The organism is Burkholderia metallica, from assembly GCF_001718555.1.
GTDB classification, from domain to species: Bacteria; Pseudomonadota; Gammaproteobacteria; order Burkholderiales; family Burkholderiaceae; genus Burkholderia; species Burkholderia metallica.
Genome location: NZ_CP013403.1, coordinates 2,573,316 through 2,688,658, shown reverse-complemented (window position 1 = coordinate 2,688,658; position 115,343 = coordinate 2,573,316). Strand labels below are relative to the sequence as shown.

Below are 115,343 nucleotides of genomic sequence, written 5' to 3'. Positions count from 1 at the left end.
TGTCATGAATGGTCGGATTGTCGTGCAGCCGAGAAGATAGCGCATGGGGCCTGACACGCCAACCGCGCGGCGGACCGCGCGCTTGACAGGTCGTCCCCGCACTCCCTATGATGCATTGAACGTTCGATACACGATCTTATGTTCGTATATAGAACATTTAAGCGCATCCCGGCGGGCAATGCAAGGGGCGCGTTCACTCATTTCCCAGCTTTGCAAGAGACCGGAGACACCGATGACCGAAGCCTTTCTGTGTGATGCGATCCGTACCCCGATCGGCCGTTACGGCGGCGCGCTGTCCGGCGTGCGCGCCGACGACCTCGGCGCGGTGCCGCTCAAGGCGCTCGTCGAGCGCAACCGCGACGTCGACTGGACGGCGATCGACGACGTGATCTACGGCTGTGCGAACCAGGCCGGCGAAGACAACCGCAACGTCGCGCGCATGTCCGCGCTGCTCGCGGGGCTGCCGGAGGGCGTGCCGGGTTCGACGATCAACCGGCTGTGCGGGTCCGGGATGGATGCGGTCGGCGTGGCTGCGCGTGCGATCAAGTCGGGCGAAGCCGCGCTGATGGTCGCCGGCGGCGTCGAAAGCATGACGCGCGCGCCGTTCGTGATGGGCAAGGCCGCCAGCGCATTCGCGCGCCAGGCCGATATCTACGACACGACGATCGGCTGGCGCTTCGTCAATCCGCTGATGAAACAGCTGCATGGCGTCGACTCGATGCCGGAGACCGCCGAGAACGTCGCGGTCGACTACAACATCAGCCGCGCCGACCAGGACCTGTTCGCGCTGCGCAGCCAGCAGAAGGCCGCGCGTGCGCAGCAGGACGGCACGCTTGCCGAGGAAATCGTCGCGGTCACGATTGCGCAGAAGAAGGGCGATCCGCTCGTCGTGTCGCGCGACGAACATCCGCGCGAGACGTCGCTCGAAGCGCTGGCGAAGCTGAAGGGCGTCGTGCGTCCGGACGGCTCGGTGACGGCCGGTAACGCGTCGGGCGTGAACGACGGTGCCGCCGCGCTGCTGCTCGCGAACGAAGCATCCGCGAAGCGGTTCGGCCTGACGCCGCGCGCCCGCGTGCTCGGCATCGCGACGGCCGGCGTCGCGCCGCGCGTGATGGGCATCGGCCCCGCACCGGCCACGCAGAAGCTGCTCGCCCGGCTCGGGATGACGATCGACCAGTTCGACGTGATCGAACTGAACGAGGCGTTCGCGTCACAAGGTCTCGCGGTACTGCGCATGCTCGGCGTCGCCGACGACGATCCGCGCGTGAACCCGAACGGCGGCGCGATCGCGCTCGGCCACCCGCTCGGCGCATCGGGTGCGCGTCTCGTGACGACGGCGATGTATCAGTTGCATCGCACGAACGGCCGCTTCGCGCTGTGCACGATGTGCATCGGCGTCGGCCAGGGCATCGCGATCGCGATCGAACGGGTCTGATCCGCGTTCGATCCGTGTTTCGCGGCGAGGCGGCAACGGATGCGCCGCTTCGCCGCTTCGCCGCTTTACCGATTCGCTGTAGCCGAAACGAAGCGCGGCACGAGGGTTCTCGTGCCGCGCTTCGTCGTTAACCGGCCTGCGACACCTGCTTGAGGCGCGCATCGAGCGCGTCGATTTCGGTGTCCGCGAACACTTCGATCCCATGCGCGCGCAGCAACGCCGCCGTGACACCGGCGCCGGCGTGCCGCCGGTTCTCGAAACTCCCGTCGTAAATGAACGTGCTGCCGCACGACGGACTGCCGTCGGCGAGGATCGCGAAGCGGCAATCGTGCGTGCGCGCGAGTGCCAGCGCGGTGTGCGCGCCGGCCACGAACGGCGTGGTCACGTCCGTTCCGTTCACGTCGACGATCCGCGCGACGCCGGACAGCACCTGCTGCCCCGATTCACCGCTGGCGATTTCGGCGGGCGGCCGCGGCACGCTGAAGCCACCGGCCAGTTCCGGACACACGGGCACGAGACGCCCTTCGCGCTGCCATCGTTCGAGCGCCTCGTGCGCGGCGGTTTTGGCCGAGCCGTTGTAACGAACCGGATGACCGACCACGCACATGCTGACGAGGATCTTCGGCAGCGGTTGCGGTTGCCCGTCGTTCTGCACGTTATGCAATGTCGCTCTCCGTGATTTCGCGATGGTCGATGACGGCTGCGGCAACGCGGGAAATTCCATGCTTTGCCCGCGTGCCGGTACGTCAGGCCGTCGGTCCTTCCAGATGGATGTCCTCGGGCTCGAGCGCATACAGCGCCGGGTCGGGCGATGTGCTGACCGTGAAGCCGAGCCGCAGGTAGAAGTCGATCGTGCGTTGCGACGGTGTGGCCGACACGTACAGGCGCGCGGCCCCCATCGCACGCGCCTGCTCCCGGGCCGCGCGGTAGAGTTGCTCGCCGAGCCCGCAGCCGCGCCAGTCGTGGCTCACGTGCAGGAACTTCAACTGCAGCATGTCGCGGTGCGGGCCGAGCGGCCGGCTGTCGACGACGACCGCCGCGACGAGCCGCGCGCCGTCGAACATGCCGAGGCACCAGCCGCCGCGATCGTGACAGTCGAGCAGGATCGGCGTGTAGTGGTCGGCTTCGCCGTCGGGCCAGCCTGCGACGTCGTAGAACTCGGGAACGAGATGCAGCGCGCCGTCGCGTAGCACGTACAGGTGCTCGATGATTTCGCGCCGGTCGATCGTCCACACGAGCGGCAGATCGTCACGCGTGAGGAGGCGGGCAGACAGCGCGTCGCGCTCGGCGGCGGTGCGGCGCGTCATGCGGCCTCCCGATGCGCGGCGATCGCATCTCTCGGCGACAGACGCGTCGAGCCGCTCTTGCGGAAAAATGCGGCCCGATCGCCTTTATGGCTGTCATGCGCGACTGTCGCCGTATTCCGGGACAGCCGATTCAGGTCGTGCAATGCCTTTTTCATCGAATTCGAATGCCGGGTGAATGAAGCAGGATAGACGGAATCGTTGCGCCGGGTGCAATGGTCGACCGCATCGACCTGCGGCGCGGGTTGGCCGTGCAGCGTGGTGTGACGTGCGACTGAACGCGCGCGACGATTATTGCCGGATTATTTGATCGAAATCATGGTGGCCGTCGAATTGCATATTTTATGCGAGGAAAGGGTAAGGTTTTTCACCAATATGCCGACAGCAAGATAAAGACCGTCGTAAAGCGATAAACCGTTTTTCGGCTACTGAGCGTGAATTCAGCGCGGCGCGGACGACAGATCCGCCTTTCGGAGCCTTGCATGCGTAATAACCAGCCCGTTACCCAACAGGAATTCGATTTTCCCGACGACGTCACGCTGATGTCGACGACCGATGCCGACAGCGTCATCACGTATGCGAACACGACGTTCGCGCATGTGAGCGGCTTCACGAACGAGGAACTCGTCGGCCAGCCGCACAACGTAGTGCGCCACCCGGACATGCCGCGCGAAGCGTTCGCCGACATGTGGGCGACGCTCAGGCGCGGCGAGCCGTGGACCGCGCTCGTGAAGAACCGCCGCAGGAACGGCGATCACTACTGGGTGCGCGCGAACGCGATTCCGGTCATGCGCAACGGCGAGCCGCAAGGCTACATGTCGGTGCGCACGAAGGCGCCGCACGACGAGACCGAGGCCGCCGAGGTGCTGTATCGCGCGTTTCGCGAAGGCAAGGCCGGCCGGCGCCGGTTTCACAAGGGACTGGTGATCCGCACGGGGTGGCTTCGCGTTGCCTCGCTGTCGCAGACGATGTCGGTGCGTGCGCGCGTGCATTCGGCGCTGTGCGTGCTCGCGCCGGCGGTCGTTGGCGCGGGATGGGCATGCGGGCTTGCCGGCGGCGGGCTGGCGGCGTTTGCCGGCGTGACGGTCGGCGTAGCGGCGGCGGCGGGCCTGTGGCTCGATGCGCAGATCGTGCGTCCGCTGAAGCGGCTGCACGATCAGGCGCTGAACGTCGCGACCGGCGAAAGCCGGCGCGGCGTGCGGATGAACCGCGTTGACGAGATCGGCATGACGCTGCGCACGATCAACCAGCTCGGGCTGATGTTTCGCTGGCTCGTCGACGACGTCAGCGAACAGGTATTGAACGTGCAGCGCGCGAGCAACGAAATCGCGCAGGGCAACAACGACCTGAGCGCGCGCACCGAGCAGGCCGCGTCGAGCGTGCAGGAGACGGCCGCGTCGATGGCCGAGATGACGGCGACCGTCGACAGCAACGCGGAAACCGCGCTGCAGGCGAACCGGCTCGCGATGTCGGCGAGCGAGGCGGCCGGGCGTGGCGGGCAGGCGGTAGGCGAAGTCGTCGCGACGATGAGCGACATCACCGCCAGCTCGCGCAAGATCGCCGACATCATCGGCGTGATCGACGGCATCGCATTCCAGACCAATATCCTTGCGCTGAACGCGGCGGTGGAAGCGGCGCGTGCAGGCGAACAGGGGCGCGGCTTCGCGGTGGTCGCGGGCGAGGTGCGGGCGCTCGCGCAGCGCAGCGCGAACGCGGCGAAGGAGATCAAGACGCTGATCGGCGCGAGCGTCGATCGCGTTGAGTCGGGCGCGCGGCGCGTGGACGAAGCAGGCAGGACGATGGAGGACATCGTCGCGCAGGTGAAGCGCGTGTCGGACCTGATCGCGGAGATCAGTTCGTCGACGGCCGAGCAGAGCACCGGCGTGTCGCAGGTGGATCAGGCGGTCGTGCACCTGGACAACATCACGCAGCAGAACGCGGCGCTCGTCGAGCAGAGCGCGGCCGCGTCGGAGAGCCTGAAACAGCAGGCGACGCGGCTGGTGGATGCGGTGAACGTGTTTCGGTGATGGGGGGTAACGTGGCGATGCGGGCATGACGGCACAGTGCGCTGGCCCGTGCGTCACGCCGATGGCGGTCAGATCAGCGCCGGCTGCAGCGGCGCGCGATGTTCGCGAACCTTGACGATGCGATATTCGTTACGCAGCCCTTCGTCGGTGACGATCTGCGTCTGGCGAAGATCGACGAGCAGTACGTCTCCCTTTCCGAAGCGCTCGCCGGCATCGACCTTCGCGAGAAACTGCTCGTCGTCCAGTGCGGCGAAGAATGCCGATGTGCCGTCGTGCACGCGCCACTTGTTGCCGTCCTTGAATACGACGGACTCGAGTTTCAGCATCTTGCGCGCGATCGAATCGGTGACCACTACGCCGGGATCGTCATTGCCCATGAACATATCGAGTTCATCGTTCTCGATCGCGAGTTCGATCGTTTCGTCGCGAACGATACCGAAGCTGTCGATGCCTTCACGTTCGAGCGGCGACAACACTTTTTGCAGGCTGATGCGGACCGTGCGGTTCTGGTAAAGCCGAAAGATGGCTTCGTCGATAACCACAGATTCCAGTTCCGAGATCCAGACCCGGGTGTGAACGCCCTCGGGCTCGGTACGATGCGGTTTGCGTCCGCGCAACGTGCGAACGAAGCCGATCAGGCCACCGCCTCCGACGATGCCGAGTGCGCCGAGGATCGCCAGCGCATTGCTGAACGCACCGGCGCTCGGCCCCGCGAACAGGTCACGGATCTGGCTCGCGAGCGACTGGACGAAGATCAGCTCGGAGTGAAACGACCCCGCCTTGAAGCTGCCCCTGACCTCGAGACGCACCTCGGTGTTCTCGCCATTGAGTTCCTTGTTGGCGGACGCGAAGAGGTTGGCAATGGCGATGAGTGCCGGCGCGAGGTCGCGCACGTCCATCCGGTGCTCGGCGAGCGCGGGCCCGTCGTAGACGACGTTGAACGGTTGGTGATTGCTCGTGCCGCCGGCGCTGCGTGGCGGCGGGAGCGATCGGCGATTGGAGGGGCTGACGATCATGAGGACGCTCTCGGGCTCGGCAGGGCGATGATGCACGTCGGGCGTCGGTGGAGCCTAGAGCGCATGCGATGAAGTGACCGAGGAGTGCTGTGCACGAGGCGTGCGTGAACCGGGCCGTCAGGTGAGGTGTTCATGAGCGGGCAAACAGGATCGGGGCGGAACGCTCAATCTAGCGGTTTGCCGGCGAACGAGAAATGAGACTTGAACGAAATCCGGACGGGTATGCCGTTCGGCAGAGGCTGGCTGTGCGATCGCCTCGACGGAGGCTGCCGACAGCGGGGGCACCGAGGTGACAAGAGATGACGCGGGCACAACGGAGAGGGACGCCGGCCCGCGTCGTGACCGCCCGGTTCCGGCCGGGCGGTCGGCGCCTGTCACGGACGCGACAGGCGTTGAACCGTCAGACGGCCAGGCAGAGGTACTTGATCACGACGTAGTCGTCGATGCCGTAGTGCGAGCCTTCGCGGCCGAGGCCCGACTGCTTCACGCCGCCGAACGGCGCGACTTCGTTCGAGATCAGGCCCGTGTTCACGCCGACCATCCCGTATTCGAGCGCTTCGGCGACTTTCCACACGCGGCCGATGTCGCGGCTGTAGAAGTACGCGGCCAGACCGAACTCGGTGTCGTTCGCGAGGCGGATCACTTCGTCGTCGCTGCCGAACTTGAACAGCGGCGCGAGCGGCCCGAACGTCTCTTCCTTCGCGACCTTCATCGCCGGCGTGACGCCGGTCAGCACGGTCGGCTCGAAGAAGCCGTGGCCCAGCGCGTGGCGCTTGCCGCCGGTCACGACGGTCGCGCCCTTCGCGAGCGCGTCCTCGATGTGCGCCTCGACCTTCAGCACCGCGGCTTCGTTGATCAGCGGGCCTTGCGTGACGCCCGGCTCGGTGCCGCGGCCCACCTTCAACTGGCCGACGGCCGCCGCGAGCTTCTGCGCGAACTGGTCGTACACGGCTTCATGCACGTAGAAGCGGTTCGTGCACACGCAGGTCTGGCCGCTGTTGCGATACTTCGACGCGATCGCGCCCTGCACGGCCGCGTCGAGGTCGGCATCGTCGAACACGATGAACGGCGCGTTGCCGCCGAGCTCCAGCGACACCTTCTTGACCGTTGCCGCGCACTGCGACATCAGCAGGCGGCCGACCGGCGTCGAGCCGGTGAACGACAGCTTGCGCACGATCGGGTTCGACGTCAGTTCGCCGCCGATCGCCTTCGGGTCGCCCGTGACGACGCTGAACACGCCGGCCGGCACGCCCGCGCGCTCGGCCAGCACGGCCATCGCGAGCGCGGAGAACGGCGTCGCCTCGGCCGGCTTCACGACGATCGGGCAGCCCGCCGCGAGCGCCGGGCCGACCTTGCGCGTGATCATCGCCGCCGGGAAATTCCACGGCGTGATCGCCGCGCACACGCCGATCGCTTCCTTCGTCACGACGATGCGCTTGTCGCTCGCCGGCGTCGGAATCGTGTCGCCGTACACGCGCTTGCCTTCTTCCGCGAACCATTCGAGGAACGATGCGGCATAGCCGATTTCGCCCTTGGCTTCGGCCAGCGACTTGCCCTGCTCGGTGGTCAGGATCAGCGCGAGATCGTCGGCGTTTTCCATCATCAGGTCGTGCCATTTGCGCAGGACGACCGCGCGCTCCTTCGCGGTCTTCTTGCGCCACGCGGGCCATGCGGCGTTCGCGGCTTCGATCGCGTGACGCGTCTCGGCGGCGCCCATCGCCGGCACCGTGCCGAGCAGGCCGCCCGTCGCCGGGTTGCGGACTTCGAACGTCTCGCCGTTCGTCGCGCCTTGCCATTCGCCGTTGACGTACGCCTGCTGGCGGAACAGCGACGGATCTTTCAGTGCCAGGGTTTCCTGAACAGTGCTCATATGAATCGCCTGCTTTGAAAAAGGACGGATGAAACGGCCGCCGCCGTCGTAAAGACGGCGGCGGCGCATTCACTGAATGAAGTCGACGAAAACTCAGGCCGGCACGCCGACCGTTTCCTTCAGCACTTCCTCGAGGATCACGAGTGCTTCGTCGAACACGGCTTGCGGGATCGTCAGCGGGAACAGGAAGCGCACGACGTTCGAGTACACGCCGCACACGAGCAGCAGCAGGCCGCGCTCGAGCGCACGAGCCTGCACGCGCTTCGTGAATTCGGCATCCGGCTCGCCCGAACCCGGCTTCAGGAACTCGACCGCGATCATCGCGCCCGGGCCGCGCACGTCGGCGATCTGCGGCACGTCGGCCTGCAGTGCGTTCAGCTTGGCCTTCAGCACGTCGCCGAGCTGCGTTGCGCGCTCGCACAGCTTCTCTTCGTCGATGATCTCGAGCACCGCGTGCGCCGATGCGACCGCCAGCGGGTTGCCGGCGTACGTGCCGCCGAGGCCGCCGGGCGCTGCCGCGTCCATCAGGTCGGCACGGCCGACGACGCCCGACAGCGGCATGCCGCCCGCCAGGCTCTTCGCCATCGTGATCAGGTCGGCGAGCACGTCGTAGTGCTGCATCGCGAACAGCTTGCCGGTACGCGCGAAGCCCGTTTGCACTTCGTCGGCGATCAGCAGGATGCCGTGCTCGTTACAGATCTTGCGCAGCGCGCGCACGAATTCGGCCGGCGCCGGGTTGAAGCCGCCTTCGCCCTGGACCGGTTCGAAGATGATCGCGGCGACGCGCTTCGGATCGATGTCGGCCTTGAACAGCATCTCGATCGCCTTGATCGAGTCGGCCGTCGTCACGCCGTGCACGGCGTTCGGGTACGGCGCGTGGAACACGTCGCCCGGGAACGGGCCGAAGTTCAGCTTGTACGGGGCGACCTTGCCGGTCAGCGCCATGCCCATCATCGTGCGGCCGTGGAAGCCGCCCGAGAAGGCGATCACGCCCGGACGGCCGGTGGCCGCCCGCGCGATCTTGATCGCGTTCTCGACGGCTTCGGCGCCGGTCGTGAAGAACGCCGTCTTCTTCGGGAAATCGCCCGGCGCGCGCTCGTTGATCTTCTCGGCCAGCTCGACGTACGACGCGTACGGGACGATCTGGTAAGCGGTGTGCGTGAAGTTGTTCAGCTGGTCCGCGATCGCCTTGACGATCTTCGGGTGGCGGTGGCCGGTGTTCAGCACCGCGATGCCGGCGGCGAAATCGATGAAGCGGCGGCCTTCGACATCCCACAGTTCCGCGTTCTCGGCGCGGGCAGCGTAGAAATCGCACATCACGCCGACGCCGCGCGGGGTAGCGGCGTTCTTGCGGGCCTGCAGGTCGGCATTCTTCACGGTCATCTCCTTGATGTTCTTTCCGGTGAGTAGAAAATCGGGCGCTTCGACAGCCCATGGAGGCGACTATAATCACATTTGGCTCTGGCAATCAGAGCCATTTCAATAAATATTCAGGAGCCAATCATGCGCGCGAGCGTGTTGTCGGACTGGCTCGCGCAGCGCCTCGTGCGCGGCGGCGAACAGCCGATCTACCGGCAGCTTCACCGGCTGCTGCAACAGGCGATCCTGTCGCGCGAACTGCCGGCCGGCACGCGTGTGCCGTCGTCGCGCCTGCTGGCCGCCGAGCTCGGGATCGCGCGCAATACGGTCACGCAGGTTTACGAGCAGCTTTCGCTCGAAGGCTACGTGAACTCGGCGACCGGCCGCGGCACGTTCGTCGCCGACAGCGCGCCGGACGAGATCGTCGGCGCACCGGCCGACGCGGCCGCCGACCACCCGGCGCTCGTGCCGCCGTCGGCGCGGCGGCTGTCCGCGCGCGGCACGCGGCTCGTCGAGGGCGCCGGCGTGTCGAAGCGCCAGGGCGGCGCGTTCATGCCGGGCGTGCCCGATGTGTCGCGATTTCCGGCGCGCGTGTGGACGCGGCTGCACAACAAATACTGGCGGCGCCTGCGTCCCGACCTGCTGACCTATGCGCCGGGCGGCGGCCTCGCGCTGCTGCGCGAGGCGCTGGCCGACTATCTGCGCACGTCGCGCTCGGTGCGCTGCACGCCCGAGCAGATCGTGATCACGACCGGCATCCACCAGTCGATCGACCTCGCGGTGCGGCTGCTGACCGATCCAGGCGACGCGATCTGGACCGAGGACCCGTGCTACTGGGGCGTGCGCAGCGTGCTGAACGTGTCGGGGCTGACCACGCGGCCGATTCCGGTCGACGATGAAGGGATCGCGCCGTCGGCCGCCGATCTCGCCGAACCGCCGAAGCTGATGCTCGTCACGCCGTCGCACCAGTATCCGCTCGGGATGGTGATGAGCCTCGCGCGGCGGCGGATGCTGCTCGAATACGCGCGCCAGCACGGCTGCTGGATCATCGAGGACGACTACGACAGCGAATTCCGCTACGGCAGCCGGCCGCTCGCGTCGCTGCAGGGGCTCGACACGGCCGGGCAGGTGATCTACGTCGGCAGTTTCGGCAAGACGCTGTTCCCGGGGCTGCGGGTCGGCTACCTGGTCGCGCCGGAGCCGCTCGCGGAAAGCTTCGCGACCGCGAGCGCCGAGCTGTATCGCGAAGGGCAGTTGCTGCAGCAGGCCGTGCTGGCCGAATTCATCGCGGAAGGGCACTTCGTGTCGCATATCCGCAAGATGCGCACGCTGTACGGGCAGCGCCGCGAGGTGCTGCTCGACGCGGTCGCGCAACGCTACGGCGACTCGCTGCACGCGCTCGGCAGCGACGCAGGGCTGCATCTCGTCACGCAGCTGCCGGATGGTGTCGACGATCGCGCGGTCGCGCAGGCCGCGCTCGAACGCAATATCGTCGTGCGGCCGTTGTCGGGGTATTACGCGGATCGCGAACGCGCGGCGTCGGGGCTGCTGCTCGGCTATGCGTGCGTGCCGGAGGACGAGATCGCGACCGCGTTCGCGACGCTTGCCGAGGCGATCGACGAGCGGGCGTTTGGCAAGGCGGTCGAGGTGGCCTGAACGGCGCCTGCGGTTGCGGCATCGCGTTGCGATGTTCGCCGCCGCCATCGAGGCCGGGCGGCGTCATGCTCGCTCGACGGCCGGGAGAGCATGCGCGTCCTGCACTACCTGCCGCGAATCTCAATACCCGATCCACACCGCGAACGTCAGCACGACGCACGACAGCGCGAGCAGCGTCAGGAACAGCGGCAGCACGAAGCGGATCCACGCGCCGAAATCCACGCGCGCCGTGGCCAGATACGCGAGCAGCATTCCGGACGTCGGCGTGACGAGGTTCGTCAGCCCGCCGCCGAGCACGAACGCGAGCACCGACGTCTGGCCGCTCACGCCGGAGAGCTGCGCGATCGGCCCGATGATCGGCATGCTGACCGCGGCCTTGCCCGACACCGACGGAATGAACACGTCGAGCACCATCTGCACGCCCATCAGCCCGTTCGCGACCCACACCGGCGACTGCCCGTCCGCGAGCCGCGTGAAGAAGTGGATCAGCGTGTCGAGCACGAGGCTGTTCTGCAGCAGCAGTTCGACGGAAGCGGCGAGCCCCATCAGCAGCGCGGCGAGCATCATGTTCTTCATCCCGTCGACGAACGCGTCGGCCGCGCTGCGCGAATCGAGCCCGCCGATGATGGCCGTCGCGATGCTCACGGCCGTGTAGAACGCCGCCAGCTCGACGTTGCCCCACTTGAGCTCGCGCGTGCCGTAGATCAGCATCGCGACGGCGGCGGCGAACACGGCCAGCGTCGCCTTGTGGCGCAGCGATAGCTTCGCGGCCGCGTGCGCGGCATGGCCCGCGGCGGTCTGCCCGGCCCGATAGCCGGTGCTGCGCACGTAGCGCAGCAGGTACAGGATGCCGATCGTCAGGAATACGACGAATACGACCGCGCGCAGCGCGACGCCGCTGAACAGCGGCACGCCGACGAGCGGCTGCGCGACGGCCAGCGCGAGCGGGTTCGTGACCGACGCGATATAGCCGATCTTCGCGGCGAGCGCGACGAGGGCGACCGCGAACAGGTCCGGGAGACCGAGGCGCCGCGCGATCACGACCACCATCGGAATGATCACGAGGTACTCGGAGATGAAGCCGAGCAGCGTACTGCCGAGCCCGATCAGGATCATCAGCATCGGTGTCAGCAGGTATGCGTTGTTGCCGGTGAGCTGCAGCAGCCGGTCGATGCCCGCGTCGACCACGCCGGTGCGGCGCATCACCCCGAACATCCCGCCGACGAACATCACCATCACGATCAACGGCGCGTTCTTCAGCAGCCCTTGCGGCACCGCGACGAACGCCGAGACGAGGCTTGCCGGCAGCGCTTGAGCGGACGTGCTGTGACTGACGGCCGGGGCGACGAGCGTCGTGAGGGCGGTGGTCTTCGGCACCACGTGATAGGTGCCCGGCACGACGAGCCGGCCGTCGCGCGCGAACTGGCCCGAGTCGACGACCCACGTGAGCGCAATCGCCGCGGCGAGCACCCACAGCATCATCACGACGGGATGCAGCATCTTGCCGTGCGGATGCGGCGCGTGACCGGCGGGTGCCGTCGGATCGTCGGCCGCGAGTGCGGGGGTGTCGGCGCCGTGCGCGCCGGCCGGGTTCGGGGAAGAGGCGGACATCGGATCCTCGTCGAAAAAGAAGCGGGCCGTCAGGCCGGTTGCAGCGCGGCGCGCGCCGGGACGTAGCCGAGTTCGGCGGAAATGGCGAGGCTGCACGCCTGCAGGCGTTCGAGATAGTCGGGAATGTCGGCGTGGCTCACGCGCACCTCGGGCCCCGTCACGCTGACCGACGCAACCGTCGCGCCCGTCAGGTCGCGCACCGGCACTGCGATCCCGACCGCGCCGGGCGTCACTTCGCCGCTGCTCACCGCGTAGCCCTTGCGCGCGACCGCGTCGAGTTCGCCGGCGAGCTTCGCCGGGTCGTCGGCCTGCCCGTTCCGGCGCAGTTGCGCGAGATATTCGTCGCGCACCGCGTCGGGCGCGAACGCGAGCAGCACCTTGCCCGATGCGCCGAAATGGATCGGCCGGCGATTGCCGACCGCGCCGACCGTGCGCACCGCGTGCGTCGTTTCGCAACGCGCGACGCACACCGATTCGAGCCCTTCGCGTACGCGCAGCACGACGGTCTCGTTGATCGCCTGGTTGAGCGCGAGCATGTGCCGGTGCGCGGCGCGCACGAGCGCGTTCTGCTGCGACGCGGCCACGCCGATCACGAACGCCTGCGGGCCGAGCGCATAGGTGGACGTGCGCGGGTCCTGCACGACGAAGCGATGCAGTTCAAGCGTGCACAGCATCCGGTACGTGCGCGACTTGTTGATGCCGAGCTGCGATGCGAGCTCGGTCACGCCGAGGTTCGGATGCTCGGCCACGTAGGTCAGCAGCTTCAGCGCGCTGTCGACGGCGTCGACGATGTAGGTCGTCATGCGGGGCCTCCCTGCGGTGCGATGCGCGCGCGGACGTAATCGGCGAGTGCGTCGAGGTATGCGTCGACCGAGCGCTTCAGCGTGGCGAAGCCTGCATGTTTCGCGAATGCGGCCTCGTCCATGTACAGCGCGCGGTTGAATTCGATCTGGATGCCGTGGCGCTGCCGTGCGGGATCGGCGAGTGCGGTCAGCAGGTCGCCGCCCTGATACGGGTCGTTGACCTGCACGCGATAGCCGGCGCCGGCGAACCACTGTGCGGTCCACTCGGTGAACGCCGGATCGGCGGTCGTGCCGCGCCGGTCGCTGACGACGACGTCCGGCCGCAACGCACCCGCGTCGACGTTCATCGCGTTGCCGCGCGACTTCATCGAATGGCAGTCGATGTGCCACAGCGCGCCGTGCGCCGCATGCAGCGGCTCGGCGATGCCGGCGAGCGCGCGGCGGTACGGCAGGTAGTACGCGTCGATCCGGTGGCGCACTTCGGCGAGCGACAGCTTGCGGTCGTACAGCGGCACGCCGGGCAGCGCGTCGCGCCGGATCAGCCCCATCCCGCGCTGCGTGTACGGCTGCGGCGACAGCGGCTCGGGCCACGGCTCGGCGAGCAGCGTCGCGTCGATATCGGTTTCCGCACGGTTCGGATCGATGTACGCGCGCGGAAACGTCGCGCCGAGGAGCGTGCCGCCGCGCGCAGGGGCGCCGGCCCACAGTTCGTCGATGTACGCGTCCCACGTGGTGCGGATCGCGTCGTCGGGTGCGACGGTGGCGAAGTCCGGCGGATACGCGATGCCGCTGTGCGGCGAGTCGACGACGATCGGCAGTGCCGGCACCGTCGGCATCGCGACGAAATAGGCAGGCGATGCGCCGGCAGTCGCGTTGTTGCAATTAAACGTCAGCATGGGGATCAGGTTCTTTACCTAGTTTCTCGAGGCGTCTCGTTCGAATGTTTTAATCATTAAAACAACGTATCAATATTTCACAACGGCTGAAAATCGCGGTCAAGGGCTTTTTGCGATACCGGGATTGCACGCCATGATCGGCCTGTCATGCCCGTGATTATTGGGCTTGTTTCATTCCTCGAAACGCCTTGCGATTCAGGTGCATTTGACCTGCGCGTACGATTTTTGACGTCACTTGACGCTTCAAATCACCGAATTCAACAATAAATAAGACGATGTTTTATTCAATAAAACTCGTTGCGAGCGAAATAAATCGCTCCACATATTCAACCGATAAAAGGGGTCGGAGATGAAGCGAAAAGGGATGATGGTTGCGCTGGCGGGTATCGCAACGGCGGCCGGTGCGATGTACGCGCACGCACAGTCGAGCGTGACGCTGTACGGCGTGGTCGATTCGGGGCTCACGTACACGAACAACCAGAACGGCCACGCCGCGTGGCAGGCGACCGGCGGCAACGAGCAGGGCACGCGCTTCGGGCTGCTCGGCAAGGAGGACCTCGGCGGCGGCACGCGTGCGGTGTTCCGGCTCGAGAACGGCTTCAACATCGAGAGCGGCGCCGCGAGCCAGGGCGGCCGGCTGTTCGGTCGCCGGGCATACGTCGGGCTGGAGAACGACCGCTGGGGCACGCTGACGATGGGCCGCCAGTACAACGCGGCGCAGGAAGTGCTGGAGCCGCTGCAGATCGGCGCGACCACCGCGCTCACGCAGTACGCGCTGCATCCGTTCGACACCGACGACCTGAACAACACGTTCCGCACCAACAACTCGGTGCAGTACCAGACGCCCACCTGGTACGGGCTGCGCGCGGTCGGCCTGTACGGCTTCTCGAATTCGACGTCGTTCGCGCAAAACCGCGTGTGGAGTATCGGCACGAGCTACGAGAACGGGCCGCTGCAACTCGGCGCGGCCTACGTGCGCGTCGATCATCCGGCGCTCGACACCACCGGCGCGGCGGCATCCGACAACTACTACACGTTCATCAAGGGCGTGACGCGCCAGCAGATCTGGGGCGCGGGTGGCGCGTATGCGTGGGGGGCCGCGACGTTCGGGCTGCTGTACACGAGCTCGCTGTTCAACCTGCAGACGGGCGGCGCGATGCGCTTCAACAACTACGAGGGCAGCGTGCGCTATCTGATGACGCCCGCGCTGCAGTTCGCGCTCGGCGAAACCTATACGCAGGTGCTTGCGTCGCAGGGGCCGAAGCCGAGCTCTCACTACCTGCAGACGAGCGTCGGTGCGCAATGTTTCCTGTCGAAGCGCACCGATATCTACGTGAACGCGTTCTACCAGCGTGCGTCGTCGAACACGGTGGCCGCGATCGAAGGGATCTCGAATCCGTCGAGCACACGCACGCAGATCGTCGCGGTGACGGGGATCCGCCACAAGTTCTGACGCGGCGACAGGCCGCGGGCGGGGCGCTTTCCGCTTACAACCGGATCAGCGCCGCGCCGGCCACCACCAGCGCGCACGCGGCGAGCCGCTGCGCGCCGGGCCGCTCGCGCATCACGAGCCAGCCGATCGCGACCGCAAAGATCGAACTCGTTTCGCGCAGCGCCGACACCGTCCCGACCGGCAAGTACCGGTACGCGAGGATCACGATGCCGTACGCCGCGAGCGAGAGCGTGCCGGCGATCGCGCCCTGCGCGAGTGCGGTGCGCGAGCCGAGCACCGCGCGCGGGCCGCCTCGCACGGCGCAGACCAGCACGAACTGCGGCACGCTCCACAGCACGTACACCCACGCGATGTAGCCGAGCGCGCTGCCGGACTCGCGCGAGCCGATGCCGTCGCAGATCGAATATGCGGCGATGAACACGCCCGTGAGCAGCGCAAACGGCACGCCTTCGCCCGAGAACCGGAAGCCGCGCCGCAGCGCGAGCGACATGATGCCGAACGACACGAGCACGATACCTGCGAAGCCGAACGGCGTTGGCTGTTCGTGGAGGAATACGAGCGCGAGCACCGACACGAGCAGCGGCGAGATCCCGCGCGCAATCGGGTAGATCTGCCCGAACTCGCCGCTTCGGTACGCCCGGGCGAGCGTGAAGCAATACGCAACCTCGAGCGCGGCGGACCCGGCGATATACGGCCACGCGGCGGGCGCCGGTGCGGGCAGCAGCGCGGCGCCGGCGACGCCGAACGCGAAATACGGCAGTGACATCGTGCCGAGCTGGACGAGCCGGTCTTCGCTGACGTGCAGGAATGCATTCCAGATGGCGTGCAGCAACGCGGAGCACAGCACGAGGCCGATGAAGAGGTGATCCATGAACGAACCGGGCGGACAGGGGCGGATGCGGAGGGCGCCGTCATTATGTGGGTATCGGGCGGGCTCGCATGGAATTGTCGATAATGGAGTGCTGTTATTCACCGGATGCCGACAATGACCGAAGCCACTCAAGCCCAGCCTGCCGTTCCGCGCCTCACGAGCCTGTCGCATGGCGGCGGCTGCGGCTGCAAGATTGCACCGGGCGTGCTGTCCGAACTGCTGAAGCGCGCGACGCCGCCCGCGCTGTTCCCGGATCTGCTGGTCGGCACGGAAACCTCCGACGACGCGGCCGTCTACCGCCTCAACGACGAGCAGGCGATCGTCGCGACCACCGACTTCTTCATGCCGATCGTCGACGATCCGTTCGACTTCGGCCGCATCGCCGCGACCAACGCGCTGTCCGACGTCTATGCGATGGGCGGCAAGCCGATCCTCGCGCTCGCATTGGTCGGCATGCCGATCAACGTGCTGCCGCACGAGACGATCGCTGCCGTGCTGCGCGGCGGCGAATCGGTGTGCGCGGACGCCGGCATTCCGGTCGCGGGCGGCCATTCGATCGATTCGGTGGAGCCGATCTACGGGCTCGCGGCGATCGGCGTCGTGCATCCGTCGCGCGTGAAGCGCAATGCGGCCGCGCGCGCGGGCGACGTGCTGGTGCTCGGCAAGCCGCTCGGTGTCGGCGTGCTGTCGGCCGCGCTGAAGAAGAACCAGCTCGATGCCGCGGGTTATGCGCAGATGGTCGCGACGACCACCAAGCTGAACCGGCCGGGTGCCGAGCTCGCCACGCTGCCGGGCGTGCATGCGCTGACCGACGTCACGGGCTTCGGGCTGCTCGGCCATACGCTCGAACTGGCGCGCGGCGCGCGGCTCACCGCGCGCGTGCACTATGCGTCGCTGCCGTGGCTCGCGGGCGTCGAAGCATTCGTCGCCGACGGCGTGTTCACCGGCGCATCGGGCCGCAACTGGGCCGCGTACGGCGCGGACGTGCAGCTGGCCGATACGCTTCCTCCGGTCGCACAGGCGTTGCTGACCGATCCGCAGACGTCGGGCGGGCTGCTGGTCGCGTGCGCGCCCGAGGCCGTCGACGACGTGCTCGCGTGCTTTCGCGCCGACGGCTTCGATCGCGCGGGCGTGATCGGCGAGATGGTGGACGGGCCTGCCCGTGTCGACGTCGCGTGACGCCGGAGCGCCATACCGGATTGTTTTGAGGGCGCTGGAATCGATGCCTTCCGTCGAAGGCGTCGACGACCGATGAACGACTTCCTGTTCGGGCTGATGGTCGCGCTGTCGGTCGGGCCCGTTGCGCTGATGATCGCGAACTACGTGATGCGTGCCGGCACCGCGAGCGGCGTGCGCGCGGCGGCGGGTGTCGCCGTAGCCGACGGCTGCTATGCGGTCGTCGCGTTCACGCTCGGCGCGATGCTCGCGAGCACGCTTGCGACACATCTTTCGCTGTTTCGTCTGGTCGGCGCGCTCGTGCTGCTCGCGATGGGCGCGCGGATGCTGTGGCAGGCGCTGCGCGATCGTCGCCGCACGCTCGACGGCGATGCGCGGCCGCCTGGCAGCCGCCCGTTCGTGTCGATGTTCTTCGTCACGCTGGCGAACCCGCTGACGATCCTGTTGTTCTACGGCTATGCAACGGCCGCCGCCGGAGCGCATCGGCACTGGCTGCTCGGCGCCGCATGCGTGTTTGCCGGCAGCCTCGCGGGGCAACTCGTGTTCGCGTGCGGCGGCAGCGCGATCGGCCGGATCGTGAAATCGCCGGGCCTGCTTGCGGCGAGTCATGTCGTCGCGGCGCTGGTCGTGCTGGGTTACGGCGTGGCGGGGCTGGCGCGGTTGTAGCGTTGGCCGGGCGACGAACATGCCGGTGCGATGGATGTGCCGGTATCGGTCAACCGGATAGTATTCCTGATGGTATGTCGGAACGCGAAGGCCATTTCCGTTGCGATTCGCGTGCGCACCATACCTGCACCGACGCACCGGGGCATCTGCGTCGTTTCGTAGTCGGGTTCCGCATCGGGCACGCGCGTTCTATACTCCGTCGCGCAGTCTACGAGAGCCGTTCTCACCCAACATCCTCGAAACAAGGAACGCCGATGCTGACTCGCTCCATTCTTTCCGCCGCTGCATTCTCGCTCGCCGCCTGTGCGACCGCGCCGTCGATCGCGCAGGACAACCAGGGCAACGACGCGGGCAACGCTGCATTCGCCGAGACCGGTGCACAGGGCCGCCCGGTCAAGGTCATGATCATCACGATGTTCGGTCCGGAGGGCCAGGCCTGGCTCGACCGGCTCGGCCCGTGGCGCGACATCGCCGTGCCCGGCCTGTCGCCGGACTACCCGAACGTGCATTGCAACAAGCAGGACGTGTGCGTGGTGACGACCGGCATGGGCTATGCGAACGCGTCGGCGACGATCATGGCGCTCACGTTCTCGCAGCGCTTCGATCTGCGCCGCACGTACTTCCTGATCTCCGGCATCGCGGGCGTGGACCCCGCGCAAGGCACAGTCGGTTCGGCCGCGTGGTCGAAGTACCTGGTCGATTTCAGCCTGCAGTGGGAGCTCGACGCACGCGAGATTCCGGCCGGCTGGAATACCGGCTTCCTCGGCATCAACACGAAGAGCCCGAACGACAAGCCGCCGCTCGACTATCGCACCGAGGTGTTCCAGCTGAATCCGCAGCTGACCGACGCCGCGGTCGCGCTGTCGCGCAACGTCGTGCTCGCCGACAGCGCGCAGGCGCAGGCCGCACGCGCGAAGTTCACGTATGCGCCGGCGAACCGGCCGCCGACCGTGATCCAGTGCGATACGTCGTCGGGCAACACGTGGTTCTCGGGCACGCTGATCGGCGAGCGCGCGCGCCAGTGGACGAAGATCCTGACCGACGGCAAGGGCACCTACTGCATGACCGCGCAGGAAGACAACGCGACATATGAAGCGCTCAAGCGCGCGGCGAGCGTGAAGCGGGTCGACCTGTCACGCGTCGCGGTGCTGCGCACCGGGTCGGATTTCGACCGGCCGTATGCGGGGCAGACGAGTGCCGACAACCTGCTGAACTACGCGGACCAGGGCGGCTTCGCCCCGGCGACCGAGAACCTGTATCGCGCGGGCAATCCGCTCGTGCAGGACATCGTCACGCACTGGGGCGAATGGCGCGACGGGGTGCCGCGCCGTTGAAGGCCGGATGACGACCAGCCGGCGGTCAATGCGATTGCGGTGCCGAACGAAACGGCGTCCACACCGGCGTGGTGTCGTCCCAATGATCGAGCGGCGAAGGGAGTTGATCGTTCATCATGTGCTCCTGCAACTAACTATCTAACCGATCGACTCGGCGAATCGTCGAGTCGTCGACAGGGAAATCGCGACGCCGCGCACCGGGCAACCGGTTGCGCGGCGTTGCGCATTTACCGGCCTCCGCCGGCGAGCTGGTTGCTTTCCGGCATCGAGCGATACGGGCCTTGTGCGAGGTCGAGCCCTTGCGGATACGAATTGGCCTTGCGCAAGTACGCGAGCGTGCCGTCCTTGCGCGCCTGCTCGACTTCCGCGTTCACTTCGGCGCGCGTGCGCGGGCCGTAGTGCTGCGAGTACCACGACGTATTGCCGTAGTCGCCGGCGTGCGGCGTACCCGAATCGGCGAAGGCCGGTGCAGACACGGCGAGCGTGAGGGCGACGGCGGAGAGAAGATGGCGGCGGTTCATGGCGTAACTCCTGGAGATGTCGGAGCGGGCGCTTGAGCGTTGGCTCCGGTCCCGCGAGGCGGGATCTGTTCGATGCGCAACGAGGTGCGCGACAGGGTTTACTCTAGGTATCCGTTCCGTCGCGATAAATGCGGCAGACGCGAATTGAATTGTCGTGTCAGAGGAACAATCGACATCCGTACGCGCGGCAGGGTTATGCGGAAATCGCTCGAACCCGCGTGCAGCGGGCCTCACACGGGGATGACGACGGCGCGCGGCGACGCGTGCGGGCGATTGCGTCGCCGCGCACAAAGGATTGCTGCGGATTCGGGAAGGATCGGGTGCGGCGCCGTGGGGAAACGTGGCGCGGAGGCGGGGCGACGCGCGGGCCTCGCAGCCCGCGCGTGCGGTTCAGTTGCTGGGTTAAGGCGCGCCGTTCGGTCGCCCGGCGTCGATTACGCGACCCACTCGTTGATGACCGGCGTGTCGAGCACCGGCGCGCGCTCGGCTTCCTCGAACGTGCGCTTGCTGCACGTCGCATCGAGGCTGCCCTTGCCGCTCAGCAGCGGGCAGCGGTCGAACACTTCGGCCACCCAGTCGACGAACACGCGCACCTTCGGCGACAGATGGCGGCTGTGCGGATACACGACCGAGATCGGCATCGGCAGCGGCTTGAGCCCGGGCAGCACTTCCTTGAGCCGGCCTTCGCGCAGGTGCGGCAGCACCATGAAGAGCGGCGGCTGGATCAGCCCGAAGCCTTCGAGCCCGCAGGTCACGTACGCATCCGCGTCGTTCACCGACACGATGCCTTCCATCTTCATCTCGACTTCCTTGCCGTCGATCAGGAACGTCCAGTCGATCGTGCGGCCGGTGCGGCTCGAGAAGTAATTGACGGCCTTGTGCTGGCTCAGCTCGTCGATCGTCTGCGGCTCGCCGTGGCGTTCGAGATAGTCGGGCGACGCGACCGTCACGCACTCGAACAGGCCGACGCGGCGCGCGACGAGCGACGAGTCCTGCAGTGCGCCGACGCGGATCACGCAATCGACGCCTTCCTGCAGCAAGTCGACCGGCCGGTCGGACAGGCCGAGCTGCAGATCGATGTCCGGATAGCGCGTATGAAATTCGCACAGCGACGGAATCACGAGCAGGCGCCCGATCGAACCCGGCATGTCGATACGCAACTTTCCGTGCGGCTTCCGGTTGTTCGCCTGGAAGCTCGCCTCGGTTTCCTCGACGTCCGCGAGGATTCGCACGCATCGTTCGTAGTACGCGGCGCCGTCCGGCGTGAGCGACAGCCGGCGCGTGGTCCGGTGCATCAGCCGCACGCCGAGGAAGGCTTCGAGATTCTGGATGATCGTCGTGACGGACGCCCGCGGCAGCGCGAGCGTTTCTGCCGCCTTGGTGAAGCTGCTTGTATCGACGACGCGAGTAAACACCTGCATGGCCTGAAGCCGGTCCATCACAACCTCCGCAATCTAATGAGCCTCCGGAACGACAAGGCTGCGCTACCTCGTGGGTGAACGCAGCCTCGGATTGTTCGGGGGCGTTGAATTGTGTTGCCGGATTATAGGCATTTATCCCAATGTCTGCCGGACCCAGAATTCGTTCCATCTCGAAATGGATGCTGCATCGTCATGGACGCTTCTGAATTCAGCAAATTCCTGAAAGCCGCACTGCCCGCGCAAGCCTTGGCGGGCGCGGCGCTGACGGTCGCCGAAGTCGAAATTCCCGGCTACGCTCAGGACATCGTGCTGCGCCTCTACCGCCGCCCGGACAAGACCGGGTTGCCAGTAGTGCTTTATTTCCACGGCGGCGGCTTCGTCCGCGGTTCGCTCGAAGACGCGGATTTCGCCGCGCGTTTTTTAGCAGAACGCTTACCAGCACTCGTAGTGTCGGTCGATTATTCGCTCGCGCCGGCCTTTCCTTTTCCGGCCGCGCCGGAGGATGCGTATCGTGCGGCCGTGTGGGCCGCGACGCGCGCCCGCGCGTTCGGCGGTAACCCGAAGAAAATCGGGGTCGCGGGCCACGACGCGGGCGGGCAGCTCGCGAACTGCCTCGCGTTCATCGCACGCGACCGCGGTGAGGTGTCGATCGCCGCGCAGGCACTGTTCGGGCCGATGCTCGACCCGAGCATGACGCGCATCGGCGACGCCGAGCGCCTCGCGTCCGACATCACCGCGCGCGAATGCGCGGCCTGTTATCGCGCGTATCTGCCGCAGGCCGCGCAGCGCATGCATCCGTACGCGGCGCCGCTCGAATCGGTGCGCCTCGCGGGGCTGCCGCCGACGCTCGTCGTCACCGCGCAGAACGACGTGCTGCATGTCGAAGCGGAGAAATATGCGAGCTGCCTGATCTCGTCGGGCGTGCTCACGCAGGTGATCCGTTATCCGGACATCACGCACGCCGCGCTCGCGACGCACGAAGCCGCATTCGAGGAAGCCGTGCGCTTCTTCCAGTGCCGCTTCCAGGCGCGCCAGCCGAACCGTTCCGAATAACCAAGACCAATCCACGCTTACTGGAGATCCACATGGCCATCCTACGCACCTCCCGTTCCCGAATCGCGACAGCGGCGATCGTGACGCTCGCCGTCGTCGGCCTCGGCACGTTCGGCGCGATGCGCGTGAACGCGAACGCCCCCGAGAAAGCGGCCGCCCCGCTGCCGGAAGTCGACGTCGCGACCGTCGTGCCGCAGACCGTGACCGACTGGCAGAGCTATTCGGGCCGCCTCGAAGCGGTCGAGAAAGTCGACGTGCGCCCGCAGGTGTCGGGCACGATCGTCGCGGTGAACTTCAAGGACGGCGCGCTCGTGAAGAAGGGCGACGTGCTGTTCGTGATCGACCCGCGCCCGTACCAGGCGGAAACCGATCGCGCGGCCGCGCAGCTGGCCGCCGCGCAGGCGCGCAACGGCTATGCGCAGACCGACTGGCAGCGCGCGCAACGGCTGATCGGCGACAACGCGATCGCGAAGCGCGACTACGACGAGAAGCAGAACGCGGCGCGCGAGGCGGCAGCGAACCTGAAGGCCGCCGAAGCCGCGCTGGAAACGGCGCGCATCAACCTCGGCTATACGCGGATCACCGCGCCCGTGTCGGGCCGCGTGTCGCGCGCGGAAATCACGCTCGGCAACGTCGTGTCGGCGGGCGCATCGGCCCCGCCGCTGACGACGCTGGTTTCGGTGTCGCCGATCTACGCGTCGTTCGATGCCGACGAGCAGACCTACCTGCAATACATCAACGGCGCGCGCAACGGCCGCAAGGTGCCGGTCGAACTCGGTCTCGCGAACGAAACGGGCTATTCGCGCAGCGGCGAGATCGATTCGGTCGACAACCGGCTCGATACGTCGTCCGGCACGATCCGCGTGCGCGCACGCTTCGACAACGCGGACGGCGCGCTCGTGCCGGGCCTCTATGCACGCGTGAAGGTGGGCGGCAGCGCGCCGCACCAGGCATTGCTCGTCGACGACGCGGCGATCAACACCGACCAGGACAAGAAGTTCGTGTTCGTCGTCGACCAGCAGGGCCGCGTGTCCTATCGCGAAGTGCAGCCGGGGATGCAGCACGGCAACCGGCGCGTGATCGTGAGCGGGCTGTCGGCCGGCGACCGCGTGGTCGTGAACGGTACGCAGCGCGTGCGCCCCGGCGAGCAGGTGAAGCCGCACATGGTCCCGATGACGGGCGGCGACGAGCCGTCCGCGCCGCTCGCGCAGAACGCGAAGCCGGCCGCACCGGCGAAGGCGGATTCGTAAGCGGCCCGCCGCTTCGTCTCCGCGTTCAACCAGACAGAGCCACACATGAACATTTCAAAATTCTTTATCGACCGGCCGATCTTTGCAGGAGTCCTATCGGTGATCATCCTGCTCGGCGGGGTGATCGCGATGTTCCTGCTGCCGATTTCGGAATATCCGGAAGTCGTGCCGCCTTCCGTGATCGTGAAGGCGCAGTACCCGGGCGCGAACCCGAAAGTGATCGCCGAGACGGTCGCGTCGCCGCTCGAAGAGCAGATCAACGGCGTCGAGGACATGCTCTACATGCAGTCGCAGGCGAACAGCGACGGCAACATGACGATCACCGTCACGTTCAAGCTCGGCACCGATCCGGATAAGGCCACGCAGCTCGTGCAGAACCGCGTGAACCAGGCGCTGCCGCGCCTGCCGGAAGACGTGCAGCGGCTCGGCATCACGACGGTGAAGAGCTCGCCGACGCTGACGATGGTGGTTCACCTGATCTCGCCGGACAACCGCTACGACATGACCTACCTGCGCAACTACGCGCTGATCAACGTGAAGGATCGCCTTTCGCGGATCCAGGGCGTCGGCCAGGTGCAGCTGTGGGGTTCGGGCGACTACGCGATGCGCGTGTGGCTCGATCCGCAGAAGGTCGCGCAGCGCGGGCTGTCGGCCGAGGACGTCGTGCAGGCGATCCGCGAGCAGAACGTGCAGGTCGCGGCCGGCGTGATCGGCGCATCGCCGTCGCTGCCCGGCACGCCTCTGCAGTTGTCGGTGAACGCGCGGGGCCGCCTGCAGACGGAAGACGAGTTCGGCGACATCGTCGTGAAGACGACACCGGACGGCGGCGTCACGCACCTGCGCGACATCGCGCGGATCCAGCTCGACGCGTCCGAATACGGGCTGCGCTCGCTGCTCGACAACAAGCCGGCCGTCGCGATGGCGATCAACCAGTCGCCGGGCGCGAACTCGCTGCAGATCTCGGACGAAGTGCGCAAGACGATGGCCGAGCTGAAGCAGGACATGCCGGCGGGCGTCGACTACAAGATCGTCTATGACCCGACGCAGTTCGTGCGCTCGTCGATCAAGGCCGTCGTGCACACGCTGCTCGAAGCGATCGCGCTGGTCGTGATCGTCGTGATCGTGTTCCTGCAGACCTGGCGCGCATCGCTGATTCCGCTGATCGCGGTGCCGGTGTCGATCATCGGCACGTTCTCGCTGCTGCTCGCGTTCGGGTATTCGATCAACGCGTTGTCGTTGTTCGGGATGGTGCTCGCGATCGGGATCGTGGTCGACGATGCGATCGTCGTGGTCGAAAACGTCGAGCGGAACATCGAGAGCGGGATGAACGCGCGGCAGGCGACCTACAAGGCGATGCAGGAAGTGAGCGGGCCGATCATCGCGATCGCGCTGACGCTCGTCGCCGTGTTCGTGCCGCTCGCGTTCATGTCGGGCCTGACCGGCCAGTTCTACAAGCAGTTCGCGATGACCATCGCGATCTCGACGGTGATCTCGGCGTTCAACTCGCTGACGCTGTCGCCGGCGCTGTCCGCGATCCTGCTGAAAGGTCACGGCGACAAGGAAGACTGGCTCACGCGCGTGATGAACCGCGTGCTCGGCGGCTTCTTCCGCGGCTTCAACAAGGTGTTCCATCGCGGTGCGGAGAACTACGGCCGCGGCGTGCGCGGCGTGCTGTCGCGCAAGACGCTGATGCTCGGCGTGTACCTCGTGCTGGTGGGCGCGACCGTGCTCATCTCGAAGGTCGTGCCGGGCGGCTTCGTGCCCGCGCAGGACAAGGAGTACCTGATCGCGTTCGCGCAGCTGCCGAACGGCGCGTCGCTCGACCGCACCGAGAAGGTGATCCGCGACATGGGCTCGATCGCGCTGAAGCAGCCGGGCGTCGAGAGCGCGGTCGCGTTCCCGGGGCTGTCGGTGAACGGCTTCACGAACAGCTCGAGCGCGGGCATCGTGTTCGTCACGCTGAAGCCGTTCTCGGAACGGCACGGCAAGGCGCTGTCGGCCGGCGCGATCGCGGGTGCGCTGAACCAGAAGTACAGCGCGATGAAGGACTCGTTCGTCGCGGTGTTCCCGCCGCCGCCGGTGCTGGGCCTCGGTACGCTCGGCGGGTTCAAGATGCAGATCGAGGATCGCGGCGCGGTCGGCTACGCGCGGCTCGCGGATGCGACCAACGACTTCATCAAGCGCGCGCAGCAGGCGCCTGAACTCGGCCCGTTGTTCACGAGCTACCAGATCAACGTGCCGCAGCTCAACGTCGATCTCGATCGCGTGAAGGCGAAACAGCTGGGCGTGCCCGTGACCGACGTGTTCAACACGATGCAGGTGTATCTCGGTTCGCTGTACGTGAACGACTTCAACCGCTTCGGGCGGGTGTACCAGGTGCGCGTGCAGGCCGATGCGCCGTTCCGCCAGCGCGCGGACGACATCCTGCAACTGAAGACCCGCAACGACAAGGGCGAGATGGTGCCGCTGTCGTCGCTCGTCACGGTGACGCCGACGTTCGGCCCGGAAATGGTCGTGCGCTACAACGGCTACACGGCTGCCGACATCAACGGCGGCCCGGCGCCGGGCTTCTCGTCGGGCCAGGCGCAGGCCGCGGTCGAGCGCATCGCGCACGAGACGCTGCCGCGCGGCGTGCGGTTCGAATGGACCGACCTCACGTACCAGCAGATCCTCGCGGGCGATTCGGCGATGTACGTGTTCCCGATCAGCGTGCTGCTCGTGTTCCTCGTGCTCGCGGCGCTGTATGAAAGCCTGACGCTGCCGCTCGCGGTGATCCTGATCGTGCCGATGAGCATTCTGTCGGCGCTGACGGGCGTGTGGCTCACGCAGGGCGACAACAACATCTTCACGCAGATCGGCTTGATGGTGCTGGTGGGGCTGTCCGCGAAGAACGCGATCCTGATCGTCGAATTCGCACGCGAACTGGAGCACGACGGCAGGACGCCGCTCGAGGCCGCGATCGAGGCGAGCCGGCTGCGGCTGCGCCCGATCCTGATGACGTCGATCGCGTTCATCATGGGTGTGGTGCCGCTCGTCACGTCGACGGGTGCCGGTTCGGAAATGCGCCATGCGATGGGTGTCGCGGTGTTCTTCGGGATGCTCGGCGTGACGCTGTTCGGGCTGATGCTGACGCCGGTGTTCTACGTCGTGCTGCGCACGCTCGCGGGCGGCAAGATCCACGTCGCGGGCAAGGACTCGGCCGGTTACGGCGTGCCGCCGTCGGGTGCGTCGGCTTCGGATGCTTGAGGACAACAAGATGGACAACATGCACAACACGAACGGCCTGATGCGCTTCGCGAAGGTGGCGGCCGCGAGCACCCTGCTCGCGACGCTGCTCGCCGCGTGCGCGGTCGGCCCCGACTACAAGCGGCCGGAGGCGGCGACGCCCGCCGCGTTCAAGGAAGCGCCGACCCTCGCCGCCGGCGAGCAGGCCGGCACGTGGAAGACGGCCGAGCCGTCGGACGGCGAACATCGCGGCGAATGGTGGAAGGTGTTCGGCGACCCGGTGCTCGATTCGCTCGAGACGCAGGCGCTCGCCGCGAACCAGAACCTGAAGGCCGCGGCCGCGCGGGTCGAGGAAGCGCGTGCGGCCACGCGTACCGCGCGCTCGCAGTGGTTCCCGCAGATCGGTGCCGGGTTCGGGCCGACGCGCGAAGGGCTGTCGTCGGCGTCGCAGTTCCAGCCGCAGGGCACGGGCCCGACCAATGCGACGCTGTGGCGCGCACAGGGCACGGTGTCGTACGAAGCCGACCTGTTCGGCCGTGTCGGCCGCAACGTCGAGGCGTCGCGTGCCGACCAGGCGCAGAGCGAAGCGCTGTTCCGTTCGGTGCAGCTCGCGCTGCAGGCGGACGTCGCGCAGAACTACTTCGAACTGCGCCAGCTCGATTCGGACCAGGATCTGTACCGCCGCACGGTCGAGCTGCGCGAGCAGGCACTGAAGCTCGTGCAGCGCCGCTTCAACGAGGGCGACATCAGCGAGCTCGACGTATCGCGCGCGAAGAACGAGCTGGCCAGCGCGCAGGCCGATGCGGTCGGCGTCGCGCGCCGTCGCGCGGCGTCCGAACATGCGCTCGCGATCCTGCTCGGCAAGGCGCCGGCGGATTTCGCGTTCAAGGAAACGCCGATCGTGCCGGTCGCGGTGAAGATTCCGCCGGGCCTGCCGTCCGCGCTGCTCGAACGGCGCCCGGACGTATCGGCGGCCGAGCGCGCGATGGCGGCCGCGAACGCGCGGATCGGCCTCGCGAAATCGGCGTACTTCCCGAAGCTCGATATCACGGGCGCGTTCGGGTATGAGGCGTCGACGCTCGGCAACCTGTTCCTGTGGTCGAGCCGCACGTTCCTGCTCGGGCCGTTCGCCGGCACCGCGCTGACGCTGCCGTTGTTCGACGGCGGGCGCCGTGCGGCCGGCGTGCAGCAGGCGCGCGCGCAGTACGACGAGCAGGTGGCGAACTACCGTCAGCAGGTGCTCGTCGCGTTCCGCGAGGTCGAGGACAATCTCTCCGATCTGCGCCTACTCGACGACCAGATCCGCGCGCAGGATGCGGCCGTCAACGCGTCGCGCCGCGCGGCGACGTTGTCGCGCACGCAGTATCAGGAAGGCGAGGTCGCGTATCTCGACGTGATCGACAGCGAGCGTTCGGTGCTGCAGTCGCAACTGCAGGCGAACCAGCTGACCGGCGCGCAGGCCGTGTCGACCGTGAACCTGATCCGTGCGCTGGGCGGCGGATGGGGGAATGCGCCGGCGCCGACGGCGGTGGGCGATGCGGCGTCGGCCAACGCGGAAGTGGCTGCGCGGTGACACGCGAACGGCGGGCGATGCGTCGCTCGCCGGCCATGCAGCGAAGCCCCCCGGCATGCAGGCGCAGGTCTGCATGCCGGGGTTTTTTATGGGGTGTCGCGAATGTCCGCGGAGGAACGCCGGCGATCGGCCAGTCGGCAACGTTCACCGCAACGCGTCGCGTGAGCACCGTGCCGACATTCACGGTGGCCGCATCAAACCCGGTTGCTGCCTGATCCACTGGCATACCCTCCGGCGCACCGAACATCCTTGACGAATCCGCGCTGCCGGTACCGGACAGACGCGCCATACATGAAGGCGTTCCTGTCGAAACGCCGATCGGCAGGCGACGACCGAATCGACTGAACGTCCTGCCACCGACGTTGCAGCGAAGGCAACACCGTGGTTCGCGAATGCGCCTTCCGTTGCGAATTGCGACAGGATACGGTTGATCCCGTACTGAACGCTTACCTTCAACGGAGCACATCATGCGCTCGACGATTTTTTTGTCCGCGATTCTCTGCACGTCAACGGCACTGGCGGTCATCCCGGCGACAGCCCGCGCGGAGCCGTTCACGATCAGGGTCGATGACCTCAGTCACGGGCACTTTACGAACGAACAGGTGTACGGCGGTTTTGGCTGTCACGGTCAGAACGTTTCGCCGCGCATTTCGTGGACTCACGTTCCGCGCGGCACGAAGAGCGTCGTCGTGACAATGTTCGACCCCGATGCGCCGACCGGCGGGCTCGGCTGGACCCACTGGGAGATCGTCAACATCCCACCTTCGGAGTCGTCGATCGAAAAAGGCGCTTCCGGCAATCCGCAGCGCATGCCGGCAGGCGCCGTCGAGACGATGACGGACTTCGGCGAATCCAGATACGGCGGCCCGTGCCCGCCTGAGGGCGCGTCGCATCGATATGTCGTGACGGCGTCCGCGCTGGACGTGGCAAAGATCGACGTGGCGCCGGCGGCGAGTCCGGCCGTCGTCGCCTATCAGATGCACGGGAAAATCATCGCTCAGGCGAAGTACGTCGCCCGATATCATCGTGCCGCGACCAACGATTGACGGGTGCGATTACACCAGCGACATTCCGCCGTCGACGTTCAGGTTGATGCCGGTCACGAAGCTGCTGTCATCGCTCACGAGAAACAGTGCGGCACGCGCCAGCTCGTCTGCGTGGTCCAGCCGGCCAAGCGGAATCCTTCCCGCAACGGCGGTCTCGAATGCGGGGCGATCGGCCGCGGCGATCCCCAGTTTGGACAGAATGGGCGTGTCGACGGGGCCCGGACTGATCACATTGACCCGGATGCCGCGCGCTTTGAATTCGAGCGCCCAACTGCGTGCGAACGCTTCGATGGCTGCCTTGCTACCGGCATACGCCGCATGACCTTCGAATACTTTCGAACTCGCAATGGAGCTCGTCAGCAGAATGGCGCCTGCATGACGCAGTTGGGATGCGATCTTCTGTACGCCAAAGAAAACCGCCCGGGTATTGGTGCCGAATTGTGCTTCGTACGCTTCGGGACTGACCTGGTCCGAGCGGGCGATCGTGTTGACGCCGGCGTTGGCGACGTAAATGTCGAGCCCGCCGAACCGTTCTGCAACCAGTGACGCAACACGATCATGCGTTGCGGGATCGGCGAGGTCGCCGGGCAGGCCCGTGGCCCGATCGCCGAGTTCCGACACCGCGGCATTTACCGCGGCCGGACGCCGTCCGACGATCAGTACATGCGCACCCTCGGATACAAACAGCTTTGCCATCGCAAAGCCGATGCCGCTATTGCCGCCGGTGATGACGGCGACCTTGTTTTCGAGTCGGTTCATTTGAATTCCCGTTGTTCCACGCGGATGTCGCGCTGAAAGCCAATTTAGCTTCGGGTGAGACGACGGCCCAGTCATCCAGCGGAGCAATCAGTTTTGCCGAATGATCAAAATGTCTGTTGAGAACCTGAATGGCCTGGCTGCCTTTGTTCGAGCGGTCGAGGCCGGTTCGTTCACGGGAGCCGCGCGCTTGCTCGGTACGACGCCGTCGAGCGTGTCGAGAAGCGTCGGAAGACTGGAGCGGCGTCTCGGCATCAGGCTGTTCCGGCGCTCGACCAGGGCTACCGTCCTGACCGTGGAGGGCCAAACCTACTATGAGCGCGTCGCGCCGCTCATCCGGGGCATCGAGGAAGCAGGTAACGCATTGACTGCGTCGCCGGCCGCGGTCGGCAAGCTGCGTATCAGTGTGCCCGGCGCGTTGGCGCGCATTCTGCTCGACCCACTCACCCGCGACTTGATGGCGCGTCATCCGGACCTGCTGTTCGATGTGAACGTGAGCGACCATCATGTCGACGTCATCCGCGAGGGTTTCGATCTGGTCATCAGAGCCGGGCAGGTCATGGACAGCACGTTGCATGCGCGGAAATTGGGCGATCTGCCGCTCGTGCTCGTGGCCTCCCCTGATTATTTGAGTCGCAACGGCGTGCCGGAATCGGCATCCGAACTCGGGAAGCATCGCCACGTTCGCTACAGACTTGCCGGACGCGTGGTGCCCGTCATGTTTTCCGGCGAGGCGAGCCCGCAGATGGAAGGTGCATTCGACTCCGACAGCGGTGAGGCGATGAGACTGGCGGCATTGAATGGACTCGGTATCGCACAGATACTGAAAGCGACGGTTCAGGAAGATATCGACGCGGGACGGTTGCGTCGCGTATTGCCGGAGTTGGCGTTGAGATCCGTGCCGATTCATGTGTTGCACGGATATGGAAGAAACATGCCGCTGCGAGCCAGAGTATTGATCGACTTCGTGGAGAAGCAACTCTCGCAGTGGATGAAGTGACGCTTTTCGCTGGCCGATTCAACCCGTCGATGCAACACACTTGAAGCTGCACGGCAGCGGGGCGTGCGGCAATGAAACAGGGGCGGCGGATCGACCAGACAGACGGTGCGGCGGCGTCCCGCCGCGCGCACCGCTCGTGCATGACAGTCAGCGTGCAAGCAGGACGACAATACGTGACGCCGCAAGCGCAACCGTGCGGAACCGATCGCGCGCCGCCGCATCACCGCATTACGCGCCGCCGAACGCGCGTCCCATCGGCTTCATTCGCATCCCGCGCGCGAGCCGGGTCCACGGCAGGTCTGCCGGGTCGGCTTGCATCGGCCCCGGCGCCTTCGCGACCAGCACCGCGTGCGCAATGCCCTGGAAATCGGCGCGGAAGTGCACCGAGCTCTTGTTGACGAGGATCTTCATCGCCTCCGGCTCAATGCCGCCCACCCGATACAGATTGCGATCGAGCATCTGCGCCTTGCCGGCGCTCACGACGATCCGCACGCCGTCGATCCGCAGGCATGCGACCGGCCCGACGTCGGCCTGCATGCCGTTCATCATCGGGCCGTCGTAGCGGCAGATGCCGTCGGACAGCGCGACGACCTCGAAGCGCGCGCGCAGCGGCTCGTCGCCGGGCACGCCCGAGCCGCCGAGCGACAGGTCGACGCTTGCGCCGACGCCGGCGCGCCACGCCGCGGCCACTGCGGCCGGGTCCCACAGCAGGCCGAGCGCCGCGTCCTGCGCGCCATGACGCAGCAACGCGCGAAGCAGGCCCGTCGTATTCGAATCGCCGCCCGCGCCCGGATTGTCCTGCGTGTCGGCGATCACGACGGGCTTGCTCGCGTCGGCGGCAAGCCGCATCGCTTCGCGCACGGCGTCGTCCGGCGACAGGAACGGCACCTGCCACTTCGCCTCGTCGGCCAGCATCGCGTCGTACAGCGTCTGCACGGCGGCTTCCACCGCGTCGGTGTCGCCATAGCCCCAGATGACCGGCCCGCATTCCGGGAAATCCGCAGCCGGAAAGCCCGGCGCGAACGACAGCGACGCCACGCCGCCGGTTTCGAGTGCCGCGAGGCGCGCGTACATCGCCCGAGCCGGATCGAGCAGCGTGCACATCCCGTTGATCGGGATCAGGAACGGCAGCCGCCGCGCCGCACGATGCAGCGGGCCGCGGCGTTCGAGCAGGCGTTCGAGCAGCGCGGCCGCACGTTCGCCGGTTTCCGCCATGTCCACGTGCGGATACGTGCGAAAGGCGACCAGCGCGTCGGCGCGGCTCAGCATCAGGTCGGTCACGTTCGCATGCAGGTCGAGCGACGCGACTACCGGCACGTCCGGGCCGACCGCGGCGCGGACGCGATCGAGCAGGGTGCCTTCGCCGTCGTCCGTGTGCTCGGCGACCATCGCGCCGTGCAGGTCGAGATACACCGCGTCGCAGCCGCCGCGTCGCGCGGCTGCGACGATCTCGCCGGCGATGCGCTCGAAGGCATCCTCGGTGACGTGCGCCGACGGGCTGGCACCGGCCCAGATCACCGGCAGCAGGCGCCAGTCGCGCCGCTCCGCCGCGTTGATGAAGCCGCCGGCCGGAATGTTGACGTCGCGCAGCGCGAGCACGTCGGCGTCGCGCACCAGCGCGGGAAACCCTTCGCCGCGTTCGAAGTTCGCGTAGGCGGCCTTGGTGGGCGCGAAGGTGTTGGTTTCATGCTGGAAACCGGCAACGAGAATGCGTCGGGTCATGAGGTCGTGTCCAGTAAAGCAGGTCGGTGTGGGGGGGCATGGGGCGAGACGGCACCGTCGCGACGCGATCGGTCACCGTGCGTCGGCGGGCAGGCGGTTCATGATCAGCGCCACGGCGCCCGCGACCATCAGCGCGACGATCACGAGCAATCCCGCCTGCATGCTGCCGGTCGCGGTGCGGATCTCGCCGATCAGCGTCGGGCTGAGGAAGCCGCCGAAAAGGCCGATCGTGTTGATGAGCGCGATGCCGCCGGCGGCCGCGTTGCCCGTCAGGTATTGCGACGGGATGGCCCAGAATACCGTGTAGGCCGCCCACAACAGCGCCGTGGCGATCGTCATGCAGGCGAGCGACACCGCGAGATGGCCGTCGGCCCAGGTCGCGGCGGCCAGCGCGGCGGCACCGACGATCGCCGACACCGCGCTGTGCAACCGGCGCTCGCCGCGACGGTCCGAGCGCCGGCCGATCACGAGCATCGCGCACGCGGCGCCGACGTACGGAATCATCGAATAGAAGCCGATCTGCATCGTGTCGGTCACGCCGTTGGCCTTGAGAATCGACGGCAGCCAGAAGCTGACCGCGTAGATGCCGCAGATCATCGTGAAGTATGCGAAGGCCAGCAGGTAGACGCGCGGGTCGCGCGCGGCCTGCCCGAACGCGTGATGGCCGCCGGCGGGCACCGGCAGCTCGGTGGCGAGCAGGCTTTTCTCGCGGTCGCTCAGCCACGCCGCATCGTCCGGGCGATCGGCCAGCAGCTTCAGCACCAGCAGGCCGAGCACCGCGCACGGCAAACCTTCCGCGACGAACATCCATTGCCAGCCGGCCAGCCCGTGCGCGCCGTCGAGGGCCGTCATCAGCCAGGTCGACAGCGGCGAGCCGACGATGCCGCCGATCGGCCCGGCCATCATCACGACGGCCATCACGCCGGCCATGCGGCGCGGGCCGTACCAGTAGGTCAGGTAGAAGATCATGCCCGGCGCGAAGCCGGCCTCGAACACGCCGAGCAGAAAGCGCAGCACGTAGAACGACGTGGTGTCGTGCACGAACATCATCGCGGCGGACGTCAGCCCCCACAGCACCATGATCCGGCTGATGGTCTTGCGCGCGCCGATCCGGGGCAGCATCAGGTTGCTCGGAATCTCGAACAGCACGTAGCCGAGGAAGAAAATGCCCGCGCCGAGGCCGTAGGCCGCGTCGGAGAAGCCGAGCGCGCTTTGCATGTGGAGTTTCGCGAAGCCGATGTTGACGCGATCCAGGTACGCGAACGTGTAGCAGAGCAACAGCAGCGGCAGCAGGCGCCAGTTCAGTTTGCGGTACAGCGCCTGCACCGGCGCGCTGTCGTGCGCGACCGAACGGCGGGAGGATGGGACGGCGGACATGTCTCTCTCCTGTGGCGTGAGCGTCTTGCGGAATGGGCTTCGATTGCCGCATCGTCGGAGAGCCGAAAAAGCAGAGCAAGAGCAACTTAAGTGATCTAATGTTGCTCGACAGGCAACGATCGGGCGAACCGGGAACCTCCATGCGCGAACTCAACCAGCGCCGCTTGCGCTACTTCCACGAGGTGCTGACGCACGGCTCCATCCGCGGCGCGGCCGACAGCATCAATACCGCGCCGTCCGTGATCACGCGGCAGATCCGGCTGCTCGAAGAGGAGATCGGCGTCGAGCTGTTCGAGCGGCAGGCGCGCGGCGTGCGGCCGACCGAGGCGGCCGCGCATCTGCTCGAATACTGGCGCGGGTGCCGCTCGCAGCAGGAATTGTTCGAGGAGCGCCTGCAGGCGTTGCGGCGGCTGCAGTCCGGCCAGGTGCGCATCGTCACCAGCGAGGGGTATGTCGACGTGCTGATGGACGAGGTGCTGACCGATTTCTGCATGCGTCATCCGAAGCTCGACGTGATCGTCGACGTCCTGCCGGTCAACAACGTGCTGCAGGAAGTGGCGGAGAGCCGTGCGCACATCGGGCTCGCGTACAACCCGCCGGCCCATCCGGAGATCGAGTATCTCGCCACGTCGTCGCAGCCGGTGGTGGCGCTCGTGCATGCCGGCCACCCGCTCGCGGTGCGCGGCGGCGCGGTGCGCGCGCACGAACTCGGCGAGTATCCGCTTGCGCTGATGCCGCCGGCGTTCGGTCTCGGCCAGGTCGCGCAGATGCTCGCCTATACCGAGAACCTGCCGATCCGTCCGACGCTGACGACCAACTCCCTCGCGGTATTGCGCCATTTCGTGAAGCGCCACGACGGCATTACGCTGATCGGCGCATTCGCGGCATATCGCGAACTCGAAAGCGGCGAACTCGTCGCGCTGCCGATCGCGCATCCGTTGTTCGATTCGGCGAAAGCGCGCCTGCTCGTGAAAGTGGGGCGGCCGCTCGGCGTCGCGGCCGATACGCTGCTGAATGGCCTGCTGCACGACATGAAGATGTTCGCGGGGGCGGCTACGGGTCGGCGCCCGGCCGCCAAACGGCCGCGCGTGGCGAAGCGCACGCGTTGACGGCGGCTGACGCCGACGCAAGTGGGGGTGAATGTCGTGCATGCGGTCGACGGGGGATTAGCGGGCGACGCTACGACAACGCATCGCTCGTCGATTCGATCCAGCGCGCGGTGGCGCCGGCAACGCATCGATTGCAACTAACGGTCAAGCCGTCGAGCGATGACCGGCGCAGTGGCGGCGTTCGCCGCCACTGCGGTCATTTTTCGGCACCTGCGTCTGCGCTTGCATCTGCAGCCCGCAGCGCGCGCACCAGTTCACTCGCGGCCTTGCCGAGCCCCGTATGTTTCTGCCGCCGCAGATACACGGGCAACGGCAGCCCGTTGCGGATGTTCGCGAACACGAGCGGCGCGAGTTCGCCGTCGGCGACGTATCGCGCGATCACCGATGCGGGCAGGTTCGCCCAGCCATGCCCGGCCTTCACGAGCGCGATCGCGGTGGTCATGTCGGTCACCTTCCACGTGCGGTTGCCGATCAACGGCCGTACGTCGGTCAGCGGCCGCTCGGGATCGGCGATCACGATCTGGCGAAAACCCGACAATCGCTCGATCGCCTCGGGTTGCGAGCATTCGGCGATGGCCGGGTGACTCGGCGCGGCAACCGCGACGAGTGTCTCGGTCCACAGCGCATGGATCTGTTCCTGCGGATGCAGATCGAGCCCGCCGTACGCGACACAGAGATCGACGATGCCGCGATGCAGCGCATCGACGATCGCGTCCTGCGGCGCGGTAACGATGCTGATCGCGAGCGCCGGATATTTCGCGGCCACCGCCGTCAGCGCGCGCGCAACCGGTGCGCCGTCGATTTCGGCCGCGAGCCCGAGCCGCAACGTATCCTCGACACCTTCCGACAAGTGCTGCGCATGCGCGCGCAGCGCATGCAGCCGCTCGGCGATCGCGCGTGCGTCGGGCAGCAGCGCGGCCATCGCGGCGGTCGGCGTCGGCTCGCGCGTGCCGCGATCGAACAGCACGAGATCGAGCTCGGCCTCGAGGTTCGCGATCGCCATGCTGACTGCCGACGGCGTGCGGCCGAGCGCACGTGCGGCCGCCGAGAACGAACCTTTGTCGATGACGGTCAACAGCATGTCGATGTGGTCGCTGGTCAGCACGCGCGCCTCCTGTCAGAAAAATTGAAAGGACCTGACTTTGGCGGACGAAGTGCCCGCTGTAGTCTCGCCACCTGGTTCGAAACGAAGGGGGGCGGTCATGCAAGGATGGAAGAGACGCATAGTCTACGTCGTGATGTTCGAGGTGCTCGGCATCCTCGTCGCGTCGTCGGTGCTCGGCATGCTCAGCGGCGCGAGCGCGGCGACGAGCGGCCTGCTTGGCGTGATGATCTCGACGACGGGCGTCATCGTCAATTTTCTGTACAACCTCGGGTTCGAGGCGTGGGAGCGGCGGCGGGCGGAAACGACGCGCACCGTCGTGCGGCGCGTCGTGCATGCGATCGGGTTCCAGGTCGCGCTCGTGACGTTCCTGATTCCGCTGATCGCGTGGTGGCTCGACGTGTCGCTGCTGCAGGCGTTCCTGTACGACGCTGTGTTGATCGTGTTCTTCCCGATCTTCACGTTCACGTACAACTGGGCGTTCGACAGCATGTTCGGGTTGCCGGATGCGGTGACGCGCAAGGCGGCGCCGGCGGCGTGATGCAGAGGAAGGCGAAACGATGCGGACAGCTCCGCGCCGTTTCGCTTCCGCAGATTCTGCAACAGAGAGGAATGCCGGGCGGCGCGCATGCCGCCCGCGACGTCAAGCGGCGACGAACTCGTGCACGTAACGGTTGAACACCGCCGGGCTCGCCGCGTTCATCCCGTGCGACGCACCGGCGACGGTCTGCCGTTGCGCATCGCCGATCCACTGCGACAGCGTGTCGACGTTGTGGCGGAACATCTTCGGGCTGCGCTGGCCGTCGATCAGCAGCGTGCGGCATGCGATGTCACCGGCCGTATGTTGCGAATATGCGGGCAGCGGGTCGCGCAGCTGCTTCGGCAGCGTGCTCGCGTTGTCGATCGCCATCGTGCGAAAGCGCGACGTGCTCTTCTTCCATGCACCGGGCAGGCTCACCGAGTCGACGAACATTTCGAGGCCCGCTTCGACTTCGCCCTGCTCGATCAGGCTCACGGCCTTCGTGCGCAGCGCGATCGCAGCGGCCGGCAGCGCGGCTTCGCGCACGCCCGGCTGCTGCAGCGGGCCGCCCGGATCGGCGAGCGTGAGCGATTCGACGAGGTGCGGATGCTGGCGCGCGACGTTGAACGCGACGCTGCCGCCACGCGAATGGCCGACCAGGTGCACGGGGCCGAGATCGAGCGCGTCGATGAATTCGGCGAGCTCGTCGACGTGGTTCTGCCAGCTGAACTCGTCCTGGATGCCCGCTTCGACGGCCGGCCAGTAGTGGCTCAGGCTCGGCGCGATGCAGCGATAGTGGGCCGACAGCGATGCGAGCTGCGGATCCCAGTAGCGGTAGTCGCACAGCGAGCCGTGCACGAACACCATCGGCGCACCGCTGCCCCGCTCGACATACGGCAGGCTGATGCCTGACGAAAGCGTCGCAAATTGCAGGTCGGGGTTCGCGAGCACGGACGGCTCGATTCGCATGTTCATGACTGAAAGACTCAAAGGTGCGTCAACACGACGCAACTATGCATCACGGCGAGCTGCAAGGAAAACGCATAATTTTCATCGTGACGATCAATTTTCTTGATGGCTCGGCCGGAAACCCTTGTCGGAAGGGGACGGATGTCGATGCTTTCAATCGTCTGACGATAAACTGTTTTGTCCGAACGGCCTGAAACGAACGTGCGGCGGCCGGCCGGCGCACCCGCGCGTCGCAATGGAAAAGGGGAGGCCGCGCGCCGCGAAAGCGGCCCGCGTGTCAGCGCACCGCCAGCGCGGGCGCGGTCTGAAGTTCGACCGGGAGATCGTTGTCGGCCGCGAACTGCATCGCGAAGTCGAATGCGTCCGCGCACACGGTGCGCAATTCGTCCGACACGAACAGGCATTTGACGCCGCCGGCGACGACGGGCATCGCGAGCCGCGACAGCGCGCACGGATAGCCGGGCCGCCGCTCGCCGACGAACAGCGTGATGACGCCCGCGAGGCGTTCGGGCCAGTCGCTCGGGCGGAAGGTTTTCTGCGCGTGCGTGACGCCGCGGATCAGGTGGCCGGCGAGGCGGCCCTGTTCGGTGACTTCGATGCGATCCATACCGTGAGTGTCCTCGTTCGCGTCATTCGCCGCCGTCGGCCGCCGCGTCGCCGCGCGCGGGAATCCGCAGGTTGCGCAGCTTGTGATAGAGCGTTTTCTTCGGCATCCCGAGCGCTTCGCTCGCCTCCGCGACGTTGCCGTTGTGACGCCGCAGCATGTCCTCGATCAGCATGCGCTCGAAATACGCGAGCTGTTCCGCCAGCGTGCCGGCCGCGGCCGGTGTGCCGCCGGACGATAGCAGGCTGTCGCCGGTCAGCCCGAGCACGAAGCGATCGGCCACGTTCTGCAGCTCGCGCACGTTGCCGGGCCACGCGTGCGTCATCAGTTCGGACACCTGCGCGGCCGTGACGACCGGCGCGGGCTGCCCGAAGCGCCGGGCGGCCGCGAGCACGAAATGCTCGAACAGCAGCGGCACGTCCTCGCGCCGCTCGCGCAGCGGCGGCAGCTCGATCTGCGCGACGTTCAGGCGATACAGCAGGTCGGCGCGAAAACGCCCGTCGGCCGCGAGTTCGGCGAGATCGGCTTTCGACGCGGCGACCACGCGGCAGTCGACCGGGATCAGCTCGTTCGCGCCGAGCCGTTCGACCACGCGTTCCTGCAGCACGCGCAGCATCTTGACCTGCAGCGGAACCGGCATCGTCTCGATCTCGTCGAGGAACAGCGTGCCGCCGTCCGCCCATTCGATCTTGCCGATGCGCTTCTTGATCGCGCCGGTGAACGCGCCGGCTTCGTGGCCGAACAGTTCGCTCTCGAACACCTGCTCGGGCAGGCCGCCGCAGTTCAGCGCGACGAAATGCGCGTCGCGCCGGCTGCCGAAGTCGTGCAGGCTGCGCGCGATCAGCTCCTTGCCGGTGCCCGTTTCGCCGGTGATCAGCACCGATACCGACGTATCGGCGAGGCGCAGGATCTTCTTGCGCACGTCCGCCATCGCGGGCGACTTGCCGAGCACGAACGCCTCGATGCCCTGCCAGTTGTTCAGCGCCGCGCGCAGGCCCTGCACTTCGAGCGTCAGGCGGCGTTTCTCGACCGCGCGCGCGACGCGCCCCGCGATCACGTCGGACGAAAACGGCTTCTCGATGAAGTCGTATGCGCCGACCTGCATCGCGCCGACGGCCGTCGAGATATCGGCATGGCCGCTGATCAGCACGACCGGGATCTGCGCGTCGATGGCCATCACGCGATCGAGCAGTTGCAGCCCGTCGATACCGGGCATCCGCACGTCCGACACGATCACCACCGGCGCGCCGGGCGCGACGTGGGCGAGCGCGTCGGCGGCCGACGCGAACGCGTCGACCGCGAAACCGGCGAGCGCCACCGCCTGCTCGACGCCGATCCGGACATTTTCATCGTCCTCGACGACCAGCACCCGAATCTCATCTTCCATGCTCTGTCCTTTGCAGCGTGGCCGCCGCGAATTCGATGGTGAACTGCGCGCCGCCTTCGTCGCGGTTCGTCGCGGCGATCTTCGCGCCGAACGCCTCGACGATGCGCGACGTGATCGCGAGGCCGAGCCCGAGGCCCTGGCCGCGCGGCTTGGTCGTGACGAACGGCTCGAACAGGTGCGGCAGCACGTCGGGCGCGATGCCCGCGCCGCTGTCGGCGACGGTGAAGCGCACGCGGCCCGCTTCGTCCGGCCCGGCGGCCTCGATGACGATGCGGCGCACGGGCGCGTCGTGCACCGCGTCGAGCGCATTGCCGAGCAGGTTCACGATCACCTGCTGCAACTGGCTCGACTCGGCCGACACGGCCGTGCCGGGCGCGATGTTCACGTCGAGCCGCACGCCTTCGTCGCGGATCCGCGCGTCGTAGATGAGCCGCGCATGCGCGACGGCTTCGTTCAACGACACCGCGACGCGCTCGACGTCGGGCTTGCGCGCGAACGTCTTCAGCTCGCCGGTGAGGACCGCCATCCCGTCGACGAGCTTGCCGATCCGTTCGAGATTGGCGAGCGCGGGCGCCGGCTGGCCGCGCTCGAAGAACGTGCGCGCGTTGTCGCACAGCGTGCGGATCGCGACGAGCGGCTGGTTCAGCTCGTGCGTGAGGCCGGCGGCCATCTGCCCGAGCACTGCGAGCTTGCCCGCATGCACGACTTCCTGCTGCGACGCGCGCAGCCGCTGCTCGGTGCGTTCGCGCTCGTCGATCTCGCGCTGCATCCGCTCGTTCGCGGCCGTCAGTGCGGCGGTGCGCTGCGCGACCGTCAGTTCGAGCCGGTCGTTCGCGCGGCGCAGCGCGTCCTGTGCCTTCAGCCGCGCGACGATCGCCCGGCGGCGCTGGATCGCGTAGCCGGCCAGCAGCGCGACGATCAGGAACGCGCCGGTGACGAAGATGAATGCCGTCTGCTGCTGGCGCCGCGCGCCCGCGATATCGAGCAGCACCATCAGCGAGTCGCCGGCCTGCGGCGCGGGGCGCGACATCACGAGATAGCGCGTGCTGCGGCCGGCGTGGTGCGGATCGGGAAAGGTGCCGAACCACGCGGCCGCGCCGCGGTCGCCGATGCGGCGGTACGGCAGTGCGTCGACCGTGCGGCCCGCGTATTGCCGCGACGCCTGGATGTCGCGCTGCTGCTGCGCGGTGATCGGGCGCAGCGCGGTGAATTTCCACGCGGGCTCGGTCGAGATCACGACCACGCCGTTGCCGTCGACGACCATCGCGGCGACGCCCGGCGCGCGCCATGCCGATTCGAGCGAATCGACGCTGATCTTCACGGCGGCCACGCCGATCGGCACGCCGTCGCTGCGCACCGCGCTCGCGAAGTAGACACCCGGCACACCGGTATTGGTGCCGATGCCGAAGAAGCGGCCGCTGCCGCGCGCGAGCGCGTCCTTGAAGTACGGCCGGTACGACACGTTGGTGCCGACGAAGCTGATCGTCTCGTTCCAGTTGCTGGCGGCGATCACGTCGCCCTGCAGGTCGATCACGTCGACCGCGCCGCTGCCCGCGTCGCGATTCACGGCTTCGAGGTAGGTGTTCACCGTATGCACGAGTGCGGGCGCATCGTGCGGCGCGGCTTTGAGCATCGTGCGCACGCCGTCCTGCCGCGCGACCAGGCCGGGCAGGATCTCGAAGCGGCCGAGCTCGCTCTTCAGGCTCGACGCATACAGGTCGAGCCGGTGCGCGCCGGCCTCCTCGAGCGCATCGATCGCGCGTTCCCACGCGAAATCGACGGCCGCGGCCGCGACGCACCCATACAGCACGGCGGCCGATGCCCAGCCCCACCACGGGATTCCCTTGAAGCTCTTCTGCACGTTCGCCCTCATCGAAGCCCGCAACCGCCCACCTGAAACGACGCCCGGAACGACGCGCGCCGCGCGCCGGCGAGGCCGGCGGCGGCGCGTGCGAAGCGGCCGGCGCGACGGGGCGCGCGGCGGCGCGTCATCCGAAGTGTGCGATCAGGATCAACGTGACCGTGACGACGATCGCGCCGCCGATCCGCGTCGCGATCTGCGCGAACGGCATCAGCTGCATCCGGTTCGCGGCGGTCAGGATCGCGACGTCGCCGGTGCCGCCTTGCCCGCTGTGGCAGGCGTTCACGATTGCGGTGTCGATAGGGTACATCTTCAGCAGGCGGCCGACCACGAAACCGGTGCCCATCAGCGTCGCGACGGTCGATACGATCGTGACGACGTTGACGATCGTGAACGCGGCGGTCAGCTTGTCCCACGGCGTCATCGCGACGCCGATCGCGAACAGCAGCGGATACGTGACGGCGGTCGAGAAGAACTTGTAGACGACGAACGCGCCTTCCTGCAGCGGCGGCGACACCGCGCGGGCAAGCTTCACGAGCACCGCGAGGAACAGCATCGCGACCGGCGCGGGCAGGCCGAACAGCTTGTGCGCCATCAGGCCGACCAGGTACAGCGTGATCGCGGTGATGCCGGCGCCCGCGATGTGCGAGACGTCGACGTGGCCGCGGATTTCCTCGTTCTCGGGCGTCATGTCGCCCGATTCGCCGACCTGCAGGCGGCCGTTGCCGGTCAGGTGCGGGAAGCGCTTGCCGAGCATGTCGAGCGCGCCCGACAGGATGATCGCGGTCAGGCTGCCGAGCATCACCGGCGGCAGCACCATCGCGAACATCTCGCCTTGCGGCAGGTGCATCAGTTCCGAATAGCCGATCGACAGCGGAATCGCGCCTTCGCCGACGCCGCCCGCCATGATCGGCACGACGATGTACAGCAGCGTGTGGCGCGCGCCGAGGCCGAGCGCAGTGCCGACCGCCGTGCCGACGATCGCGGCGGCGGCCGAGCCCGCCGCGAGCGGAATGAAGATCTTCAGGAAACCCTGGATCAGCACGCGGCGATCCATGCTCAGGATGCTGCCGACGATGATCGACGCGATGAACAGGTACAGGAAGTTGGTCGACTTCGTGAACTCGACCGTCAGGTTCAGCACCGGCTTCGGCAGCACGTGGTAGTAGGTGAGCGCCGACGGCACGAAGGTCGCGAAGATCGCGGCCGCGCCGATGTTGCGCAGCAGCGGCAGGCGCTTGCCGAGTTCCGCGCAGGTGAAGCCGAAGAACGCGAGCACCGCGATCGCCATCGAGATCTCGCCGGGCACCTTGCCGGTCACCGAGAAGCCGACGATCAGCGCGAGCAGGATGAAGTAGACGGGCAGCGGAATGATGCCGATGCGGATTTCCATCAGTTTCCACCAGCCCTCCGGCCAGAAGCGCTCGCGCGGGGGGGCGACGGTGCCGGAAACCGGCTCGGAACGGGGCGGGGTATGGATAGAGGTCTGCAAGACGTGTCTCCTGATGTTGGAATGCCTGCATGACTTCGCGGCATCGTGTGCCGCCTATTACGCAACCCTCGTGCCAGCATTCCGGACCTGCCGGAATATTTTCAACGCATTGATTTTTAAGGGATTTGTTTCGTATCAGGAAAGCTTCGGCCGACAGGATGGCCGAGATTTCGGAATTCGCCCCGCGCCCAGGCCGAGATTTCGGCCAGCCTGCCGGCCGGGCGCCGGTCGGGCCCCGCGGCCCCCGGCGGCGGCCCGCCATATCGCCGCGCGCGATTTTCTTCGCACAATCGCTTCGTAGACCGCCCCCGCGCCGCTCTCTATCATCGGCTGATCCTTTTCCGATGCGATGTCCCGTCCGGAGAACGCCCGCGCGTTCGCCGCGGCGTCGCGCATCCGTCGATACCGTCTTTGGACAGGAGAGTGGTTCCAATGCTGCATTCCGTTTTTTCCGCCCGCTTTTCCGCCGGCCGCGTCGCGCGCTTCATCGTCGCCGCGCTGCTCGGCGTTGCGCTGCTCGACGGCGCGCAAGCCGACACCGCGCCGCTGAAGGTCGGCATCTCGACCAGCCCGCAGATCGAAGCGCTCAAAGTCGCCGCGAAAGAGGCGAAGGCGCAGGGGCTCGACGTGAAGATCGTCGAGTTCACCGACTGGAATACGCCGAACGCGGCGCTCGCGAACAAGGACATCGACGTCAACTACTTCCAGCACATCCCGTTCCTCGAGAACGCGAACAAGCAGGGCGGCTACAACTTCGTGTCGATCGCGCCCGGCACGATCATGAAGATCGGCCTCTATTCGAAGAAGGTGAAAAGCTTCGCCGAGCTGAAGGACGGCGCGAAGGTCGCGATCGCGAACGACCCGGTGAACGGCGGGCGCGGGCTGTTGCTGCTGCAGCGCGCCGGGCTCATCACGCTGAAGCCGGGCGCCGACTACCGCGCGACGACGCACGACATCGTGTCGAACCCGAAGCACCTGAAGATCATTGCGCTCGAAGCATCGCAACTCGCGCGTTCGCTCGACGACGTCGATCTCGCGCAGGGCTACCCGAGCTTCATCAAGCTCGCCGGCACGACCGACCCGAACAGCGCGCTGCTGTTCGACGGCATCGAGAACAAGATCTTCGCGATCCAGTGGGTCGTGCGTCCGGACAGCGTGAACGATCCGCGCATTCGCAAGTTCATCGCGATCTACCAGCAGTCGCCGGCCGTGCGCCGTGCGCTCGACAACGCGTTCGGCTCGCTGTACGCGATCGCGTGGTGACGGAGGCGGCCATGACGACGGCGAACCGCAAGAAAATCCTGCTCAACGCGTTCAACATGAACTGCGTCGGGCACATCAACCACGGCCTGTGGACGCATCCGCGCGACCGCTCCGCGCACTACACCGATCTCGACTACTGGGCCGACCTCGCGAAGACGCTGGAGCGCGGCAAGTTCGACGGGATCTTCCTCGCGGACATCGTCGGCGTGTACGACGTGTTCGGCGGCGGGCCCGACGCCGCGCTGCGCGAATCGGTGCAGGTGCCCGTCAACGATCCGCTGCTGCTCGTGCCCGCGATGGCGCAGGTCACGCGGCATCTCGGCTTCGGCGTGACCGCGAACCTCACGTATGAACCGCCTTACCTGTTCGCGCGCCGCATGTCGACGCTCGATCATCTGACGAAAGGGCGCGTGGGCTGGAACATCGTCACCGGTTATCTCGACAGCGCCGCGCGCGGCATGGGCCTCGCGCAGCAGATCGGCCACGACGACCGCTACGAACGCGCGGACGACTACATGGACGTCGTCTACAAGCTGTGGGAGCAGAGCTGGGACGACGACGCGGTGATCCGCGATGCGCACGCGCGCGTGTTCGCGCAGCCGGGCAAGGTGCGGCGCGTGAAGCACGACGGGCCGTTCTATTCGATCGATGCGATTCATCTGAGCGAGCCGTCGCTGCAGCGCACGCCGGTGCTGTACCAGGCCGGCTCGTCGGCGCGCGGCGTCGCGTTCGCCGGCCGTCATGCGGAATGCGTGTTCGTGAACGGGCAGAGCAAGGCCGCGGCACGCGCGGCGGCGCTCGACATCCGCGCGGCCGCCGCCCGGCAGGGGCGCGACCCGGCGTCGATCCGGATCTTCGCGGGCGTGAGCGTCGTGACGGCCGAGACCGAGCGGCTCGCGCGCGAAAAGTTCGACGAATACCGGCGCTATGCGAGCCCCGAAGCCGGCCTCGCGCATTTCGCGAGCTCGACCGGCATCGACTTCGCGAAGTACGGCCTCGACGAGCCGATCTCGTACGTGAAGACCGATTCGATCCAGTCGGCCGTCGACGCGATCTCGCGCAAGAGCACGACCGGCACGTGGACCGTGCGCCGGATGCTCGAACAGATGTCGCTCGGCGGCCGCTATGCGCCGATCGTCGGCTCGCCGTCGCAGGTCGCGGACGAGCTGCAGTCGTGGATCGACGAGACCGGCATCGACGGCTTCAACCTGACGCGCACCGTGATGCCCGAGTCGTTCGAGGATTTCGTCGACTGGGTCGTGCCCGAGCTGCAGAACCGCGGCGTCTACAAGGAAGACTACGATCCGGCGCCGACGCTGCGCGAGAAGCTGTTCGGCGCGGGCCCGCGCCTGCCGGCGTGGCACACGGGCGCCCAGCACCGGCCGGGCGCCGCCGCGCACGCCGAATCCGCGCATCCCGCGCATGTCTGAACGTGACGGAGCGAAGCGATGACGCAATTGTTCGATACGCTGGGTTTCATCGAGACGTCGGCGGTACGTGCCGGCGCCGGGGCGACGGCGCATGACGAAGCGGCCGCATCGGCCGGATCGGCCGGCGGCGTCGCCGTGTCGCTGGAGCAGGTCGGCAAGGTGTTCGCGACGCCGCGCGGGCAGGCCGCCGCGCTGCGCGACGTGACGCTCGACGTGCGGCGCGGCGAGGTATTCGGGATCATCGGCCGCAGCGGCGCCGGGAAGTCGACGCTGCTCCGTCTCGTGAACGGCCTCGAACGGCCGAGTTCGGGCCGCGTGCGCGTGCAGGGCGTCGACGTCGGCGCGCTCGACGAGGACGGGCTCGTCGCGCTGCGCCGCCGCACCGGCATGGTGTTCCAGCATTTCAACCTGCTGTCCGCGAAGACGGTGTTCGAGAACGTCGCGCTGCCGCTGAAGATCGCCGGCGTGCCGAAAGCCGAACGCGTTCGCAAGGTCGAGGCGCTGCTGGAGCTCGTCGGGCTCGCCGCGAAGCGTGATGCGTACCCGGCCAGCCTGTCGGGCGGGCAGAAGCAGCGCGTCGGCATTGCCCGCGCGCTCGTGCACGATCCCGAGGTGCTGCTGTGCGACGAGGCGACATCGGCGCTCGATCCCGAGACGACGCAGTCGATTCTCGCGCTGCTCGCCGACATCAACCGCCGCCTCGGGCTGACGATCGTGCTGATCACGCACGAGATGGAAGTGATCCGCGCGGTGTGCGACACGGTCGCGGTGATCGAACAGGGCGAAGTCGTCGAAACCGGCCCGGTGTGGCGCGTGTTCGGCAACCCGCGCCACGGCGCGACGCGCGCGCTGCTCAGCACGCTCGTGCACGACCTGCCGGCCGAACTGGCCGCGCGCGTGCAGCCGCTGCCCGAGCAGTCCGCGTTGCCCGACGGCGCCCAGATCGTGCTCGACGTCCGCTATACGGGCGAGAGCGGCGGCGAGCCGGACGTCGGCGCGCTGGCTGCCGCGCTCGGCGGTTCGGTGCGGTTCCTGCACGGCGGGATCGAGCGCATCCAGGGGCATGCGCAAGGGCGGCTCGTGATCGCGGCCGCGCCGCGCGCGGATGACGCCGGCCACCCGCCGGCGCGGGGCGGTGCCGTCGCGGCGCTGCTCGAACGCGCGCGCCGCCACGCGAATCACGCGGAGGTGCTCGGCTATGTTTGACCTCTGGTGGCCCGAACTGCTCGACGCGATCCGCGACACGCTGTCGATGGTGGCCGCATCGGCCGCGATCGCCGCGCTGATCGGCATCCCGCTCGCGGTGGTCCTCGTGACGACCGCGCCCGGCGGCATCTACGCGCGGCACGGCGTGAACGCGGTGCTCGGCGCGCTCGTCAACGTGTTCCGCTCGACGCCGTTCATCATCCTGCTCGTCGCATTGCTGCCGTTCACGCGCCTGCTGATCGGCACGACGATCGGCGTGTGGGCGGCCGTCGTGCCGCTGTCGATCGCCGCGATCCCGTTCTTCGCGCGAATCGCCGAAGTGAGCCTGCGCGAAGTCGATCGCGGACTGATCGAAGCCGCGCTCGCGATGGGCGCGAAGCGCCGCCACATCGTCTGGCACGTGCTGCTGCCCGAAGCGCTGCCGGGCATGCTCGGCGGCTTCACCATTACCGTCGTCGCGCTGATCGGCTCGACCGCGATGGCGGGCGCCGTCGGCGCGGGCGGCCTCGGCGATCTCGCGATCCGCTACGGCTATCAGCGCTTCGACACCACCGTCATGGCGACCGTGATCGTGATCCTGATCGCGCTCGTCTCGGCCGTGCAAATCACGGGCGACCGCCTGGTCCGACGCGTGACCCGGCGTACCTGAGCGACGCCACGAGCGTCCGCTCGCTTCATTCATGATCCTGAGAGAACGAACCCTATGAGCTTGCCCATCGGCGCGCCGCGCGAATGGAACGGAGAATTCGAGGAAGCGCTGTTTCTCGACGTGGCGCGACGCCATCGTCCCGGCTTCCCGGCCAAGCTGGCCACCCCGCCGCGCGAGCCGCGCAACGACGACGAACTGGCCGCCGTCGCCGACTACTACACGAAGATGGCGTCGCACGACCTGTTCATCGTGCAGGTCGTCGCGAAGGCGATCGATACGCTGTTTCGCGACGATCCGCATTTCCAGCTGATCCTGTCGCGCCAGCTCGGCGACGACGGCGCGCACGCGGTGATCGGCCGCGAACGCGTAACGGAACTGACGGGGCGCGACCCGCTGCCCGAAATCGACCGGCTCGTCGCCGCGCACTGGGCGCGCATCGGCGACATCGCGGTGCGCGACGTCGCGGGTTTTCTCGCGTTCGAATGGCACTACGAACTGCACATCCTCGCGAAGCTGTGGATCCAGCGCAAGACCGGCCGCATCGGCGATTCCGCGATGCGCGAGCACGGCGAGAACCGGATCCGGCCGGACGAGGAGTGGCATCGCGTGCAGATCGTCCAGTGGTGGTTCGACACGTTGAAGGCGCTGCCGGCCGCCGAGCGCGAAGCGCTGATCGATCGCGTGATCGCGGCCGACGAGGAAACGCAGGTGCGGCTCGACGGTTATCTGCACGACGAGTACGCGCATACCGCGCACGTGTTCGGCGCGGATATCGCTGAATACCGCGCGATCTACGACGACTGGCGGCGCGAGATCCTGTCGCGGCTGACCGGCCGCCGGCTCGGCGCGCTCGTGCCGCTGTCGGGCGAAGCGGTTGCGCGGGAAGCCGTCGTTCAGGAAACCGTCGTGCAGGAATCGGAAGCATGAACGATCTGCGCGGCCCGGCGACCTTCGCGCCGGAATCCGATACGCCCGCCTTCGACCGCGCGGCGCTTTCGCGCGCGATCGACGCGCTGCGCGCCACGGCCGCTGCACGCGACCGCGCCGGCGGTCATGCGGCGCAGGAGAAGCAATGGCTCGCCGACGCGGGCCTGCTGACGCTCGCGGTGCCGCGCGCATTCGGCGGGCAGGAAGCCGCATGGCCCGAGATCTACGATGCGATCCGCCGGATCGCACGCGTGGACAGCGCGCTCGCGCATCTCGTCGGGTTCCAGTGCCTGCAGGTGGTGAGCGTCGACGTGTGGGGCAGCGACGCGCAGCGCGAACGCTATCTGCGCGGCACGGTCGAGCGGCAATGGTGGTGGGGCAATGCGGTCAATCCGCTCGATACGCGGCTCGTGGCCACCGCGACGCCCGACGGCGGCTACCGGCTCGACGGCGTGAAGGGCTTCTGTTCGGGCACGCGCGGCTCGCAGCGGATGACGGTGTCCGCGCACGATCCGGCTACCGGCCGCACCGTGTTCGGCGTGGTGCCGACCGATCGCGCGGGGATCACGGTCGCCGAAGACTGGGACCCGATCGGCCAGCGCCAGACCGACAGCGGCAGCGTGCGCTTCGACGGCGTGACGCTCGCGCCGGACGAGGTGCTGCACCGTTCCGAGGCGCCGCCGACGCCGCGCGCGACGCTGCGCACGCTCGTGTCGCAGCTCGTGCTCACGAACCTGTTCGTCGGGCTCGCGGAAGGCGCGCTGGCCGAAGCGCGCGACTATGTGCTGAAGCACGGCCGGCCGTGGATCCATGCGGAAGTCGCGCAGGCGAGCGACGATCCGTACACGCTGCAGCGCTTCGGCGACATGCGCGTGCGGGCGATCGCCGCGGCGGCGCTGGCCGATCGCGCGGCTGCCGCGTTGCAGCGTGCGTGGGCGCGGCAGGATGCGCTGACGGCCGACGAGCGCGCCGAGGCGGCGCTCGCGGTGTCGGAGGCGAAGATCGTCGCGCAGCGCGCGGCGCTCGAGAACGGCGAGGCGCTGTTCGACGCGTGCGGCGCACGCGCGACGGCCGCGTCGCTCGGCCTCGACCGCTTCTGGCGCAACGCGCGCACGCATACGCTGCACGATCCGCTCGACTACCGGCTGCGCGACGTGGGCCGGTTCGCGTTGACCGGGGAATTGCCGCAGGCGTCGCTTTATACGTAACGGATCGACACCGGAGCGGACATGGCCCGCTCCGGACAAAACCCGCGGCCGGCTGGACGTTCGGAATGATATGTTATATCGTTGCGATACAATATATCATTCTCTCCTCAACGTCCTCTTCCGGAATCGCCCGATGAGTACCGCACTCCATCCGTCCACGCGGCTTCCCGTGACCGTCCTGTCCGGCTTCCTCGGCGCCGGCAAGACGACGCTGCTCAACCACATCCTCAACAATCGCGAGGGCCGGCGCGTCGCGGTCATCGTCAACGACATGTCCGAGGTCAACATCGACGCCGCGCTCGTGCGCGACGGCGGCGCGGGGCTGTCGCGCACCGACGAGAAGCTCGTCGAGATGAGCAACGGCTGCATCTGCTGCACGCTGCGCGAGGATCTGCTGATCGAGGTCGACCGGCTCGCGCGCGAAGGGCGCTTCGACCAGCTCGTGATCGAGTCCACCGGCATCTCGGAGCCGCTGCCGGTGGCCGAGACGTTCACGTTCGAAGGCGAGGACGGCCGCAGTCTCGGCGAAGTCGCGCGCCTCGACACGATGGTGACGGTGGTCGACGCGTTCAATTTCCTGCGCGACTACGCGTCGCGCGACAGCCTGCAGTCGCGCGGCGAATCGATGGGCGACGAGGATGCGCGCACGGTGGTCGATCTGCTGATCGACCAGATCGAGTTCTGCGACGTGATCGTGATCAACAAGATCGACCTGATCGACGCCGGCGCGCGCGAGCGGCTGGTCGCGCTGCTGCGCGGGCTGAATCCGCGTGCGCGGATCGAGATCGCCGAATTTGGCAAGGTGCCGCTCGAGCGCGTGCTCGACACCGGCCTGTTCGACTTCGACGAAGCGTCGCGCGCGCCGGGCTGGCTGCAGGAGATGCGCGGCACGCACACGCCCGAGACCGACGAATACGGCATCCGCAGCTTCGTCTACCGCGCGCGGCGGCCGTTTCATCCGCAGCGTTTCTTCGATCTCGTCGAAAGCGAATGGCCGGGCGTCGTCCGCTCGAAAGGATTCTTCTGGCTCGCCACGCATCCGACCATTGCCGGGTCGTGGTCGCAGGCCGGCGCGGTCGCGCGGCACGGGCCGGTCGGCCACTGGTGGGCGGCGGTGCCGCCCGAGCGCTGGCCGCAGGACCCGGAAGCCGTCGCGCAGATCCGCGCGCGCTGGGACGAACACGTCGGCGATGCGCGGCAGGAGCTCGTGCTGATCGGCATGGACATGGACGAGCCCGCGCTGCGCGCGCGCTTCGACGCGTGTCTGCTGACCGACGCCGAGATGGCCACCGGCCCCGATCACTGGACCACGTGGGACAACCCGTTTCGCGACTGGTCCTGACCTGAACGCGCGCTTCCTGCATCGATCCGGATGGAGAAGGCGCTCCACCGGATTCCGAGCATGAATGCAGCGCTTCCCGATATTTCTCTCACCGACGTCGCACCGGGCCGCCGCCCGCTCGACTGGGTCGGCATGCAGGGCATCGACCTGCCCGTCGCGGTGGCCGAGCCCGGCTGCCGGCGCGACGTGCATGCGCGCGCCGACGTGCAGGTCGATCTGCCCGCGCCGGATGCGAAAGGCATCCACATGTCGCGGCTGTACCGGCTGCTCGACGGGCTCGGCGACGGCACCGCGCTGTCGCCGGCCGGCCTTCGGCGTGTGCTGCACGCGATGGTCGACAGCCACCGCGACTGCGACACGCGCAGTGCGCGGCTGCGGCTGCGCTTCGATTTGCTCGCGCGTCGCGCGGCGCTGGTGACCGACGGGCTGGCCGGGTGGAAGGCCTATCCGGTCCGGATCGACGCGACGTTGACGGGCGTCGGGTTCGAGCTGCGCGCGCAGGTGACGGCCGTCTATTCGTCGACGTGCCCGTGCTCGGCCGCGCTGTCGCGGCACTGGGTCGAACAGGCGTTCCTCGCGGCGTTCGGCCGCGACGAGCGCGTCGAGCCGGCGGCGGTCGCCGCGTGGCTGAAACGGCATGCGACGGCGGCCACGCCGCATAGCCAGCGCAGCGAGGCCGTCGTCAGCGTGGCGTTGCCCGCCGATGGCGCGACGCTGGGGCTGATCGACCTGATCGATCGCATCGAGTACGCGCTCGGCACGCCGGTGCAGACGGCCGTCAAGCGCGCGGACGAGCAGGCGTTCGCGGTGCTGAACGGCGAAAACCTGATGTTCGTCGAGGATGCCGCGCGCCGGGTCCAGGCCGCGCTGGACGGCCGCCACGCGGACCCGCGCGTGCACGTGCGCCATCTGGAAAGCCTGCATCCGCACGATGCGGTGGCCTGGGCCGCGCCGGTTCGCGAAGGTGCTGACGCGTGCTGATCCGCAAGCTGTTCCGGTTCGAGAACGCGCATGTCGTGCGCGGCTGCAGCACGCGGCGCTGCTCGCATTCGATCCACGGCCATTCGTACCGCGTCGAGCTGCTGCTCGAAGCGCATGCGCTGGATCACGGGCAGATGATCTACGACTTCGGGCTGCTCAAGGGCGACGTGCGCGAGCTGATCGACGCGTTCGACCATGCAGTGACGCTGTGGTCGGATGACGATCCTGACTATCTCGACAGCATGCGCCGGCATTCCGAGCGCTGGGTGCTGCTGCCCGTGTCGCCGAGCGCCGAGCAGTTCTCGCGCGTGTTCTTTCGCCTCGTCGATGCGGCGCTGTCGTGCACCCGCATGGCGAACGGCGAAGGCGACGTACGGCTGCATTCGGTCATCGTTCACGAGACCGAGACCGGCTACGCGCAGTGCTTTCGCGACGATGCGTTCAACCCGCGCATGGGCCGCATCGACCTGGACGCGATCGTGTTCGCGCCGGCCATCGCCGAACAGTGGCGCGATCCGGGCATGTTCGAACGGATCAGGCGCGGCCGTCCCATTTCAACGCAGGAATCCTGATGATCAGAAAGAACCCGCGCGGCGACCTGCCGCAGATTCACCCGAGCGCCTTCGTCGATCCGACCGCCATTCTGTGCGGGCTCGTGATCGTCGAGGAGAACGTGTTCATCGGCCCGTACGCGGTGATCCGCGCCGACGAAACGGACGCCGGCGGTCAGATCGCACCGATCGTGATCGGTGCGCATTCGAATATCCAGGACGGTGTGGTGATCCATTCGAAGTCGGGCGCGAGCGTGACCATCGGCCAGCACACGTCGATCGCGCATCGCGCGATCGTCCACGGGCCGTGCAAGGTCGGCAACGGCGTGTTCGTCGGCTTCAACAGCGTGCTGTTCAACTGCACGATCGACGACGGCTGCGTGGTGCGCTACAACGCGGTCGTCGACGGCTGCCATCTGCCGCCGGGCTTCTACGTGCGTTCGACCGAGCGCATCGGGCCGGAAACCGATCTGGCCGCGTTGCCGCAGGTGACGGCCGACGCGAGCGATTTCTCCGAAGATGTTGCACGCACGAACAACGCGCTGGTGCTGGGTTACAAGCACATCCAGAACGAGTTCTGAATCATGGGCGAGCCGATTCGACGTGAAGGGCGCGCGAGCGACGCGCTGAAACGACGTCACGCCGACCTGCTCGTGTGCGGCGGCACGGCGATGACGCCCAACGGCGCGGAGCGGATCGACATCGCGTGCGTGGACGGCCGCGTCGTCGCGCTGGGCGCGCTGCACGGCACCTGGAGCGCCGATGTCCTGCTGAATGCCGGCGGCCTGCATGTGCTGCCGGGCGTCGTCGACAGCCAGGTGCATTTCCGCGAGCCTGGTCTCACGCACAAGGAGACCATCGAGGCCGGTACACGCGGCGCAGTGCTCGGCGGCGTCACGACGATCTTCGAGATGCCGAACACGCATCCGCTGACGCTGAACGCGGAGGATCTGCAGGCGAAGCTGGATCTCGCGCGCGGCCGTGCGTGGTGCGACTACGCGTTCTACATCGGCGGTTCGGCCGCGAACGCCGAGCGGTTGCCGGCGCTCGAAAACCTGCCGGGCTGCGCGGGCGTGAAGGTCTTCATGGGCAGCTCGTTCGGCGATCTGCTGGCCGACGACGAAGCCGTGTTGCGCCGGATCGTGCGCAACGGGCGGCGACGCATGGCCGTCCACGCGGAGGACGAGGCGCGGCTGCGCGAGCGCCGCGCGCTCGTCGACGCGAGCGGCGACGTGCGCGATCATCCTCGCTGGCGCGACGAGGAAAGCGCGCTGGCCGCGACGCGGCGCATCGTCGGGCTGGCTGCCGAGACGGGGCGGCGGCTGCATGTGCTGCACGTGTCGACCGCGCAGGAAATGGCGTTCCTCGAGCGGCACCGGCATCGCGTGACGGTCGAGGTCACGCCGCATCACCTGAGCCTATCCGCGCCCGATTGCTACGAACGGCTCGGCACGTTCGCGCAGATGAATCCGCCAGTGCGCGAGCGGCATCATCAGGATGCACTGTGGCAGGCCGTTCGCGACGGCGTGGTCGACGTGATCGGCAGCGATCACGCGCCGCATACGCGCGACGAAAAGCGCCGCCCGTATCCGCAGTCGCCGAGCGGGATGACCGGTGTGCAGACGCTGCTGCCGCTGATGCTCGATCACGTGCATGCTGGGCGCCTGAGCCTCGAACGGCTGGTCGACCTGACCAGCGCCGGGCCGGCGCGCATCTTCGGCATCGAGGGGAAGGGGCGCATCGCGATCGGCTACGACGCGGATTTCAGCATCGTCGACCTGCACGCGCGGCGGATCATCCGCGACGAATGGATCGCCAGCGTGAGCGGCTGGACGCCTTACGACGGCTGCGCGGTGACGGGCTGGCCCGTGCATACGGTCGTGCGCGGGCAGGTCGTCGTGCGCGACGGTGTGTTGAACGGCGAGCCGGCGGGGCAGCCTGTCACGTTTCTGGATGCCTAGATCGGCAGGCGCACCGTCTGCTTGATGCGCTTCAGCGGAATCTCGGTTTCGACGTTGCGTACGCCTTCGATCTGCGTGAGCGTTTCCATCTGGAAGCGCTGATAGTCGTCGAGATCCCGCGCGATCACGCGCAGCAGGTAATCGTAGCTGCCGGCCATCAGGTGGCATTCGAGGACTTCGGGCGCCTGCTCCATTTCGCGTGCGAAGCGCTCGACCGTCTTCTTGTCCTGGCGCTCCAGCGTGACACGCACGAACGCCGTGAACCTCAGGTCGACGGCGGCGGGGTTCAGCAGTGCGACATAGGCGTCGATCACGCCCTGCTCTTCAAGCAGGTGAACGCGGCGCAGGCAAGGCGTGGCCGAGAGTCCGGCCTGTTGCGCGAGTTCGGCGTTCGTCTGGTTCGAATTCTGTTGCAACGCGCGCAGAATGCGCCGGTCGATCGCGTCCAGTTTGGTTGGCATTTTTCACTACCATCAATGCAGATGCTAGAGAATAGCTCTAAATTCGGCATTTCGAATAGCCAAACACGCATCCAATCTCCACCGCAACGCGCCGATAATCTGACGACCGGCCGGCCTGTGCGATGCGCGCGATTCCCGTTCCGGCCGTCCCCTTCAGGAGATCTCCCATGCTGCACGTATCCTGGCTGCCGTTCATCGCCACGTCCCTTCTGATCATCGTCACGCCGGGCCAGGACATGGTGCTCGTGATGTCGCGCACGCTGTCCGGCGGCACGCGCGCCGGCCTCGTGACGGCGGCGGGCGTCAGCGTCGGGCTGCTCGTGCACACGATGCTCGCGACGCTCGGGCTGGGTGCACTTCTTCAGGCATCCGAATGGTTGTTCACCGCGCTGAAGGTGGTCGGCGCGCTGTACCTGCTGTATCTCGGCATCACGCTGCTGCGTTCGTCGGGCGAGCTCACGCTCGCAAGCAGCCGCGGCGCGCCGGAATCGCGGTTGCGCACGATCGCGCAAGGCGCGCTGTCCAACGTGTCGAATCCGAAGGTTGCGCTCTTCTACCTGGCGTTCCTGCCGCAGTTCGTTCCCGCGGGCGCCGCGCATCCGATGCTGTCGCTGTTCGTGCTGGGCGCGACGTTCGCCGGCCTGACGTTTCTCGTCAAGGGGCCGGTCGCGCTGTTCGCCGGCCTGCTGTCGGCGTCGATCCGCCGTAACCCGCGCATCCTGACCCGCATGCACCGCGTCAGCGGTGTGGTTCTGCTGGCGCTTGGCGTCAAGCTGGCGTTCGAGCGCCGCTGATGGCAGTCATTGCGCCGGCAACGCGTCCGCCAGCGCCCGCATCGCGTCCACCGTCTCCGGGTTCGCCGGAAAGAACGCCTCGATCGCGAGTTCCGACAGCGTCACGTCGACGGGCGTGCCGAACACCGTCGTCGTGCTGAAGAACGTCAGTTCGCCGGCTGCCGTGCGCAGCCGCAGCGGCACGGCGATTTCCGCGAAGTCGGTGCGGGCATGCGTGTCGTCGGGCTGGCCGGCCGGCGCCGGATACGCGGCGAGTTCGTCGCGCAGCGTGTGCAGCGTGCGGTCGCCGCTCGCATCGATCTGCCGCTGCAGCCGATGCAGGATGTGCGCGCGCCATTCGTGCCAGTTGACGATCTGCGGCGCGAGGCCGTCCGGATGCAGGCTCAGCCGCAGCACGTTGACGGGCGCCTGAAGCAGCGCGGGGGCGGCCTGCGCGACCAGCGCGCCGAGCATCCGGTTCGCGGCGAGCAGCGTCCAGTGACGGTCCACCGCAAGCGCCGGATACGGCTCGTGGCCGCGCAGCACGGCTTCGACCGCATGGCGCGCGGCATCGAGTTGCGGGTCCGAAAACGGCCGTTCGCGAAACAGCGGCGCGAAGCCGGCCGCGACGAGCAGCGCATTGCGCTCGCGCAGCGGCACGTCGAGGCGTTCCGCGAGATGCAGCACCATCTCGCGACTCGGCTGCGCACGGCCCGATTCGACGAAGCTCAGGTGGCGCGCGGACACGTCCGCATCGAGCGCGAGCGCCATCTGGCTCAGGCGCCGGCGTTGCCGCCACGTGCGCAGCAGCGGGCCGATACCGGACGGGCGGCCGGCGGACGGGGCGGGTGAATGGAGGGCGGCGGTCGGGTTCATGGTGCAGATGATAGGCAATCCCGCGCGCGTTGGGCATTACCTGCGACGTAAGCATCGCGCCGTTGCCGGGCGCGTCGCGGCGCTGCGTTACCATAGCTCCCGTGCCAACTGAGAGACGCTGCCGGACCCGCGATCGAAAACGCCCGGGCCGGTGCCGTGCATATTTGCGACAAGGCATTCCAGGGGAATCCAACAATGAAAAAAACAGCCGTCCGGCTCGCCTGCGTGGCGACGCTTGCATTCGCCGTGACCACCGGCCACGCGCAGACCGAAGCCGCGCAGGTGGAAATGCGCGCCGCCGCCGCGGCCGCCAACGACGCGGTCGTGAAGGGCCCGACCGACATCGACGTGAAACACGAAGCCGTGCTGAAGCTGAAAGCCGGCGAATCGTTCGTGCCGGCCGCGGAGGCCGGCCGCTACCTGCGCTCGATGGGCAACTCGATCGACGAAACGAAGCTGGTCGGCCTCGTGCTGCCCGACGATCCGGACGCCGACTGGATCTCGGTCGTGTCGTTCGAGCCGAGCGGCTATATCCGCGACGACGATGCGAAGGACTGGAAGCCCGACGACCTGCTGAAGAGCCTGCAGGCCGGCACCGAGGAAAACAACCCGGCGCGCAAGGAGCGCGGCCTGCCCGAAACCGAGGTGGTCGGCTGGGCAAAGGCGCCCGCGTACGACGCGGCCACGCACCGGCTCGTGTGGTCCGCGATCATCCGCGAGAAGGGGGCGGCGCCGAACGCCGGGAACGACGGCGTGAATTACCGGACGCTCGTGCTCGGCCGCGACGGCTACCTGTCGCTGACGATGGCGTCGACGCTCGCCGACCTGCCGAAATACCAAGGGGCCGCCGACGAGCTGCTGTCGAACATCCGCTTCAACGACGGCAAGCGCTACGCCGATTTCAACCAGTCGACCGACCACGTCGCCGAGTATGGCCTCGCGGCGCTGATCGTCGGCGTCGGCGCGAAGAAGCTCGGCCTGCTCGCGCTGATCGGCGCGTTCGCGGTGAAGTTCTTCAAGGTCGGCGCGGTCGCGCTGCTGGCCGGCGGCGCCGCGCTGAAGCGCTTCTTCGGGCGCAAGCAGAAGGCGGCCGCGGTGCCGGCCGTCGCCGACGCGTCCGATGCATCCGTCGTGGAGCGCAAGGAATGACGAAGCTGCTGCTGCTGATCTTCGGCGGCCTCAAGCTCGGCAAGGTGCTCGTGTCGGCGGGCACCATGCTGGCATCGATCGCGGTCTACGCGGTGTTCTACGGCTGGCGGTTCGCGGCCGGTTTCGTCGCGCTGCTGCTGGTGCACGAGGCCGGTCACTACATCGCCGCGCAACGGCGCGGGCTCGACGTCGGGCTGCCGACCTTCATCCCGTTCGTCGGCGCGTGGATCCAGTTGAAGGAGATGCCGCACGACGCGGAAACCGAGGCGTACGTCGGGCTCGCCGGGCCGTTCGTCGGCACGCTCGGTGCGCTCGCCTGCTACGCGGCCGCGCGCCACGGCGACAGCAACCTGCTGCTCGCGCTGTCGTACACGGGCTTCTTCCTGAACCTGTTCAACATGATCCCGCTGTCGCCGTTCGACGGCGGCCGGATCACCGCGGTGCTGTCGCCGCGCATCTGGTTCGCGGGCGTGCCGGTGCTGATCGCGCTGTTCGTCTATCGGCCGAGCCCGCTGCTGATCGTGATGGCGATCCTCGCGCTGCCGCAGCTGAAACGCGCATGGCGCTACGATCCCGACGCGCCGGAGAACCGCGTGTACTACGCGACGTCGATCGAGACGAAGACGACGTACGCGCTCTGCTACGTCGGCCTGCTCGCGTTCCTCGCATTGATGACGTCGGGCGTGCACGACATGCTGCGCGTCGCGCATTCGTCGACCTGACGTCGGAGCGAGGTAAAAAAACGGCGGCCGCTCGTTACGCGGCCGCCGTTTTTTGCACGCTTCCCGCCGGTGCTACGCGTCGCGATGACGCAGTTCGACGCGCTTGATGTCCTTCACGATCACGAGATAGCTGAACACGGTGACGAGCGCGTTCAGCCCGACGAACACGAGCGCGCCGTTGAACGAGCCGCTCGCGCCGACGAGGTAGCCGATCGCGATCGGTGCGACGATGCCGGCCGTGTTGCCGAACATGTTGAACAGGCTGCCCGACAGGCCGATCGCTTCCTTCGGCGCGGTATCGGCGACGACGGCCCAGCCGAGCGAGCCGATTCCCTTGCCGAAGAACGACACGGCCATCAGCACGATCACCAGCACTTCGCTGTCGACGTAATTGCAGCCGATGATCACCATCGACAGCGCCATCCCGCCGACGATCGGGATCTTGCGCGCGAGCGTGAGCGACACGCCGCGGCGAATCAGCCCGTCCGACAGCATCCCGCCGAGCACGCCGCCGAGGAACCCGCAGATCGCGGGCAGCGACGTCATGAAGCCGGCCTTCAGCAGCGACATCCCGCGCGCCTGCACCAGATAGATCGGGAACCACGTGAGGAAGAAGTAGGTGAGCACGTTCACGCAGTACTGGCCGAGGTACACGCCGATCAGCATCCGGTTCGACAGCAGCTGGCGCACGTAGTACCAGCCGGCCACGCGGCTGCCCTCCGAGCGTGAGCCGTTGCTGCCGCGCGCGGCGGTGGCGGAGCGCACCAGGCCGCCGCCCTGCTCGATGTGCTCGAGTTCCGCGCGGTTCACGGCCGGATGGTCGGCCGGGTCCTTCACGACGCGCAGCCACAGGAACGCGAGCGCGATGCCGGCCAGGCCGAGCCACAGGTACACGTGGTGCCAGCCGTACGCATGCGTGAGCCACGCCATCAGCGGCGAGAACACGACGGCCGCGAAGTATTGCGCGGCGTTGAAGATCGCCGACGCGGTACCGCGCTCGGCGGTCGGGAACCAGCTCGCGACGACCTTCGCGTTCGCCGGAAACGCGGGCGCCTCGGCGATGCCGACCGCGAAGCGCATCGCGAACAGCGCGGCGACCGCGAACGCGGCGCTGCCGCCGAGGCCGATCGTGCTTTGCAGCAGCGTGAACGCCGACCACAGGAAGATGCTGGCCGCATACACGCGCCGCGCGCCGAAACGGTCGAGCAGCCAGCCGCTCGGCAGTTGCGCGAGCACGTACGCCCAGCTGAACGCCGAGAAGATGTAGCCCATCGTCACCGGATCGATGCCGAACGCCTGGCGGATCGGCGTGCCGGTGATCGACAGCGTCGCGCGATCCGCATAGTTGAGCGTCGTGACGACGAACAGCATCGCCAGGATCCAGTAGCGCACGGCGGTCCGGCGCGCGGTGCGCGCTAGATCGAGCGGAAGGTCGCGAGGGGAGGTCTGATTGGTCACTTTAAACGTACGTCGTCGTATGACATGGCTGAAAGTTTATTGTTAATACGTGGATTGAGATACCTCGGGTTTTCCCTTTGCAGATCGCGTCACAGTGTGGGAATGTCGCGATTTTGTGGCGCGGGAAAGGCGCTTGAAGGTATCGTCGACGCCCTCGCAGGCGGCGAAAATGATGCGACGTTGTCGGCAGACATCGTATCTGTTGAGCTACAATGAGCCATTCATTCCCGAACCACGGAGCACACCCCATGCAACTGACAGGAGAGATGCTGATCGGCGCCGACGCGGTGGCCGGCTCGGCCGGCACCTTGCGCGCGTTCGATCCGACGAAGGGCGCGCCGATCGACGTGCCGGCGTTCGGCATCGCGACGCAGGCCGACGTCGAGCGCGCATGCGAACTCGCCCGCGACGCGTTCGACGCGTACCGCACGCAGCCGCTCGCGGCCCGCGCGGCGTTTCTCGAAGCGATCGCCGATGAAATCGTCGCGCTCGGCGACGCGCTGATCGAGCGCGCGCACGCCGAAACGGGCCTGCCCGTCGCGCGGCTGCAGGGCGAGCGCGGCCGCACCGTCGGCCAGCTGCGGCTGTTCGCGCGCGTCGTGCGCGACGGGCGCTTCCTCGCCGCGTCGATCGACCCCGCGCAGCCGGCTCGCACGCCGCTGCCGCGTTCGGATCTGCGTCTGCAAAAAGTCGCGCTCGGGCCCGTCGCCGTGTTCGGCGCGAGCAATTTCCCGCTCGCGTTCTCGGTGGCCGGCGGCGATACCGCGTCGGCGCTTGCAGCGGGCTGCCCGGTGATCGTGAAGGCGCACGAGGCGCACCTCGGCACGTCCGAGCTGGTCGGCCGCGCGATTCGCGCGGCGGTCGCGAAAACCGGCATGCCGGCCGGCGTGTTCTCGCTGCTGGTCGGCCCCGGCCGCGTGATCGGCGGGGCGCTCGTCAGCCATCCGGCGGTCCAGGCCGTCGGCTTCACGGGCTCGCGGCAGGGCGGGATGGCGCTCGTGCAGCTCGCGAATGCGCGTGCGCAGCCGATTCCCGTCTACGCGGAAATGAGCAGCATCAACCCCGTCGTGCTGTTCCCGGCGGCGCTCGCCGCGCGCGGCGACGCGATCGCGACGGGCTTCGTCGATTCGCTGACGCTCGGCGTCGGCCAGTTCTGTACCAACCCTGGCCTCGTGCTCGCGATCGACGGCCCCGATCTCGACCGCTTCGAAACCGTCGCCGCGCAGGCGCTCGCGAAGAAGCCGGCCGGCGTGATGCTCACGCCCGGCATCGCCGATGCGTATCGCAGCGGCCGCGGCAAGCTGGCCGAACTGCCGGGCGTGCGTGAAATCGGGGCGGGCGAAGCCGCGCAGACCGACTGCCAGGCCGGCGGCGCGCTGTACGAAGTCGGCGCGCAAGCGTTCCTCGCCGAGCCGGCGTTCGGCCACGAGATATTCGGGCCGGCGTCGCTGATCGTGCGTTGCCGCGATCTCGACGAAGTCGCGCGCGTGCTCGACGCGCTCGAAGGCCAGCTGACGGCCACATTGCAGATGGACGCCGACGACAAGCCGCTCGCGCGCCGGCTGCTGCCGATCCTCGAACGCAAGGCCGGCCGTTTGCTCGTGAACGGTTACCCGACCGGCGTCGAGGTGTGCGACGCGATGGTGCACGGCGGCCCGTTCCCGGCGACGTCGAACCCGGCCGTCACGTCCGTCGGCGCGACCGCGATCGACCGTTTCCTGCGGCCCGTGTGCTATCAGGACTTCCCGGACGACCTGCTGCCGGAGGCGCTGCAGGAACGCAATCCGCTCGCGATTCCGCGGCTGCGGGACGGCAACGCGGAGTGACGTGAAGTAACTGTTGGAGACAGTGTCCCGGAAGGGGCGCGTTCCGGCACGTTGGAAGACGGCGGCGGGGCTCATGGGCCCCGCCGCCGTTTTTATTGCGCCGGCTTTCGTGCCCGGTTGCGCCAAGTCGGTGAGCGGGTGTTGTGCAACGAGCTGCACGCGCTGCGCTGCCGCGACGGCGCCGTCCCGGCTTTCCTGTTGCCGGCGTTTCTTCTACAGTAGCGAAGCCTCGGGCCGTTCGGCCCCGCAGGCGAGCCTGAGAGACGCACAAGACCAACAAGGAACCATCCGATGAATATCAGCAAGCGTGGCGACCACCTGTTCGCGGCGGGGTTGTGGAAAGCGATCGGCGACGTCGCGAAATCGGTCCGTACCCAGATCGGCCAGTACAGCGAAGGGCGCGTTCTGGCCGACGCGCTGTTCGCGCTGCAGCGCGAACTGGGCGGCAGCGAGTTCGACGTGACGATCAACCAGGGGCGGCCCGTCGCGGGCGCCGATCCGCATTCGTTGATCTTCGGCAGGGCCGTCGAGCGCTTCCGGTACGACATGGAGGCGGTGGTGTTCGCGCTGAAGCACCGCCGCAGCATCGACGGGCCCAACGGTGCGCAGCGCACCGACGCGCTCACGCAGGCCAACGCGCATCTTGCGACCGCGAAGCAGTACGCGATGTTTACGGTCGGGCGGTTCTTCGATGCGGTCGTCGATCGCGACGTGCTCGAACAGATCGTCGGCGCCGAGTCGCCGGCGCGCGGCCGGCCGGTCGCGGCACGCAAGGGGATCGACGAGACGCAGCGTGCGCTCGCCAGCGTGCGCCAGCGGATCATCGGCGCGATCGCGCAGATGTAACGGAATGGCCGCACCGGCTCGTCGAGCCGTGCGGCCATTGCGCGATACGGATACGAAAGGGGCCGGCCGCGGCGCCGATGAAGGCCCCGCGCCGCCGGCGAGCCTTGCTTACTGCGGGCCCATCTTCTTGATCAGCACGTCGAGCTCGGCCGCTTCTTCGTCGGTGAGGTCGATCAGCGGCGCACGCACCGGGCCCGCGTCGTGGCCGACGAGCTTCGCGCCCGCCTTCACGATGCTGACCGCATAGCCCGCGCGGCGATTGCGGATCTTCAGGTACGGCAGGAAGAACTCGTCGATCAGGCGGCCGACGGTCGCGTGGTCGTCCTTCGCGATCGCTTCGTAGAACGCCATCGCCGTCTTCGGGATGAAGTTGAACACGGCCGACGAGTACACCGGCACGCCGAGCGCCTTGTACGCGGCTGCATAGACTTCGGCCGTCGGCAGGCCGCCGAGGTACGCGAAGCGGTCGCCGAGGCGGCGGCGGATCGTCACCATGCTTTCGATTTCGCCGACACCGTCCTTGAAGCCGATCAGGTTCGGGCAACGGTCGGCGAGGCGCTCGAGCATGTCCGCATTCAGCTTCGAATTCGCGCGGTTGTACACCACCACGCCGATCTTCAGCGCGCGGCACACCTGCTCGACGTGCTCGGCGATCCCTTCCTGGCTCGCTTCGGTCAGGTAGTGCGGCATCAGCAGCACGCCGCTCGCGCCGAGGCGCTCGGCCTCCTGCGCATATTCGATCGCGACGCGCGTGGCGCCGCCCGCGCCGGCGAGGATCGGCACCTTGCCCTTGCAGGTTTCCGTCGCGACGCGGATCACGTCCGAATACTCGCGCTGCGTGAGGGAGAAGAATTCACCGGTGCCGCCGGCCGCGAACAGCGCGCTCGCGCCGTACGGAGCCAGCCATTCCAGGCGCTCGGCATAGGTGGACGGGCGGAAGCTGCCGTCGGCGTCGAAATCCGTCAGCGGAAACGACAGCAGGCCGTGGGAAATGATCTGTTTGAGTTCTTGCGGTGAGGTCATGGTTGGGTCGTCCGTCTAGCGCGACTGCTGGGTTCGTCGGGAACGGCATGCGAGCCATAGTGGCGATGTCGTTGTATGTCATCGTACAACGAGGGAACAGATGACGCAAGCGCCTTGCCCGTCGATAGATAGTAGGGTCTTTCCGGATAAGGGTTTACGCAACATCGCAGCCGGGCGTTGAATGTCGTATGATGACTAACGATATCGTCGATAGCTTCCAGGAATTCCGATGACTGCTTCCCCGCTCTACATCCGTGTGCATCCGGACGACAACGTCGCGATCGTCGTCAACGACGGCGGCTTGCCGGAGGGCGCGACGTTCGCCGACGGGCTGACGCTGCGCGAAGGCGTGCCGCAGGGGCACAAGGTCGCGCTGGTCGATCTCGCGGCCGGCGATCCGATCGTCCGCTACAACGTGGTGATCGGCTATGCGCTCGCCGAGCTGCGCCGCGGCAGCTGGGTCAACGAGCGCACGATGCGCATGCCCGAGCCGCCGGGTCTCGACGACCTGCCGCTCGCGACCCGCGCCGCGCCGCCGCTGCCGCCGCTCGAAGGCTATACGTTCGAAGGCTTCCGCAATGCCGACGGCTCGGTCGGCACGCGCAACATCCTCGCGATCACGACCACCGTGCAGTGCGTGTCGGGCGTCGTCGAACATGCGGTGAAGCGGATCAAGGACGAACTGCTGCCGCGCTATCCGAACGTCGACGACGTGGTCGGGCTCGAGCACACGTACGGCTGCGGCGTGGCGATCGACGCGCCCGACGCCGACATCCCGATCCGCACGCTGCGCAACATCAGCCTGAATCCGAACTTCGGCGGCGAGGTGATGACGGTCAGCCTCGGCTGCGAGAAGCTTCAGCCCGAGCGCCTGCTGCCGCCCGGCGCGATTCCGCTCACGGCCGACGGCGCGACAGACAACGGCGGCGTCGTGTGCCTGCAGGACGCCGCGCACGTCGGCTTCAATTCGATGATCGACTCGATCATGAAGATGGCCGAATCGCATCTCGAGCGGCTGGATCGCCGCCGTCGCGAGACCTGCCCCGCATCGGATCTCGTCGTCGGCGTGCAGTGCGGCGGCAGCGACGCGTTCTCGGGGCTCACCGCGAATCCGGCCGTCGGCTTCGCGGCGGATCTGCTGGTGCGCGCCGGCGCGACGATCATGTTCTCGGAAGTGACCGAAGTGCGCGACGGCGTCGCGCAGCTCACGTCGCGCGCGGCGAACGAGGACGTCGCACGCGAGATCATCCGCGAGATGGACTGGTACGACCGCTACCTGCAGCGCGGCCGCGTCGACCGCAGCGCGAACACGACGCCCGGCAACAAGAAGGGCGGCCTGTCGAACATCGTCGAGAAGGCGATGGGCTCGATCGTGAAGTCGGGCAGCGCGCCGATTGCCGGCGTCGTGCGTCCCGGCGATCGCGCGAAGCAGAAGGGGCTGCTGTACGCAGCGACGCCCGCGAGCGATTTCATCTGCGGCACGCTGCAGCTCGCGGCCGGGATGAACCTGCACATCTTCACGACCGGCCGCGGCACGCCGTACGGTCTCGCGCAGGTGCCGGTGATCAAGGTCGCGACGCGCAGCGATCTCGCGCGCCGCTGGCACGATCTGATGGATCTCGACGCGGGCCGGATCGCGACCGGCGCGGCCACGATCGAGGACACGGGCTGGGAACTGTTCCGGCTGATGCTCGACGTCGCGAGCGGCAAGCGCCGTACGTGGGCCGAGCAATGGAAGCTCGCGAATGCGCTGACGCTGTTCAATCCGGCACCGGTGACCTGATACCCGATACGCGCGACGGTTGCAGCCGGACGAAGCGGGCGCCCGAGACGGCGCCCGTTTTCATTGCGGCGGCCGGCGCGTCGATTTCCTTACCCCGCACGTAATCGACCGCCCGCGCGAGGCCGGCGACGATGACGGCACGCGAACACGACACACGTCACGTTCGCGACATCGTCCTTTCATCGACCCAAGGAGCCTCGCCATGAACACCGCCCAATCCGTATCGTCCGTTCACGCCGACCTGATCGACCGCTACTTCGACGCATGGAACGAACCCGACGTCGCGCGCCGCCGCGCGCTGATCGATGCGACCTACGCGAGCGACGCGGCGTATCGCGATCCGCTGATGGCCGGCGACGGCCACGCCGGCATCGACGCGATGATCGCGGCCGTGCAGGAGCGCTTCCCCGCGTTCCGCTTTCGCCGCACGACCGACGTCGACGGGTTCGGCCCGCATCTGCGGTTTTCGTGGGCGCTCGAGTCGCCCGACGGCGCGGCGATCGTGAAGGGTTCGGACTTCGGTACCGTCGACGCATCGGGCCGCCTCGCGTCGGTCACGGGTTTCATCGACGAAATGCCGGCCGCGGCGTCGTGACACGCACGACGCATGCACGGCGGCTGCCGGGATCGGGTAACGTTATGCGATTCGTTCCTGATCCCGGAGACTAGCCGACATGCTGAAGAATCTCGACCCGCTGCTGCACGCCGACATCCTGCACACGCTGCGCGCGATGGGCCACGGTGACGAAATCGCGATCTGCGACGCGAATTTCCCGGCGGAATCCGTCGCGGAGCACACGGTGGTCGGCCGCGCGTTGCGGATCGACGGCGCCGATTCGGCGCGTGTCGTGCGCGCGGTGCTGTCGGTGCTGCCGCTCGATACGTTCGTCGATACGCCCGCGTGGCGGATGGAAGTCGTCGGCGACGCGGCCGCGGTGCCGCCCGTGCAGCGCGAGGTGCAGGCCGAGATCGACCGCGCGGAAGGGCGCGCGGTGCCGCTCGCGGGCATCGACCGCTTCGCGTTCTACGAACGCGCGCAGCAGACGTACGCGGTGATCGTCACCGGCGAGCTGCGCGGCTACGGCTGCTTCATCTTCAAGAAGGGCGTGCTGTTGAGCGACGCGGGCTGAACACGCCGTCCATGCCGCCGCCCGCGAACCGCGCGGCGGCCGCCGTGTAAAGATTTGCTACAACCTTTTTCTTGGACACGGCCGAAACTCTGTCTATGCTGGCCCATTTGCCGCGGGCCCCGCAGGGCCGCGCGGCGCCGAGCCGTTCGGGTGTGCACCGCGCGGCCGGTCGAATTGCATACGAGGAGAGAGGCATGACGCGTTCCGTCGATTCCGGCGTCATTTTTTTCGCGCGCCTGGCGCTGGCGGCGTTGTTCCTGTGGGGCGGCGTGATGAAGCTGCTCGGCTACGGCGATTTCATCGGTTACCTGCACGGGCTGAACGTCCCGTATCCGCAGGTGATCGGGCCGATCGTCGTCGCGATCGAGGGGCTCGGCGGGCTGCTGCTGATCGTCGGCTACAAGGTGAAGCCGCTCGCGCTGCTGATGGCGTTCTACACGGTCGCGACCGCGATGGTCGGGCACAATTTCTGGGACGCGACGGATGCCGCGGTCCAGCACGACATGGTGATCCACTTCTGGAAGAACATCGCGATCGCCGGCGGTTTCCTGCTGCTGTTCGTCACGGGCGCCGGCGGTGCGAGCATCGACGGCCTGCGCCGCCCGAGCACGACGTACGGCAGCCTGCGCTGATCGCACGCCCGGCATTGCCGTTTTCGCTGACTCAAAACAAAGGGCCGAATCCCGCGGGATTCGGCCCTTTGTTCATGGCATCGCGCGAACGCGCGCGGTGACGCTCAGTGCGACGCCTTCACGTCCTTCGCATCCTTCGAGAATTGCACGGCGATCGCGCCGAGCACGCAGATCGCCGCGACGTACACGACCGGCGCGAGCGGATTCGACTTCATCATCAGCGACACGATCACCGGCGTGAGGCCGCCGAAGATCGCATACGCGACGTTGTACGAGAACGAGATGCCCGAGAAGCGCACGACGGCCGGGAAGCTCTTGACCATCACGAACGGCACCGCGCCGATCGTGCCGACCATGAAGCCGGCGATGCCGTAGTAGAGCGGCAGCGTCGACGCGTCGGCCGCGACCTGCGCGAACAGCAGGTAGTAGCATGCGGCCAGCCCGATGCCGCCGATGCCGAGCACGCGCTTCGCGCCGATCCAGCCCGCGAGCGAACCCGCGGTGACGCAGCCGGCCGTCAGGCACAGCGTCGCGACGCTGTTCGCGAACAGCGTGGTCGCGGGCGTCAGGTGGAACTGCTTTTGCAGCAGTGCGGGCGTCATCAGGATCACGACGACGATCGCGGCCGACAGCATCCACGTGAGCAGCATCGACACGATCACCGCGCGGCCGTGGTCGCGCAGCACGGCCTTCAGCGGAATTTCGGCCGCGAGCGCCTTCTTCGCCTTCATCTCGGCGAACACCGGCGTTTCATGCAGCCAGCGGCGCAGGTACACGGAGAACAGCCCGAACACGCCGCCGAGCAGGAACGGGATGCGCCACGCGAACGCGGTGACTTCGGCGCCCGAGTAGCGGCTGTTGATGCCGGCCGCGACGAGCGAGCCGAGCAGGATGCCGGCCGTGAGCCCTGCGGTGAGCGTGCCGCACGCATAGCCGATGTGACGCGACGGCACGTGCTCGGACACGAACACCCACGCGCCCGGCACTTCGCCGCCGACCGCCGCGCCCTGCAGCACGCGGAACAGCAGCAGCAACACCGGCGCGAGGATGCCGATCGTGTCGTAGGTCGGCAACAGGCCCATCAGCAGCGTCGGCACCGACATCATCAGCACGCTCAGCGTGAACATCCGCTTGCGGCCGAACAGGTCGCCGAAGTGCGCCATGATCACGCCGCCGAGCGGGCGGGCGAGATAGCCGGCCGCGAAGATGCCGAACGTCTGCAACTGGCGCAGCCAGTCGGGAATGTCGTGCGGGAAGAAGAGTTGTCCAATCGCCGGCGCGAAGAACACGAAGATGATGAAGTCGTAGAACTCGAGGGCGCCGCCGAGTGCGGCGAGGCCCAGGGTCTTGTAGTCGCTGCGCGTGAGCGCGCGTTCGGCGGCGCGAGGCACGCCGCTCAATTCGGAAGCTTGCATGGTCAGGACGATCGGTATTCGAATGTAGTTGTCGGTGCTGCGTCTCCAGGGCCCGCTATCGGCATGGACTGACAAGGCGCGGCTTGCGTCGTCGAAACGTGCGGCGCGCCGGGTGAGGCAGGCAACAGGTACCGCCGCACCGGGATGGGGCGCGGCGCAGACGAAGCGTCAAAGCGGGTGGGGGGATTCTACAGGAGCGCAAAATGTGCGCGTTTGAATGCGCGTGGGTGTGCGCCGAGGACCGCTTCTGACCATGCAGCCGGAGCGATCCTCGGCGCGGGCGGCCGGCGAGCCGGCCGCGCGCCGCGCGACGGAGCGCTTGCGTTTCGGAAGGGTCAGTTGCCGGCGATCGTGTCGACCGGCTTGAACGCGCCGTGTTCGACCTTGTAGATCGTCACCGGCGCATCCTTCAGGTCGCCCTTCGCGTCGTACGCGATGCTCGGGGCCGACACGCCCTTCACCGACACCTTGCCGAGATACGGCGTGTACACCTTCGGGTCGGTCGAGTTGGCCTCCTTCATCGCGGTGAGCAGCGCGATCGTGCCGTCGTACGAGTACGGCGAGTAGGTGATCACGTCTTCGTTGAAGCGCGCCTTGTAGCGTGCCGCGTAGCCGGCGAAGCCCGGCATCTTCTCCTTCGGCAGCCCGCCCATGTAGACGATCGCGCCTTCGGCCGCGTCGCCGCCGACCTTCAGGAACGTCGGCGAGCGCGACATCTCTCCCGTCACGAACGCCGATTTCATCCCGAGCTGGCGCATCTTGCGGATCATCGGCGACGATTGCGCGTCGCCGCCGCCGTAGAAGATCGCGTCCGGGTTCATCCCCTTGAGGTTGGTCAGGATCGCGGAGAAATCGAGCGCCTTGTCGTTCGTGAAGTCGCGCTTGATGATCGTGCCGCCCGCGGCTTCGACGGCTTTCGCGAATTCGTCGGCGATGCCCTGGCCGTACGCGGTGCGGTCGTCGATGATCGCGATGCGCTTGAAGCGCAGCGTCTTCACCGCGTACGTGCCGACGATGCGGCCCGCCTGCGCGTCGCTCGTCAGCAGCCGGTAGGTGGTTTTGTAGCCGCGCGCCGTGTATTGCGGCGACGTGGCCATCGAGATCTGCGGCAGCCCCGCGCGATCGTACAGGTCGGACGCCGGAATGCTCGTGCCCGAGTTGAAGTGCCCGATGATGCCGCGGACGTTGTCGTCGATCAGCCGCTGCGCGACGGTCGTGCCGGTGCGCGGGTCGGCCTGGTCGTCCTGCGAATCGAGCTGGAACGTGACGGGCTTGCCGCCGATCGTCGGGCGCGTCGCGTTGAAATCGGCGATCGCGAGCTGCACGCCCTTCTGCATGTCCGTGCCGTAGTTCGACTGCGGGCCGGTCAGCGGTGCGGCGAAACCGATCTTGACGACGTCGGCGGCGATGGCGTGCGCGCCCGACAGTGCGCAGGCAGCGGCCAGCGCGACGTGCGATACTTTCAGCTTCACTTTCACTTCCCCTTGATGGCGTGGTTGGGCCGCCGCCGGCCGGCTGGCCGGCGCCGGTAAACCGGGCGAGACGGTGCGTTCGGCAGGCCGGTGCGAGGGCCGTGCGTGCTTGCCGCGTATTGCCCCCGGCTATGCCGGAATCGGCGCGCATGATGGCCGATGCCGCAGGCCGGGCGCGCCGATTGCCGCCGCATCGGAAGGTCGTCTCGTGACCGTGAAGCGAAGTCTAGACAGCGAAAGTGCGGACGTCTTGCGCGTTCGGTGCGCAGCCGGCGACGATATCGGCATATCGTCGATTACCCTGATATGTGCCGAAATCGTCATGCCGTATGCGCAAACGCGCCAAGACGTTGCGCGTGCGCATTTTTATGCTGGCGAGTCCGGGCGCGCGGTGCCGGTGCGCCGGAACGTGCGTACGGCAATGCGCGCGGTATGTCGGCATCCGCGCATGCGTGGAGGCCGTGTCGGCGCAAACGGATTCGCGGCACGCCGCATGCGCGGCGAAGTGGTTGCGTGCGCAACGGATATCGCGTGACGATGCCGGCCGCTCGGCGGCGCGATGCGACGGCCGCCGCCACCTTGCCCGCCTTTGCGATCGGCACGACGCGATCGGAGGGGCGCTCCTATAATCGACGCCATCTGCCACTCGCCTTGCGGTTGCCGGGATGACGACCTTGCTTGCCGTACCGCCCATGAGCCTGTCCGATACGCTGCGCTACCAGCCCGACAATGCCGACCTCGGCGCGATGCTGGCGCATTTCCGCCTGCTCGAACCGGTGTTCGATGCGCTGCCGGACGTCGCGTTCTTCGTGAAGGATGCGAACGGCCGCTATGCGCTCGTCAACCGTACGCTGGCGATGCGCTGCGGCTACAAGGACAAGCGCGACCTGCTCGGCAAGACGACCGACGAAGTGTTTCCGCGCCGCTTCGGCCGCAGCTATTTCGAGCAGGACATGGCGACGATCAACGCCGGCCAGCAACTGACGGATCAGCTCGAGCTGCACCTGTATCCGGGCCGTCAGCCGGGCTGGTGCCTGACCTGCAAGGAGCCGCTGCGCGATGCCGCGGGCACGGTGGTCGGCCTCGCGGGCATCTCGCGCGACCTGAAGGCGCACGAGGGCTCGCATCCGGCGTACAGCCGGCTCGCCGACGTGGTCCAGCACATCCAGGATCACTACGTGCAGCCGCTGAACCTGAAACAGCTCGCGCAGATGGCCGGGATGTCGGTCGCGCAGCTCGAACGCTATTTCCACAAGGTGTTTCACCTGACACCGCGCCAGGTGCTGCTGAAGGCGAGGCTCGATGCGGCCACCGCGCTGCTCGTCACGCACGACAAGGTGACGGACGTCGCAGCGCTATGCGGCTATACGGATCACAGCGCGTTCACGCGCCAGTTCAAGGCGACGGTCGGCGTGACGCCGACGGAATACCGGCTGATGCTGCAGGAGCGGGGAGGGTGACGCGATACGCCGGCCGGGCCGGCGCGTCGCAGGAATCGGGGGAGTGCGAGGTATTGCGGGGTATTGCGGGGAAACGGGGATGCCGTGACGACGGCGGCTCAGCGGGACTCAGCGGGGCTCAGCGGTAGCCGAGCCCTTTCAGGACGGCCGTGCCGTCTTCGGTCAGCCGGAAGCTGGGTGACGTATCGGCGTCGAGCTTGACCATTTCGACGAGGCCGGCTTCCTGTAATGCGGGCAGCTCGGGTTTGGCGTTTGCGCCGATCGGCGCGTGCAGAAGCACGAGCAGCGTCGCGATTTCATGATGACTGAGCAGGCGGCGCAGCATCGTCTTCTTTGCAGGGGGCGCGGCCGGGCGGCCCGCGGGTGCTTCTACGGCGCTCATCGCTTTCCTCCTTTTCGAGATAACCATCGGGTACTGGTTGCGGATGGTGCCGTCGAAGACTTAAGCGATTCTTAAAACCGGGACGCACAGAGGAATGCTGCGCTGCGGTACGGGTTACCGGATGTAACGCCATACGGCATCGGCCTTCCGGTCCGATCGCCGCCAGCCGCGCCGGCGGGTGCGCGGCCGCGCGATTCACCACGATGGTGCGCGCGGAATGCGGCGCGTTGAATCGGCCGCGGGCCGCGCACGTGGCCCGGCTCGCGATCCCGCGGCGCTTCCTTCCGTTATTTCCTGCGCTGCGCCTGCGCGGCGAGCCGCACGGCCGCGTTCGCCGCGCCATAGCCGTCGTATCCGCCGCGCCGCTCGACGATCTCGAGCGAGAAGCGGTTGTCGACCAGTTCCGTATACGCGTGCAGGAATTCGCCGCCGTGCTCGTCGCGGTCGTACAGCAAGTGGTGCGCGCTCAGCGTGTCGATCAGTTCGTCCGGCAGCGCATAGCGTGCGGCGAGATCGTCGTAGTAATTGGGCGGAATGCGCAGGAACGGCACGCCGTCGGCCGCGAACGCGGCGATCGTCTTCACGATGTCGTCCGTGCGGAATGCGACGTGGTTCAGCCCCGTCCCGTGGTAGCGGTCGAGCGATTCGGCCACCGCCGTGTGGCGGTCGACCGACGCATTCAGCGCGATCCGCACCGAACCGTCGGCGCTGCGCACCGCGCGGCTGCGCATCAGCCCGTACGGATCGGGCACGAGCCAGCTGCGCTCTGCCTCGAAGCCAAACGCGGTCTTGAAGAACAGGATCCACGTGTCGAGCGCATCGGCCGGCAGCGCGAGGCATACGTGGTCGATACCCGTCAGCGGGCCGACTTCGCTCGGGCCGTCGATGTCGGTCAGCACGAAGTCCGATTCGTACAGCGTCGGTGCGTTCGGCGCTTCGTCGACGAAATACTCGAGGCTGCCGTCCGGCGCCTGCACGCTCGGCAGCACGCGCTCGTTCGGCCCGACGCGCCCGGAGAACGGCGCGTAGCCGTAGCCGGCCGCGCGCTCGAACGCCACTTTCGCGTCGTCCACGCGGAATGCCGACGCGCACAGCGACAGCCCGTGCTGCTGGAAGAACGCATCGGCGAACGAGTCGCGCTCCGCGTTCAGCACGATCGACGCGGCGCCGTGCTGGAACAGCGTCACATCCTTCGAACGATGCCGGCCCGCGAGCCGGAAGCGCATTCGGCCGAGCCACTCGCCGACGGTCGCCGCCGCCTGCGCGTCCACCGCGAATTCGATGAACTGGAACCCGACGTGCGCGGGCGGTGCCGGCGGCGCGAACAGCGGCTGGCTGGCGGCCGGTGCCCGGCCGTCCTGCGCCAGTCGTGCGCGCGTCATCTCTTCCAGATAGAGCAGCGAGCGATGGCCGTCGGCGGCCGTGATCGCGGTGGGCGCCGCGCGGAAGCCGTCGTTGAAGATCTCGAGCGACAGCGGCCCCGTATAGCCCGACTCGATCACGCGTGCGGTGAAGCGTGCGAGGTCGAAGTCGCCCTGGCCCGGGAACGAGCGGTAGTGGCGGCTCCATTCGAGCACGTCCATCGCGAGCTTCGGCGCGTCGGCGATCTGCACGAACGCGATCCGGTCGCCGGGGATGTCGGCGATCGCGTCCGGCGAATCGTCGAGCGACAGCGTATGGAAGCTGTCGAGCGCAAGGCCGAGGTGCGGGCTGTTCACCGCATTCACGAGTTGCCACGCATGGCCGTACCGCTTCACGACGCGGCCCCACGCGAGCGCCTCGTACGCGGCGACCACGCCGGCCTGCCGCGCGGCTTCGGCAAGCACGCCGAGCTGGTCGACGAGCAGCCCGTCGTCCGCGATCGTGTCGGCCGACACGTTGCTGCACACCAGGATGCGGTCGGTGCCGAGCGCGTGCATCACGTCGAACTTGCGCTTGATCCGGTCGAGGTTGCGCGCGAGCTGGGCCGCGCTCACGCCCTCGAAGTCGCGAAACGGCTGGAACAGCACGATGTCGAGGCCGAGATCGGCGGCCATGCGCCGGACGTCGGCCGGCGATCCGTCGAAGTAGACGAGATCGTTTTCGAAGATTTCGACGCCGTCAAAGCCTGCGGCCTGGACGGCGGCGAGCTTCTCGGCGAGCGTGCCGGACAGTGACACGGTGGCGATCGAGCGCTGCATGGGCGAATCCTGCGGGTGAGCGGGGCATGGCGTCGGTCGAATCGGCCCCGAATGAACCAGTCGTTGAGTTCCCGGCGAACGCCATATCCCGAATTTACTGGGCTAGTGGTACGTATTGTACAAACTAACTAGGTGGTACAAATTAGCGAAAACCCGAAAAGACATTGCGCTTGCGCAAGCGCACACTAGCGCCAAATCTTGACGTCAGGGGGCGAAGTCGGCTAACGATTCGCCCCCGTTTTAGGAGCAGAATCACCATGAGCAAGCCCAAGGTGCTGGTGCTGAACGGCCCGAACCTGAATCTGCTGGGGACGCGCGAGCCCCAGATCTACGGCGCGGAAACGCTCGCCGACGTCGAGCAGCGCTGCCGCACGGCGGCGGAAGGGCTCGGGCTGGACATCGACTTCCGCCAGTCGAACGCCGAACATCAGCTGATCGACTGGCTGCACGCCGCGCGTCACGACACGCACGGCATCGTGATCAACCCGGCCGCCTATACGCATACGTCGGTGGCGCTGGCCGACGCGCTTTCCGCGATCGCGAAACCGGTGATCGAAGTGCATATCTCGAACGTGCATCGCCGCGAGGCGTTCCGCCACCATTCGTACGTGTCGGCGCTCGCCGAAGCCGTGATCTGCGGCTGCGGCACCGAAGGCTACGTGTTTGCACTGCAGCGTCTGGCGACGCTGTTCTCGCAGGGAGCCGCACGATGAGCCGCCCGTCGTTTCTGATCGGCCTGATCGGCCAGGGCATCGGCGGTTCGCTGTCGCCCGCGATGCACGAGGAAGAAGGCTTCCGCCAGGGGTTCGGCTACGTCTACCGGCGCATCGACCTCGACGCGCTCGGCGTGAGCGTCGACGCGCTGCCGCAACTGCTCGATGCCGCGCAGCGGATGGGCTACAACGGGCTGAACATCACGCACCCGTGCAAGCAGCGCGTGATCGAACACCTCGACGCGCTGTCGGACGACGCTCGCGCGCTCGGCGCGGTGAACACCGTGCTGTTCAAGGACGGCAAGCGGATCGGCCACAACACCGACTGGTCGGGTTTCGCGAAATCGTTCCGCCGCGGGCTGCCCGGCGCGAAGCTCGAACGCGTCGTCCAGCTCGGCGCGGGCGGTGCCGGCGCGGCCGTCGCGCACGCGGCGCTGCAGATGGGCGCGGCTGAACTGACGATCTTCGATGTCGACGGCTCGCGGGCCACCGCGCTCGCGGCCGAGTTGCAGCAGCGTTTCCCCGCCGCGCGGGTCGCGTCGGGCGGCGCTCCGTCCGGCAGCGATCTTGCCGGCGCGATGCACGCCGCGACGGGCCTGATCCACGCCACGCCGACCGGCATGGCCAAGCATCCGGGCCTGCCGCTGCCGGCCGAACTGCTCCATGCCGGCATGTGGGTGGCCGACATCGTGTACTTCCCGCTCGAAACCGAACTGATCCATGCGGCGCGCGCGGCCGGCTGCGCCACGCTGCCGGGTGGCGGGATGGCCGTCTACCAGGCCGTCGACGCGTTCGAGATCTTCACCGGACGCACGCCCGACGCCGAGCGGATGTTCGATCACTTTCAGTCGCTCGTCGCGCGCTGACCCCATCCAGAAAGAGAGACCAGGAGACGACCATGCAGCACACCACTGACACGCGTGCCGCGCCGGCGCAGGCGGCCGGCACCGTCCGGCGCACGTCCGCGCGCTACAAGATTCTCGCGCTGCTCGCGATCGGCACGATGATCAACTATCTCGACCGTACCGTGCTGGGAGTGGCTGCGCCGCAGCTCACCAAGGAGCTCGGCATCAATGCGGCCGTGATGGGCATCATGTTCTCCGCGTTCTCGTGGACGTACGTGGCGGCGCAGGTGCCCGGCGGCCTGTTTCTCGACCGTTTCGGCAGCAAGATCACGTATTACTGGTCGATGACGCTGTGGTCGCTGTGCACGTTCCTGCAAGGCTTCGTGCCCGGCGTCGCGACGCTGTTCGCGTGCCGGCTCGGTCTCGGCGTCACGGAGGCGCCGTGCTTCCCGACCAACAGCCGGGTGGTCGCGACCTGGTTCCCGCAGAACGAACGCGCGATGGCGACGGGTACCTACACGGTGGGCGAGTACATCGGTCTCGCGTTCTTCAGCCCCGTGCTGTTCGCGCTGATGGGCGCGTTCGGCTGGCGCTCGCTGTTCTGGGTCGTCGGCGCGATCGGCATCGCGTTCGGCCTGGTCTGGTGGAAGTTCTATCACGAACCGCGCAACCATCCGGGCGCGAATGCGGAGGAACTCGCGTACATCGAGGCGGGCGGCGGCCTGGTGCACGGCGCGCGCAAGGACGGCGACAAGGGCGGCAAGGCGGGGCAGAAGGCCTTCAGCTGGTCGATGGCCGGCAAGCTGCTGAAGAAGCGTCAGCTCGCGGGCATCTGCCTCGGCCAGTTCGCCGGCAACTCGACGCTCGTGTTCTTCCTGACCTGGTTCCCGACCTACCTCGCCACCGAGCGCCACATGGGCTGGCTGAAGATCGGTTTCTTCGCGGTGATGCCGTTCATCGCCGCATCGGTCGGCGTGATGTTCGGCGGGATCTTCTCCGACTGGCTGCTGCGTCGCGGCAAGTCCGCGAACCTCGCGCGCAAGCTGCCGATCATTGCGGGCCTGCTGCTCGCGTCGACGATCATTCTCGCGAACTACGTGCAGAGCAACGAAGCCGTGATCGCGATCATGTCGGTTGCGTTCTTCGCGCAGGGGATGGCCGCGCTCGGCTGGACGCTCGTGTCGGACATCGCGCCGGACGGCCTGCTCGGCGTGACCGGCGGCATTTTCAACTTCGCGGCGAACCTCGCCGGGATCATCACGCCGCTCGTCGTCGGTTTCATCGTCGCGTCGACCGGGTCGTTCGTCGGCGCGCTCGTGTTCATCGGCGTGATCGCGCTGGTCGGTGCGGCGTCGTACATCTTCGTGGTCGGCGACATCAAGCGGATCGAGCTGTAAGCACCCGCTCCACGCATCTCCTGTGCGTTCGCCCGGCGGCCGGTTGGCCGCCGGGCTTTTTATTTGCGTGCGCAGAACGTGCTGGCCGGGCGAGTACGGCGCTTATGCGCGTTGCACCGCGATGCCGAGCGATTCGATCGCGTGCGCGATGGCCGCGACCGCGCGCCGGATGTCGTTCGAGTCGATCGCGCCGATGCAGCCGACGCGGAACGTCTCGAGCCGCGTGAGCTTGCCCGGATACAGGATGAAGCCCGCGTCGCGCACCGCGTCGTAAAAGCGGCGGAAATCGTAGGCCGGGTGGTCGGGTGCGTGGAACGTGACGATCACCGGCGCCTGCACGCCCGCATCGAGGAACGGGGTGAAGCCGAGCGCGCGCATCGATTCGACCAGCGTGCGGCAGTTGTCCGCATAGCGCACGCCACGCGCCGGCTGGCCGCCTTCGGCGACGTACTGGTCGAGTGCGGCGCGCAGCGCGGCGATCACGTGCGTCGGCGGCGTGAAGCGCCACTGGCCGGTCTTGCGCAGGTACGCGTACTGGTCGTGAAGATCGAGCGCGAGCGACGGCGAGTTGCCTTCGCTCGCGTCGAGTGCGTCGCGCCGCACGATCGCGAAGCCCATCCCCGGCACGCCTTCGAGACATTTGCCGCTCGCCGAGATCAGCGCGTCGATGCCGCTGCCCGCCAGTTCGATCGGCAGCGCGCCGAACGAACTCATCGCGTCGACGATCAGCCGCTTGCCGTGGCGCCGGCACGCGGCGGCGATGTCGTCGAGCGGGTTCAGGATGCCGGCGCTCGTCTCCAGATGCACCAGCGCGACGTGCGTGATGCGCGGCTCGCGCGCGAACGCGGCTTCGATCGCGGCCGGATCGACGGCCGTGTCCTCGCCGAACGGCAACGCGATCGCGTCGATACCGAGCCGGCCGAGGATCTTCAGGATGCGCGCGCAGTACGCGCCGTTGTCGGGCACCAGCACGACGCCGTCGCGCGGCACCAGCGTGCCGAGCGCGGCTTCGACCGAGAACGTGCCGCTTCCCTGCATCGGCACGCACACGTACTCGTCACCGCCGTGCGCAATGGCGACGAGATCCGCGCAGACTCTGGCCGTCAGTTGATTGAAAGCGGCGTCCCACGAGCCCCAGTCATGTTGCATTGCGTGGCGGGTTGTGGCGGACGTGGTGAGCGGGCCGGGCGTAAGAAGAATCGGATCGGACATGGTTTTCCTCTGCAAAGGTCGGAAGAAACACCGCGCGGCATTTCTGAATGACTTGCATGATATTGGCAAAATGTGTCATTTTTTGGAAATTGCGGCATTCGTCACGGGTTTGTCATCGAACGCTGTGATCCTTCGCTTGCCGCGCCGAACCCAACCTCGCGCGGCGGCGAGGCAGGCCGTCGAGCGGCGCTGCCCGGAGATAACAGGAGAGCCGGGTCGTGCCCCCGGCCCATTGGTGTTCCGCCTACGGAGAAGTCAGATGACACTGCAGAAACCCTCGCGCGCCGCTGCCGGCGCGTTCCGCAAGCTTGCGCTGGCCGCCAGCGTCGCCGCTCTGATGGGCGCCGCGTTGCCCGCCCATGCGGCGAGCGCGGTCGTGCTGTACACGGCAGACGGTCTCGAGAACCTGTATCGCGATGTGCTGCCGGCCTTCGAGAAGAAGGAAGGCGTCAAGGTCAACATCGTGACGGCGGGCAGCGGCGAGGTCGTCAACCGCGCGAACATCGAAAAGAATTCCCCGAAGGCCGACGTGATCGTCACGCTGCCGCCGTTCATCCAGCAAGCCGGCCAGATGGGCCTGCTGCAGTCGTACCAGAGCGTGAACTACAAGAACGTGCCGGCCATCGCGAAGGCCGAAGACGGCACGTGGGCGACGTTCGTGAACAACTACTTCTCGTTCGCGATCAACCCGGACGTCGTGAAGAACCAGCCGAAGACGTTCGCCGACCTGCTGTCGCCGGCCTACGCGGGCAAGGTCGCGTACTCGAACCCGGCCACGGCCGGCGACGGGATGGCCGTGCTGATCCTGACGACGTCGCTGATGGGCGAGGACAAGGCGTTCGACTACCTCGCGAAGCTGTCGCAGAGCGTGAAGTTCCACACGAAGGGCACGGGCTACCTGAACGTGCTGCTGTCGCGTAACGAGATCAGCGTCGCGAACGGCGACCTGCAGATGGACCTCGACGATGCCGAGCACGGCGCGCTGTCCGTCAAGCCGATCTTCCTGGCCGCGAAGGAAGGCGACCAGCCGACCACGTTCCAGCTCCCGTACGGCATCGGCCTGATCAAGAGCGGCCCGAACCAGGACGCCGGCAAGAAGCTGATCGACTACCTGATGTCGACGGAGGTGCAGTCGAAGGTGCCGGACATGTACGGCATCCCGGGCCGCACGGACGTGCCGCTGGCGGGCAAGAACGGCGAAGCGGTCAAGAAGGCGATCTCGGGCGTGAAGCTGATCCCGGTCGACTGGACCCAGGTGATGGCGAAGAAGCCGGTGTGGATCGAGCGCTGGAAGAAGGATGTGATCGGCAGCTCGGGCAAGCAGCTCGACGTCGTCAAGCCGAAGTGACCGGCTCACGCCGCCTGTTTGAGTGAGCAAGAGGATGAACCCGGTGGACACCGCCCTGACCCATCCCGGCGCATTCGGCGCCGCCGAACCGCGGGCAACGCTGCGGTCCGGCGCGCCGGGCGGCGTGCAGATCGAACACCTGAGCGTGCGCTACGGCGCACGCACGGTGCTGGAAGATCTGTCGCTGTCGATCGGCGCCGGTGAATTTCTGACCGTGCTCGGCAAGAGCGGCTGCGGCAAGACCACGCTGCTGCGCTTCATCGCCGGGTTCGTGAAGGCCGACGGCCTGACCGGCACGCTGACCGTTGCCGGACGCGACCTGACCTATGCGCCGCCGCACAAGCGCAATCTCGGTCTGCTGTTCCAGAATTACGCGCTGTTCCCGCACCTGTCGGTGTTCGAGAACGTTGCATTCGGGCTGCGCGCCCGCGGGATGGCGTCGTCGGAAGTGACGCGCCGCGTCGCCGACGCGCTGAAGCTCGTGCAGCTCGGCGATGCCGGCCATCACCTGCCCGCGCAACTGTCGGGCGGGATGCAGCAGCGCGTCGCGCTGGCGCGCGCGCTCGTGATCGAGCCGGACGTGCTGCTGCTCGACGAGCCGCTGTCGGCGCTCGACGCGAACCTGCGCGCATCGGTGCGCAGCGAACTGAAGGCGCTGCACGAGCGCCTGCCGAATCTCACCGTCGTCTGCGTGACGCACGATCGCGACGACGCGCTCGTGCTGTCCGACCGCGCGCTGCTGATGCGCGACGGCCACATCGCGCAGCTCGGCACGCCGCAGCAGTTGTACGACGCGCCGCAGGACGGCTACGTTGCACGCTATCTCGGCCCGGCGAACCTGCTGCCGCCGCACGTGATCTTCCCGCTCGGCGATCCGCGCCATGAAGTGCGCGGCAAGGTCGCGTGCGTGCGCCCCGAGCGCCTGACCGTGATGCCGCCCGCCGCGGGCGGGCTGCACGGCACGGTGTCGTCGGTCGAATGGCAGGGCGCGGACTTGTCGATCGCGGTCACGATCGACGCGGCGCCCGACGAGCCCGTGCGCGTCACGATGCAACGCGGCCGCGGTGCGGCTCCCGAGCGCGGTGCGCGCGTTTCCCTGCATTGCGAGGCAGACGATGTCGTCCTTATCGAGCCCTGAAGCCGGCCTGCCGCCGCACGTGCTCGCGTCGGCCGCCGCGCACGCCGCCGCCGCGCGGCGCCGCAGGCGCATGGGCGACCTGCACCTGGCCGCGCTCGCGGTCGTCGTGCTCGGCCCGCTCGTCGTCTATCCGCTGGTGCGGCTCGTGCTGCTGAGCGTGTCGGGCGATCACGGGTTCAGCTTCGCCGCGTATCGCACGTTCTTCGGCAACCCCGACACGCGCAACGTGCTGCTCACCACCCTCGGCGTGCTGTTCGCGAGCGCCGGCACCGCGTCGGTGCTCGGCGTGATGCTGGCCGCGCTGCTGTTCTTCAAGCCGTTCCCGGGCGCGTCGCTCGTCACGCGCTTCCTGGAGCTGTACGTCGCGTTTCCGTCGTTCCTCGTCGCGTTCACGCTGATCTTCCTGTACGGCTCGCAAGGGTCGATCAGCATCGCGCTGCAGCACCTGTTCCATCTCGAGAATCCGCCGCTCGATTTCCTGTTCGGCATCGGCGGCGTGATTCTGGCGCAGACCGTGTTCTATACGCCGTTCGTCGTGCGGCCCACGCTCGCGTCGTTCGCGACGCTCGACCTGCGGCTGATCGAAGCCGCGCGCAGCCTCGGCGCATCCGGCTGGATGCTCGCGCGCCGCGTCGTGCTGCCGATCGCGTGGCCGGGCATCGCCGCCGGCACCGTGCTGTGCTTCCTGCTGACGCTGAACGAATTCGGGATTCTGCTCGTGCTCGGCAGTGCGCGGCTCGTCACGCTGCCGGTTGCGATCTACAGCAGCGCGACCGTCGACCTCGACCTGCCGACCGCGTCGGCCGGCGCGGTCGTGATGCTCGCGCTGTCGCTGGCGCTGTATGCGGTTTATCGCCGGGTGAACCGGCGTGCGACGGGAGGAAACGATGTCCGCTGAATTCCGTATCGGGCAAGCCGTGCCGCGCCACCAGATCGGCTGGGGCGACACGGTGCTCAAGCATGCGTCGCGCGCGGCGCTCGCGCTGGCCGCGTTCGCCTGCTTCTGGCTGTTCGTGTTGCCCGTCGTCGTCGTTGCGCTGTCGAGCGTGTCGACGCAATGGTCGGGCACGATCCTGCCGGCCGGCTACAGCCTGCGCTGGTTCGAGCGGCTCGGGTCGCCCGAATACGATGCGCTGCTGACGAGCCTGGAAATCGGCTTCGGCGTATCGGCGGTCGGCACGATCCTCGGGTTGTGGCTCGCGCTGGCGCTCGAAGGGCGCGACCGGCGCGGCCTCGGCGCGGTGGTCGACGCGCTCGTGATGGTGCCGAACGGCGTGCCGAGCGTCGTGCTCGGGCTCGCGGTGCTGATCGCGTATCACCAGAAGCCGGTCGACCTGTCGAGTTCGGCCGCGATCGTCGTGCTCGTGCAGCTCGCGCTGATCCTGCCGTTCTGCTATCGCTGCGCGGCCGCCGCGCTGCGTCCGGAGCTGACCGTGCTGCGCGAAGCGGCAGCGAGCCTCGGTGCGCCGCCCGCGATGGTGCTGCGCCGCGTGCTGCTGCCGCAGCTCGTGCCGGCGCTGCGCGCGAGCCTCGCGCTCGGCTTCGCGCTGTCGCTCGGCGAGCTTGGCGCGACGCTGACGGTGTATCCGCCGGGCTTCGCGACCGTGCCGATCGTCGTGATCGGCCAGGTGGAGCGCGGCTATTACCTTCCGGCATCGGCGCTGTCGCTGCTGATGCTCGGCGCGTCGCTCGCGGCGCTGCTGCTGATCGCCGCGCGTGTACCGCGCGGCAAGCGGGCCGCATCATGAACGCCGCGTTCGCATTGCGCCAACCCGGTGACGCGTCGGCAGCTGGCGCATCGACGGATCTTGCGGCGCGCTCCGTCGACGTCAACGGCCGGCGCTATCGGCTGCCGGCCGAACCGACCGTCGTCGTCTGCGTGGACGGCTGCGAGTACGACTATCTCGACCGGGCGGTGGAAGCGGGCGTCGCGCCGTTCATCGGCCGGATGATCGCGAAAGGCACGGCATGGCGCGCCGATTGCGTCGTGCCGACCTTCACCAACCCGAACAACCTGTCGATCGTCTGCGGCGTGCCGCCGTCGGTCCACGGGATCTGCGGCAACTACTTCTGGGATCCGGCCGCCGACGGCGGGCGCGGCGCCGAAGTCATGATGAACGACCCGGCCTACCTGCGGGCCGGCACGCTGCTCGCGGCGGCGTCCGACGCCGGTGCGCGGGTCGCGGTCGTGACGGCGAAGGACAAGCTGCGCCGGCTGTTGGGCTGGCAGCTGAACGGCATCTGCTTTTCGGCCGAGAAGGCCGCGCAGGCGAATCTCGCGGAAAACGGGATCGTCGACGTGCTCGACTGGGTCGGCCTGCCGTCGCCGGACGTCTACAGCGCGGCGTTGTCGGAATTCGTGTTCGCGGCCGGCGTTCGGCTCGCGCAGACGCGCCAGGTCGACCTGATGTACCTGTCGACCACCGACTACGTGCAGCACAAGTGCGAGCCGGGCAGTGCGGGCGCGAACGCGTTCTACGCGATGATGGACGGCTACCTCGCGCAGCTCGACGCACTCGGCTGGGCGATCGGGCTCACGGCCGACCACGGGATGAACGCGAAGCACGACCCCGCGACGGGCCGGCCGAACGTCATCTATCTGCAGGATGCATTCGACGGTTGGTACGGTGCGCAGGCTGCGCGCGTGATCCTGCCGATTACCGACCCGTACGTCGTGCACCACGGCGCGCTCGGCTCGTTTGCGACGATCTACCTTGCGCCGGGCATCGACCGGGCCGAGGCGATGTGGCGCGTCGGCGGCCTCGACGGCGTCGAACTCGTGCTCGACAACGCGGAAGCCGCCGCACGTTTCGAACTGCCGGCCGACCGGATCGGCGATCTCGTCGTGATCGGCCGCCGCGACATGACGCTCGGGACGCGCGAGCGCGAACACGACCTGTCGGGCCTCACGGTGCCGCTGCGCTCGCATGGCGGCGTGTCGGAGCAGGAAGTGCCGCTGCTGTTCAACCGCCGTATCGAGCCGGCCGAACACGGGCGTCGCCCGCGCAACTTCGACGTGTTCGATTTCGTGCTGAACCGGGTCGCGACATGATGGCCCATCCCCGACACGATCATCCGGCGTTTCGCGCGGAGGCGCTGCGCTGGTGCGGCACGCGCGCGACGCGCGAACGCACGCTCGACGTGATGGACCCTTACACGGGCACGCGCGTGGGGACGGTGCCGCTGGCGAGCGTCGACGACGTGCGCGCGGCATTCGATTACGCGATGGCGTACCGGCCGAAGCTTACGCGTTACGAGCGTTCGCAGATCCTCGAGCGGGCGGCCGCACTGTTGCGCGAGCGTACCGAGGAAGCATCCGACCTGATCACGCTCGAATCGGGGCTGTCGAAACAGGACTCCCGTTACGAGATCGGCCGCGTGGCCGACGTGCTGAAGTTTGCGGCGATCGAGGCGCTGCGCGACGACGCGCAGAGCTTCTCGTGCGATCTGACGCCTCACGGCAAGGCGCGCCGCGTATTTTCGCAGCGGCAGCCGCTGGACGGCGTGATCGTCGCGATCACGCCGTTCAATCATCCGATGAACCAGGTGGCGCACAAGATCGCGCCGGCGATCGCGACCAACAACCGCGTGATCGTGAAGCCATCGGAGAAGGTGCCGCTGTCGGCGTTCTATCTGGCCGACCTGCTGGTCGAGGCAGGATTGCCGGAGCCGATGCTGCAGGTGCTGACCGGCCGCCCGGCCGAGATCGCGGACGAACTCGTCACGCATCCGCATGCGTCGCTGATCACGTTCACGGGCGGCGTGGCGATCGGCAAGGCGATTGCCGCGCGGGCCGGCTACCGCCGCATCGTGTTGGAACTGGGCGGCAACGATCCGCTGATCGTTCTCGACGATGCCGATCTCGAACGCGCGGCGTCGCTCGCGGTGCTCGGCTCGTACCGGAATTCGGGCCAGCGCTGCACGGCTGTCAAGCGGATGCTGGTGCAGCGCTCGATCGCGCCAGCGTTCACCGAATTGCTGGTCGAGAAGACGCGCGCGTGGAAGTACGGCGATCCGTTCGATTCCGCGAACGAAATGGGCACGGTGATCGACGAGGAAGCGGCACGGTTGTTCGAGGCGCGCGTGAACGACGCGGTTGCGCAGGGCGCGCGCCTGCTGACCGGCAACGTGCGGCGCGGCGCGCTGTATGCGCCGACCGTGCTCGACAACGTCGATCCGTCGATGACGATCGTGCGCGAGGAGACCTTCGGCCCGGTATCGCCGGTCATCACGTTCGACACGATCGACGATGCGATCCGGATCAGCAACGGGACGGCGTTCGGGCTGTCGTCGGGGGTGTGTACCGACAGCACGGCGGCCGTCGTGCGGTTCGTGAACGAGCTGAACGTCGGCACGGTGAATGTATGGGAAGTGCCCGGATACCGGATCGAGCTGTCGCCGTTCGGCGGGATCAAGGATTCGGGGCTGGGGTACAAGGAAGGCGTTCAGGAGGCGATGAAGAGCTTCACGAACCTGAAGACGTTTTCGCTGCCTTGGGAGTAGACGCATGGCATTGACGGTGGAAGAGATTCACGGGCTGTATCGCGAACATGGCCATGTGGCCTATAGCGGCGAACCGGTCACGCAGCTCGAGCATGCGTTGCAGAGCGGATGTCTGGCGGAAGAGGCGGGTGCGGACGAAGCGCTGGTCGCGGCGGCGTTCCTGCACGACCTCGGGCATCTGCTGAATCGTCAGGGCGAGACGCCGAGCGCGCGCGGGATCGACGATCTGCATCAGTATTACGTGCTGCCGTTCCTGCGGCCGTTGTTCTCCGACGCGGTGCTGGAGCCGATCCGGCTGCACGTCGATGCGAAGCGCTGCCTGTGCCGCACGGATGCCGGCTACTTCGAGAGCCTGTCGCCGGACTCGGTGCGCAGTCTCGCGCTGCAGGGCGGCATCTTCAGTGAAGAGGACGCGGCGGTGTTCCTGCGGCGACCGTTCGCGGAAGACGCGCTGCGTCTGCGCCGCTGGGACGATATGGCGAAGGAGGAGGGCAAGGTCACGCCGGATCTCGATCACTATATGGAGATCGTCGCGCGCCAGGTGCGCGCGGCCTGACGGTTCGGCGGCCTCTTCCATCTATATAAGGCCCCGCACGCGACAGCGTGCGGGGCCTTATATATTTTGCGAAACCCCTTGCGCAGTTCGGGGAGGCTGCCTACAATCACGCCTCTTTCGCGCTAACGGAAACGCGGTGCGGAAGAGGGAAGCAGGGTTGGCGGGAGCGCTGGAGTCTGGAGCGCACGGCTGACCTGGAAGTTGAGCCCCGCAGTCGCAACGATCTGATGTAAAAAGTTGTTGACGCGCTGCGAAACACGGTTCATAATCTCGCTTCTCTGCTGCTGAAAACGCAGCGCTGCCGGGAAACTTCAGGTTTCTCGCAGAAATGCTCTTTAAAAATTAACAGCCGATAAGTGTGGGCGCTTGATGAAAGCGAGCTGATCCTCGGATCAGATAGCGAAAGTATCAAGAGTCTCACACTAAAGTAAGTCAGGTTTATGAAGCAATTCATATTCCTGTCAGCTTTGAGTGAGCGACCGGTTCGAAAGAACCGAAAACAGTAACAGGTTTAAACTGAAGAGTTTGATCCTGGCTCAGATTGAACGCTGGCGGCATGCCTTACACATGCAAGTCGAACGGCAGCACGGGTGCTTGCACCTGGTGGCGAGTGGCGAACGGGTGAGTAATACATCGGAACATGTCCTGTAGTGGGGGATAGCCCGGCGAAAGCCGGATTAATACCGCATACGATCTACGGATGAAAGCGGGGGACCTTCGGGCCTCGCGCTATAGGGTTGGCCGATGGCTGATTAGCTAGTTGGTGGGGTAAAGGCCTACCAAGGCGACGATCAGTAGCTGGTCTGAGAGGACGACCAGCCACACTGGGACTGAGACACGGCCCAGACTCCTACGGGAGGCAGCAGTGGGGAATTTTGGACAATGGGCGAAAGCCTGATCCAGCAATGCCGCGTGTGTGAAGAAGGCCTTCGGGTTGTAAAGCACTTTTGTCCGGAAAGAAATCCTTGGCTCTAATACAGTCGGGGGATGACGGTACCGGAAGAATAAGCACCGGCTAACTACGTGCCAGCAGCCGCGGTAATACGTAGGGTGCGAGCGTTAATCGGAATTACTGGGCGTAAAGCGTGCGCAGGCGGTTTGCTAAGACCGATGTGAAATCCCCGGGCTCAACCTGGGAACTGCATTGGTGACTGGCAGGCTAGAGTATGGCAGAGGGGGGTAGAATTCCACGTGTAGCAGTGAAATGCGTAGAGATGTGGAGGAATACCGATGGCGAAGGCAGCCCCCTGGGCCAATACTGACGCTCATGCACGAAAGCGTGGGGAGCAAACAGGATTAGATACCCTGGTAGTCCACGCCCTAAACGATGTCAACTAGTTGTTGGGGATTCATTTCCTTAGTAACGTAGCTAACGCGTGAAGTTGACCGCCTGGGGAGTACGGTCGCAAGATTAAAACTCAAAGGAATTGACGGGGACCCGCACAAGCGGTGGATGATGTGGATTAATTCGATGCAACGCGAAAAACCTTACCTACCCTTGACATGGTCGGAATCCTGCTGAGAGGTGGGAGTGCTCGAAAGAGAACCGGCGCACAGGTGCTGCATGGCTGTCGTCAGCTCGTGTCGTGAGATGTTGGGTTAAGTCCCGCAACGAGCGCAACCCTTGTCCTTAGTTGCTACGCAAGAGCACTCTAAGGAGACTGCCGGTGACAAACCGGAGGAAGGTGGGGATGACGTCAAGTCCTCATGGCCCTTATGGGTAGGGCTTCACACGTCATACAATGGTCGGAACAGAGGGTTGCCAACCCGCGAGGGGGAGCTAATCCCAGAAAACCGATCGTAGTCCGGATTGCACTCTGCAACTCGAGTGCATGAAGCTGGAATCGCTAGTAATCGCGGATCAGCATGCCGCGGTGAATACGTTCCCGGGTCTTGTACACACCGCCCGTCACACCATGGGAGTGGGTTTTACCAGAAGTGGCTAGTCTAACCGCAAGGAGGACGGTCACCACGGTAGGATTCATGACTGGGGTGAAGTCGTAACAAGGTAGCCGTATCGGAAGGTGCGGCTGGATCACCTCCTTTCCAGAGCTTCTCGCAAAGTTGAGCGCTCACGCTTATCGGCTGTAAATTTAAAGACAGACTCAGGGGTCTGTAGCTCAGTCGGTTAGAGCACCGTCTTGATAAGGCGGGGGTCGTTGGTTCGAATCCAACCAGACCCACCATTGTCTGGCGGTAGTACCCTGAAGTTCTCTGTACATGGGGGCATAGCTCAGCTGGGAGAGCACCTGCTTTGCAAGCAGGGGGTCGTCGGTTCGATCCCGTCTGCCTCCACCAATCACCAACGCTAAGGGCTTGGTTCAGACATTGAACCGAGAATTTTGCATTGGCGATTGAGCCAGTCAGAGCGGTACGTAGTACGTATCGGCTGTCGTTCTTTAACAATCTGGAAGAAGTAAGTAATTTGGATAGCGGAAGCGTCTTGAGATGGACGTGAAAACTATCCGGGTTGTGATTGTATCGATGTATCTCAAGATGATTCGAACTCTATGTTCGACTCAATTGGAATACGGCACAACGCGAGAACTCAACCTGTAACGAGACAGACTCGTTATAGGGTCAAGCGAACAAGTGCATGTGGTGGATGCCTTGGCGATCACAGGCGATGAAGGACGCGGTAGCCTGCGAAAAGCTACGGGGAGCTGGCAAACGAGCTTTGATCCGTAGATGTCCGAATGGGGAAACCCACTCCTTTTGGAGTATCCATGGCTGAATACATAGGCCATGCGAAGCGAACGCGGTGAACTGAAACATCTAAGTAACCGCAGGAAAAGAAATCAACCGAGATTCCCAAAGTAGTGGCGAGCGAAATGGGATGAGCCTTGCACTCTTTATTTGTATTGTTAGCCGAACGCTCTGGAAAGTGCGGCCATAGCAGGTGATAGCCCTGTAGGCGAAAACAGTATGAAAGAACTAGGTGTGCGACAAGTAGGGCGGGACACGTGAAATCCTGTCTGAAGATGGGGGGACCATCCTCCAAGGCTAAATACTCGTGATCGACCGATAGTGAACCAGTACCGTGAGGGAAAGGCGAAAAGAACCCCGGGAGGGGAGTGAAATAGATCCTGAAACCGCATGCATACAAACAGTCGGAGCCTCGTAAGGGGTGACGGCGTACCTTTTGTATAATGGGTCAGCGACTTACGTTCAGTAGCAAGCTTAACCGTATAGGGCAGGCGTAGCGAAAGCGAGTCCGAATAGGGCGTTCAGTTGCTGGGCGTAGACCCGAAACCAGGTGATCTATCCATGGCCAGGATGAAGGTGCGGTAACACGTACTGGAGGTCCGAACCCACTAACGTTGAAAAGTTAGGGGATGAGCTGTGGATAGGGGTGAAAGGCTAAACAAACCTGGAAATAGCTGGTTCTCTCCGAAAACTATTTAGGTAGTGCCTCGTGTCTCACCTTCGGGGGTAGAGCACTGTCATGGTTGGGGGGTCTATTGCAGATTACCCCGCCATAGCAAACTCCGAATACCGAAGAGTGCAATCACGGGAGACAGACATCGGGTGCTAACGTCCGGTGTCAAGAGGGAAACAACCCAGACCGCCAGCTAAGGTCCCCAAATATAGCTAAGTGGGAAACGAAGTGGGAAGGCTAAAACAGTCAGGAGGTTGGCTTAGAAGCAGCCACCCTTTAAAGAAAGCGTAATAGCTCACTGATCGAGTCGTCCTGCGCGGAAGATGTAACGGGGCTAAGCTATATACCGAAGCTGCGGATGCGTGCTTAGCACGCATGGTAGGAGAGCGTTCCGTAAGCCTGCGAAGGTGCCTTGTAAAGGGTGCTGGAGGTATCGGAAGTGCGAATGCTGACATGAGTAGCGATAAAGGGGGTGAAAGGCCCCCTCGCCGTAAGCCCAAGGTTTCCTACGCAACGTTCATCGGCGTAGGGTGAGTCGGCCCCTAAGGCGAGGCAGAAATGCGTAGCTGATGGGAAGCAGGTCAATATTCCTGCACCATTGTTAGATGCGATGGGGGGACGGATCGCGGAAGGTTGTCCGGGTGTTGGAAGTCCCGGTCGCTGCATTGGAGAAGGCACTTAGGCAAATCCGGGTGCGCAATTCAAGGGTGTGGCGCGAGCTCCTTCGGGAGCGAAGCAATTGGAAGTGGTTCCAAGAAAAGCCTCTAAGCTTCAGTCTAACGATGACCGTACCGCAAACCGACACAGGTGGGCGAGATGAGTATTCTAAGGCGCTTGAGAGAACTCGGGAGAAGGAACTCGGCAAATTGGTACCGTAACTTCGGGATAAGGTACGCCCTTGTAGCTTGACTGGCCTGCGCCAGGAGGGTGAAGGGGTTGCAATAAACTGGTGGCTGCGACTGTTTAATAAAAACACAGCACTCTGCAAACACGAAAGTGGACGTATAGGGTGTGACGCCTGCCCGGTGCCGGAAGATTAAATGATGGGGTGCAAGCTCTTGATTGAAGTCCCGGTAAACGGCGGCCGTAACTATAACGGTCCTAAGGTAGCGAAATTCCTTGTCGGGTAAGTTCCGACCTGCACGAATGGCGTAACGATGGCCACACTGTCTCCTCCCGAGACTCAGCGAAGTTGAAGTGTTTGTGATGATGCAATCTACCCGCGGCTAGACGGAAAGACCCCATGAACCTTTACTGTAGCTTTGCATTGGACTTTGAACCGATCTGTGTAGGATAGGTGGGAGGCTATGAAACCGGAACGCTAGTTTCGGTGGAGCCGTCCTTGAAATACCACCCTGGTTTGTTTGAGGTTCTAACCTTGGCCCGTGATCCGGGTCGGGGACAGTGCATGGTAGGCAGTTTGACTGGGGCGGTCTCCTCCCAAAGCGTAACGGAGGAGTACGAAGGTACGCTAGGTACGGTCGGAAATCGTGCTGATAGTGCAATGGCATAAGCGTGCTTAACTGCGAGACCGACAAGTCGAGCAGGTGCGAAAGCAGGTCATAGTGATCCGGTGGTTCTGTATGGAAGGGCCATCGCTCAACGGATAAAAGGTACTCTGGGGATAACAGGCTGATACCGCCCAAGAGTTCATATCGACGGCGGTGTTTGGCACCTCGATGTCGGCTCATCTCATCCTGGGGCTGTAGCCGGTCCCAAGGGTATGGCTGTTCGCCATTTAAAGAGGTACGTGAGCTGGGTTTAAAACGTCGTGAGACAGTTTGGTCCCTATCTGCCGTGGGCGTTGGATATTTGAAGGGGGCTGCTCCTAGTACGAGAGGACCGGAGTGGACGAACCTCTGGTGTACCGGTTGTCACGCCAGTGGCATCGCCGGGTAGCTATGTTCGGAAGAGATAACCGCTGAAAGCATCTAAGCGGGAAACTCGCCTTAAGATGAGATATCCCTGGGGACTAGATCCCCTTGAAGGGTCGTTCGAGACCAGGACGTTGATAGGTCAGGTGTGTAAGCGCAGTAATGCGTTCAGCTAACTGATACTAATTGCCCGTAAGGCTTGATCCTATAACAAGTCTGTCTCGCGCTGAGGACAGCGCGTCGGACTGGTTGGATTCTCGTGTGTGATACACACAACTCAAAATTACTGCTTCTTCCCGGATTGGTTGTGCTGCCAAGCCAGCGCAACAACCCTCTTTGCCTGATGACCATAGCGAGTCGGTCCCACCCCTTCCCATCCCGAACAGGACCGTGAAACGACTCTACGCCGATGATAGTGCGGATTCCCGTGTGAAAGTAGGTAATCGTCAGGCTCCCTAAGCCAGAAACCCCCGCCCGACAAGGCGGGGGTTTTTGCATTTCAGCGGCGGAAATGCATGCGCACGTGTTGGTCGATGCAATCTGCTATGCCGCGTCCTGAATGTGGAATCAGTTTGTGGTGGTGACGGTCCAGCTTTTCGATCGTTCGCCGTTGCGCCGAGCGCCCTCTCGGATAGTCGGCCACGCTGACACCTGACGTCATCGACCAGGAGCAGACAATGACAATCTTCTTGGCCGCCCAGTTCGCGACGAAGGCCTTGGCCCGGTCGGTGGCACCCGACCAGTGTTGTTGTGATTGTCAATGACGTTGTAAAGACAGACGATGGGCGGAGTTCGCCGAAAATGCCGGTGAATGATTCATGCCGACACAGGGTTTCCTTCACCGCGCCCCTCTTTCGACGCATTGCGTCGACCCTGCTGACAAACGTCAGTCGGCTCGCGCAGACGAAATTCGTCATAGAAATCTATGCGCATAAAGTCCATTCGCGCGACAAGCCCGCAGAGCAGGGTGCAAGTCCTTCGGGGTAATATCGCGATTCGTCCCGATTCCCGGCGCTTCCAGAGACCCCCGGGCGGTCGGTATCCTCCGTATTCCGTCTCCCGCACCGTTCATGACTGACAGCCCCGTTCAAGGTGGTCGGACGACCGACTTCTTGCCGTATCTCGTCGCCGCGACGTTCTTCATGGAGTACCTCGATACGACCGTGATAGCGACTGCGCTGCCGCAAATGGCACGCTCGTTCGGCGTCGGGCCGAACGCGCTGAGCCTCGGGATGACGGCCTACATGCTGGCGCTCGCCGTATTCATCCCGATCAGCGGCTGGATTGCCGACCGTTATGGCTCGCGGACGGTGTTCGCCAGCGCGATCGTCGTCTTCACCGGCGCGTCGATACTGTGCGGGTTGTCCGAGGGTGTCGTGTCGTTTACGGCTGCGCGTCTGCTGCAAGGCGTCGGCGGGGCGATGATGGTCCCGGTCGGGCGCATGATCGTCGTTCGCAGCACCGAGAAGGCGAAGCTGATGCGAGCGATTGCGACGATCACGTGGCCGGGCATCGTCGCGCCCGTCGTCGGGCCGCCGATCGGCGGCTTCATCACCACCTATGCGTCATGGCGATGGATCTTCCTGCTGAACGTCCCGTTCGGCCTTGCCGCACTGGTCTGCACGTGGCTGATCGTCCGGAACACACGGGCCGACGAGCAACGGCCGCTCGATTGGGTCGGTTTCGTGCTCGCAGGGGGCGCGCTGACCTGTCTGCTGATCGGCACCGAAGCGGCCGGCCAGCAGGACGTTCACTTCACGCGCGCGGCTCTTCTGGTGGGCGCGAGTGTGCTGTTCGGTATCGTCGCGTGGTGGCATGCGCGACGTTGCGCGCATCCGCTGCTCGATTTCACGACGTTGAAGGTGCCGACGTTCTCCGTGACGGTGGTCACCGGTTCGATCACGCGGATGGCCATCAATGCCGTGCCGTACCTGCTGCCGCTGCTGTTCCAGATCGGCTTCGGGTTGTCGCCGTTCCAGTCCGGCCTGCTGCTGCTGGCGAGCGCGCTCGGCAATCTCGGGATGAAGGCGGGAACGTCGTGGATTCTCGATCGCTTCGGCTTTCGGCGCGTTGCGCTCGTCGACGTGACGATGGTCGGCCTTTTCACGATCGCGTGTGGCTGGCTGACTGCGTCGACGCCGTTGGCGATCACGCTGTTCGTCGTATTCGTCTATGGGCTGACCCGATCGATGCAGTTCACGACACTCGCGACGCTGGCCTATGCGGATATCCCGGCTCAGCAGACGAGCGCAGCCAGCACGCTCTGGAGCGCGGCGCAGCAGATGACGATCGGGATGGGCATCGCGTTCGGAGCGTTGTCGCTGCGACTCGCGGCGTTGGTGCGTGGCGATGCGGTCGGCATGCACTACGTACTTGACGATTTCCGCTGGGCGTTCGTCGGGGCGGGCGTGCTCGCATTGCTGACGTTGCCGGGCTACGCACGTCTTGCCTCCGATGCGGGCGACCGGCTGCGGGCAAATGTCGCGCGCGGATAGGCCGGGGTTCACGTCGATTTTGTGCTGCGACAGGTGAATGTTTCGGCTCGACGTCACTTGCCTGAAACGGGGATCCGTCGTGCGGCGATGCTCCGAAGGGAAGCGGAAACGGCTATCTGTCACAGCGGGGGAGTGAACTGATCGCGTAATGATGTCTATCCGCGAAGCGTCCTGATCGATCACGCGATTGGCACGTCGGATGTGCAGTTCTTCTCGCTCGAATCCGCCGGTGTGACGGATGGCATCACAGCGTCGTGCTCGTCCCGATCACCGTCACTGTGCGTCATGGAAAATGATGCCGACCGTATGGCGGTGGCCGCTCCGGATCCGGCTGACACCGTGGCGCAGTGTGACGCGATAGACGCCCCGCGTTCCCTGCACGGGCCTGCCATGGACGGCGAAGATGACGGCGTCGCCTTGTGTCAGCGGCACGACTTCCGCACGCGACTGCATACGCGGCCGTTGTTCGGTCAGGACGAATTCGCCGCCGGTAAAATCGCGGCCCGGCTCCGACAGCAGGATCGCGACCTGGAGCGGGAACACATGCTCGCCGTACAGGTCTTGGTGGAGGCAGTTGTAGTCGTCGGGACCGTATTGCAGGATCAGTGGTGTCGGTCGCGTCTGTCCTGCCGCGTGGCAGCGGTCGACGAACGTCGCGTGGTCCGCCGGATAGCGGACGTCCATCCCGAGTGCCTGGTTCCAGCGATTCGCGATCGGCGCGAGGTGCGGGTAGAGCGTCGCACGCAGCTCGGCGATGACAGCCGGCAGCGGGTACGCGAAATACTTGTATTCGCCGCGACCGAACCCGTGTCGCGCCATCACGACGCGCGAACGATAGAGCGCATCGCGCGGATAGAGCGACGCGAGCGCCGCGCACTCGCTTGCCGACATCAGGCCCGGCACGCGCGCGCATCCGTAGCGATCGAGATCGGTAGCGACGGTCGTCCAGTCGATCGTGTCGACGCGTTGCGCAATATCGAGCGATTCGACGGCAGGTTGCAGGTCGGCTATGTTCACGGGCGTACCTCGTTCGTCAGCGATGGGGCGCCGTGCAGTCGTGCAACCGTGCGAAATGCTTCGGCCACGTCGTCTGCGCGGTTGAGCCCACGGTAAGTGTCGATGAGCCCAGTCTACGGATGTCCACGCACCGGCGCGCTCCAGATCTTGCGCTTCAATTCGGGAAAAGAAGACGGTGAGTGCTCATGATGGCACGGGCGCACCGGATGCTTCGACGCGTCGAGGTGGAGAAGCAGAGAAGCATGGGCCGCGTAGTCCCGAGATGCCGCTCAAGTTTGAACGGCGGAAAGGCGGAAAGGCGAGAAAGGCGAGGTCGAATCTTCTGCGTCAGGCAGCAAGCAGCCGGCTCTCGCCGGCCACCCGCCGCGTCACCGGTCACGCCAGCGACCGGAACAACCAATAAAGCGCGCCGGCGAGTACGATCGACGCCGGCAGCGTCAGCACCCATGCCAGCACGAGGCTGCGCACCGTCCCCCATTGCAGGCCCGATCCGTTCGCCGCCATCGTGCCCGCGACGCCCGACGACAGCACGTGCGTTGTCGACACGGGCAATCCGTACACGTCGGCCGCGCCGATCGTGAGCATCGCGACGAGTTCGGCCGACGCCCCCTGTCCGTACGTCAGATGCTGCTTGCCGATTTTCTCGCCGACGGTCACGACGATCCGCTTCCAGCCGACCATCGTGCCGAGGCCCAGCGCGATCGCGACCGCCACCTTCACCCACGTCGGAATGAACTTTGTCGCATGGTCGAGCTGCTTGCGATAGTTGTCGATCGCGAGCTTGTCGTCGGCTGCGAACGCGGGGTGTCCGGATTTCTCGATCAGGCGGATGGCTTCGGAGACCAGATACATCGTGTTGCGCACGTTGTCGACGTCGCGTTGCGGCACGGCCGCCATCGAGCCCGACGCGCCGACCGCGGTCGCGAGCGACGTGGACAACTGCGCGACGGCAGGAATCACGGCCGGCGTCAGTTCGCGATGCTGTACGTAACGCTCGACGTCGATGCGCGGGTTCGCGGACGGTGCGACGCCGTTCGTGTACTTCCCGAACGTCGCGGCGGCCTGGTTCGCGACCGCCACGAAGGTCTGCGTTTCGGCCGGCGTGACGGCCTTGTTCAGCGCATAGGCGGTCGGCACCGTGCCGATCAGGATCAGCATGATGAGGCCCATCCCTTTCTGGCCGTCGTTCGAGCCGTGTGCGAACGACACGCCCGTGCAGGTCAGGATCAGCAGGCAGCGAATCCAGAACGGCGGCGGCTGGTCCTTCGGCGGCTCCTTGTACAGCTCCGGAATCCGCACGAGGTTTTTCAGCACGAGCAGTAGCAGCGCCGCGCACAGGAAGCCGACGATCGGCGAGAACAGCAGCGACTTGCCGACGCCGAGCGCCTGGCCCCAGTCGACGCCGCTCGTGCCGGACGGCCCGTGCATCAGCTGGTTCATCAGCCCGACGCCGATGATCGATCCGATCAGCGTATGCGAGCTCGACGACGGCAACCCGAAATACCAGGTCGCGAGGTTCCAGACGATCGCGGCGATCAGCAGTGCGAACACCATCGCGAAGCCCGAGCCGCTGCCGACCTGCAGGATCAGCTCGACCGGCAGCAGTTGCAGGATGCCGAATGCGACTGCGCCGCTCGAGACCATCACGCCGAGGAAGTTCCACATGCCCGACCAGATCACCGCGACGTTCGGCGTCAGCGAGTGCGTGTAGATTACGGTGGCGACCGCGTTCGCGGTGTCGTGGAAGCCGTTGACGAATTCGAAGCCGAGCGCGATCAGCAATGCCGCGCCGAGCAACAGGTACGGGAACAGCTTGGCGTCGCGGACCGGCGACAGGTCGTCGATCAGGTGCGTGGCGATATAGACGGCGCCGAGCACGAGCACCAGCAGGAACACGGCATAGCCGATCTGCCGGGTGCGTTCGACGGAGCCCGATTGGTTCGGTGCGGACGAAGCAGGTTGATTCATGACGGCGTCTCGTAAGGGAATCGCGTCCGATCCTAGCTGCGGCTCGCAGTCAGTTTGATGACAGTCGGGACCACGAACGGTATACCTTACGGATGTGTAAGGTACTCGGCGATGCGCTCACACAGTGAGCGCAAAGGCGGCTTACGCGTCGCTGTCGCGCCGGTCGTCGTCCGGTGTGGCCCACGTCCAGCCATCCGGTGACGCAGCGAACGTCGTGCACGACATCGGCGCAACGTCGACGCGCATGGCCGCGCGCGGCTCCATGCGCCGCACATGCGCGATGGCCGCACGGACGATCGGCGCATGCGTGATCGCGACGACGTCGCGACCGCGCGGCAGTGCGTCCAACCATGCGCCGATCCGCTGCACGGCGGCGTCGAACGATTCGCCGCGATGCGGCGACGCGGACGGATCGCCGATCCATGCGGCCAGTGGGTCCGGCAAATCGCGTGCGAGATCGTGCAGCCGCTTGCCGCGCCAGTGTCCGTAGTCGATGTCGCGCAGCGCGTCGTCGACGCCGGCGTGCAGCCCGAGCGCATCGACGGTCTGCATCGCACAGCGGGCCGGACTGCACAGCACCAGCGAGCGGGAGGCGCCCGTCCACCGGTCGCGCGATGCAGCGGCTTCGGCGAGCCCGTGCGCATCGAGCGGATCGTCGTCGGGAAACGTGCCGGTGCGCATCGCGCGGGTCGATGCGTGTGCGATCAGGCGCAGCGTGGCGTGCATGTTCGTGTCGGTGTTCGGATGATCCGGGACGGACGCACCAGTCCCCCTGCCGCCGCTTCAATACGCGAACGTTCGCGCGTACAATTCGCCCGATACGAAACGCGGAAGCCGGTGCAAATCCGGCGCGGTCGCGCCACTGTAACCGGTGATCGATGATCCCGGAAGCCAGACCTGCCTTCGTACCCATCCAACATTTGTCGGGGCGCGATACCCCTGAGGTGCATCCATGAGCGAAGCAGTGCTGAAGCCGGCGGTCGTGCCGGCCCCCATCCCCGTCCGCGAACTGTTGCCGTGGGCTGTTTTCGTCGGCCTGATCCTGTTGCTCGCGCTTTATTTCGTCGGCGCGGAACAAGGCGCGACGTCGCTCGTGCCGGGCATGTACGTTCACGAATTCGTTCACGACGGCCGCCATCTGCTCGGCTTTCCCTGCCACTGACACGGAGCATACGATGGTCGGAAAGCTGCTCATGCGCGGGATGCTCGCAGGCATCGCCGCCGGTCTTCTCACGTTCGGTTTCGCCAGAATCGTCGGCGAGCCGCAAGTCGATCAGGCCATCTCCTTCGAGGAAAAGCTCGATGCCGCCAAGGGCGACGCACCGGAGCCCGAACTGGTCAGCCGCCACACGCAGGCCGGTCTCGGTCTGCTGACGGGCGTCGTGACCTACGGCGCGGCGTTCGGCGGGCTGTTCTCGCTGGTCTTCGCGTTTGCGTACGGGCGCGGCAGCCGCCTGCCGGCACGTCCGCTCGCCGCGTGGCTCGCGGTGGCCGCGTTCGTCGCGCTCGTGATCGTGCCGAACATCAAATACCCGGCCAATCCGCCGTCGGTCGGCGACCCCGACACGATCGGCTATCGCACCGGCCTGTTCTTCCTGATGATCGCGATTTCGATCGCGACGATGGTGTTCTCGGTGAGCGTCCGCCGCCATCTGCTGGCGAAGCTCGGGCACTGGAACGCGTCGATCGTCGCGGGGCTCGTGTTCATCGTGATCATCGCGGCCGTGCAGTTCGGGCTGCCGTCGATCAACGAAGTGCCGGCCGCGTTCCCGGCCGACGTGCTGTGGAAGTTCCGCGTGGCGGCCATCGGCATGCAGGTGATCATGTGGACGACGATCGGCCTGCTGTTCGGTGCATGGGTCGCGCGCGGCGAACGCATCGGCGCGCGCGCCGCCTGACGCGCATGGGCTCGGAGCGCGGCTAGCGCAGCATGCGCGGCGTGCTCGCCGTCGACTCGCGCGCCAGGGCGACGAACGCGGCGAGATAGTCGATCGACGCATCCGCTTCGCGGATGCCGAGGAAGATCTGCTTCGCGATTCCCTTTTTGCCGAGCTTGACCGGCACGACCGGCATCCGGTCCGCGTATTCGTCGGCCAGCCATCTCGGCAGTGCGGCCACGCCGCGCCCGCTCGCCACCATCTGCAACATGATGTCGGTCGTCTCGATCGACTTGTGCCGCCGCGGCACGATGCCGGCCGGCGTCAGGAACTGGTTGTAGATGTCGAGCCGGTCGGTTTCGACCGGGTAGGTGATCAGGATCTCGTCGGTCAGTTGCTCGGGCGTCACGTAGTCGGCATTCGCGAACCGGTGCGAATCGGCGACCACCAGTACCTGCTCGTAGTCGAACACAGGGTCGAAGCGCAGGCCCGGCTTGTTCAGCGGATCGGGCGTCACGAGCACGTCGACGTCGAAACCGATCAGCGCCCCGATGCCGCCGAACTGGAAGCGCTGTTTCACGTCGACGTCGACATCGGGCCAGCGCGACAGGTACGGCGACACGACCTTCAGCAGCCACTGGTAGCACGGGTGGCACTCCATCCCGATGCGCAGCGTGCCGCGCTGCCCCTTTGCGTACTGCTTCATCCGCTCTTCCGCGAGCTCGAACTGCGGCAGCAGCCGGTTCGCCAGTTTCAGCAGATACTGGCCGCCCTGCGTGAGCCGCAGGCCGCGACCTTCCCGGTCCCAGATCGGCGTACCGAGCTGCTGCTCGATTTTCCGGACGGTATGGCTGAGTGCCGACTGCGTGAGATGCAGCGTATTGGCGGCCGCGGTCATCGAGCCTTGGCGCTCGACCTCACGAATGACGACGAGATGGAATCGTTCCAGCATGGATAGGGGGCCGCGGTAGACGCATGAGCCACATTAATGGATGAACGAAATAATGCCATTTTATTTCATGATTTGACATCCCTATGGTGGCTGCCGGACCTTCCAGTTTCTTCTGGACGACAGCGCACGGTCACGACCGTTCATGCGCGACGACCCGCCGCGCCCGGTGTCGTGCTACCCGCTTGCGCTCGCGATCCGCGACGAAGTGCTCGATCTGGAGAAGGCCGGCGTACGCGTGATCCAGATCGACGAGGCTGCATCGCGCGAAGGGTTGCCGCTGCGCCGCGCGCAATGGAGCGAGTACCTGAAGCGGGCGAGTCCGACATCCACTCGCCGAACATCCCGACGCAGGATCACATCGTCGGTCTGATGAAGGTCACGCGTGCTCGTGCGCGGCCGTGTCGGCGAGTGTCTCGGGGGACGGTGTCTCGGCAATCACACGCCGTTCGCGGTCGAGGTCGAGCGAACGCGACAGGAGCGCGTACACGGCGCCCGCGACGATCAAGCCGACGAGCCACGCGATGTCGACGCCGCCGAGCATGCGTGCGAACGGACCGACGAACACCTCGCGATTCGCGTCGGCATCGAAGATGTAGAAGAACGGCACCATCGCCGCGAAGCCGGCCAGGTACGCGACGATGCCGCGCGGTTGCCATGCGCCGTAGAGCCCGTTCGGCGTGAAGAAATGCGCGATCGCATAGTGGCCGCGCCGCACGAAGAAATAATCGACGAGATTCACCGCGGTCCACGGCACGAGGAAGTAGAGCATCAGCGTCAGGAACGTCTGCAGCAGCGCGATGCCGTTGCCGCGGATCGCGAACACGCACGCGAGCACGAACGTGCTGATCGCGACGATCGACGCGACGCGCGCGCGCCGCGTCGGCCGGATCGGCACGATCGAATCGGCGGCGGTCAGCACGGTCAGCATCGCGCTGTATGCGTTGAGCGCGATGATCGGCAGGAAGCCGACCAGCGACACGATCGCGATCAGCTTGCCGAGGCCCGGCACGAGCGATGCGCCGACATGGTCCACCGCGACCAGTGCGTCGGCCGCGTGCAGCTTCTGCGCGAGCCACGCGCCGAGGCCGATCATCCACGTGCCCGACAGCGACGCGCCGGCGAAGATCACCGCGATCAGCTTCGCGCGGCTCGTATGCTTCGGCAGATAGCGCGAATAGTCCGACACGTACGGCGCATACGAGATGTTGTAGCTGGCGGCGATCGCGAACTGCGTCGCGAACGCGATCCAGTTGAAGCCCGGCGCGGCGGCCGGCGCAACGGCGGCGTGTGCGGGCGCCGCGTGGCCGAACGCGAGCGCGAGCGTGACGAGCGCATAGAGCGGCAGCGTCGCGATCAGCGCCCACGTGAAGGTCCGGTGCATCAGGTCGTGGCCGTAGATCGCGAGCAGCGCGCCGATCGCGACCGCCGCGACGGCGACGAAGCCGCCGTCGATCCCGAACACGTTGTGCACGCCGTCCACCATCAGCGATACGTTGACGACATTGAATCCGACGAATACGAACAGCGTCGCGAGCAGCGCGACGATCACGCCGCGATAGCCGAACTGCGCACGGGACTGGATCATCTGCGGCAGGCCCATCTCCGGCCCCTGCGAGCCGTGAAACGCCATGAAGATCGTGCCGAACATGATCCCGAGCGCGCCCGCGAGCGTCGTCCAGGCCGCCGACAGCCCCATGCCGGGGCCGACGAAGCCGATCGAGATCGTGAAGAAGTGGAAATTGCCGAGAAACCAGAACGGCCCCTGGCTCGCCAGTTTCGCGTGGCGTTCGTGTTCCGGGATGTAGTCGATCGAGTGGTGTTCGATCGCGAGGCCGGCCGGTTCGGCGCGGTCGAGGTCGAGGGTGTCGGGGCGGTTCATGACGGCTTGTCTCCATGGTCGCGCGCGGCGCGTCGATGCGACCGCGTGCGCCTGCCCTGCCGCGACACCGTCGCGGCGGGCGATGAATATCGAGGGATGCCGGGGCGGTGCGGTACGCCGCCGGACCATTCAACGAAAACGGGCAGGCGAATCGCCTGCCCGTCGCGGGAACTTACACGGCGCGTACGCCGCGCGGCAGCGGTTCGTTCACGTTGCCCGGCGCACCGGCATCGTCGATGCCGACGCGGCGCGCAATCAGCCACACGCACAGCGACGACAGGAGCGCGGCGCTCGTGTACTGGATCGCGAGCGGCCACCATTGCGGCGCGGTGTTCTGCGCGATGACGGTCGCGACGAGCGGCGTGAGGCCGCCGGCGAGCGCGCCGCACACCTGGTACGCGATCGAGATCGCCGTGTAGCGGATCCGCGCAACGAAAATGCCACTGACGAAGCCGGCGACCACCGAGTAGTAGCCGGATTCCGCGAGCGTCGCGAGGCCGACGCCGACGGTGATCGACACCGGCGTGCCCATGTGCACGAGCGGCAGCATCGCGAACGGGACGATCGCGGCCCACGCGCCGGTGATCAGCAGCACGCGCGTGGTGCCGAAGCGCTGCGCGAGGAACGCGGCCGCGAGCTGCACGACGAACTGCAGCACGGCGACGATCGTCATGCAATGCAGCACCATCGACCGGTCGAGCGACAGGAACTGCGTCGCGTAGCTGATCATGAAGATGTTGCTGAAATACACGCCGGCGATGCCGTACACGTTCGCGCCGATCGCGAGCAGCAGCAGCGGCCAATATTTGAGCGCTTCGCGCAGCGGTTTTTGCGCGATGTTGCCGCTCTTCCTGACTTCCTCGAACTCGGGCGACTCCGACACGCTCGCGCGGATCACGAAGCCGACGATCAGTAGCACGGAGCTTGCGAGGAACGGCACGCGCCAGCCCCAGCTCATCATGTCTTCCTTCGACAGCGTGCTGATCGCGCCGAACGCGAGCATCGACAGGATCAGGCCGCTCGCGCTGCCGAGTTGCGCGAACGAGGCGAAGAACGTGCGCTTGCCTTCGGGCGCATGTTCACCGGCGAGCAGCACCGCGCCGCCCCATTCGCCGCCCACGGCGATGCCTTGCAGCACGCGCATCAGCACGAGCAGGACCGGCGCGATCACGCCGGCCTGCGCATGCGTCGGCAGCAGGCCGATCGCGACCGTCGACACCGCCATCAGCATCAGCGTCGCGAGCAGCGAGCGCTTGCGGCCGAAACGGTCGCCGAGATAGCCGAACATCACGCCGCCGAGCGGCCGCGCGAAGAAGCCGACCGCGAACGAACCGAACGACGCGAGCAGGCTGATGAAGCGGTTTTCGCCGGGAAAGAACAGCGGCCCGAACACGATGGCGGCGGCAGTCGCGTAGCTATAGAAGTCGTACCACTCGATCGTGGTGCCGACGAACGATGCAAGCGCCGCCCGCTTGGGTTGCTTGACGGAAGTCCCCATTTTTATGTGTGCTCCTCTGTAATCTTCTGATTTGGAATAGGTGACGGCGCGGGGATCAGTCGCGGTATGCGACGCCCGGGAGCACGCACAGCAGCTCGTACGCGAGGTTCGCACCGAGCAGCGCCGTGGTGCCGAACGGGTCGTACGGCGGCGCGACTTCGACGAGGTCGCAGCCGACGATGTTCAGCCCCTTCGCGCCGCGGATGATCTCGAGCGCCTGCGGCACCGTGAGGCCCGCGATTTCGGGCGTGCCGGTGCCAGGCGCGTAGGCCGGATCGATGCCGTCGATGTCGAAGCTGATGTAGACGGGCGTGTCGCCGACGCGCGCGCGCACTTCTTCCATCAGCGGCGCGAGCGACTTGTTCCAGCATTCCTCGGCCTGGACGACGCGGAAGCCCTGCTCGCGGCACCAGTCGAAATCCTCGGCCGCGTAGCCGGTGCCGCGCAGGCCGATCTGCGTGACCTTGTCGCCGTGCAGCAGGCCTTCCTCGACCGCGCGACGGAACGGCGTGCCGTGCGCGATCTTTTCGCCCATCATCGTATCGTTCACGTCGGCGTGTGCATCGACGTGGATCAATGCAACCTTGCCGTGCTTGCGGTGGATCGCGCGCAGGATCGGCAGCGCGATCGTATGGTCGCCGCCGAGCGTGATCGGCTTGCAGTCGTGTTCGAGAATCGCGTCGTACGCGGCTTCGATGCGCGCGATGGAATCGTGCAGGTTGTACGGATTGATCGCGACGTCGCCGATGTCGGCGATCTGCAGCGAATCGAACGGCGCGGCGCGCGTCGCCATGTTGTACGGGCGCAGCAGCACGGATTCGGTGCGGATCTGGCGCGGGCCGAAGCGCGCGCCGGTGCGGTTGGAGGTGCCGAGGTCGAACGGCACGCCGACGAAGCACGCGTCGAGCCCTTCGGCGCTGGCCACGTGCGGCAGGCGCATCATCGTCGCGATGCCGCCGCAGCGCGGCATTTCATTGCCGCCGAGCGGCTGGAAATGGGTGTGGTCGTTCATGGGCTGTCTCTTCCGATGTGGGGTTGCCGTATCATGCGACGCGGCCTGGCGCACAGTTTTACGCGCTCCGCCGGGAAAGAAGAATGCGAAGATATCGACGTAAACATCGATTTTCATCGATGTATGGAAGGGGATGAGCGTGCTGGGGAATCTGTCAACCCTCGATCTGCGGTTGATCCGCGTATTTCTCGCGGTCACGGACGCAGGCGGCGTATCGGCCGCGCAGGCCGTGCTGAACGTCGGGCAGTCGACGATCAGCGCGCAGCTGTCGTCGCTCGAGACGCGGCTCGGCTACCGGCTCTGCGAGCGCGGCCGCAGCGGCTTCCGGCTCACGCCGAAGGGCGAGCGGTTCCACGCGATGAGCCGCAAGCTGCTCGCGGCGCTCGACGAATTCGGGATGGCCGCGCGGCACATGGACCGTCAGCTCGTCGGTACGCTGAACATCGGCCTGATCGGCCATACGCCGATTAGCCAGAACGCGCGGATCGCCGAGGCGATCGCCGCGTTCCGCACCCGCGACGAGGCCGTGCGTTTCTCGATCTCCGTGCGCGCGCCGGGCGATCTAGAGGAAAAGCTATTGAGCGACGAGATCCAGATCGCGGTCGGCTACTTCTGGCACCGCGTGCCGTCGCTGCACTACACGCCGCTGTTCGTCGAGCGCCAGGTGGCGTACTGCGGGCGCGGCCATCCGCTGTTCGACGGCGCGGGTGCGCTGACGCCCGCCGACGTCGCGGGCTTCGAATGGGCGTGGCGCTCGTATCCGCTGCCCGAAGCGCAGATGTCGACGACGCCCGACCGCGTGACCGCGACCGCCGACAACATGGAGGCCGTCGCGCTGCTGATCCTGTCCGGCCACCACCTCGGCTATCTGCCGCAGCATTTCGCGGCGCCGTACGTCGCGCAGGGGCTGCTCGCGCCGCTCAATCCGGAGCAGCTGCGCTACGACGTGACGTTCCACATGGTCGTCGCGCGCAACGGGCGCGGGAATCCGCTCGTCGAAGCCTTTCTCGAGGATCTCGAGCGCGCGCACCAGCCGCCCGACGTCGCGTAGGCGATCCGCATCGCCACGGTGAACGAGCGCGACGACGGCGCGGCCGGAGGCGGGCTGACGCGGCCCACATCGATCGGCGCCGAAGTAACGAACCGGGCACCGGGTTCGGCGGGCATCACGGCACCGGCAACCCCGCGTCGTGCTTGACCTCGCGCAGCGACAGCGCCGATTCGATCGACGTCACGCCCGGCAGCATGCGCAGCGATTCGCGCAGGAACGTGCCGTAGTCGTCGAGGTCGCGCGCCACCACCTGCAGCAGATAGTCGGCGGTGCCCGCGACGTTGTGGCACGCGAGAATCCGCTCGATGCCGAGCACTTCCCGTTCGAACCGGTCGGCGGTCTTGCGGTCGTGCGTCGCGAACCGCACGAGCACGAACGCCACGACGCCGAAGCCGAGCGCCTGGCGCGACAGCTGCGCGCGATAGCGCTCGATGTAGCCGTCGTTTTCGAGGCGCTTCAGGCGGCGCGCGCAAGGGGTCTCCGACAAGCCCACGGTGTCGGCGAGGCGGGCGATCGGCAGGCGGCCGTCGCGCTGCACCGCGGCGAGGATGGCGCGGTCGGTTTTGTCGAGGTCGGTCATGTTGGCGGATTCCTGATGCGGATGGGTAGATTGTGGCGGATTCCCCTACGGATCGCCAATCCCGAGCCAAAGATGGCCAATAATCCCTCGCTCTCCGGCGGCAACATATCGCCGTAAGAGGACAGGGGCAGACCATGATTTCCACGCATTTGCTGTTGATTTATCTCGCCGCGCTGGCGGCCATTTATGCGGTGCCGGGGCCGGACATGGCGCTCGTGCTGCAGACCAGCATCGGCCGCGGCGTGCGGCCCGGGATCGCGGCGGCGGCCGGCCTGTCGCTCGCCCGCACCGCGCACGTGACGTTGTCCGCGTGCGGCGTCGCGGCGCTGATCCGCAGCGCGCCGTGGCTGTACGAAGTGATCCGCTATGGCGGCGCGCTCTATCTCGCGTACGTCGCGATCCAGGTGTTCCGTTCGCCGGTGTTCGCGCTCGGCGACGGCGACGCGGCCGCCGCCGCGGGCGAGCTGCGCCAGTCGTTCGTGAAGGGCCTGCTCACCAACCTGCTGAACCCGAAGGCGCTGCTGTTCTGCTCGGTGCTGCTGCCGCAGTTCGTGCGCCCCGAGGCCGGGCCGGTCGTGCTGCAGATGTTCGAGCTGGGCGCGCTGCTGGTGGCGGCCGGCGTATGCTTCGACCTCGCGTGCGTGTTCGGCGCGTCGCGGATCGCCGCGTGGATGCGCGCGCATCCGCTCGCGCAGACGGTGCAGCGCTGGACGTTTTCCGCGGCGCTGATCGGTTTCGCGCTGCGCTTGTCGATGGACTGAGCGACGCCGCGCGGCAGCCATCCCATGGAGCGGGGCGACCGCGCGCGATGCCGGTCGCCCGCGCGCACGCGTTGCGGCAGAAGGGCGTGCGCGCAAATCATCTGACTGTTCTACACTTCCTCTAACGTCGCGCAGCGGCGAACCGACTGACCGAACGGAACCGTCTTCCACCGGCCCTGTCCGATTTCCTGGCTGTTCCGTGCAACGCGGTACCAAGGAGGGTCTGAACATGGCAAGGCATCTTCAAGCCGACCGTGAGCCCCGGATCGTCGCCGAATCGAAGTGTCTCGGCCAGTGCGATCCGGCAGAACGTATCCACGTCACGATCATGTTGCGGCGGCAGGAAGAAGGGCAACTCGACGCATTGGTCCACCAGCTCGCCACCGGCGACGCTCACGCAAAACCGCTGTCGCGCGACGCGTTCGCGCAGCGTTTCTCCGCCAACCCCGACGACATCCGCAAGACCGAGGCCTTCGCGAAGCGTCATCAGCTGACGGTCGATCGCGTCGATCCGGTCGAAAGCGTCGTCGTGCTGTCCGGCACGATCCAGCAGTTCGAAGCGGCGTTCAGCGTGAAGCTCGAGCGCTTCGAGCATCGTTCGATCGGCCAGTATCGCGGCCGCTCGGGCCCGATCGCGCTGCCCGACGAGCTGGGCGACGCCGTCACCGCGGTGCTCGGCCTCGACAGCCGCCCGCAGGCGCGGCCGCACTTCCGGCTGCGGCCGCCGTTCCGGCCCGCGCGCGGCGCCGCGGCCGTCACGTTCACGCCGATCCAGCTCGCGTCGCTGTACAACTTTCCGGCCGGCGACGGCGCCGGGCAGTGCATCGCGATCATCGAGCTCGGCGGCGGCTATCGCGCGGCAGACATCCAGCAATACTTCCGCGGGCTCGGGATCAAGACGCCGCCGACGCTCGTCGACGTGAACGTCGGCACCGGCCGCAACGCGCCGACCGGCGACGCGAACGGCCCGGACGGCGAAGTCGCGCTCGACATCGAGATCGCCGGCGCGATCGCGCCGGCCGCGAAGATCGCGGTCTACTTCGCGCCGAACAGCGACGCGGGCTTCATCCAGGCGGTCAACGCGGCCGTTACCGACAAGACCAACAAGCCTTCCGTGATCTCGATCAGCTGGGGCGGCCCGGAAGCGATCTGGCAGGCGCAGTCGGCGCAGGCGTTCAACCGCGTGCTGCAGGCGGCGGCCGCGCAGGGCATCACCGTGTGCGCGGCGTCGGGCGACAGCGGGTCGGGCGACGGGCTGCAGGACGGCACCGATCACGTCGATTTCCCCGCATCGAGCCCGTACGTGCTCGGCTGCGGCGGCACGCAGCTCGACGCGCTGCCGGGCCAGGGCATCCGCAGCGAGGTCGCGTGGAACGACGAAGCCGCGGGCGGCGGCGCGGGCGGGGGCGGCGTCAGCACGATGTTCGACCTGCCGGTGTGGCAGCAGGGGCTGAGCGTCGCGCGCACCGACGGCGGCAGCACGCCGCTCGCGAAGCGCGGCGTGCCGGACGTTGCCGGCGATGCGTCGCCGCAGACGGGTTACGAAGTGTCGGTGGCCGGCACGCCCACGGTGATGGGCGGCACGAGCGCGGTCGCACCGCTGTGGGCCGCGCTGATCGCGCGGGTCAATGCGGCGGCCGGCGCGCCCGCCGGCTGGATCAATCCGGTGCTGTACAAGCACCCGGGCGCGCTGCGCGACATCACGAAAGGGTCGAACGGCACCTATGCGGCCGCGTCGGGCTGGGACGCGTGCACGGGCCTCGGCAGCCCGAACGGCGCGCAACTCGCCGCGATCCTCGCGCGCAAGCCGTCGAGCTGACGCGCGGGAACACAGCTTTGCGTTCGACGCGGGTGTCCTGCCCGCGTCTTTTTTCACCTCCAGGAGCAGCACGATGGGCATCGATTCCGCATCTTCCGGCGGCGTGTATCCGCTGCATCACGGCGACCACAATTCGCATGGCGTGCCGCCGACCGTCAATCCGGTCGCGCTCAGCCACGGCCGCGACCAGCCTTTCTTCGATCCAGTCGCGTACGGCAACGGCCCCGACGACTCGGTGACCGACACGACCGAGGCGGCCGCGATCACGCATCACACGATCCTGATCGACGGAAAGCGCATCGCGTACACGGCGACGGCGGGCCATCTCGTGACGGTCGACCCGAGCAGTTCGCAGCCGGCCGCGAAGCTCTTCTACGTCGCGTTCACGGCCGACGGCGCGAAGGAAGAAACGCGGCCCGTCACGTTCTTCTACAACGGCGGGCCGGGCTCGTCGTCGGTGTTCGTGCTGCTGGGCTCGTTCGCGCCGAAGCGCATCAAGACGTCGATGCCGGGCTTCACGCCGCCCGCGCCGTACCAGATCGAAGACAACCCGGACAGCATGATCGACCACAGCGACCTGGTGTTCATCAACCCGGTCGGCACCGGCTATTCGGCGGCCGTCGCGCCGAACAAGAACCGCAACTTCTGGGGCGTCGACCAGGATGCGGATTCGCTGAAGCAGTTCATCAAGCGCTACCTGACGAAGAACAACCGGTGGAACTCGCCGAAGTACCTGTTCGGCGAATCGTACGGCACCGCGCGCAGTTGCGTGCTCGCGTACAAGCTGCACGAGGACGGCGTCGACCTGAACGGCGTCACGCTGCAATCGTCGATCCTCGACTACCGGCAGGCCGGCAACCCGGTCGGCGCGCTGCCGACCGCCGCGGCCGATGCGTGGTATCACAAGAAGCTCGGCATCACGCCGGCGCCGACCGATCTCGGCGCATTCGTCGAGGAGGTCGCGCAGTTCTCGCGCACCGACTACCTGAACGCGCTGCGCACGGTCCCGCATGCGGACCCGGCCGTCGTGAAGAAGCTGTCGCAGTACACGGGCATCGATACGGCGACGCTGCAATCGTGGAGTCTCGACATCGCCGGCTACGACACGCGCGGCAATTCGCTGTTCCTGACGACGCTGCTGCATGCGCAGGGGCTCGCGCTCGGCTCGTACGACGGCCGCGTGACCGGAGTCTCGTCGGGCATCGCCGGCAAGATCGACCCGAACTCGGGCGGCAACGATCCGACGATGACGGCCGTGACGGGTGTCTATACGGCGATGTGGAACAGCTACCTGAACGAGCAGCTGAAGTTCACGTCGAATTCCGCGTTCACCGACCTGAACGACCAGGCGTTCCAGAACTGGGATTTCAGTCACATCGACCCGACCGGCGCGCAGCAGGGCATCGATGCGCAGGGGAACGTGATCCTTTATACGGCAGGCGATCTCGCCGCGGTGATGGCGCTGAACGTCGACCTGAAGGTGCTGTCGGCGAACGGTCTCTACGATTTCGTCACGCCGTTCTACCAGACCGTGATCGACCTGCAGCAGATGCCGCTCGAGGATCAGAAGGTGCGGCAGAACCTGTCCGCGCGTTTCTATCCGTCGGGGCACATGGTGTATCTCGACGGCGGCTCGCGTACCGCGCTCAAACGCGATCTCGCGGCGATGTACGACACGACGGTCAGCGACACCGGGGCGCGGCTGCGGATTCGCGCGCTGCAGGCGAAGAAGACGGGCGGGCACGCATAACGGTGCCCGTCGGGTGTCCGCCGCGCGCAGCCGTGACGGTGCGCGCGGCGTTTTTTTGACGCGCGGGCGGCCGGCTTACGCGGCCGGCCAGTCGAACGGCGTGTACGGCAGCGCGCGCTTGTGGCGCGAAGCGTCGTAGAAGCGCAGCACCGTTTCGTACACGTGGTCGCTGACCGGCTTGCCTTCGAGGAAATCGTCGATCTCGTCGTAGCTCACGCCGTACGCGTGTTCGTCGGGGCGCAGCGGGCGCAGTTCCTCGAGGTCGGCCGTCGGCACCTTCATCACGATCAGTTCCTCGCCGCCGAGCGCGCGGGCCACCGCGCGCACGCGACGCTTGTTCAGCCCCGCGAGCGGCAGGATGTCCGCGCCACCGTCACCGAACTTCGTGAAGAAACCCATCAGCGACTCGGCCGCGTGATCGGTGCCGATCACGATGCCGCGCCGCGCGCCGGCTACCGCGTACTGCGCGATCATGCGTTCGCGCGCCTTGATGTTGCCGTGCACGAAGTCCTGCTGGGCCGGCGTCTCGAACGCATGGCCGGACGCGGCGAGCGCGCCGAGCATCGCGTCGGCGGCCGGTTTCACGTTGACGGTCAGTTCCTCGTCCGCGCGGACGAACGCGAGCGCGCGTTGGGCGTCGGCTTCGTCGTTCTGCACGCCGTTCGGCAGGCGCATCGCGATGAAGCGCGCATCGTAGCCGCCGGCGCGCAGGCGCTCGACCGACAATTGGGCGAGCCGGCCGGCCGTCGACGAATCGACGCCGCCGCTGATGCCGAGCACGTAGCTCCGCAGGCCGGTCGAACGAAGGTATTGCGCGAGGAACTCGACGCGGCGGGCGATTTCGGCCTCGGCGTCGAAGTGCGGGGCGACGTTCAGTTCGGCAATGATCGCGCGTTGGCGGCTGGCGTAATCGGCGGATGTCATGAAGGAGGTTCCGGAACGAAATGCAAGGCGCCCATCATAAGCGCAATCGCCGCGCGGCGCCGCGCCGGGCGTGCGATCCGGCGGTTTCGCGTTGCTTCGGCGAGACGCGCTGCCTCGCGTTGGTGCACGGTGCGCCGGGCGGATGCGGGAGGCCGCGCGCAGTGCGGTTGCGCACGGTTGCGACGCGGATGCGGGCTCGCCGGCCGACGTCAGCGCCGCGCGAGCACGACGCCCACCAGCGCGAGCGCGAAGCCGGCGAGCTGGATCGCCGCAAGCGTTTCGCCGAACAGCCAGTAGCCCTGCAGCGCGGCCAGCGGCGGCGCGAGGAACAGCAGCGACGTCGCGCGCGCGGCGTTGCCGCGCCGCAGCATCCACATCAGCATCGTGACCGCGCCGCCTGACAGGAACACGACACCCCACACGAGCGACACCCACAGCGCCGGCGCGCCGATCCAGCGCGTCTCGTGCAGCAGCACGACGAAGAGGGCCGCGACGATCGCCGCACCGAAGTTCTGGACCGCGACCGCCGTGCGCAGGTCGCTCTGCGCGAGCTTGCCTTTCTGGTACAGCGAGCCGGCGGTGATCGACCCGACCGCGAGCACCGAGACGGCGACGACGAGCCACGCGGGCGCCGCGCCCGGCGGCGGCGCTCCGCCGCCCGTGACCTTCGGCGCCAGCACGAGCGCGACGCCGGCGAGCCCGAGCGCCATCCCGAGCCAGCCGCGCGCGGGCAGTCGCTCGTTGAACAGCGGGACGGCGAGCACGGCGGTGGCGAGCGGCTGCAGCGCGCCGAGCAGCGCCATGACGCCCGCGTTCAGCCCTTGTGCGACGGCCCAGTAGCTTGCGCCGAGATAGACGCCCTGCAGTAGCGCGCCCGCGATCAGGTGGCGCGGCCATTCGCGCCGGGCCGGCCACGGCGCGCGCGTGACGAGCGCCACCGCGCCGAACAGCGCGGCCGTGCCCGCGAAACGCGCGAGCAGGAACAGGTTGGGATCGGCGTAGGGCTTGATGGCCCGCGCGACGATGAAGCCGGTGGACCAGAGTGCGACGAAAGCGGCGGCGACGATCGAGGTCAGCATGCGTGGCGGGCCGCGACGCGGCCGGACAGAATCGTGAAGTCGGCCAGTATCGGCGCAAGCGCTGCCGGCGTCTTGTCGAATCCTGCACTCGTGCCGCGTGCCGCGCATGCGGCCGTCGGTGCGGGCGACGCGAGCGCCGCCGCGCATGGGCGGCCGGCGGGCGTGACGCCGCGACGATCAGTCGATCGAGAACGTGTCGAGCGGCTGGTTCGCGCGCGCGTCGGTCGCAAAGCGCGCGGCGAGCTGTTCGTAGAGCCGGCGCGCTTCGTCGAGCGTCAGGTCGATCCAGTACGGATCGCCGGCCGCGTCGTTGAGGCGTTCGGGCGGAAACTGGATTTCGATCACACTGCCTTTGCGATACATGGCGCGAGCCCCTTTGCTTGGTCGTCGTTCGGCGAAGCGCAAAGTGTAGCAACCGGCGCCGTGCCGATTCGCGCGCGTCGGGCAATTCAGAATTTCGCTTTCGGGAAACGCGACCGGCCCCGGTTCCCGCCGCGGTCAAATGCCGGTCAAACGGCCGTAATACAATGGCCGGCTTACCCATTACCAGTCGCCTCGGGCGCACACGCGATGCTGGCGGAACAACGTCATCAATACATCCTGTCGGAGCTCGGACGGTCGGGCGCATTGTCGGTCGCGGAACTCGTGCGCTCGCTCGACGTGTCGCGCGAGACCGTGCGGCGCGACCTGAACGCACTGGCCGCGCGCGGCCTGCTCGTGATGACGCACGGCGGCGCGCTGGCGGCCGACCGCCGCGAGCCGAGCCTGTCCGAACGCGAAGCCGCGAACGCCGACGCGAAGCGCACGATCGGGCGGCGCGCGGCCGAATTCGTGCCCGACGATGCGTCGGTGCTGATCGATTCGGGCAGCACGCCGCATGCGGTCGCGCTCGCGCTCGCCGACCGGCACCGCCTATCGATCTACACGAACGACTGGCGCACCGCGTTCGTGCTCGCCCGGCGCAACGGCAACCGCGTGACGCTGCTCGGCGGCGAGCTGTCCGACGACGAGGACGCCACCTTCGGGCTCGACACGATCCAGCAGCTCGCGCAGTACCACGTCGATTTCGCGTTCATCGGCGCCGGCGGCATCACGCCCGACGGCGAATGCACCGACTACTCGCGGCTCGCGGCCGAGGTGCGCAGCCGGATGATCGCGGCGGCCGGCACGGCGATCATCGTCGCCGATCATTCGAAATTCGGCCGCGTGACGCCGGTGCGGATCAACGGCGCGGCCGCCGCCCGCTATCTCGTGACCGAGCGCGCGCCCGACAAGGCCGTGCGCCGCGCACTCACCGCGCGCGGGATCGAGCTGCTCGTGTGCGACTGACGCGCGTCCGACATACAAGGTTCATCGAACCGTCATTCCGCGGGAAGAACCTCTGCCGACACTGACCCATTCATTTCGACCGGCCTCGCGGCCAGGGAGCAACGAATGTCCGTCAGCGTGCGCAGCTATCTTTCCCCCACTCTCGTCCTGCTGGCTTTCGACTGGGCCGATGCGCAGTCGCGCGACGATTTCCTCGGCTTCGCGATCCGGCGCACGCCGGGATTCTGGTCGGCCGACGGCAGGACGCGCGCACCGAACAGCTGGCTGCCGAACCGCCTGACGTTCGACGGCCCGGCTGCCGACACGCAGGGCGACGCACCGACCGACCAGGCGCCGATCCAGAAATTCATGTGGTGGGATGCGCGCATCGATCCGCAGGACCGCGGTGCGTCGTTCCGCTACGACGTCTATCCGGTCGTCGGCACGCCGGCGAACCTGAACGTGCTCGACGCGCAAGCCGGCGTGTGCGACGTCGTGCTGCCCGCGCACGTCGAGGACGGCATCGGCACGTGGTTCAACCGCGCTGTGGTGAGCTCGCAGGCGTTCGCGAAGCAGGTCGCGGCGCTGGGCCTCGCGCCGAATGCGGCGCCGAGCGACGCGCAGGCGCTGAAGCTGCGCACGTGGCTCGCGAACGACATGGAGCAGGTGTTCGCGCAGATGCTCGACCCCGCGTCGCGCGCGGTGTCGGCCGTCTATCATCTGACCGACACGCTGTGGGCGCTGCCCGCGTTCGAGGCGTTCGGGCGCACGCACGGCGAAGCGTCGCTCGCGATCGTCTACGACGCACACACGACGGCGCGCAAGGGCAAGCCGCCGCTGCCGTCGCCGAACCAGCCGGCCGTCGATGCGTTGCAGGGTCTCGCGACGCTCGCGCCGCGCGACAGGACGCACATCATGCACGACAAGTTCATCGTGACCGATGCGCCGTCCAACCCGGCACCCGCGCGCGTGCTGACCGGCTCGGCGAACTTCACGACCGAGGGGCTCACGGAGCAGGCGAACGTGCTGCACGCGTTCGACTCGCCCGCGCTCGCCGCGCTGTACGACGCGCGCGCGCATGCGCTGGCCGGGAATCCGTCGATCGCGGAGACGGCGCGCCTGTCGCCGGGCTGGTCGGAACCGGTGACGATCGGCAGCGCACGGGTGCGGCTCGCGTTTTCGCCGGAGCCGGCGGGGCAGCGCACCGAGATCGACACGATCGTCGCCGCGATCGCGGCCGCGAAGCATTCGGTGTCGTTCTGCCTGTTCATGCCGACCGACGCGGCACTGCGCGATGCGTGCTTCGCGGCCGGCGACCGCGGGCTGATGATGTTCGGGCTGGTGAACAGGATCAACGTCGGCAGCGCGACGAAGGCCGATGCCGCGCGGCAGGCCGGCGAGGCGCTCGATGCGGCCACGCTCGCGAACCTCGAGCTGTACCACCGCAGCCGCGACAACCGCGACGTGATCGATGCCGCGTATTTCTCGCCGGCCACCGTGCCGCAGGGTTTCGAGCCCGAGCTGCGGCTCTTTCCGGGCGAACCGGCGCCGGCCTTTCCGCCCGTCGTGATCCATCACAAGTTCATCGTGATCGATGCGGAAGGCGCGAATCCGGTCGTCTATACGGGCTCGGCGAACATGAGCCGCAATTCCGAGCAGTACAACGACGAGAACCTGCTCGAGATCCGCGACCGGCGGATCGCGGCGATCTATCTCGCGGAATTCCTGCGGCTTTACGAGCACTATCGCGCGCGGGCGCTGTCGATCGATGCGAAACGGCGCGGCGCCGATGCGGGTACGGGCGCGCATGCACGGCTCGCGCTGGCGCCCGATTCGA

96 protein-coding genes, 2 tRNA genes, 3 rRNA genes, 2 pseudogenes and 1 riboswitch (2 of these 104 cut by a window edge) are annotated in these 115,343 nt (G+C 66.8%); of the genes and pseudogenes, 61 read left to right on the top strand and 42 right to left on the bottom strand.

From position 1 onward, the window contains the following. Nucleotides 1-6 carry the beginning of an IclR family transcriptional regulator gene (locus tag WJ16_RS31400; protein WP_069260840.1) on the bottom strand. 780 nt of this gene lie to the left of the window's left edge, so the window shows 6 of its 786 coding nt (coding positions 1-6); its start codon is at nt 4-6; its stop codon lies beyond the left edge, outside the window. 226 nt (nt 7-232) lie between these two features. Here WJ16_RS31400 and pcaF point away from each other — a divergent pair, with 226 nt between their 5' ends. Next, entirely contained in the window at nt 233-1,435 is a 1,203-nt protein-coding gene (gene pcaF, locus WJ16_RS31395) for a 3-oxoadipyl-CoA thiolase (RefSeq protein WP_069260839.1), read from the top strand. Nucleotides 1,436-1,562: 127 nt separating this feature from the next. On the opposite strand, the gene WJ16_RS31390 is transcribed toward pcaF, so the two are convergent. The 3 genes and pseudogenes from WJ16_RS31390 to WJ16_RS35170 form a co-directional block, all read right to left on the bottom strand. Then, complete coding sequence (locus WJ16_RS31390; protein WP_157126900.1) at nt 1,563-2,042, bottom strand: 2-thiouracil desulfurase family protein; 480 nt, start codon at nt 2,040-2,042, stop codon at nt 1,563-1,565. A 139-nt stretch (nt 2,043-2,181) separates the two neighbouring features. Further along, nucleotides 2,182-2,742 (bottom strand): GNAT family N-acetyltransferase, encoded by a 561-nt coding sequence (locus tag WJ16_RS31385; RefSeq protein ID WP_069260837.1) that lies wholly within the window; start codon nt 2,740-2,742, stop codon nt 2,182-2,184. 44 nt (nt 2,743-2,786) lie between these two features. After that, nucleotides 2,787-2,897: pseudogene (locus WJ16_RS35170) on the bottom strand (SAM-dependent methyltransferase); the annotation flags it as partial. A gap of 324 nt (nt 2,898-3,221) precedes the next feature. Here WJ16_RS35170 and WJ16_RS31380 point away from each other — a divergent pair. Continuing rightward, entirely contained in the window at nt 3,222-4,766 is a 1,545-nt protein-coding gene (locus tag WJ16_RS31380; protein WP_069260836.1) for a methyl-accepting chemotaxis protein, read from the top strand. 68 nt (nt 4,767-4,834) lie between these two features. Here the strand turns inward: WJ16_RS31380 and WJ16_RS31375 are convergent, their stop codons facing one another. From WJ16_RS31375 to WJ16_RS31365, 3 genes are all read right to left on the bottom strand, one after another. Further along, nucleotides 4,835-5,782 carry an LAPAL motif-containing putative phage structural protein gene (locus WJ16_RS31375; RefSeq protein ID WP_069260835.1) on the bottom strand — a complete coding sequence of 316 codons (948 nt, stop codon included), beginning with the start codon at nt 5,780-5,782 and terminating at the stop codon, nt 4,835-4,837. A 400-nt stretch (nt 5,783-6,182) separates the two neighbouring features. Continuing rightward, complete coding sequence (gabD, locus tag WJ16_RS31370; RefSeq protein WP_059665218.1) at nt 6,183-7,652, bottom strand: NADP-dependent succinate-semialdehyde dehydrogenase; 1,470 nt, start codon at nt 7,650-7,652, stop codon at nt 6,183-6,185. 93 nt (nt 7,653-7,745) lie between these two features. Next, complete coding sequence (locus WJ16_RS31365) at nt 7,746-9,035, bottom strand: 4-aminobutyrate--2-oxoglutarate transaminase (RefSeq protein WP_069260834.1); 1,290 nt, start codon at nt 9,033-9,035, stop codon at nt 7,746-7,748. A 120-nt stretch (nt 9,036-9,155) separates the two neighbouring features. Here WJ16_RS31365 and pdxR point away from each other — a divergent pair, with 120 nt between their 5' ends. Beyond that, entirely contained in the window at nt 9,156-10,667 is a 1,512-nt protein-coding gene (pdxR, locus tag WJ16_RS31360; RefSeq protein WP_069260833.1) for a MocR-like pyridoxine biosynthesis transcription factor PdxR, read from the top strand. A gap of 120 nt (nt 10,668-10,787) precedes the next feature. Here pdxR and WJ16_RS31355 read toward each other — a convergent pair whose 3' ends face one another. The 3 genes from WJ16_RS31355 to WJ16_RS31345 are packed head-to-tail and all read right to left on the bottom strand — an operon-like array spanning nt 10,788 to nt 13,977. Next, nucleotides 10,788-12,278, bottom strand: coding sequence for an SLC13 family permease (locus WJ16_RS31355; RefSeq protein ID WP_069260832.1), 1,491 nt, complete (start codon nt 12,276-12,278; stop codon nt 10,788-10,790). Nucleotides 12,279-12,307: 29 nt separating this feature from the next. Beyond that, nucleotides 12,308-13,081 carry an IclR family transcriptional regulator gene (locus WJ16_RS31350; protein ID WP_069260831.1) on the bottom strand — a complete coding sequence of 258 codons (774 nt, stop codon included), beginning with the start codon at nt 13,079-13,081 and terminating at the stop codon, nt 12,308-12,310. Further along, nucleotides 13,078-13,977, bottom strand: a complete 900-nt coding sequence (locus WJ16_RS31345) for an N-formylglutamate amidohydrolase (protein ID WP_069260830.1) — start codon at nt 13,975-13,977, stop codon at nt 13,078-13,080. Before WJ16_RS31345 ends, WJ16_RS31350 begins: the two co-directional genes overlap by 4 nt. A gap of 349 nt (nt 13,978-14,326) precedes the next feature. Here WJ16_RS31345 and WJ16_RS31340 point away from each other — a divergent pair, with 349 nt between their 5' ends. Beyond that, entirely contained in the window at nt 14,327-15,430 is a 1,104-nt protein-coding gene (locus WJ16_RS31340; protein ID WP_069260829.1) for a porin, read from the top strand. Nucleotides 15,431-15,464: 34 nt separating this feature from the next. Here the strand turns inward: WJ16_RS31340 and WJ16_RS31335 are convergent, their stop codons facing one another. Next, nucleotides 15,465-16,301 (bottom strand): DMT family transporter, encoded by an 837-nt coding sequence (locus tag WJ16_RS31335; RefSeq protein ID WP_069260828.1) that lies wholly within the window; start codon nt 16,299-16,301, stop codon nt 15,465-15,467. Nucleotides 16,302-16,415: 114 nt separating this feature from the next. Between WJ16_RS31335 and selD the strand changes: the two genes are divergently transcribed. From selD to WJ16_RS31320, 3 genes are all read left to right on the top strand, one after another. Then, complete coding sequence (gene selD, locus WJ16_RS31330; RefSeq protein ID WP_076606036.1) at nt 16,416-17,480, top strand: selenide, water dikinase SelD; 1,065 nt, start codon at nt 16,416-16,418, stop codon at nt 17,478-17,480. Between the two features lie 72 nt (nt 17,481-17,552). After that, a complete protein-coding gene (locus WJ16_RS31325; protein ID WP_069260826.1) occupies nt 17,553-18,143 on the top strand; it encodes a LysE family translocator in 591 nt (196 codons plus the stop codon). Nucleotides 18,144-18,397: 254 nt separating this feature from the next. Beyond that, nucleotides 18,398-19,477, top strand: a complete 1,080-nt coding sequence (locus WJ16_RS31320) for a purine-nucleoside phosphorylase (RefSeq protein ID WP_069260825.1) — start codon at nt 18,398-18,400, stop codon at nt 19,475-19,477. A 227-nt stretch (nt 19,478-19,704) separates the two neighbouring features. Here WJ16_RS31320 and WJ16_RS31315 read toward each other — a convergent pair whose 3' ends face one another. Next, nucleotides 19,705-19,998 carry a DUF4148 domain-containing protein gene (locus WJ16_RS31315; RefSeq protein ID WP_069260824.1) on the bottom strand — a complete coding sequence of 98 codons (294 nt, stop codon included), beginning with the start codon at nt 19,996-19,998 and terminating at the stop codon, nt 19,705-19,707. 434 nt (nt 19,999-20,432) lie between these two features. After that, nucleotides 20,433-21,437, bottom strand: coding sequence for a putative multidrug efflux transcriptional regulator CeoR (gene ceoR, locus WJ16_RS31310; protein WP_069260823.1), 1,005 nt, complete (start codon nt 21,435-21,437; stop codon nt 20,433-20,435). 174 nt (nt 21,438-21,611) lie between these two features. Between ceoR and WJ16_RS31305 the strand changes: the two genes are divergently transcribed. The 5 genes from WJ16_RS31305 to WJ16_RS31285 all read left to right on the top strand — a co-directional run bounded on the left by WJ16_RS31305 (nt 21,612) and on the right by WJ16_RS31285 (nt 29,566). Next, entirely contained in the window at nt 21,612-22,472 is an 861-nt protein-coding gene (locus tag WJ16_RS31305; protein ID WP_069260822.1) for an alpha/beta hydrolase, read from the top strand. 32 nt (nt 22,473-22,504) lie between these two features. Further along, nucleotides 22,505-23,722, top strand: coding sequence for a multidrug efflux RND transporter periplasmic adaptor subunit CeoA (gene ceoA, locus WJ16_RS31300; RefSeq protein WP_069260821.1), 1,218 nt, complete (start codon nt 22,505-22,507; stop codon nt 23,720-23,722). Nucleotides 23,723-23,767: 45 nt separating this feature from the next. Continuing rightward, nucleotides 23,768-26,968 (top strand): multidrug efflux RND transporter permease subunit CeoB, encoded by a 3,201-nt coding sequence (gene ceoB / locus WJ16_RS31295; RefSeq protein ID WP_069260820.1) that lies wholly within the window; start codon nt 23,768-23,770, stop codon nt 26,966-26,968. A 10-nt stretch (nt 26,969-26,978) separates the two neighbouring features. After that, nucleotides 26,979-28,520 carry a multidrug efflux transporter outer membrane subunit OpcM gene (gene opcM / locus WJ16_RS31290; RefSeq protein ID WP_069261245.1) on the top strand — a complete coding sequence of 514 codons (1,542 nt, stop codon included), beginning with the start codon at nt 26,979-26,981 and terminating at the stop codon, nt 28,518-28,520. Between the two features lie 467 nt (nt 28,521-28,987). Further along, nucleotides 28,988-29,566 (top strand): YbhB/YbcL family Raf kinase inhibitor-like protein, encoded by a 579-nt coding sequence (locus WJ16_RS31285; RefSeq protein WP_069260819.1) that lies wholly within the window; start codon nt 28,988-28,990, stop codon nt 29,564-29,566. Nucleotides 29,567-29,575: 9 nt separating this feature from the next. Here WJ16_RS31285 and WJ16_RS31280 read toward each other — a convergent pair whose 3' ends face one another. Then, nucleotides 29,576-30,325, bottom strand: a complete 750-nt coding sequence (locus tag WJ16_RS31280) for an SDR family NAD(P)-dependent oxidoreductase (protein ID WP_069260818.1) — start codon at nt 30,323-30,325, stop codon at nt 29,576-29,578. A gap of 109 nt (nt 30,326-30,434) precedes the next feature. Here WJ16_RS31280 and WJ16_RS31275 point away from each other — a divergent pair, with 109 nt between their 5' ends. Beyond that, nucleotides 30,435-31,322, top strand: coding sequence for a LysR family transcriptional regulator (locus WJ16_RS31275; RefSeq protein ID WP_069261244.1), 888 nt, complete (start codon nt 30,435-30,437; stop codon nt 31,320-31,322). A 228-nt stretch (nt 31,323-31,550) separates the two neighbouring features. Here the strand turns inward: WJ16_RS31275 and WJ16_RS31270 are convergent, their stop codons facing one another. Both WJ16_RS31270 and WJ16_RS31265 read right to left on the bottom strand, forming a co-directional pair. Beyond that, complete coding sequence (locus WJ16_RS31270; protein WP_069260817.1) at nt 31,551-33,044, bottom strand: M81 family metallopeptidase; 1,494 nt, start codon at nt 33,042-33,044, stop codon at nt 31,551-31,553. A gap of 72 nt (nt 33,045-33,116) precedes the next feature. Beyond that, nucleotides 33,117-34,421: an MFS transporter gene (locus WJ16_RS31265; RefSeq protein ID WP_069260816.1), complete on the bottom strand. Its 1,305-nt coding sequence runs from the start codon at nt 34,419-34,421 to the stop codon at nt 33,117-33,119. Nucleotides 34,422-34,561: 140 nt separating this feature from the next. On the opposite strand from WJ16_RS31265, the gene WJ16_RS31260 reads away from it, so the two are divergent. After that, complete coding sequence (locus WJ16_RS31260) at nt 34,562-35,530, top strand: LysR family transcriptional regulator (protein WP_069260815.1); 969 nt, start codon at nt 34,562-34,564, stop codon at nt 35,528-35,530. A gap of 196 nt (nt 35,531-35,726) precedes the next feature. Here WJ16_RS31260 and WJ16_RS31255 read toward each other — a convergent pair whose 3' ends face one another. Next, nucleotides 35,727-36,635, bottom strand: coding sequence for a LysR family transcriptional regulator (locus WJ16_RS31255; protein WP_069260814.1), 909 nt, complete (start codon nt 36,633-36,635; stop codon nt 35,727-35,729). A gap of 97 nt (nt 36,636-36,732) precedes the next feature. On the opposite strand from WJ16_RS31255, the gene WJ16_RS31250 reads away from it, so the two are divergent. After that, entirely contained in the window at nt 36,733-37,173 is a 441-nt protein-coding gene (locus WJ16_RS31250) for a PACE efflux transporter (protein WP_069260813.1), read from the top strand. Nucleotides 37,174-37,275: 102 nt separating this feature from the next. On the opposite strand, the gene WJ16_RS31245 is transcribed toward WJ16_RS31250, so the two are convergent. From WJ16_RS31245 to WJ16_RS31225, 5 genes are all read right to left on the bottom strand, one after another. Further along, on the bottom strand, nt 37,276-38,127 hold the full coding sequence (locus tag WJ16_RS31245) for an alpha/beta fold hydrolase (protein WP_069260812.1): 852 nt from the start codon (nt 38,125-38,127) through the stop codon (nt 37,276-37,278). 271 nt (nt 38,128-38,398) lie between these two features. Then, nucleotides 38,399-38,728, bottom strand: coding sequence for a DUF3579 domain-containing protein (locus WJ16_RS31240; protein ID WP_069260811.1), 330 nt, complete (start codon nt 38,726-38,728; stop codon nt 38,399-38,401). A gap of 22 nt (nt 38,729-38,750) precedes the next feature. Further along, nucleotides 38,751-40,112: a sigma-54-dependent transcriptional regulator gene (locus WJ16_RS31235; protein WP_069260810.1), complete on the bottom strand. Its 1,362-nt coding sequence runs from the start codon at nt 40,110-40,112 to the stop codon at nt 38,751-38,753. Next, entirely contained in the window at nt 40,102-41,985 is a 1,884-nt protein-coding gene (locus WJ16_RS31230; protein ID WP_069260809.1) for a sensor histidine kinase, read from the bottom strand. The genes WJ16_RS31235 and WJ16_RS31230 overlap by 11 nt, the downstream gene beginning before the upstream one ends. Before the next feature lie 115 nt (nt 41,986-42,100). Further along, complete coding sequence (locus WJ16_RS31225; RefSeq protein WP_069260808.1) at nt 42,101-43,465, bottom strand: 2-hydroxycarboxylate transporter family protein; 1,365 nt, start codon at nt 43,463-43,465, stop codon at nt 42,101-42,103. Between the two features lie 432 nt (nt 43,466-43,897). On the opposite strand from WJ16_RS31225, the gene WJ16_RS31220 reads away from it, so the two are divergent. From WJ16_RS31220 to WJ16_RS31170, 11 genes are all read left to right on the top strand, one after another. Next, nucleotides 43,898-44,728: a MetQ/NlpA family ABC transporter substrate-binding protein gene (locus WJ16_RS31220; protein ID WP_069260807.1), complete on the top strand. Its 831-nt coding sequence runs from the start codon at nt 43,898-43,900 to the stop codon at nt 44,726-44,728. An 11-nt stretch (nt 44,729-44,739) separates the two neighbouring features. Continuing rightward, the gene (locus tag WJ16_RS31215; RefSeq protein ID WP_069260806.1) at nt 44,740-46,158 is read left to right on the top strand and encodes an LLM class flavin-dependent oxidoreductase; all 1,419 of its coding nucleotides are present in this window, start codon (nt 44,740-44,742) and stop codon (nt 46,156-46,158) included. Between the two features lie 18 nt (nt 46,159-46,176). Beyond that, entirely contained in the window at nt 46,177-47,364 is a 1,188-nt protein-coding gene (locus tag WJ16_RS31210) for a methionine ABC transporter ATP-binding protein (RefSeq protein ID WP_069260805.1), read from the top strand. Beyond that, a complete protein-coding gene (locus WJ16_RS31205) occupies nt 47,357-48,013 on the top strand; it encodes a methionine ABC transporter permease (protein ID WP_069260804.1) in 657 nt (218 codons plus the stop codon). The genes WJ16_RS31210 and WJ16_RS31205 overlap by 8 nt, the downstream gene beginning before the upstream one ends. Before the next feature lie 54 nt (nt 48,014-48,067). Beyond that, nucleotides 48,068-48,940, top strand: coding sequence for a hypothetical protein (locus WJ16_RS31200; protein ID WP_069260803.1), 873 nt, complete (start codon nt 48,068-48,070; stop codon nt 48,938-48,940). Beyond that, complete coding sequence (locus WJ16_RS31195) at nt 48,937-50,148, top strand: acyl-CoA dehydrogenase family protein (RefSeq protein WP_069260802.1); 1,212 nt, start codon at nt 48,937-48,939, stop codon at nt 50,146-50,148. Before WJ16_RS31200 ends, WJ16_RS31195 begins: the two co-directional genes overlap by 4 nt. A gap of 133 nt (nt 50,149-50,281) precedes the next feature. Beyond that, nucleotides 50,282-51,490 (top strand): zinc metallochaperone GTPase ZigA, encoded by a 1,209-nt coding sequence (gene zigA / locus WJ16_RS31190; protein ID WP_174921602.1) that lies wholly within the window; start codon nt 50,282-50,284, stop codon nt 51,488-51,490. 60 nt (nt 51,491-51,550) lie between these two features. Next, nucleotides 51,551-52,471: a GTP cyclohydrolase FolE2 gene (folE2, locus tag WJ16_RS31185; RefSeq protein WP_069261243.1), complete on the top strand. Its 921-nt coding sequence runs from the start codon at nt 51,551-51,553 to the stop codon at nt 52,469-52,471. Next, nucleotides 52,465-53,043 carry a 6-pyruvoyl trahydropterin synthase family protein gene (locus WJ16_RS31180; RefSeq protein WP_069260800.1) on the top strand — a complete coding sequence of 193 codons (579 nt, stop codon included), beginning with the start codon at nt 52,465-52,467 and terminating at the stop codon, nt 53,041-53,043. Before folE2 ends, WJ16_RS31180 begins: the two co-directional genes overlap by 7 nt. Further along, entirely contained in the window at nt 53,043-53,603 is a 561-nt protein-coding gene (locus WJ16_RS31175; protein WP_069260799.1) for a gamma carbonic anhydrase family protein, read from the top strand. Before WJ16_RS31180 ends, WJ16_RS31175 begins: the two co-directional genes overlap by 1 nt. A 3-nt stretch (nt 53,604-53,606) precedes the next feature. Continuing rightward, nucleotides 53,607-54,983, top strand: coding sequence for a dihydroorotase (locus tag WJ16_RS31170; RefSeq protein ID WP_069260798.1), 1,377 nt, complete (start codon nt 53,607-53,609; stop codon nt 54,981-54,983). On the opposite strand, the gene WJ16_RS31165 is transcribed toward WJ16_RS31170, so the two are convergent. Then, entirely contained in the window at nt 54,980-55,444 is a 465-nt protein-coding gene (locus WJ16_RS31165; RefSeq protein ID WP_048245841.1) for an Lrp/AsnC family transcriptional regulator, read from the bottom strand. The genes WJ16_RS31170 and WJ16_RS31165 overlap by 4 nt on opposite strands. A 167-nt stretch (nt 55,445-55,611) precedes the next feature. Here WJ16_RS31165 and WJ16_RS31160 point away from each other — a divergent pair, with 167 nt between their 5' ends. Beyond that, entirely contained in the window at nt 55,612-56,238 is a 627-nt protein-coding gene (locus tag WJ16_RS31160) for a LysE family translocator (RefSeq protein ID WP_069260797.1), read from the top strand. Between the two features lie 6 nt (nt 56,239-56,244). On the opposite strand, the gene WJ16_RS31155 is transcribed toward WJ16_RS31160, so the two are convergent. Next, complete coding sequence (locus tag WJ16_RS31155) at nt 56,245-57,093, bottom strand: helix-turn-helix domain-containing protein (RefSeq protein WP_069260796.1); 849 nt, start codon at nt 57,091-57,093, stop codon at nt 56,245-56,247. A gap of 195 nt (nt 57,094-57,288) precedes the next feature. Here WJ16_RS31155 and WJ16_RS31150 point away from each other — a divergent pair, with 195 nt between their 5' ends. Both WJ16_RS31150 and WJ16_RS31145 read left to right on the top strand, forming a co-directional pair. Beyond that, the gene (locus WJ16_RS31150; protein WP_069260795.1) at nt 57,289-58,242 is read left to right on the top strand and encodes a DUF2167 domain-containing protein; all 954 of its coding nucleotides are present in this window, start codon (nt 57,289-57,291) and stop codon (nt 58,240-58,242) included. Then, complete coding sequence (locus WJ16_RS31145) at nt 58,239-58,964, top strand: site-2 protease family protein (RefSeq protein ID WP_069260794.1); 726 nt, start codon at nt 58,239-58,241, stop codon at nt 58,962-58,964. Before WJ16_RS31150 ends, WJ16_RS31145 begins: the two co-directional genes overlap by 4 nt. 72 nt (nt 58,965-59,036) lie before the next feature. On the opposite strand, the gene WJ16_RS31140 is transcribed toward WJ16_RS31145, so the two are convergent. After that, complete coding sequence (locus WJ16_RS31140; RefSeq protein ID WP_069260793.1) at nt 59,037-60,422, bottom strand: MFS transporter; 1,386 nt, start codon at nt 60,420-60,422, stop codon at nt 59,037-59,039. Between the two features lie 248 nt (nt 60,423-60,670). Between WJ16_RS31140 and WJ16_RS31135 the strand changes: the two genes are divergently transcribed. Beyond that, entirely contained in the window at nt 60,671-62,248 is a 1,578-nt protein-coding gene (locus WJ16_RS31135; RefSeq protein ID WP_069260792.1) for an aldehyde dehydrogenase (NADP(+)), read from the top strand. 291 nt (nt 62,249-62,539) lie between these two features. Continuing rightward, nucleotides 62,540-63,094, top strand: coding sequence for a hypothetical protein (locus WJ16_RS31130; RefSeq protein ID WP_069260791.1), 555 nt, complete (start codon nt 62,540-62,542; stop codon nt 63,092-63,094). Between the two features lie 108 nt (nt 63,095-63,202). Here the strand turns inward: WJ16_RS31130 and kdgD are convergent, their stop codons facing one another. Next, nucleotides 63,203-64,117 (bottom strand): 5-dehydro-4-deoxyglucarate dehydratase, encoded by a 915-nt coding sequence (gene kdgD / locus WJ16_RS31125; RefSeq protein ID WP_069260790.1) that lies wholly within the window; start codon nt 64,115-64,117, stop codon nt 63,203-63,205. Nucleotides 64,118-64,346: 229 nt separating this feature from the next. On the opposite strand from kdgD, the gene garD reads away from it, so the two are divergent. The 4 genes from garD to WJ16_RS31105 all read left to right on the top strand — a co-directional run bounded on the left by garD (nt 64,347) and on the right by WJ16_RS31105 (nt 67,662). Continuing rightward, nucleotides 64,347-65,900, top strand: coding sequence for a galactarate dehydratase (gene garD / locus WJ16_RS31120; protein WP_069260789.1), 1,554 nt, complete (start codon nt 64,347-64,349; stop codon nt 65,898-65,900). 202 nt (nt 65,901-66,102) lie between these two features. Further along, nucleotides 66,103-66,495, top strand: coding sequence for a nuclear transport factor 2 family protein (locus tag WJ16_RS31115; RefSeq protein WP_069260788.1), 393 nt, complete (start codon nt 66,103-66,105; stop codon nt 66,493-66,495). A gap of 79 nt (nt 66,496-66,574) precedes the next feature. Then, on the top strand, nt 66,575-67,030 hold the full coding sequence (locus WJ16_RS31110) for an RbsD/FucU family protein (protein ID WP_069260787.1): 456 nt from the start codon (nt 66,575-66,577) through the stop codon (nt 67,028-67,030). Nucleotides 67,031-67,224: 194 nt separating this feature from the next. After that, on the top strand, nt 67,225-67,662 hold the full coding sequence (locus WJ16_RS31105) for a DoxX family protein (RefSeq protein ID WP_069260786.1): 438 nt from the start codon (nt 67,225-67,227) through the stop codon (nt 67,660-67,662). A gap of 104 nt (nt 67,663-67,766) precedes the next feature. On the opposite strand, the gene WJ16_RS31100 is transcribed toward WJ16_RS31105, so the two are convergent. Both WJ16_RS31100 and WJ16_RS31095 read right to left on the bottom strand, forming a co-directional pair. After that, nucleotides 67,767-69,077, bottom strand: a complete 1,311-nt coding sequence (locus tag WJ16_RS31100) for an MFS transporter (RefSeq protein WP_069260785.1) — start codon at nt 69,075-69,077, stop codon at nt 67,767-67,769. Nucleotides 69,078-69,412: 335 nt separating this feature from the next. After that, the gene (locus WJ16_RS31095) at nt 69,413-70,549 is read right to left on the bottom strand and encodes a branched-chain amino acid ABC transporter substrate-binding protein (RefSeq protein WP_084636158.1); all 1,137 of its coding nucleotides are present in this window, start codon (nt 70,547-70,549) and stop codon (nt 69,413-69,415) included. A gap of 665 nt (nt 70,550-71,214) precedes the next feature. Between WJ16_RS31095 and WJ16_RS31090 the strand changes: the two genes are divergently transcribed. Next, a complete protein-coding gene (locus WJ16_RS31090) occupies nt 71,215-72,009 on the top strand; it encodes an AraC family transcriptional regulator (RefSeq protein WP_069260784.1) in 795 nt (264 codons plus the stop codon). Nucleotides 72,010-72,127: 118 nt separating this feature from the next. Here the strand turns inward: WJ16_RS31090 and WJ16_RS31085 are convergent, their stop codons facing one another. Together WJ16_RS31085 and WJ16_RS31080 are read right to left on the bottom strand one after the other, a co-directional pair. Beyond that, on the bottom strand, nt 72,128-72,391 hold the full coding sequence (locus WJ16_RS31085) for a hypothetical protein (RefSeq protein ID WP_069260783.1): 264 nt from the start codon (nt 72,389-72,391) through the stop codon (nt 72,128-72,130). A 287-nt stretch (nt 72,392-72,678) separates the two neighbouring features. Continuing rightward, a complete protein-coding gene (locus tag WJ16_RS31080) occupies nt 72,679-74,571 on the bottom strand; it encodes a bifunctional sugar phosphate isomerase/epimerase/4-hydroxyphenylpyruvate dioxygenase family protein (RefSeq protein ID WP_069260782.1) in 1,893 nt (630 codons plus the stop codon). Between the two features lie 257 nt (nt 74,572-74,828). Between WJ16_RS31080 and aroQ the strand changes: the two genes are divergently transcribed. Genes aroQ through WJ16_RS31065 form a run of 3 tightly spaced genes read left to right on the top strand, consistent with a single transcriptional unit; the run spans nt 74,829 to nt 77,526 of the window. Next, a complete protein-coding gene (gene aroQ / locus WJ16_RS31075) occupies nt 74,829-75,284 on the top strand; it encodes a type II 3-dehydroquinate dehydratase (protein ID WP_069260781.1) in 456 nt (151 codons plus the stop codon). Continuing rightward, nucleotides 75,281-76,150 carry a shikimate dehydrogenase gene (locus WJ16_RS31070; protein ID WP_069260780.1) on the top strand — a complete coding sequence of 290 codons (870 nt, stop codon included), beginning with the start codon at nt 75,281-75,283 and terminating at the stop codon, nt 76,148-76,150. Before aroQ ends, WJ16_RS31070 begins: the two co-directional genes overlap by 4 nt. Nucleotides 76,151-76,182: 32 nt before the next feature. Next, entirely contained in the window at nt 76,183-77,526 is a 1,344-nt protein-coding gene (locus tag WJ16_RS31065; RefSeq protein WP_069260779.1) for an MFS transporter, read from the top strand. 102 nt (nt 77,527-77,628) lie between these two features. On the opposite strand, the gene WJ16_RS31060 is transcribed toward WJ16_RS31065, so the two are convergent. Next, on the bottom strand, nt 77,629-78,738 hold the full coding sequence (locus WJ16_RS31060; RefSeq protein WP_069260778.1) for a 2-aminoethylphosphonate--pyruvate transaminase: 1,110 nt from the start codon (nt 78,736-78,738) through the stop codon (nt 77,629-77,631). A gap of 259 nt (nt 78,739-78,997) precedes the next feature. Here WJ16_RS31060 and phnS point away from each other — a divergent pair, with 259 nt between their 5' ends. The 13 genes from phnS to WJ16_RS30995 all read left to right on the top strand — a co-directional run bounded on the left by phnS (nt 78,998) and on the right by WJ16_RS30995 (nt 94,031). Further along, nucleotides 78,998-80,086, top strand: a complete 1,089-nt coding sequence (phnS, locus tag WJ16_RS31055) for a 2-aminoethylphosphonate ABC transporter substrate-binding protein (RefSeq protein WP_069260777.1) — start codon at nt 78,998-79,000, stop codon at nt 80,084-80,086. 34 nt (nt 80,087-80,120) lie between these two features. Next, nucleotides 80,121-81,224: a 2-aminoethylphosphonate ABC transport system ATP-binding subunit PhnT gene (gene phnT, locus WJ16_RS31050; RefSeq protein ID WP_069260776.1), complete on the top strand. Its 1,104-nt coding sequence runs from the start codon at nt 80,121-80,123 to the stop codon at nt 81,222-81,224. After that, the gene (gene phnU / locus WJ16_RS31045) at nt 81,202-82,122 is read left to right on the top strand and encodes a 2-aminoethylphosphonate ABC transporter permease subunit (protein WP_069260775.1); all 921 of its coding nucleotides are present in this window, start codon (nt 81,202-81,204) and stop codon (nt 82,120-82,122) included. Before phnT ends, phnU begins: the two co-directional genes overlap by 23 nt. Further along, nucleotides 82,112-82,972, top strand: a complete 861-nt coding sequence (gene phnV, locus WJ16_RS31040) for a 2-aminoethylphosphonate ABC transport system, membrane component PhnV (RefSeq protein ID WP_069260774.1) — start codon at nt 82,112-82,114, stop codon at nt 82,970-82,972. Before phnU ends, phnV begins: the two co-directional genes overlap by 11 nt. Continuing rightward, nucleotides 82,969-84,276: a phosphonoacetate hydrolase gene (gene phnA / locus WJ16_RS31035; protein ID WP_069260773.1), complete on the top strand. Its 1,308-nt coding sequence runs from the start codon at nt 82,969-82,971 to the stop codon at nt 84,274-84,276. Before phnV ends, phnA begins: the two co-directional genes overlap by 4 nt. Further along, on the top strand, nt 84,273-85,727 hold the full coding sequence (gene phnY, locus WJ16_RS31030; RefSeq protein ID WP_069260772.1) for a phosphonoacetaldehyde dehydrogenase: 1,455 nt from the start codon (nt 84,273-84,275) through the stop codon (nt 85,725-85,727). Before phnA ends, phnY begins: the two co-directional genes overlap by 4 nt. Before the next feature lie 4 nt (nt 85,728-85,731). Then, entirely contained in the window at nt 85,732-86,283 is a 552-nt protein-coding gene (locus WJ16_RS31025; RefSeq protein WP_069260771.1) for a phosphonate degradation HD-domain oxygenase, read from the top strand. Between the two features lie 513 nt (nt 86,284-86,796). Further along, a 16S ribosomal RNA gene (locus tag WJ16_RS31020) occupies nt 86,797-88,329 on the top strand. Nucleotides 88,330-88,392: 63 nt separating this feature from the next. Continuing rightward, nucleotides 88,393-88,469: transfer RNA gene (locus WJ16_RS31015), tRNA-Ile, on the top strand. 36 nt (nt 88,470-88,505) lie between these two features. Next, nucleotides 88,506-88,581: transfer RNA gene (locus tag WJ16_RS31010), tRNA-Ala, on the top strand. A gap of 280 nt (nt 88,582-88,861) precedes the next feature. Beyond that, a 23S ribosomal RNA gene (locus WJ16_RS31005) occupies nt 88,862-91,743 on the top strand. Between the two features lie 132 nt (nt 91,744-91,875). After that, a 5S ribosomal RNA gene (rrf, locus tag WJ16_RS31000) occupies nt 91,876-91,988 on the top strand. The 16S, 23S and 5S rRNA genes sit together here with 2 tRNA genes alongside, the layout of an rRNA operon. 618 nt (nt 91,989-92,606) lie before the next feature. Further along, nucleotides 92,607-94,031, top strand: coding sequence for a DHA2 family efflux MFS transporter permease subunit (locus WJ16_RS30995; protein ID WP_069260770.1), 1,425 nt, complete (start codon nt 92,607-92,609; stop codon nt 94,029-94,031). Nucleotides 94,032-94,304: 273 nt separating this feature from the next. Here WJ16_RS30995 and WJ16_RS30990 read toward each other — a convergent pair whose 3' ends face one another. The 3 genes from WJ16_RS30990 to WJ16_RS30980 form a co-directional block, all read right to left on the bottom strand. Next, nucleotides 94,305-95,048, bottom strand: coding sequence for a 2OG-Fe(II) oxygenase (locus WJ16_RS30990; protein WP_069260769.1), 744 nt, complete (start codon nt 95,046-95,048; stop codon nt 94,305-94,307). A 375-nt stretch (nt 95,049-95,423) separates the two neighbouring features. Then, nucleotides 95,424-97,016 carry an inorganic phosphate transporter gene (locus tag WJ16_RS30985; protein WP_069260768.1) on the bottom strand — a complete coding sequence of 531 codons (1,593 nt, stop codon included), beginning with the start codon at nt 97,014-97,016 and terminating at the stop codon, nt 95,424-95,426. A 141-nt stretch (nt 97,017-97,157) separates the two neighbouring features. Then, the gene (locus WJ16_RS30980; protein WP_069260767.1) at nt 97,158-97,742 is read right to left on the bottom strand and encodes a histidine phosphatase family protein; all 585 of its coding nucleotides are present in this window, start codon (nt 97,740-97,742) and stop codon (nt 97,158-97,160) included. 55 nt (nt 97,743-97,797) lie between these two features. Then, a riboswitch (cobalamin riboswitch) is annotated at nt 97,798-97,935 on the top strand. A gap of 33 nt (nt 97,936-97,968) precedes the next feature. On the opposite strand from WJ16_RS30980, the gene WJ16_RS30975 reads away from it, so the two are divergent. Together WJ16_RS30975 and WJ16_RS30970 are read left to right on the top strand one after the other, a co-directional pair. Further along, complete coding sequence (locus WJ16_RS30975) at nt 97,969-98,178, top strand: CbtB domain-containing protein (protein WP_006488502.1); 210 nt, start codon at nt 97,969-97,971, stop codon at nt 98,176-98,178. A gap of 13 nt (nt 98,179-98,191) precedes the next feature. Continuing rightward, a complete protein-coding gene (locus tag WJ16_RS30970) occupies nt 98,192-98,914 on the top strand; it encodes a CbtA family protein (protein ID WP_069260766.1) in 723 nt (240 codons plus the stop codon). A 22-nt stretch (nt 98,915-98,936) separates the two neighbouring features. Here the strand turns inward: WJ16_RS30970 and WJ16_RS30965 are convergent, their stop codons facing one another. Next, complete coding sequence (locus WJ16_RS30965) at nt 98,937-99,845, bottom strand: LysR family transcriptional regulator (protein ID WP_069260765.1); 909 nt, start codon at nt 99,843-99,845, stop codon at nt 98,937-98,939. 139 nt (nt 99,846-99,984) lie between these two features. Between WJ16_RS30965 and WJ16_RS30960 the strand changes: the two are divergent. Beyond that, nucleotides 99,985-100,161 (top strand): annotated as a pseudogene (locus WJ16_RS30960) (hypothetical protein); the annotation flags it as partial. 60 nt (nt 100,162-100,221) lie between these two features. Here the strand turns inward: WJ16_RS30960 and WJ16_RS30955 are convergent. The 3 genes from WJ16_RS30955 to speB form a co-directional block, all read right to left on the bottom strand. Beyond that, nucleotides 100,222-101,724, bottom strand: coding sequence for a purine-cytosine permease family protein (locus tag WJ16_RS30955; protein ID WP_069260763.1), 1,503 nt, complete (start codon nt 101,722-101,724; stop codon nt 100,222-100,224). 172 nt (nt 101,725-101,896) lie between these two features. Beyond that, a complete protein-coding gene (locus WJ16_RS30950) occupies nt 101,897-103,222 on the bottom strand; it encodes an MFS transporter (RefSeq protein WP_069260762.1) in 1,326 nt (441 codons plus the stop codon). A 55-nt stretch (nt 103,223-103,277) separates the two neighbouring features. Beyond that, nucleotides 103,278-104,234, bottom strand: coding sequence for an agmatinase (gene speB, locus WJ16_RS30945; protein WP_011353980.1), 957 nt, complete (start codon nt 104,232-104,234; stop codon nt 103,278-103,280). 139 nt (nt 104,235-104,373) lie between these two features. On the opposite strand from speB, the gene WJ16_RS30940 reads away from it, so the two are divergent. Next, nucleotides 104,374-105,285: a LysR family transcriptional regulator gene (locus WJ16_RS30940; RefSeq protein WP_069261241.1), complete on the top strand. Its 912-nt coding sequence runs from the start codon at nt 104,374-104,376 to the stop codon at nt 105,283-105,285. A gap of 115 nt (nt 105,286-105,400) precedes the next feature. Here WJ16_RS30940 and WJ16_RS30935 read toward each other — a convergent pair whose 3' ends face one another. Next, nucleotides 105,401-105,865 carry an Lrp/AsnC family transcriptional regulator gene (locus WJ16_RS30935; protein WP_069260761.1) on the bottom strand — a complete coding sequence of 155 codons (465 nt, stop codon included), beginning with the start codon at nt 105,863-105,865 and terminating at the stop codon, nt 105,401-105,403. Between the two features lie 134 nt (nt 105,866-105,999). On the opposite strand from WJ16_RS30935, the gene WJ16_RS30930 reads away from it, so the two are divergent. The 3 genes from WJ16_RS30930 to WJ16_RS30920 all read left to right on the top strand — a co-directional run bounded on the left by WJ16_RS30930 (nt 106,000) and on the right by WJ16_RS30920 (nt 110,195). Continuing rightward, entirely contained in the window at nt 106,000-106,626 is a 627-nt protein-coding gene (locus WJ16_RS30930; RefSeq protein WP_069260760.1) for a LysE family translocator, read from the top strand. Between the two features lie 229 nt (nt 106,627-106,855). Continuing rightward, complete coding sequence (locus WJ16_RS30925) at nt 106,856-108,445, top strand: S53 family peptidase (protein ID WP_069260759.1); 1,590 nt, start codon at nt 106,856-106,858, stop codon at nt 108,443-108,445. Between the two features lie 73 nt (nt 108,446-108,518). Then, nucleotides 108,519-110,195 (top strand): S10 family peptidase, encoded by a 1,677-nt coding sequence (locus WJ16_RS30920; protein ID WP_069260758.1) that lies wholly within the window; start codon nt 108,519-108,521, stop codon nt 110,193-110,195. Nucleotides 110,196-110,270: 75 nt separating this feature from the next. Here WJ16_RS30920 and nadE read toward each other — a convergent pair whose 3' ends face one another. From nadE to WJ16_RS30905, 3 genes are all read right to left on the bottom strand, one after another. Continuing rightward, entirely contained in the window at nt 110,271-111,119 is an 849-nt protein-coding gene (gene nadE, locus WJ16_RS30915) for an ammonia-dependent NAD(+) synthetase (RefSeq protein WP_069260757.1), read from the bottom strand. Between the two features lie 209 nt (nt 111,120-111,328). Then, nucleotides 111,329-112,198, bottom strand: a complete 870-nt coding sequence (locus tag WJ16_RS30910; RefSeq protein WP_069260756.1) for a DMT family transporter — start codon at nt 112,196-112,198, stop codon at nt 111,329-111,331. Nucleotides 112,199-112,375: 177 nt separating this feature from the next. Next, on the bottom strand, nt 112,376-112,561 hold the full coding sequence (locus tag WJ16_RS30905) for a hypothetical protein (protein ID WP_006480515.1): 186 nt from the start codon (nt 112,559-112,561) through the stop codon (nt 112,376-112,378). A 207-nt stretch (nt 112,562-112,768) separates the two neighbouring features. Between WJ16_RS30905 and WJ16_RS30900 the strand changes: the two genes are divergently transcribed. Continuing rightward, a complete protein-coding gene (locus WJ16_RS30900; RefSeq protein WP_069260755.1) occupies nt 112,769-113,527 on the top strand; it encodes a DeoR/GlpR family DNA-binding transcription regulator in 759 nt (252 codons plus the stop codon). 105 nt (nt 113,528-113,632) lie between these two features. Continuing rightward, nucleotides 113,633-115,343, top strand: the 5' portion of a protein-coding gene (locus WJ16_RS30895) for a phospholipase D-like domain-containing protein (RefSeq protein ID WP_069260754.1). The gene runs 83 nt beyond the window's last position; 1,711 of the gene's 1,794 nt are visible here — the first part of the coding sequence; its start codon is at nt 113,633-113,635; the stop codon falls past the right edge of the window.

Coding starts and splice junctions, on each gene's coding strand:
- pcaF (WP_069260839.1), top strand. CDS start 233: ATGACCGAAGCCTTTCTGTGTGATGCGATCCGTACCCCGATCGGCCGT.
- WJ16_RS31390 (WP_157126900.1), bottom strand. CDS start 2,042: ATGTGCGTGGTCGGTCATCCGGTTCGTTACAACGGCTCGGCCAAAACC.
- WJ16_RS31385 (WP_069260837.1), bottom strand. CDS start 2,742: ATGACGCGCCGCACCGCCGCCGAGCGCGACGCGCTGTCTGCCCGCCTC.
- WJ16_RS31380 (WP_069260836.1), top strand. CDS start 3,222: ATGCGTAATAACCAGCCCGTTACCCAACAGGAATTCGATTTTCCCGAC.
- WJ16_RS31375 (WP_069260835.1), bottom strand. CDS start 5,782: ATGATCGTCAGCCCCTCCAATCGCCGATCGCTCCCGCCGCCACGCAGC.
- gabD (WP_059665218.1), bottom strand. CDS start 7,652: ATGAGCACTGTTCAGGAAACCCTGGCACTGAAAGATCCGTCGCTGTTC.
- WJ16_RS31365 (WP_069260834.1), bottom strand. CDS start 9,035: ATGACCGTGAAGAATGCCGACCTGCAGGCCCGCAAGAACGCCGCTACC.
- pdxR (WP_069260833.1), top strand. CDS start 9,156: ATGCGCGCGAGCGTGTTGTCGGACTGGCTCGCGCAGCGCCTCGTGCGC.
- WJ16_RS31355 (WP_069260832.1), bottom strand. CDS start 12,278: ATGTCCGCCTCTTCCCCGAACCCGGCCGGCGCGCACGGCGCCGACACC.
- WJ16_RS31350 (WP_069260831.1), bottom strand. CDS start 13,081: ATGACGACCTACATCGTCGACGCCGTCGACAGCGCGCTGAAGCTGCTG.
- WJ16_RS31345 (WP_069260830.1), bottom strand. CDS start 13,977: ATGCTGACGTTTAATTGCAACAACGCGACTGCCGGCGCATCGCCTGCC.
- WJ16_RS31340 (WP_069260829.1), top strand. CDS start 14,327: ATGAAGCGAAAAGGGATGATGGTTGCGCTGGCGGGTATCGCAACGGCG.
- WJ16_RS31335 (WP_069260828.1), bottom strand. CDS start 16,301: ATGGATCACCTCTTCATCGGCCTCGTGCTGTGCTCCGCGTTGCTGCAC.
- selD (WP_076606036.1), top strand. CDS start 16,416: ATGACCGAAGCCACTCAAGCCCAGCCTGCCGTTCCGCGCCTCACGAGC.
- WJ16_RS31325 (WP_069260826.1), top strand. CDS start 17,553: ATGAACGACTTCCTGTTCGGGCTGATGGTCGCGCTGTCGGTCGGGCCC.
- WJ16_RS31320 (WP_069260825.1), top strand. CDS start 18,398: ATGCTGACTCGCTCCATTCTTTCCGCCGCTGCATTCTCGCTCGCCGCC.
- WJ16_RS31315 (WP_069260824.1), bottom strand. CDS start 19,998: ATGAACCGCCGCCATCTTCTCTCCGCCGTCGCCCTCACGCTCGCCGTG.
- ceoR (WP_069260823.1), bottom strand. CDS start 21,437: ATGGACCGGCTTCAGGCCATGCAGGTGTTTACTCGCGTCGTCGATACA.
- WJ16_RS31305 (WP_069260822.1), top strand. CDS start 21,612: ATGGACGCTTCTGAATTCAGCAAATTCCTGAAAGCCGCACTGCCCGCG.
- ceoA (WP_069260821.1), top strand. CDS start 22,505: ATGGCCATCCTACGCACCTCCCGTTCCCGAATCGCGACAGCGGCGATC.
- ceoB (WP_069260820.1), top strand. CDS start 23,768: ATGAACATTTCAAAATTCTTTATCGACCGGCCGATCTTTGCAGGAGTC.
- opcM (WP_069261245.1), top strand. CDS start 26,979: ATGGACAACATGCACAACACGAACGGCCTGATGCGCTTCGCGAAGGTG.
- WJ16_RS31285 (WP_069260819.1), top strand. CDS start 28,988: ATGCGCTCGACGATTTTTTTGTCCGCGATTCTCTGCACGTCAACGGCA.
- WJ16_RS31280 (WP_069260818.1), bottom strand. CDS start 30,325: ATGAACCGACTCGAAAACAAGGTCGCCGTCATCACCGGCGGCAATAGC.
- WJ16_RS31275 (WP_069261244.1), top strand. CDS start 30,435: ATGTCTGTTGAGAACCTGAATGGCCTGGCTGCCTTTGTTCGAGCGGTC.
- WJ16_RS31270 (WP_069260817.1), bottom strand. CDS start 33,044: ATGACCCGACGCATTCTCGTTGCCGGTTTCCAGCATGAAACCAACACC.
- WJ16_RS31265 (WP_069260816.1), bottom strand. CDS start 34,421: ATGTCCGCCGTCCCATCCTCCCGCCGTTCGGTCGCGCACGACAGCGCG.
- WJ16_RS31260 (WP_069260815.1), top strand. CDS start 34,562: ATGCGCGAACTCAACCAGCGCCGCTTGCGCTACTTCCACGAGGTGCTG.
- WJ16_RS31250 (WP_069260813.1), top strand. CDS start 36,733: ATGCAAGGATGGAAGAGACGCATAGTCTACGTCGTGATGTTCGAGGTG.
- WJ16_RS31245 (WP_069260812.1), bottom strand. CDS start 38,127: ATGAACATGCGAATCGAGCCGTCCGTGCTCGCGAACCCCGACCTGCAA.
- WJ16_RS31240 (WP_069260811.1), bottom strand. CDS start 38,728: ATGGATCGCATCGAAGTCACCGAACAGGGCCGCCTCGCCGGCCACCTG.
- WJ16_RS31235 (WP_069260810.1), bottom strand. CDS start 40,112: ATGGAAGATGAGATTCGGGTGCTGGTCGTCGAGGACGATGAAAATGTC.
- WJ16_RS31230 (WP_069260809.1), bottom strand. CDS start 41,985: ATGAGGGCGAACGTGCAGAAGAGCTTCAAGGGAATCCCGTGGTGGGGC.
- WJ16_RS31220 (WP_069260807.1), top strand. CDS start 43,898: ATGCTGCATTCCGTTTTTTCCGCCCGCTTTTCCGCCGGCCGCGTCGCG.
- WJ16_RS31215 (WP_069260806.1), top strand. CDS start 44,740: ATGACGACGGCGAACCGCAAGAAAATCCTGCTCAACGCGTTCAACATG.
- WJ16_RS31210 (WP_069260805.1), top strand. CDS start 46,177: ATGACGCAATTGTTCGATACGCTGGGTTTCATCGAGACGTCGGCGGTA.
- WJ16_RS31205 (WP_069260804.1), top strand. CDS start 47,357: ATGTTTGACCTCTGGTGGCCCGAACTGCTCGACGCGATCCGCGACACG.
- WJ16_RS31200 (WP_069260803.1), top strand. CDS start 48,068: ATGAGCTTGCCCATCGGCGCGCCGCGCGAATGGAACGGAGAATTCGAG.
- WJ16_RS31195 (WP_069260802.1), top strand. CDS start 48,937: ATGAACGATCTGCGCGGCCCGGCGACCTTCGCGCCGGAATCCGATACG.
- zigA (WP_174921602.1), top strand. CDS start 50,282: ATGAGTACCGCACTCCATCCGTCCACGCGGCTTCCCGTGACCGTCCTG.
- folE2 (WP_069261243.1), top strand. CDS start 51,551: ATGAATGCAGCGCTTCCCGATATTTCTCTCACCGACGTCGCACCGGGC.
- WJ16_RS31175 (WP_069260799.1), top strand. CDS start 53,043: ATGATCAGAAAGAACCCGCGCGGCGACCTGCCGCAGATTCACCCGAGC.
- WJ16_RS31170 (WP_069260798.1), top strand. CDS start 53,607: ATGGGCGAGCCGATTCGACGTGAAGGGCGCGCGAGCGACGCGCTGAAA.
- WJ16_RS31165 (WP_048245841.1), bottom strand. CDS start 55,444: ATGCCAACCAAACTGGACGCGATCGACCGGCGCATTCTGCGCGCGTTG.
- WJ16_RS31160 (WP_069260797.1), top strand. CDS start 55,612: ATGCTGCACGTATCCTGGCTGCCGTTCATCGCCACGTCCCTTCTGATC.
- WJ16_RS31155 (WP_069260796.1), bottom strand. CDS start 57,093: ATGAACCCGACCGCCGCCCTCCATTCACCCGCCCCGTCCGCCGGCCGC.
- WJ16_RS31150 (WP_069260795.1), top strand. CDS start 57,289: ATGAAAAAAACAGCCGTCCGGCTCGCCTGCGTGGCGACGCTTGCATTC.
- WJ16_RS31145 (WP_069260794.1), top strand. CDS start 58,239: ATGACGAAGCTGCTGCTGCTGATCTTCGGCGGCCTCAAGCTCGGCAAG.
- WJ16_RS31135 (WP_069260792.1), top strand. CDS start 60,671: ATGCAACTGACAGGAGAGATGCTGATCGGCGCCGACGCGGTGGCCGGC.
- WJ16_RS31130 (WP_069260791.1), top strand. CDS start 62,540: ATGAATATCAGCAAGCGTGGCGACCACCTGTTCGCGGCGGGGTTGTGG.
- kdgD (WP_069260790.1), bottom strand. CDS start 64,117: ATGACCTCACCGCAAGAACTCAAACAGATCATTTCCCACGGCCTGCTG.
- garD (WP_069260789.1), top strand. CDS start 64,347: ATGACTGCTTCCCCGCTCTACATCCGTGTGCATCCGGACGACAACGTC.
- WJ16_RS31115 (WP_069260788.1), top strand. CDS start 66,103: ATGAACACCGCCCAATCCGTATCGTCCGTTCACGCCGACCTGATCGAC.
- WJ16_RS31110 (WP_069260787.1), top strand. CDS start 66,575: ATGCTGAAGAATCTCGACCCGCTGCTGCACGCCGACATCCTGCACACG.
- WJ16_RS31105 (WP_069260786.1), top strand. CDS start 67,225: ATGACGCGTTCCGTCGATTCCGGCGTCATTTTTTTCGCGCGCCTGGCG.
- WJ16_RS31100 (WP_069260785.1), bottom strand. CDS start 69,077: ATGCAAGCTTCCGAATTGAGCGGCGTGCCTCGCGCCGCCGAACGCGCG.
- WJ16_RS31090 (WP_069260784.1), top strand. CDS start 71,215: ATGACGACCTTGCTTGCCGTACCGCCCATGAGCCTGTCCGATACGCTG.
- WJ16_RS31085 (WP_069260783.1), bottom strand. CDS start 72,391: ATGAGCGCCGTAGAAGCACCCGCGGGCCGCCCGGCCGCGCCCCCTGCA.
- WJ16_RS31080 (WP_069260782.1), bottom strand. CDS start 74,571: ATGCAGCGCTCGATCGCCACCGTGTCACTGTCCGGCACGCTCGCCGAG.
- aroQ (WP_069260781.1), top strand. CDS start 74,829: ATGAGCAAGCCCAAGGTGCTGGTGCTGAACGGCCCGAACCTGAATCTG.
- WJ16_RS31070 (WP_069260780.1), top strand. CDS start 75,281: ATGAGCCGCCCGTCGTTTCTGATCGGCCTGATCGGCCAGGGCATCGGC.
- WJ16_RS31065 (WP_069260779.1), top strand. CDS start 76,183: ATGCAGCACACCACTGACACGCGTGCCGCGCCGGCGCAGGCGGCCGGC.
- WJ16_RS31060 (WP_069260778.1), bottom strand. CDS start 78,738: ATGTCCGATCCGATTCTTCTTACGCCCGGCCCGCTCACCACGTCCGCC.
- phnS (WP_069260777.1), top strand. CDS start 78,998: ATGACACTGCAGAAACCCTCGCGCGCCGCTGCCGGCGCGTTCCGCAAG.
- phnT (WP_069260776.1), top strand. CDS start 80,121: ATGAACCCGGTGGACACCGCCCTGACCCATCCCGGCGCATTCGGCGCC.
- phnU (WP_069260775.1), top strand. CDS start 81,202: ATGTCGTCCTTATCGAGCCCTGAAGCCGGCCTGCCGCCGCACGTGCTC.
- phnV (WP_069260774.1), top strand. CDS start 82,112: ATGTCCGCTGAATTCCGTATCGGGCAAGCCGTGCCGCGCCACCAGATC.
- phnA (WP_069260773.1), top strand. CDS start 82,969: ATGAACGCCGCGTTCGCATTGCGCCAACCCGGTGACGCGTCGGCAGCT.
- phnY (WP_069260772.1), top strand. CDS start 84,273: ATGATGGCCCATCCCCGACACGATCATCCGGCGTTTCGCGCGGAGGCG.
- WJ16_RS31025 (WP_069260771.1), top strand. CDS start 85,732: ATGGCATTGACGGTGGAAGAGATTCACGGGCTGTATCGCGAACATGGC.
- WJ16_RS30995 (WP_069260770.1), top strand. CDS start 92,607: ATGACTGACAGCCCCGTTCAAGGTGGTCGGACGACCGACTTCTTGCCG.
- WJ16_RS30985 (WP_069260768.1), bottom strand. CDS start 97,016: ATGAATCAACCTGCTTCGTCCGCACCGAACCAATCGGGCTCCGTCGAA.
- WJ16_RS30980 (WP_069260767.1), bottom strand. CDS start 97,742: ATGCACGCCACGCTGCGCCTGATCGCACACGCATCGACCCGCGCGATG.
- WJ16_RS30975 (WP_006488502.1), top strand. CDS start 97,969: ATGAGCGAAGCAGTGCTGAAGCCGGCGGTCGTGCCGGCCCCCATCCCC.
- WJ16_RS30970 (WP_069260766.1), top strand. CDS start 98,192: ATGGTCGGAAAGCTGCTCATGCGCGGGATGCTCGCAGGCATCGCCGCC.
- WJ16_RS30965 (WP_069260765.1), bottom strand. CDS start 99,845: ATGCTGGAACGATTCCATCTCGTCGTCATTCGTGAGGTCGAGCGCCAA.
- WJ16_RS30955 (WP_069260763.1), bottom strand. CDS start 101,724: ATGAACCGCCCCGACACCCTCGACCTCGACCGCGCCGAACCGGCCGGC.
- WJ16_RS30950 (WP_069260762.1), bottom strand. CDS start 103,222: ATGGGGACTTCCGTCAAGCAACCCAAGCGGGCGGCGCTTGCATCGTTC.
- speB (WP_011353980.1), bottom strand. CDS start 104,234: ATGAACGACCACACCCATTTCCAGCCGCTCGGCGGCAATGAAATGCCG.
- WJ16_RS30935 (WP_069260761.1), bottom strand. CDS start 105,865: ATGACCGACCTCGACAAAACCGACCGCGCCATCCTCGCCGCGGTGCAG.
- WJ16_RS30930 (WP_069260760.1), top strand. CDS start 106,000: ATGATTTCCACGCATTTGCTGTTGATTTATCTCGCCGCGCTGGCGGCC.
- WJ16_RS30925 (WP_069260759.1), top strand. CDS start 106,856: ATGGCAAGGCATCTTCAAGCCGACCGTGAGCCCCGGATCGTCGCCGAA.
- WJ16_RS30920 (WP_069260758.1), top strand. CDS start 108,519: ATGGGCATCGATTCCGCATCTTCCGGCGGCGTGTATCCGCTGCATCAC.
- nadE (WP_069260757.1), bottom strand. CDS start 111,119: ATGACATCCGCCGATTACGCCAGCCGCCAACGCGCGATCATTGCCGAA.
- WJ16_RS30910 (WP_069260756.1), bottom strand. CDS start 112,198: ATGCTGACCTCGATCGTCGCCGCCGCTTTCGTCGCACTCTGGTCCACC.
- WJ16_RS30905 (WP_006480515.1), bottom strand. CDS start 112,561: ATGTATCGCAAAGGCAGTGTGATCGAAATCCAGTTTCCGCCCGAACGC.
- WJ16_RS30900 (WP_069260755.1), top strand. CDS start 112,769: ATGCTGGCGGAACAACGTCATCAATACATCCTGTCGGAGCTCGGACGG.